Annotated in this window: 103 protein-coding genes and 2 pseudogenes (2 of these 105 only partly in view); 63 read left to right on the forward strand and 42 right to left on the reverse strand. The window is 64.1% G+C overall.

Annotated features, from left to right (window positions below):
• Positions 1–1203: the 3' portion of an MFS transporter gene (locus CI15_RS29290; RefSeq protein WP_062135217.1), read on the forward strand. Its footprint begins 111 nt before the window's first position; the window shows 1203 of its 1314 coding nt (coding positions 112–1314); the start codon falls outside the window, past its left edge; it ends in the stop codon at positions 1201–1203.
• A gap of 36 nt (positions 1204–1239) precedes the next feature.
• Here CI15_RS29290 and CI15_RS29295 read toward each other — a convergent pair whose 3' ends face one another.
• Positions 1240–2271: an AraC family transcriptional regulator gene (locus CI15_RS29295; RefSeq protein ID WP_062135220.1), complete on the reverse strand. Its 1032-nt coding sequence runs from the start codon at positions 2269–2271 to the stop codon at positions 1240–1242.
• Between the two features lie 448 nt (positions 2272–2719).
• On the opposite strand from CI15_RS29295, the gene CI15_RS29300 reads away from it, so the two are divergent.
• Positions 2720–2908, forward strand: coding sequence for a hypothetical protein (locus CI15_RS29300; RefSeq protein ID WP_241495976.1), 189 nt, complete (start codon positions 2720–2722; stop codon positions 2906–2908).
• A gap of 676 nt (positions 2909–3584) precedes the next feature.
• Positions 3585–5483 (forward strand): ATP-dependent metallopeptidase FtsH/Yme1/Tma family protein, encoded by a 1899-nt coding sequence (locus tag CI15_RS29305; protein WP_062135227.1) that lies wholly within the window; start codon positions 3585–3587, stop codon positions 5481–5483.
• Positions 5484–5507: 24 nt separating this feature from the next.
• Here the strand turns inward: CI15_RS29305 and CI15_RS35840 are convergent, their stop codons facing one another.
• The 3 genes from CI15_RS35840 to CI15_RS29315 form a co-directional block, all read right to left on the reverse strand.
• A complete protein-coding gene (locus CI15_RS35840; RefSeq protein WP_075643798.1) occupies positions 5508–5780 on the reverse strand; it encodes a hypothetical protein in 273 nt (90 codons plus the stop codon).
• A gap of 87 nt (positions 5781–5867) precedes the next feature.
• Complete coding sequence (locus tag CI15_RS29310; RefSeq protein ID WP_062135230.1) at positions 5868–6689, reverse strand: sulfite exporter TauE/SafE family protein; 822 nt, start codon at positions 6687–6689, stop codon at positions 5868–5870.
• 100 nt (positions 6690–6789) lie between these two features.
• Complete coding sequence (locus CI15_RS29315) at positions 6790–7914, reverse strand: acyltransferase family protein (protein WP_062135234.1); 1125 nt, start codon at positions 7912–7914, stop codon at positions 6790–6792.
• Positions 7915–8208: 294 nt separating this feature from the next.
• Here CI15_RS29315 and CI15_RS29320 point away from each other — a divergent pair, with 294 nt between their 5' ends.
• From CI15_RS29320 to CI15_RS29335, 4 genes are all read left to right on the forward strand, one after another.
• Positions 8209–9324: an OpgC domain-containing protein gene (locus CI15_RS29320; RefSeq protein WP_062135237.1), complete on the forward strand. Its 1116-nt coding sequence runs from the start codon at positions 8209–8211 to the stop codon at positions 9322–9324.
• The gene (locus CI15_RS29325; protein WP_062135241.1) at positions 9321–11015 is read left to right on the forward strand and encodes a tannase/feruloyl esterase family alpha/beta hydrolase; all 1695 of its coding nucleotides are present in this window, start codon (positions 9321–9323) and stop codon (positions 11013–11015) included. Before CI15_RS29320 ends, CI15_RS29325 begins: the two co-directional genes overlap by 4 nt.
• A gap of 121 nt (positions 11016–11136) precedes the next feature.
• Complete coding sequence (locus tag CI15_RS29330; protein ID WP_062135245.1) at positions 11137–12063, forward strand: ABC transporter ATP-binding protein; 927 nt, start codon at positions 11137–11139, stop codon at positions 12061–12063.
• Positions 12060–12821, forward strand: coding sequence for an ABC transporter permease (locus CI15_RS29335; protein WP_062135247.1), 762 nt, complete (start codon positions 12060–12062; stop codon positions 12819–12821). Before CI15_RS29330 ends, CI15_RS29335 begins: the two co-directional genes overlap by 4 nt.
• A gap of 69 nt (positions 12822–12890) precedes the next feature.
• Here CI15_RS29335 and CI15_RS29340 read toward each other — a convergent pair whose 3' ends face one another.
• A complete protein-coding gene (locus tag CI15_RS29340; protein ID WP_062135250.1) occupies positions 12891–13892 on the reverse strand; it encodes a helix-turn-helix transcriptional regulator in 1002 nt (333 codons plus the stop codon).
• 180 nt (positions 13893–14072) lie between these two features.
• Between CI15_RS29340 and CI15_RS29345 the strand changes: the two genes are divergently transcribed.
• The 3 genes from CI15_RS29345 (at position 14073) to CI15_RS29355 (ending at position 16832) form a co-directional block, all read left to right on the forward strand.
• Positions 14073–14984, forward strand: a complete 912-nt coding sequence (locus CI15_RS29345; RefSeq protein ID WP_062135253.1) for a helix-turn-helix domain-containing protein — start codon at positions 14073–14075, stop codon at positions 14982–14984.
• A gap of 256 nt (positions 14985–15240) precedes the next feature.
• Positions 15241–15666 carry a DUF3830 family protein gene (locus CI15_RS29350; protein ID WP_062135255.1) on the forward strand — a complete coding sequence of 142 codons (426 nt, stop codon included), beginning with the start codon at positions 15241–15243 and terminating at the stop codon, positions 15664–15666.
• 134 nt (positions 15667–15800) lie between these two features.
• Positions 15801–16832, forward strand: a complete 1032-nt coding sequence (locus tag CI15_RS29355; RefSeq protein WP_062135258.1) for an SGNH/GDSL hydrolase family protein — start codon at positions 15801–15803, stop codon at positions 16830–16832.
• A gap of 97 nt (positions 16833–16929) precedes the next feature.
• Here CI15_RS29355 and CI15_RS29360 read toward each other — a convergent pair whose 3' ends face one another.
• The 3 genes from CI15_RS29360 to shiA form a co-directional block, all read right to left on the reverse strand.
• A complete protein-coding gene (locus CI15_RS29360) occupies positions 16930–17058 on the reverse strand; it encodes an MFS transporter small subunit (protein ID WP_062135261.1) in 129 nt (42 codons plus the stop codon).
• A 10-nt stretch (positions 17059–17068) separates the two neighbouring features.
• A complete protein-coding gene (locus CI15_RS29365) occupies positions 17069–18472 on the reverse strand; it encodes an L-lactate MFS transporter (protein WP_062135264.1) in 1404 nt (467 codons plus the stop codon).
• A gap of 377 nt (positions 18473–18849) precedes the next feature.
• Positions 18850–20169 carry a shikimate transporter gene (gene shiA / locus CI15_RS29370; RefSeq protein WP_062135267.1) on the reverse strand — a complete coding sequence of 440 codons (1320 nt, stop codon included), beginning with the start codon at positions 20167–20169 and terminating at the stop codon, positions 18850–18852.
• Between the two features lie 380 nt (positions 20170–20549).
• Between shiA and CI15_RS29375 the strand changes: the two genes are divergently transcribed.
• The 6 genes from CI15_RS29375 to CI15_RS29400 all read left to right on the forward strand — a co-directional run bounded on the left by CI15_RS29375 (position 20550) and on the right by CI15_RS29400 (position 26693).
• Positions 20550–20768 carry a hypothetical protein gene (locus CI15_RS29375; RefSeq protein ID WP_062135270.1) on the forward strand — a complete coding sequence of 73 codons (219 nt, stop codon included), beginning with the start codon at positions 20550–20552 and terminating at the stop codon, positions 20766–20768.
• Positions 20746–21465, forward strand: a complete 720-nt coding sequence (locus CI15_RS29380) for a GntR family transcriptional regulator (protein WP_062135273.1) — start codon at positions 20746–20748, stop codon at positions 21463–21465. Before CI15_RS29375 ends, CI15_RS29380 begins: the two co-directional genes overlap by 23 nt.
• 441 nt (positions 21466–21906) lie before the next feature.
• Positions 21907–23673, forward strand: a complete 1767-nt coding sequence (locus tag CI15_RS29385) for a thiamine pyrophosphate-binding protein (RefSeq protein WP_062135276.1) — start codon at positions 21907–21909, stop codon at positions 23671–23673.
• Between the two features lie 24 nt (positions 23674–23697).
• Positions 23698–24945: a formyl-CoA transferase gene (frc, locus tag CI15_RS29390; protein ID WP_062135279.1), complete on the forward strand. Its 1248-nt coding sequence runs from the start codon at positions 23698–23700 to the stop codon at positions 24943–24945.
• Positions 24946–24954: 9 nt separating this feature from the next.
• Positions 24955–25770: a fumarylacetoacetate hydrolase family protein gene (locus CI15_RS29395; RefSeq protein ID WP_062135282.1), complete on the forward strand. Its 816-nt coding sequence runs from the start codon at positions 24955–24957 to the stop codon at positions 25768–25770.
• Positions 25771–25832: 62 nt separating this feature from the next.
• A complete protein-coding gene (locus CI15_RS29400; protein WP_241495977.1) occupies positions 25833–26693 on the forward strand; it encodes an NAD(P)(+) transhydrogenase (Re/Si-specific) subunit beta in 861 nt (286 codons plus the stop codon).
• A gap of 90 nt (positions 26694–26783) precedes the next feature.
• Here CI15_RS29400 and CI15_RS29405 read toward each other — a convergent pair whose 3' ends face one another.
• Both CI15_RS29405 and CI15_RS29410 read right to left on the reverse strand, forming a co-directional pair.
• Positions 26784–27104 (reverse strand): HAD family hydrolase, encoded by a 321-nt coding sequence (locus CI15_RS29405; RefSeq protein WP_062135288.1) that lies wholly within the window; start codon positions 27102–27104, stop codon positions 26784–26786.
• A gap of 96 nt (positions 27105–27200) precedes the next feature.
• Positions 27201–28148, reverse strand: a complete 948-nt coding sequence (locus CI15_RS29410) for a LysR family transcriptional regulator (RefSeq protein ID WP_062135290.1) — start codon at positions 28146–28148, stop codon at positions 27201–27203.
• A gap of 382 nt (positions 28149–28530) precedes the next feature.
• Here CI15_RS29410 and oxlT point away from each other — a divergent pair, with 382 nt between their 5' ends.
• The 3 genes from oxlT to CI15_RS29425 are packed head-to-tail and all read left to right on the forward strand — an operon-like array spanning position 28531 to position 32363.
• A complete protein-coding gene (gene oxlT / locus CI15_RS29415; protein WP_062135294.1) occupies positions 28531–29880 on the forward strand; it encodes an oxalate/formate MFS antiporter in 1350 nt (449 codons plus the stop codon).
• Between the two features lie 30 nt (positions 29881–29910).
• Positions 29911–30891, forward strand: coding sequence for a LysR family transcriptional regulator (locus CI15_RS29420; protein ID WP_062135296.1), 981 nt, complete (start codon positions 29911–29913; stop codon positions 30889–30891).
• A gap of 20 nt (positions 30892–30911) precedes the next feature.
• Positions 30912–32363: an aldehyde dehydrogenase family protein gene (locus CI15_RS29425; RefSeq protein ID WP_062135300.1), complete on the forward strand. Its 1452-nt coding sequence runs from the start codon at positions 30912–30914 to the stop codon at positions 32361–32363.
• 85 nt (positions 32364–32448) lie between these two features.
• Here the strand turns inward: CI15_RS29425 and CI15_RS29430 are convergent, their stop codons facing one another.
• The 5 genes from CI15_RS29430 to CI15_RS29450 all read right to left on the reverse strand — a co-directional run bounded on the left by CI15_RS29430 (position 32449) and on the right by CI15_RS29450 (position 37163).
• Positions 32449–33426, reverse strand: coding sequence for a 2-dehydropantoate 2-reductase (locus tag CI15_RS29430; protein WP_062135305.1), 978 nt, complete (start codon positions 33424–33426; stop codon positions 32449–32451).
• A gap of 167 nt (positions 33427–33593) precedes the next feature.
• Positions 33594–34214, reverse strand: coding sequence for a LysE family translocator (locus CI15_RS29435; protein WP_062135308.1), 621 nt, complete (start codon positions 34212–34214; stop codon positions 33594–33596).
• 110 nt (positions 34215–34324) lie between these two features.
• Positions 34325–34873, reverse strand: coding sequence for a hypothetical protein (locus CI15_RS29440; RefSeq protein ID WP_062135311.1), 549 nt, complete (start codon positions 34871–34873; stop codon positions 34325–34327).
• 384 nt (positions 34874–35257) lie between these two features.
• A complete protein-coding gene (locus tag CI15_RS29445) occupies positions 35258–36508 on the reverse strand; it encodes a glycosyltransferase family 87 protein (protein WP_062135314.1) in 1251 nt (416 codons plus the stop codon).
• Between the two features lie 73 nt (positions 36509–36581).
• Positions 36582–37163: an IMPACT family protein gene (locus CI15_RS29450; RefSeq protein ID WP_062135317.1), complete on the reverse strand. Its 582-nt coding sequence runs from the start codon at positions 37161–37163 to the stop codon at positions 36582–36584.
• A gap of 767 nt (positions 37164–37930) precedes the next feature.
• Here CI15_RS29450 and CI15_RS29455 point away from each other — a divergent pair.
• From CI15_RS29455 to CI15_RS29525, 15 genes and pseudogenes are all read left to right on the forward strand, one after another.
• Positions 37931–38113: a Flp family type IVb pilin gene (locus tag CI15_RS29455; RefSeq protein WP_062135320.1), complete on the forward strand. Its 183-nt coding sequence runs from the start codon at positions 37931–37933 to the stop codon at positions 38111–38113.
• Between the two features lie 48 nt (positions 38114–38161).
• Positions 38162–38689: an A24 family peptidase gene (locus CI15_RS29460; protein WP_062135323.1), complete on the forward strand. Its 528-nt coding sequence runs from the start codon at positions 38162–38164 to the stop codon at positions 38687–38689.
• A 24-nt stretch (positions 38690–38713) separates the two neighbouring features.
• The gene (gene cpaB, locus CI15_RS29465; protein ID WP_062135325.1) at positions 38714–39703 is read left to right on the forward strand and encodes a Flp pilus assembly protein CpaB; all 990 of its coding nucleotides are present in this window, start codon (positions 38714–38716) and stop codon (positions 39701–39703) included.
• Positions 39704–39707: 4 nt separating this feature from the next.
• On the forward strand, positions 39708–41201 hold the full coding sequence (locus CI15_RS29470) for a type II and III secretion system protein family protein (RefSeq protein WP_420915887.1): 1494 nt from the start codon (positions 39708–39710) through the stop codon (positions 41199–41201).
• Positions 41202–41212: 11 nt separating this feature from the next.
• Positions 41213–41587 carry a CpaD family pilus assembly lipoprotein gene (locus tag CI15_RS29475; RefSeq protein WP_241495978.1) on the forward strand — a complete coding sequence of 125 codons (375 nt, stop codon included), beginning with the start codon at positions 41213–41215 and terminating at the stop codon, positions 41585–41587.
• Between the two features lie 36 nt (positions 41588–41623).
• On the forward strand, positions 41624–42850 hold the full coding sequence (locus tag CI15_RS29480; RefSeq protein WP_062135330.1) for a CpaE/TadZ family protein: 1227 nt from the start codon (positions 41624–41626) through the stop codon (positions 42848–42850).
• Positions 42850–44265 (forward strand): TadA family conjugal transfer-associated ATPase, encoded by a 1416-nt coding sequence (locus CI15_RS29485; RefSeq protein ID WP_062135333.1) that lies wholly within the window; start codon positions 42850–42852, stop codon positions 44263–44265. The genes CI15_RS29480 and CI15_RS29485 overlap by 1 nt, the downstream gene beginning before the upstream one ends.
• Positions 44262–45248: a type II secretion system F family protein gene (locus tag CI15_RS29490; protein ID WP_241495979.1), complete on the forward strand. Its 987-nt coding sequence runs from the start codon at positions 44262–44264 to the stop codon at positions 45246–45248. Before CI15_RS29485 ends, CI15_RS29490 begins: the two co-directional genes overlap by 4 nt.
• A gap of 35 nt (positions 45249–45283) precedes the next feature.
• Positions 45284–46213 (forward strand): type II secretion system F family protein, encoded by a 930-nt coding sequence (locus tag CI15_RS29495; RefSeq protein WP_241495980.1) that lies wholly within the window; start codon positions 45284–45286, stop codon positions 46211–46213.
• Complete coding sequence (locus tag CI15_RS29500) at positions 46210–47088, forward strand: tetratricopeptide repeat protein (RefSeq protein WP_063910593.1); 879 nt, start codon at positions 46210–46212, stop codon at positions 47086–47088. Before CI15_RS29495 ends, CI15_RS29500 begins: the two co-directional genes overlap by 4 nt.
• Complete coding sequence (locus tag CI15_RS29505; RefSeq protein WP_063910594.1) at positions 47085–47606, forward strand: TadE/TadG family type IV pilus assembly protein; 522 nt, start codon at positions 47085–47087, stop codon at positions 47604–47606. Before CI15_RS29500 ends, CI15_RS29505 begins: the two co-directional genes overlap by 4 nt.
• Positions 47594–48322, forward strand: a complete 729-nt coding sequence (locus tag CI15_RS29510) for a TadE/TadG family type IV pilus assembly protein (protein WP_153041223.1) — start codon at positions 47594–47596, stop codon at positions 48320–48322. The genes CI15_RS29505 and CI15_RS29510 overlap by 13 nt, the downstream gene beginning before the upstream one ends.
• A gap of 53 nt (positions 48323–48375) precedes the next feature.
• Positions 48376–50196: a VWA domain-containing protein gene (locus tag CI15_RS37085; protein ID WP_161950077.1), complete on the forward strand. Its 1821-nt coding sequence runs from the start codon at positions 48376–48378 to the stop codon at positions 50194–50196.
• Positions 50193–51476, forward strand: coding sequence for a glycosyltransferase family 87 protein (locus tag CI15_RS36220; RefSeq protein WP_161950078.1), 1284 nt, complete (start codon positions 50193–50195; stop codon positions 51474–51476). The genes CI15_RS37085 and CI15_RS36220 overlap by 4 nt, the downstream gene beginning before the upstream one ends.
• Before the next feature lie 5 nt (positions 51477–51481).
• Positions 51482–52543, forward strand: a pseudogene (locus tag CI15_RS29525) (glycosyltransferase family 2 protein); the annotation flags it as partial.
• On the opposite strand, the gene CI15_RS37920 reads toward CI15_RS29525, so the two are convergent.
• Positions 52515–53777 (reverse strand): glycosyltransferase family 87 protein, encoded by a 1263-nt coding sequence (locus CI15_RS37920; RefSeq protein ID WP_075643799.1) that lies wholly within the window; start codon positions 53775–53777, stop codon positions 52515–52517. The pseudogene CI15_RS29525 and the gene CI15_RS37920 sit on opposite strands and share 29 nt — an antisense overlap.
• Before the next feature lie 57 nt (positions 53778–53834).
• Positions 53835–54197 carry a GtrA family protein gene (locus CI15_RS35855; RefSeq protein WP_075643800.1) on the reverse strand — a complete coding sequence of 121 codons (363 nt, stop codon included), beginning with the start codon at positions 54195–54197 and terminating at the stop codon, positions 53835–53837.
• A gap of 344 nt (positions 54198–54541) precedes the next feature.
• Between CI15_RS35855 and CI15_RS29535 the strand changes: the two genes are divergently transcribed.
• On the forward strand, positions 54542–55168 hold the full coding sequence (locus CI15_RS29535) for a LysE family translocator (RefSeq protein WP_062135352.1): 627 nt from the start codon (positions 54542–54544) through the stop codon (positions 55166–55168).
• 19 nt (positions 55169–55187) lie between these two features.
• Entirely contained in the window at positions 55188–55817 is a 630-nt protein-coding gene (locus tag CI15_RS29540) for a 2-hydroxychromene-2-carboxylate isomerase (protein ID WP_062135356.1), read from the forward strand.
• 16 nt (positions 55818–55833) lie between these two features.
• On the opposite strand, the gene CI15_RS29545 is transcribed toward CI15_RS29540, so the two are convergent.
• Positions 55834–56088: a DUF2866 domain-containing protein gene (locus CI15_RS29545; RefSeq protein ID WP_062135359.1), complete on the reverse strand. Its 255-nt coding sequence runs from the start codon at positions 56086–56088 to the stop codon at positions 55834–55836.
• Between the two features lie 317 nt (positions 56089–56405).
• Here CI15_RS29545 and CI15_RS29550 point away from each other — a divergent pair, with 317 nt between their 5' ends.
• Positions 56406–57521: a GGDEF domain-containing protein gene (locus CI15_RS29550; protein ID WP_062135362.1), complete on the forward strand. Its 1116-nt coding sequence runs from the start codon at positions 56406–56408 to the stop codon at positions 57519–57521.
• A gap of 23 nt (positions 57522–57544) precedes the next feature.
• Here CI15_RS29550 and CI15_RS29555 read toward each other — a convergent pair whose 3' ends face one another.
• Positions 57545–59284 carry a peptidoglycan D,D-transpeptidase FtsI family protein gene (locus CI15_RS29555; protein ID WP_062135364.1) on the reverse strand — a complete coding sequence of 580 codons (1740 nt, stop codon included), beginning with the start codon at positions 59282–59284 and terminating at the stop codon, positions 57545–57547.
• A 292-nt stretch (positions 59285–59576) separates the two neighbouring features.
• Positions 59577–61118 carry a methyl-accepting chemotaxis protein gene (locus CI15_RS29560; protein ID WP_062135367.1) on the reverse strand — a complete coding sequence of 514 codons (1542 nt, stop codon included), beginning with the start codon at positions 61116–61118 and terminating at the stop codon, positions 59577–59579.
• 310 nt (positions 61119–61428) lie between these two features.
• Between CI15_RS29560 and CI15_RS36835 the strand changes: the two are divergent.
• A pseudogene (locus CI15_RS36835) lies at positions 61429–61563 on the forward strand (2-aminoethylphosphonate aminotransferase); the annotation flags it as partial.
• Positions 61564–61609: 46 nt separating this feature from the next.
• Here the strand turns inward: CI15_RS36835 and CI15_RS37420 are convergent.
• Positions 61610–61762, reverse strand: a complete 153-nt coding sequence (locus tag CI15_RS37420) for a hypothetical protein (protein ID WP_008921009.1) — start codon at positions 61760–61762, stop codon at positions 61610–61612.
• A gap of 127 nt (positions 61763–61889) precedes the next feature.
• Positions 61890–62597 (reverse strand): PIG-L deacetylase family protein, encoded by a 708-nt coding sequence (locus CI15_RS29565; RefSeq protein WP_062135371.1) that lies wholly within the window; start codon positions 62595–62597, stop codon positions 61890–61892.
• 375 nt (positions 62598–62972) lie between these two features.
• Between CI15_RS29565 and CI15_RS29570 the strand changes: the two genes are divergently transcribed.
• The 6 genes from CI15_RS29570 to CI15_RS29595 all read left to right on the forward strand — a co-directional run bounded on the left by CI15_RS29570 (position 62973) and on the right by CI15_RS29595 (position 69495).
• The gene (locus tag CI15_RS29570; RefSeq protein ID WP_062135373.1) at positions 62973–64616 is read left to right on the forward strand and encodes a fatty acid--CoA ligase; all 1644 of its coding nucleotides are present in this window, start codon (positions 62973–62975) and stop codon (positions 64614–64616) included.
• A 32-nt stretch (positions 64617–64648) separates the two neighbouring features.
• A complete protein-coding gene (locus tag CI15_RS29575) occupies positions 64649–65113 on the forward strand; it encodes a MaoC family dehydratase (RefSeq protein WP_062135377.1) in 465 nt (154 codons plus the stop codon).
• Positions 65114–65161: 48 nt separating this feature from the next.
• Positions 65162–66868 carry an alpha/beta fold hydrolase gene (locus tag CI15_RS29580; RefSeq protein ID WP_062135380.1) on the forward strand — a complete coding sequence of 569 codons (1707 nt, stop codon included), beginning with the start codon at positions 65162–65164 and terminating at the stop codon, positions 66866–66868.
• Positions 66869–66933: 65 nt separating this feature from the next.
• The gene (locus tag CI15_RS29585; protein WP_062135382.1) at positions 66934–67371 is read left to right on the forward strand and encodes a phasin family protein; all 438 of its coding nucleotides are present in this window, start codon (positions 66934–66936) and stop codon (positions 67369–67371) included.
• 76 nt (positions 67372–67447) lie between these two features.
• Positions 67448–68281 carry a poly(3-hydroxyalkanoate) depolymerase gene (gene phaZ / locus CI15_RS29590; protein WP_062136249.1) on the forward strand — a complete coding sequence of 278 codons (834 nt, stop codon included), beginning with the start codon at positions 67448–67450 and terminating at the stop codon, positions 68279–68281.
• Positions 68278–69495 (forward strand): DUF445 domain-containing protein, encoded by a 1218-nt coding sequence (locus CI15_RS29595; protein ID WP_241495981.1) that lies wholly within the window; start codon positions 68278–68280, stop codon positions 69493–69495. Before phaZ ends, CI15_RS29595 begins: the two co-directional genes overlap by 4 nt.
• A 34-nt stretch (positions 69496–69529) precedes the next feature.
• Here CI15_RS29595 and CI15_RS29600 read toward each other — a convergent pair whose 3' ends face one another.
• Positions 69530–72277, reverse strand: a complete 2748-nt coding sequence (locus CI15_RS29600) for a winged helix-turn-helix domain-containing protein (protein WP_062135388.1) — start codon at positions 72275–72277, stop codon at positions 69530–69532.
• A gap of 303 nt (positions 72278–72580) precedes the next feature.
• Between CI15_RS29600 and CI15_RS29605 the strand changes: the two genes are divergently transcribed.
• The 4 genes from CI15_RS29605 (at position 72581) to CI15_RS29620 (ending at position 76969) form a co-directional block, all read left to right on the forward strand.
• Complete coding sequence (locus CI15_RS29605; protein WP_062135391.1) at positions 72581–73333, forward strand: electron transfer flavoprotein subunit beta/FixA family protein; 753 nt, start codon at positions 72581–72583, stop codon at positions 73331–73333.
• Positions 73334–73343: 10 nt separating this feature from the next.
• Entirely contained in the window at positions 73344–74291 is a 948-nt protein-coding gene (locus CI15_RS29610; RefSeq protein WP_062135396.1) for an electron transfer flavoprotein subunit alpha/FixB family protein, read from the forward strand.
• A gap of 14 nt (positions 74292–74305) precedes the next feature.
• Positions 74306–76096, forward strand: coding sequence for an acyl-CoA dehydrogenase C-terminal domain-containing protein (locus tag CI15_RS29615; RefSeq protein WP_062135399.1), 1791 nt, complete (start codon positions 74306–74308; stop codon positions 76094–76096).
• A gap of 87 nt (positions 76097–76183) precedes the next feature.
• A complete protein-coding gene (locus tag CI15_RS29620; RefSeq protein WP_062135402.1) occupies positions 76184–76969 on the forward strand; it encodes an OmpW/AlkL family protein in 786 nt (261 codons plus the stop codon).
• A gap of 21 nt (positions 76970–76990) precedes the next feature.
• Here the strand turns inward: CI15_RS29620 and CI15_RS29625 are convergent, their stop codons facing one another.
• Together CI15_RS29625 and CI15_RS29630 are read right to left on the reverse strand one after the other, a co-directional pair.
• Positions 76991–78046, reverse strand: coding sequence for a 2-dehydropantoate 2-reductase (locus tag CI15_RS29625; protein WP_062135405.1), 1056 nt, complete (start codon positions 78044–78046; stop codon positions 76991–76993).
• An 87-nt stretch (positions 78047–78133) separates the two neighbouring features.
• Positions 78134–78901 carry a class II aldolase/adducin family protein gene (locus CI15_RS29630; protein WP_062135408.1) on the reverse strand — a complete coding sequence of 256 codons (768 nt, stop codon included), beginning with the start codon at positions 78899–78901 and terminating at the stop codon, positions 78134–78136.
• An 89-nt stretch (positions 78902–78990) separates the two neighbouring features.
• Between CI15_RS29630 and CI15_RS29635 the strand changes: the two genes are divergently transcribed.
• A complete protein-coding gene (locus CI15_RS29635) occupies positions 78991–79701 on the forward strand; it encodes a Crp/Fnr family transcriptional regulator (RefSeq protein ID WP_062135411.1) in 711 nt (236 codons plus the stop codon).
• On the opposite strand, the gene CI15_RS29640 is transcribed toward CI15_RS29635, so the two are convergent.
• From CI15_RS29640 to CI15_RS29655, 4 genes are all read right to left on the reverse strand, one after another.
• On the reverse strand, positions 79698–80285 hold the full coding sequence (locus tag CI15_RS29640) for a nucleotidyltransferase family protein (RefSeq protein WP_062135414.1): 588 nt from the start codon (positions 80283–80285) through the stop codon (positions 79698–79700). The genes CI15_RS29635 and CI15_RS29640 overlap by 4 nt on opposite strands.
• Positions 80286–80407: 122 nt before the next feature.
• Positions 80408–82621, reverse strand: a complete 2214-nt coding sequence (locus tag CI15_RS29645) for a xanthine dehydrogenase family protein molybdopterin-binding subunit (protein ID WP_062135417.1) — start codon at positions 82619–82621, stop codon at positions 80408–80410.
• Positions 82618–83619, reverse strand: a complete 1002-nt coding sequence (locus tag CI15_RS29650) for an FAD binding domain-containing protein (protein WP_062135421.1) — start codon at positions 83617–83619, stop codon at positions 82618–82620. Before CI15_RS29650 ends, CI15_RS29645 begins: the two co-directional genes overlap by 4 nt.
• Before the next feature lie 11 nt (positions 83620–83630).
• A complete protein-coding gene (locus CI15_RS29655; RefSeq protein ID WP_062135424.1) occupies positions 83631–84353 on the reverse strand; it encodes a 2Fe-2S iron-sulfur cluster-binding protein in 723 nt (240 codons plus the stop codon).
• A 268-nt stretch (positions 84354–84621) separates the two neighbouring features.
• Here CI15_RS29655 and CI15_RS29660 point away from each other — a divergent pair, with 268 nt between their 5' ends.
• Together CI15_RS29660 and xth are read left to right on the forward strand one after the other, a co-directional pair.
• Entirely contained in the window at positions 84622–84840 is a 219-nt protein-coding gene (locus CI15_RS29660; RefSeq protein ID WP_062135427.1) for a hypothetical protein, read from the forward strand.
• A 16-nt stretch (positions 84841–84856) separates the two neighbouring features.
• Positions 84857–85666, forward strand: a complete 810-nt coding sequence (gene xth / locus CI15_RS29665; protein ID WP_062135430.1) for an exodeoxyribonuclease III — start codon at positions 84857–84859, stop codon at positions 85664–85666.
• A gap of 95 nt (positions 85667–85761) precedes the next feature.
• On the opposite strand, the gene CI15_RS29670 is transcribed toward xth, so the two are convergent.
• Both CI15_RS29670 and CI15_RS29675 read right to left on the reverse strand, forming a co-directional pair.
• Positions 85762–86028, reverse strand: coding sequence for a CsbD family protein (locus CI15_RS29670; RefSeq protein WP_062135433.1), 267 nt, complete (start codon positions 86026–86028; stop codon positions 85762–85764).
• 181 nt (positions 86029–86209) lie between these two features.
• The gene (locus CI15_RS29675; protein ID WP_062135436.1) at positions 86210–86893 is read right to left on the reverse strand and encodes a Pr6Pr family membrane protein; all 684 of its coding nucleotides are present in this window, start codon (positions 86891–86893) and stop codon (positions 86210–86212) included.
• 263 nt (positions 86894–87156) lie between these two features.
• Between CI15_RS29675 and CI15_RS29680 the strand changes: the two genes are divergently transcribed.
• Positions 87157–88569: a DUF2252 domain-containing protein gene (locus tag CI15_RS29680; protein WP_062135441.1), complete on the forward strand. Its 1413-nt coding sequence runs from the start codon at positions 87157–87159 to the stop codon at positions 88567–88569.
• A 47-nt stretch (positions 88570–88616) separates the two neighbouring features.
• On the opposite strand, the gene CI15_RS29685 is transcribed toward CI15_RS29680, so the two are convergent.
• Positions 88617–89450: a polysaccharide deacetylase family protein gene (locus tag CI15_RS29685; RefSeq protein ID WP_062136251.1), complete on the reverse strand. Its 834-nt coding sequence runs from the start codon at positions 89448–89450 to the stop codon at positions 88617–88619.
• 275 nt (positions 89451–89725) lie between these two features.
• Here CI15_RS29685 and CI15_RS29690 point away from each other — a divergent pair, with 275 nt between their 5' ends.
• From CI15_RS29690 to CI15_RS29720, 7 genes are all read left to right on the forward strand, one after another.
• Entirely contained in the window at positions 89726–90490 is a 765-nt protein-coding gene (locus CI15_RS29690) for an SDR family oxidoreductase (protein ID WP_062135443.1), read from the forward strand.
• A gap of 146 nt (positions 90491–90636) precedes the next feature.
• On the forward strand, positions 90637–90849 hold the full coding sequence (locus tag CI15_RS29695) for an oxidoreductase-like domain-containing protein (RefSeq protein ID WP_153041225.1): 213 nt from the start codon (positions 90637–90639) through the stop codon (positions 90847–90849).
• A gap of 30 nt (positions 90850–90879) precedes the next feature.
• Complete coding sequence (locus CI15_RS29700; RefSeq protein ID WP_062135449.1) at positions 90880–91749, forward strand: NAD-dependent protein deacetylase; 870 nt, start codon at positions 90880–90882, stop codon at positions 91747–91749.
• A gap of 25 nt (positions 91750–91774) precedes the next feature.
• Entirely contained in the window at positions 91775–92392 is a 618-nt protein-coding gene (locus CI15_RS29705) for a pyridoxamine 5'-phosphate oxidase family protein (RefSeq protein WP_062135452.1), read from the forward strand.
• A gap of 21 nt (positions 92393–92413) precedes the next feature.
• Positions 92414–93022, forward strand: coding sequence for a DUF938 domain-containing protein (locus tag CI15_RS29710; protein WP_062135455.1), 609 nt, complete (start codon positions 92414–92416; stop codon positions 93020–93022).
• Positions 93023–93288: 266 nt separating this feature from the next.
• Positions 93289–94698 (forward strand): NADP-dependent phosphogluconate dehydrogenase, encoded by a 1410-nt coding sequence (gndA, locus tag CI15_RS29715; protein ID WP_062135458.1) that lies wholly within the window; start codon positions 93289–93291, stop codon positions 94696–94698.
• 252 nt (positions 94699–94950) lie between these two features.
• A complete protein-coding gene (locus CI15_RS29720; RefSeq protein ID WP_062135461.1) occupies positions 94951–95286 on the forward strand; it encodes a DUF4148 domain-containing protein in 336 nt (111 codons plus the stop codon).
• Between the two features lie 156 nt (positions 95287–95442).
• Here the strand turns inward: CI15_RS29720 and CI15_RS29725 are convergent, their stop codons facing one another.
• Positions 95443–95763: a hypothetical protein gene (locus CI15_RS29725; RefSeq protein WP_062135464.1), complete on the reverse strand. Its 321-nt coding sequence runs from the start codon at positions 95761–95763 to the stop codon at positions 95443–95445.
• A 229-nt stretch (positions 95764–95992) separates the two neighbouring features.
• Here CI15_RS29725 and CI15_RS29730 point away from each other — a divergent pair, with 229 nt between their 5' ends.
• The 3 genes from CI15_RS29730 to ltaE all read left to right on the forward strand — a co-directional run bounded on the left by CI15_RS29730 (position 95993) and on the right by ltaE (position 98477).
• Positions 95993–96304 (forward strand): cupin domain-containing protein, encoded by a 312-nt coding sequence (locus tag CI15_RS29730; protein WP_062135467.1) that lies wholly within the window; start codon positions 95993–95995, stop codon positions 96302–96304.
• 164 nt (positions 96305–96468) lie between these two features.
• On the forward strand, positions 96469–97281 hold the full coding sequence (locus CI15_RS29735) for a peptidoglycan DD-metalloendopeptidase family protein (RefSeq protein ID WP_062135471.1): 813 nt from the start codon (positions 96469–96471) through the stop codon (positions 97279–97281).
• Positions 97282–97469: 188 nt separating this feature from the next.
• Entirely contained in the window at positions 97470–98477 is a 1008-nt protein-coding gene (ltaE, locus tag CI15_RS29740; RefSeq protein WP_062135474.1) for a low-specificity L-threonine aldolase, read from the forward strand.
• A 132-nt stretch (positions 98478–98609) separates the two neighbouring features.
• On the opposite strand, the gene CI15_RS29745 is transcribed toward ltaE, so the two are convergent.
• The gene (locus tag CI15_RS29745) at positions 98610–99980 is read right to left on the reverse strand and encodes an MFS transporter (protein WP_174543279.1); all 1371 of its coding nucleotides are present in this window, start codon (positions 99978–99980) and stop codon (positions 98610–98612) included.
• 778 nt (positions 99981–100758) lie between these two features.
• Here CI15_RS29745 and CI15_RS29750 point away from each other — a divergent pair.
• Entirely contained in the window at positions 100759–103212 is a 2454-nt protein-coding gene (locus CI15_RS29750) for a glycogen/starch/alpha-glucan phosphorylase (protein ID WP_062136254.1), read from the forward strand.
• A 12-nt stretch (positions 103213–103224) separates the two neighbouring features.
• Here the strand turns inward: CI15_RS29750 and CI15_RS29755 are convergent, their stop codons facing one another.
• From CI15_RS29755 to CI15_RS29790, 8 genes are all read right to left on the reverse strand, one after another.
• Positions 103225–103626, reverse strand: a complete 402-nt coding sequence (locus CI15_RS29755; RefSeq protein WP_062135481.1) for a DUF6232 family protein — start codon at positions 103624–103626, stop codon at positions 103225–103227.
• A 343-nt stretch (positions 103627–103969) separates the two neighbouring features.
• Positions 103970–104782, reverse strand: coding sequence for a hypothetical protein (locus CI15_RS29760; RefSeq protein WP_062135484.1), 813 nt, complete (start codon positions 104780–104782; stop codon positions 103970–103972).
• Between the two features lie 337 nt (positions 104783–105119).
• Positions 105120–105875, reverse strand: a complete 756-nt coding sequence (locus tag CI15_RS35860; RefSeq protein WP_075643801.1) for a hypothetical protein — start codon at positions 105873–105875, stop codon at positions 105120–105122.
• A 70-nt stretch (positions 105876–105945) separates the two neighbouring features.
• On the reverse strand, positions 105946–107733 hold the full coding sequence (gene mltA / locus CI15_RS29770; protein WP_062135490.1) for a murein transglycosylase A: 1788 nt from the start codon (positions 107731–107733) through the stop codon (positions 105946–105948).
• A gap of 70 nt (positions 107734–107803) precedes the next feature.
• Positions 107804–109693, reverse strand: coding sequence for a serine/threonine protein kinase (locus tag CI15_RS29775; RefSeq protein WP_062135495.1), 1890 nt, complete (start codon positions 109691–109693; stop codon positions 107804–107806).
• Positions 109690–110436 (reverse strand): type VI secretion system-associated protein TagF, encoded by a 747-nt coding sequence (tagF, locus tag CI15_RS29780; RefSeq protein WP_062135498.1) that lies wholly within the window; start codon positions 110434–110436, stop codon positions 109690–109692. The genes CI15_RS29775 and tagF overlap by 4 nt, the downstream gene beginning before the upstream one ends.
• Positions 110433–114056, reverse strand: coding sequence for a type VI secretion system membrane subunit TssM (gene tssM, locus CI15_RS29785; protein WP_062135501.1), 3624 nt, complete (start codon positions 114054–114056; stop codon positions 110433–110435). The genes tagF and tssM overlap by 4 nt, the downstream gene beginning before the upstream one ends.
• Positions 114057–114088: 32 nt before the next feature.
• Positions 114089–115343 carry the 3' portion of a DotU family type VI secretion system protein gene (locus CI15_RS29790; RefSeq protein ID WP_241495982.1) on the reverse strand. 26 nt of this gene lie beyond the right edge of the window, so the window shows 1255 of its 1281 coding nt (coding positions 27–1281); its start codon lies beyond the right edge, outside the window — the gene reads right to left on this strand; the stop codon is at positions 114089–114091.

The following is a 115343-nucleotide window of genomic DNA, read 5'->3' on the forward strand; positions in this document are numbered from 1 at the left end:
CTCTTTGCAGGATGGATCGGCGGTCAATTTTTTCCGGCCACCGATCCGATGGTGTCGCTGTTGCTCGCGGTCAGCACATTCGGTGTCGGCTTCCTGTTTCGCCCGCTAGGCGCGCTGCTGATCGGTGCGTACGCCGACCGCGTCGGGCGCCGGGCAGCGTTGAGCCTGTCCATCTGGCTGATGGTGGCGGGCATGGTGACGGTGGCAGCGTGTCCGCCGTACTCGGTGATGGGCCTGATGGCGCCGGTCACGATTCTCGTCGGCCGCCTGCTTCAGGGACTGGCCGCGGGCGGTGAGATCGGCGCCGCGGCGGCTTACGTGATGGAAGCGGGGCCCGTCTCGCGGCGTGGCTATCTGCTGAGCTGGCAACTGGTCAGCCAGGCCGGGGCCGTGCTGATAGGGGCGCTGCTGGGGGCGCTTCTGTCAAGGAGCCTGTCAGCCGAAAGCCTCGCCACCTGGGGTTGGCGCATTCCCTTCGTGATTGGCCTGCTGATCGCACCGCTGGGTTGGTATGTCCGTCGGCGCTTACCCGAGGACGCGGTTCGAGCAACCTCGGCGGGCCGTCATCGCGTTCCGCTCGTCGAACTGTGCGGGAAACACGGCAAGACGCTCGCGTTGGCGACGCTCACGATTGCGGTGCGCACGGTGCCGGCCTATACCATCAGCTACTTCATGCCGACTTACCTGACGCATGTGATGCATTTGCCCGCCGTGACGGGATTTCTCGCTTCGGCCGTGTCCGCCCTGGTGCTGATGCTGGTTGCCCCGCTCGCCGGTCGGCTGGCCGACCGTCTGCCACGCCGCAAGCCGCTGTTGCTGCTGGCTTCGGGTATGACGACGCTGCTGGTTTATCCGGTATTCCATGTCCTGACGCATGCGCCGGATACGGTCACGGTGCTGGCGGCTGTTGCGTTGATGAGCGTGTTCGTTGCGCCGTGCAGCGGCGTCGGCACCGTGCTGGTACTCGAGGCTCTGCCGGCCCAGGTGCGCGCCAGCGGGGTGGCGGTTTCATTTGCGTTGGGGGTGGCGGTGTTCGGAGGAACAGCTCAGCCGATCGTCACTTCGCTGATCAAATGGACCGGCGATCCGATGGCGGTAGCCTGGTATGTCGCGCCGGCGTGCCTCGTCAGTTTCTGCGCACTGCTTTTCTTTCCTGAACGGCGCCGGCAACTCGAACTGACGCCGGAAACTTCGGTACGCTGAAAAGCTTCGCTATTCGCATCCGTCTTCCGACGTTGTTCACGCCAACGCATTTAGATCTTCGGCCGGCAGGTTCGACTGCATGCGAAATTCCTGCGGCGACATGCCGAAGCTGCGTCGAAATGCACGCGTGAAATCGGAGGGGCTTTTGAAGCCGAGACCATAGGCAATCTGCGCCACCGGAATGGCCGTGTACCGTTTCAGCTCGTCGGCTGCACAGCGCAGCTTGGCGTGACGGATGTACGCGTTCAGCCCGCCCTCATGCTCGAACAGCCGATACAGCGAGCGGCGCGGAAGACTCAACGCGGCGCACACCTTTTCGGGAAGCAGATCGGTTTCGTGCACGTGTGCCTGCACGTATCGTCGAGCCTGCCGCAGCATGGCCGCCCGGGCTGCCGCGCGCGCATTGCCATGCAGGCCTGCCTGCTTGCCAAACGCCGCGGTCAGCAGGCTGGCTCCGTCGCGAATGGCCGAGGCGGCATCGTCGTGCGTCATTGTTTCGATCGAGCCGGCGAGCGTCGCGAGGTCGGCGATGAGCAGACGGGTGAGCGGCGAGTCGTCCTCGATGATGCGGCCGTGCAGCGCTTCCGGATCGGCTAGCGTGTGCTTCAGCAACTCGACCGGAACGAAAAGGCTGAACACCCGGCACGCGTGACGATGCATGCGAAAAGGCCGGTTCAGGTCGAGAACCATCAGCTTTCCCGAGGTGGGCTTGCTGCGCCGGGCCTGCGCGCAGGTCACGACGTCGTCGACGCCGCCTTCGAGAAAGACATGAAAAACAAAATCGCGATTCCTGTCCCGTGAGATACGGGTCAGCGAACGCTCGAGCCGCAACGAATCCGACTGGCAATCGGTGAACATCAGATCGCCGACCTGATAACGGTCGATCGAGCCGCTGAATGCTTGCTTCAGATTGGACCGCGAAGGCAGCACGTCGACGACGTGGCCAACCCGGTCTCGCCACGCGAGCAATTGCTGGTGAGGCGCGAAGGCCTGGACATCGAAATGATGACGGTGAATAACCGATTCCGGGGCGGCCAGATCATCAGCAAAGGCAATGCCGTGGCCCATGAAGAGTGTTCCGTGATGGTTTCGAGGCTGGAGTGTGACGCGATGATAGCACCGTGTTACGGGCAGCCAATTCGACAGGGCATTTCCTTCTACCACCGGCGCCCGGTCGATACGGTAGGCGCGGGAAGACCTGAGTGACACGTGGCGCCTCTGCCGTGCAACAGCAGCTGATATCGAGCGATGTGTTGCATTGCGTCCAAATTGGCACGCACGGTCAAGCCGCGGACAGGAAGTGCGCTATCGTCAAAGGGTTAGATTGCAGATCGCTTTCAGAAGCGGCAATCGATGCGACATACGACGCGGCATACGCGTACGGCCGGCAGGAAACGCACGGGGCAAGCGCACGGGACAGGTGACTATGAACGGGGCTAGCAGACAAGCGGCCGCGCAACGCGGCGAGCGGCGTCCGACGGGTCTCGCGGATAACGAATTGCGGCATCTGGAGAACATGGCTACCCAGGTGACGCGTATAAACGCCGCGCAGCCCGGGTTCGACCACGGCTATTGGGAGAGGCGCATTCGCGCGGTCGAGGATGCGCATGAACTGATTGCGACTCAACGCGTCCGTATCGCGAGACTGCGTGAGCGGCTGACGGCGAGCGCGCGCATTGACCTGGCGCGGCGCCCGGCCGCCTGAGCCGGATCAGAGATCAGATCGAGTCAAAACAACGAGTCAAATGCAGGGACGGAGTTGAACGCGAGGGCCGGGGTAGCAAAGCGAGAGGGAAAGCCGATGCGGGCCGGCATCGGCAATCAAAACTGTAGGACCTGAGAGAAGTGGCGACGATGCGAACGGGCCCATTAGAGGCCCGTCGCTCGTCAGTCCGATAAAAATTCCAATTCTGAATGGCCGGTTCGAATTGGCCCAGGATAATCCCTGGTCATTTCTCATATTAATCGCCTGCCTGTTTCCACTATTTAGACCGCCAATTTGTCAGTAATTGTGACCGGTTTTAAATGGGGTGCGGTTAAATATAACCATCCGAAATACACAAGAAATTCGGCGCTGCTAAACTGTGCGCCGGAGCCATGCGGCAAGCGCGTGTCGAGCGCCCATCCCTGTGCTGACTCCAGCGGCCTGAAAGGCCGGACAGACGGCAGAAATAGGTTTTCTTCGTGAAATGGCGGGCGCGCTGACGCGGCATACTGAATCGGGTGGCGTACTCAAAAGGGACGCATACCGGATTGAAGCTGCTGCCTGCTGTCTTCCATCTACGCATGGTTTTTCACATCAGCCGATTTTCCCGCCAGCCTTCACCTTTTGATTTTGACGAATATCGGGCTTGTGCCAAGCCCGCTTTTGGATGTGACTTATGAAGCCGGGAAATAATTCGCTTGAGAAAAGACGCGCACGCAAAATCGCGATGGCCGCGGTGGCGGTGCTGCTCGCGGTGGCGGTCGGTTGCGGCGCCTGGTATGTCCAGCATCGCGCCGAGCCGCAAGCGTCCGCGCTCGGCGGCGTCGCGAGCCAGATGCGTCAGGATGCCTCCGCGTGGACGCACGAGGAGAAAGACGCCTCGACGATGCTGCGCGACATTCACGACGCGAACGTCGCGGCAATCGGCGTGAGTCCCAACGCGATTCTCGTGTCGCGGCACGACGGCTCGAAGTACTTCGTCACCGATCACAACGCGACCTTCTCGCACGCGCTGCTGTTGGGCGAGCGCTCCGATGCCGCCAACTATCAGCTCGTGTGGCTGCCCGACGTCGACATCCATAGCGACGGCGCGCGCTGGACCCAGCTGTTCGAGCAGTTGCGCGACGCGCTGAGCGTGCTGCTGCCGCTCGTGCTGATCGGCGGCATGGCGTGGTTCATGCGGCGCGAGATGAAGGGCGGCGCGAAGCTGCTCAGCGAAACGCCGACGCTGCGTTTCGACGACGTGATCGGCGCGAACGAAGCGAAGGCCGCGCTCGCCGACATTCGGGGCTATCTGTCCGATCCGAAGCAGTTCTCGTCGATGGGCGTGCGCGCGCCGTGCGGCATTCTGATGGTCGGCGCGCCCGGGGTCGGCAAGACGCGGCTCGCGCAGGCGCTGGCCGGCGAATGCGGCGCGAACTTCATTTCGATCACCGGCAGCTACTTCAGCGCGAAGTACTACGGTGTCGGTATCCAGAAGGTGCGGCACCTGTTCGAGCTCGCACGCAAGAACGCGCCGACGGTCGTCTTCATCGACGAAGCGGACGGTCTCGCGAAACGCACCGACACCGGCGGTGGCCCGGTCGAAGCCGAAAGCAACCGGATCATCAACCAGCTGCTCGCGGAGATGGACGGCTTCGAATCGAACGAGGGCGTGATCGTCGTGGCGGCGACCAACCACCCGGACAATCTCGACGAAGCATTGCGCCGCCCCGGCCGCTTCGATCGCACGGTGCAGGTGCGTCTGCCGGATCGCGAAGACCGCGCGAAGATTTTCCGTTTCTACGCGCAGCGGCTGAAGTCGAAAGCCGCCGATATCGACTACGACCAGCTCGCCCGTTTGACCACCGGATTGTCGCCGGCCACCGTCGCGATGGTCGTGAATCAGGCGGGGTTGATCGCGCGCAAGGCGGGCGATCACGAAATCGCCGCGAAGCACTTCCTCGAAGCGATCAAGATCGCGCGCATCGGCGACGTGAGCGGCGCCGAGCGCGCGCTCACCGAGGACGAGCGCAAGCGCATCGCGGTGCACGAGGCGGGGCACGGTCTGGTCGCCGCGCTGCTTGGCACCGGTGTGCTCGAGGAAGTGACGATCCTGCCGCGCGGCGGCGCGCTCGGCGTCGCGCTGATCACGAAGGCGCAGGACAAGCACCTGTACCGCGAAACGGAAATCCGCAACGAAATCCAGGTGCTGCTCGGCGGACGCAACGCGGAGATTCTTGTGTTCAGCGAAGCATCGAGCGGTGCCGCGTCGGACTTGCAGGAGGCCTCGCGTATCGGCCTCGACATGGTGTCGAAGTTCGGTTTCAACAGCGACGGCGATCTGTTCAGCCTCGCCGCGCTGCCCTCGCAGTATGCGGGCTTGCAAATGAAGAGCGCCATCGAGCATGCGAACGTCCTGCTCAAGGAGCTCAACGAGCTTTGCTATGGGCTGCTGCATGCATACGAGCCGGTCCTGCGCGACATCGCGGACCAGTTGCTCGAACATGAGACCGTGCCTGGCGACACGGTTTACCGGCTGATCGCCGAGCACAAGAGCACGCTGAAGATCGTGCATGAGCCCGAGGCGGCTTGACGGAACGAGCTCGCTGAACCGGCCCTAGGCGAAGTCGGACGGTCCCGGGTCGGGCACGCCCGGCGGCGGGTCGCTATCGCCTAACGGGTCACCCCCGCTTTGGCTGGGCTTCTGGCTGGATTTATTCGGGTCCGGCTCCGGGGTTTCGCCCTTTTTCGGCAAAGGCTGATCGAGACCCGGTTCGACCGGCGTGGGGATGGCATCGCCGATGGGTTTCGAAACCTCGGTGGGCGGCCTGCCGGGATCCTCTTCGGCTGGGCGATCAGGCTCATTCGGGGAGTTCGCCTTGTTCGACACATTGCTCTCCTGTGGATGAAGGTCATTCCTCAGGCAGCAATGCGTGTACCACGGTCCCCTGGCGGGGGATTGAAGCGCATGCCCGCGTCACAGCGAAGGCGCGCCGAACAGCGTCTGCACCACCCCGGATTTCCAGATCATCTGCGCGGCGGCGACCAGCACGAACAGCAGCACGACCATACGAAACACCGCGGGCGGCAGACGATCGCGCAACGGCCGCACGAGCAGGATGCCCGCGATCACGGGCACGCTCGCGCACACCGAGATCGCCAGATCGGTCCAGCTCGCATGCGCGCCGCCACTGAACGCGGCGACCAGCGTGATGATCGAGACGACCAGAATGATCGCGATCTGCTTCGTGAACGCCTTGCCGGTTGCACCCGTCGCGATCAGATACATCGCGAGCAACGGGCCGGGCACCGACGCGATGCTTTCCATCAGCGCGGCGCCGAAGCCGAGCACGAGACCCGCGGGCTTCGCCCAGTTCGGCGACAGCGTGAGCCGTGGCGCGGCGAGCAGCAGCAAGGCCGCGATCATCAGCAGCACGCCGGCCGCTGCTTGCGCGCGATGAGGCGCCAGCGAGATCAGCACCGACACCCCGACGATATTGCCGATTACCGTGCCGACGAGCGGCGCCGCGATGCGCTTCATGGTCGGCAGCAGTTCGCCGCCTTCGAGCGCCTGCGGAATATTGCCGAGGATGATCGGCATCGACAGCAGCAGGACGGCCGCCTTGATCGGCAGAAAGTGGCTCAGGATCGGCATCGCGACGAGGGGCACGCCGATGCTGACCACGCCCTTGACCATGCCGCCGAGCAGCAGTGCGGCCACGATGCCGATGAGCGCGTAGAGATCGAGCATCTGCAGGCTGGAGCCGAGAATGCCGTGGGCGAAAGGGAAATCAGACATGGTGGAGTGTCGCGGATCGGTGAAGCGGGCGGCCGGGTGGCGAGGCCGAATGATAGCGTGATCCGCGCAGCCGGATAGAACGGCGATTTGCTTCGATCGTTCAGGCGACGTCGGAAGCTACGCGCTCGGCCGCCGGCAATTCCGCTGCGCCCCGAGCCTTGAGCCGCAAAATCGGCTCCTCGATCAACCGCCACGACAGCCACGCAATGCCAAGCGACATCGCCAATGACGCGACGATACCAAGCGCATGCGCCCACATCGGCACGGTGCCGCCAAACCATGCTTCGGCGTGACGGTTGCGCATCGGATCGGGGATCAGGTTGTGATACAGATAAAAGCCGTAGCTGATGCGCCCGAGACCGGCGAGCCAACGTGTCTGCAGCAGACCCATCACGGCCGCGTTGCGGCAACACGCAATCGAAGCCACGAGCGCCGCAATGCCCATTCCGTAGGCGGCGCTGATCGCGGTAAACAGCAGTGGATCGTCGAGCCTGTTCCACCTCGGCTCGGCCGCGCACAAACCGATCACGACGAGACTCAGGATGAACAGCGTCAGGCCATGACCGAGCCAAGCACGCACGCAGCCGCGATCGTCCGCGATCAGCAGACCAGCGACGCCGCCTGACGCAAGCAACCAGACATTGCTCAACGGATGCGTGTAGATCGTGATCTCATCCCAATGCGCGGCGCGCATCGCGAACAACCCCGCGAGGCCGAACGCGACGATCGCCCAACATGCCGCTCGATGCCGTCGCGTCGCGAGCAGCAGCAAAAGCGGCGCGACCACGAGATAGAACTGCTCCTCGATCGCAAGGCTCCATAAGTGCGAATAGCGGCCGGGCCAGTAGCGCAGCACCGAGCCGATCCAGAAGTTCGACAGATACGCGAAGTGAAACGGCATGCCGCCCGCGAGTTCCGGATTCGCGAAGCCGAACGTCATCAGCACGCACATCACGACGAGCATCAGGTAATAGATCGGAAAGATGCGCACTGTCCGACGCCACAGGAAACGCCTGAGCTCGACACCAAAGCGACTCTCGCCCGATTCGATGCGCACGCGCTGCGACGACAGAATGCCGATGATCAGAAAGCCGCTCAGCGCAAAGAAGATCCACACGCCGAGATGACCGATCTCGCCGATATCGCCGAATAGCCGGTGCTGCAGAAATACCATCAGCACGGCGATCGCGCGAAGTCCATCGAAACCGGCAATTCTGTTTTTCATAAACCCGTATACGCGAAGCGGCGGAAAGCATGAAAACATCGTACGGAGAAAAAAAGCGAAAAAAATCGCGACGCGTGTTTGCCGATTTATTTTCGAGTCCCGTTTCCGCGCATCAATACGGATGTACCTGTTTCCTGCGTGAGAAGCCGCAAATGTTTCCGCGTTTTCGGTAAAGACGCACCCAGTATTACCAGTCGCCAACACCCTCATTTCAGAATGCCGTGGTGAAAGCGGAGATCAAAGGCAGCTTGTCAGCGCCAGCGTGCCGCCCGCGCGCATTCTTCGAGAAGCCGAATGGAAACCCCAGGACGCGGTCGTGGACGATCGGTCGAAGTCGATTTTTTCCGCGGTGTCGTGCTGATCGTCATCGTGCTCGATCACATTCCCGGCAGCACGCTATCGCATCTGATGCTGCACGCGTACGCCTTGTGCGATTCGGCTGAGGTATTCGTGTTTCTCGGCGGCTATGCATCGGCGGCGGCGTACACGGCGGTGCTCGCGCATCGCGGCGAAAGCGCGGCGAAGCTGCGTTTTCTGAAGCGCTGTTGGGAGATCTATCGCGCGTATCTGTTGACCGCGATGCTGACGCTCCTGTCCGGCGCGATCCTCGCGCTGCTCGATCTGAATCGGCCGATGGTAGAAATGACCGGCTGGCCGCCGTTCGCCTTGCAGCCATGGCGCGAGGCATTCGATATCGCGCTGTTGCGCCGGCAGCCGTATCTGTCGAGCGTGCTGCCGATGTACGTGATCTTCGCGCTCTGCGTGCCGCTGATGGTGCCGCTCGCGCGCCGCTCGGCTTCGCTCGCGCTCGTCGTGAGCCTTGCGGTCTGGGCCCTCGCGCAGCCGCTTGCCGCGTTATTCAGCATTGACGATGTCGCCGACTGGGCTTTTAATCCGTTTGCGTGGCAGCTGATGTTCGTGCTCGGCATGCTGTGCCGCGTGCAGCCGATCAGCGAACGCTTTCATGCGAGCCACGCCGCGCAGTGGTTCACGCGCGTCGCGGTGGTCGCGGTGCTTGGCTTCGCGATCGTCAAACTATTCGTGCTCACGCAACCTCTACCCGGCTCGCACAAGCAGAACCTTTCCGTGGAACGTGTGATCAACTTCATCGTCATCGCCTGGCTCGCCGCCCAGTTCGTGCGGATGGGCAGCATCGCGTGGCTCGCGAGGCGGCTGCCCGCTGTCGTGACGGTCGGGCGTACCGGGCTCGTCTGCTTCGTCGCCGGCACGCTGGTGTCGTTGATCGTCGACACGGCGACGCCGCACACGTTTCACGGTTTTCGCGGCGTGCTGGTGGGGCTCGGCGGCGATCTCGCCGCGATCGGCGCGCTGCTGATGATCGCGCGCGGCTGGAACGGCTGGAAAGGGCAGCAGTCGGGCGCGCAGGCGAATGGCGCGGGTTACGGATGACGCAGGGCGAGCGCCGCGTGCGCATCACGACCACGATGCGCGCGACGCGCAAGTTCGTTGGACTTGCAACCGTGATGAGCGTCATCGTGCTCGCGTGGCTCGCGATCCATCGCACGGCCGCGGTGGCCAAAGAATCACCGCTCGCGATGCACTGCGCGGAGTTCGCGGGCACGGTGCTGTCACCGGAACTGATCGCGATGCCGACCGCCGGCGCGCTGATCGAAAGCGCGTCGATGATCGGCGCAACCGCGCCGGGCAATCAGCAAGGCGACGAGTATTGCCGTATCACCGGCCGTATCAAGGCGCTCAATGCGAGCACGCCCGACATCCGCTTCGATCTGAATCTGCCGCGCCGCTGGAACGGGCGCGCGTTGCAGATCGGCGGTGGCGGCTACAACGGGGTGGTCGTCAGCGGCACCGGGGTGATGCCGTTTTCGCCGGATCGCGCGCCGCTCGCGCAAGGCTACGCGACCTTCGGCGACGACTCGGGACATGTCGGCGATTCGTCGCTCGCGGAGTTTGGTCTCGTCGATGACGCGGTGACGAACTTCGGCTACGCGCATCTGAAGAAGACGCACGACGTCGCGCTCGCATTGATCGCGCGCGCGTACGGCAGGCCGCCGCAGCGCATGTATTTCGCCGGTGGCTCGACGGGCGGCCGGGAAGGCTACACGGTGATGCAGCGCTTTCCCGACGATTACGACGGCGTGATCGCCAATTCGCCCGCGCTGAATTTTTCCGGCGTGCGCCTGATCGGCGTCAAGCTCGGCCAGGCCGAGTACGGCGGAGCGGGCGGCTTCGTGCCGCCGGCCTTGCTCGAGCGCGTCTATCAACGCACGCTCGAGGTATGCGACCGGCTCGACGCCGTGGCGGACGGCATCGTCAGCGACGTCGAAGCGTGCCGCGCGCATGAAGCGCAAATCATCGACTCGCTGCGTTGCGCGCTCCACACCTCAACGCACGATGCCTGTTTGACCGACGCGCAAGTGGCCACCTTGCTGGTGATGCGCGACGGGCTGTCGCTGCCTTATCGGCTGGCATGGGACGTGGGCGGCTATCACGGCTACAACGTGTTCGAGGGCACGCAACTGACGGGCGCGCTCGGGCTTGCGCATCAGGCACAGCGTCAGCCGGTGCCGACCTTCTATGCGAACGGCTATCTGTTCGCGCAAGGCGACGGCTATTTGCGCTACTTCGTCGCGCGCGATGCGGACTTCGATTCACTGTCGTTCGATCCGCAACGGCCGGGCAAGTATCGCGCGCAACTGATCGCACTGTCGGGCACGATCGGGTCGATGAGCACGGACCTGTCGGGCTATATCGCGCACGGCGGCAAGCTGATCACGCTGCAAGGTCTCGCCGACGAAGTGATCAGCCCGAATCAGACGATCGCGTATCACGACGCGCTGGTTGCGCGCTTCGGCAAGGACGAGGTCGATCGTTTCATGCGGCTCTATATGGTGCCGGGCTTTCAGCATGGCAGCGGCGTGTTCATTCCATCGGTCGATCTGCTCGGCGCGCTCGACGCGTGGGTCACGCGCGGTGTCGCCCCCGAAACGCTGACGGCCACCGATCTCGCCGCGGCGACGAACGGACGCTCGCGGCCACTGTGCCGCTATCCAGGCTTTCCGCGCTATGTCGGCAAAGGCAATGTCAACATGGCGAGTAGTTTTGTCTGTGCGCAGCCGTGAGGCTGACACCTCTGGGACAGTGTGCTGCACGCTTTCGTACTTTCCATTACATTGCGGAAGCGGCGCACCCGTGCGCGCCGTTTTCTCCAATCTAACAGCGGTGTCGGCCATCCTAGAGTCCATGCAGCCAATCGTTTCGGTCACGAATCTGTCGAAAACCTATGCCAGCGGTTTTCAGGCACTGAAGAACATCAATCTGGCGATCGACCGTGGAGAGATCTTCGCCTTGCTCGGGCCGAACGGCGCGGGCAAGACCACGCTGATCAGCATCGTCTGCGGCATCGTCAACGCGAGCGAAGGCAGCGTGACGGTGGACGGCCACGACATCGGCACCGACTATCGCGCGGCCCGCTCGCTGATCGGCCTCGTGCCGCAGGAGCTGACCACCGACGCCTTCGAAACCGTCTGGGCCACCGTGTCGTTCAGCCGCGGCCTGTTCGGCAAGCCGAAGAGCCCCGCTTACATCGAGAAGGTGCTGCGCGACCTGTCGCTCTGGGAGAAGCGCAACAACAAGATCATCACGCTGTCGGGCGGCATGAAGCGGCGCGTGCTGATCGCGAAGGCGCTGTCGCACGAGCCGCGCGTGCTGTTTCTCGACGAACCGACCGCCGGAGTCGACGTCGAGCTGCGGCGTGACATGTGGAAGCTCGTGCGCTCGCTCGCGGCGAGCGGCGTGACGATCATCCTGACCACGCATTACATCGACGAAGCCGAGGAGATGGCCGACCGCATCGGCGTGATCAACGCGGGCCAGATCATGCTCGTCGAGGAGAAGACCGAGCTGATGCGCAAGCTCGGCAAGAAGCAGTTGACGCTGCAGCTGGAGAGCCCGCTCGACGAGGTGCCCGCAACGCTTGCCGGCTACGGGCTCGCGGTCGCCAACGGCGGCAACGAACTGACCTACACCTATGAGGGCGAGGGCGGCCGCACCGACATCATCGCGCTGCTGAAATCGCTCGACGACGCCGGCATCCGCTTCAAGGACCTGCACACCACGCAGAGTTCGCTCGAAGACATTTTCGTCAGCCTGCTGCGGGGAAACCAATGAACATTTACGCAATGCGCGCGATCTACCGATTCGAAATGGCGCGAACGGGGCGCACGCTGATGCAAAGCATCATCGCGCCGGTGATTTCCACGTCGCTGTACTTCGTCGTGTTCGGCTCGGCGATCGGCTCGCGCATCAAGGAAGTGGAGGGCATCAGCTACGGCGCGTTCATCGTGCCGGGGCTGATCATGCTGTCGCTGCTGTCGCAAAGCATCGCGAACGCGTCGTTCGGGATTTACTTTCCGCGTTTCACCGGCACGATCTACGAGCTGCTGTCGGCGCCCGTGTCGTATCTGGAGATCGTCGTCAGCTATGTGGGCGCGGCGGCGACCAAGTCGATCCTGCTCGGGCTCATCATTCTCGCGACCGCCGCGCTGTTCGTGCCGTTGCAGATCATGCATCCATTCTGGATGGTGCTGTTTCTGGTGCTGACAGCGGTCACGTTCAGTCTGCTCGGCTTCATCATCGGCATCTGGGCCGACAACTTCGAGAAGCTGCAACTGGTGCCGCTCCTGATCGTCACGCCGCTCACGTTCCTCGGCGGCAGCTTCTATTCGGTGAACATGCTGCCGCCGTTCTGGCGCGGTGTCACGCTGTTCAATCCGATCGTCTATCTGGTCAGCGGATTTCGCTGGAGCTTCTTCGAGTTGGGCGACGTCGACGTGCGCCTGAGTCTTGGCATGACGCTGCTGTTTCTCGCGGTGTTTCTCGTGATCGTCGGCTGGATCTTCAGGACCGGCTACCGGTTGAAAAGCTGACAGGCAACGAGAGAGGGCGCGACGGCGAAAAGCCGTCACGCCCTTTTCATCGATACCCGCCGACACCCGCTACGACACATACGCCTGCGCGACGTTGATCAACTGCACACGGTTGCGCACGTTGAACAATTGCCGCAAACGCCGCAGATGATAGTCGACGTTATGCGGCGACAGCCCGAGGAAATACGCGATTTCCTTGTCGCGCTGCCCCTCGACGACCGCCTTCAGCACCGCGTGCTGCAGCTTGCTCAGCGCGACGCGCTGCTGCTGCGCGGGCTCGATGCCGATCACGCATTTCGCGTGCGTCCAGATGAACTCGTGAATCGTGTGCGCGAACATCAGCGTTTCCGCGACGATCGATTCGGTCATCCAGCGCGGGTTGCCGATCTCCGAGTTGAAGCACAGGCTCGCGCTGAGCTCCGGCTCGGGCAGCGGCATCTGCGTGAGGATGCCGCTCTTGCGACCGGTCGCCTCCAGCATGTCGATCAGCGCGCCGAGCCGCTCGCTGCGCAACTGCGCGCGCGGCAGATCGGCGCGCAGATCGGCGGTATTCCACAGATACGGCATGCCGGTCGGCGACGCGAGCGCGACGCGCGGATCGAGCTCGAAATAGCGCTCGCGGAAATAGCGCGTGAGCCACGCCGACGACTCGTAGCTCGTCAGCACGAACATCGTCTTGTGATGCGACGAGGTGCGCGTGGCGGTATAGCTGAACGAGTCGAAGCCTAGCTGCCTGATGCGCTGGCGCACGAACTCCATGCGGTCCTGGGCGCTGCCGAACCGTCCCAGCGGACTGATCAGCGGCGCGGCCCGGCGCGCCGCGGGCGACGGCGTGCCGATCTCCTCCTCGGTAAACAGAGTCAGAAAGCCACCGCGCGTCGCGCCGTTCGCGGCGCGGGGAGACGTCTTCGATGCTTCAGCCGCGTGGGCTGATGTCGCGGCGTTCCGCGCGCCGGCCGGGTAAGCCGGTTGGGCGGATGCCGCTCTCGGGTCTGCTGCCGACGCGTGCCCGGCTTCGCCTTGCGGCGAGCCGGTCAGCCACTGCGGCAGCGTATCGCATTCATGTTCCATGAAACGGTAGCTCCGGCGTTCTAAACGCGTGAAAGACGAACCTCAATGATTAGCGATTTCGTGAAATATCGGTAGCCGGTTCCTTGCTATCATTTTTGTGATCTTGCGCTGACAGTGGACCGGCACTACGAGTACGGCGGCGCTTCTCCTTCCATACGGCACCTCCTTTGAAGGGATGTGATGGCACGAATTCCCCAACTCACGACGACGCTCGCCTACGACCGCTACATGGCCGGCCAGCGACTCGTGTCGAGCGTGGATCGCGAGTGGCGGCATCTGGTGCTGCGCTCGTATCTCGAGCCGGTGCGGCAGGACCTGCTCGAAGCGCCCGGTCTGCGCGACCTGACGCTGATGACGCTCGCGAGCGGCGCCGAGCATCTCGAACGCAAACTCGGCGGACGCTGGGAAAGCGCCGACCTGCGCGTGAACGATCTGTGGTTCGTGCCGCCCGCGCCGGTTTCGTGGCGCTGGCAGTCGATCAGCGACGAGCCGCTGTCGACCTTGCACGTGCACATCGAGCGCGGTTTGATCGACAGCGTCGCGCAACAGATGGGGCTCGACTCGTCGCGCGAATTGTCGCTCGGCGACGCCATGAGCTTCAACGATCCGTTGATCGCCGCGATGCTTGCCGCGCTGCACCGCGCCGCCCGCGATCCGGCCGACTCGCGTCTGTATGTCGATACGCTGGTTCACGCGCTCGCCGCGCACCTGCTGCAGCACTATTCGAGCGGCCACGACGCGCGGCGCGGCAACCCGGTGCGGCCCGAACGGCTGGTGCCGCGCCGGATCCGGCGGGTAACCGACTTCATTCGCGCCAATCTCGCCGAAGATCTGGCGATCGCCGAACTGGCCGAGCAGGCCGGGTTAAGCAGTTTTCATTTTGCCCGGGTGTTTCGCCGCGAGACGGGTGAGACCCCGCATCAGTTCGTCACGCGTTTGCGGCTCGAGGAAGCGGCGAGACTGCTGCGCGCCACGAATCGAACCGTGCTGCAAATCGCACTCGAAGTCGGCTTCGAAAATGCCAGTCATTTCTCCGTGCAGTTCAAGCGTGGCTATGGCGCGACGCCGCTCGCCTACCGGCTGCGCGCCTGACGCCTTTCACCGCCGAAATCCAGCACCTGCGCAGTGTGCGTTGCATTGCGCAGCTTGCAAACTACGAACTTTCGTGGCGGCGCGCGATGAAAACTGGCATGCCCGATCGCACAAGGCTTTGCTGCTCGTGCGGACGAACGCGGTCATGGGTGGTCTAACTGGCCTGACCGCGTTGCGGATAACTGTATCTGTCTAAACCTTGCATCGGACGACAGAATCGAATCACCTTTCAACCTCACCCACCGGATGACCCGCCATGACCCGACTCAAAATGACCGCCTGCGGCCACACGTTTATCGCTGAAACGCATCCGGATGCGCCGCAGACCGTGGCCGCGTTTCTGAAGCTGCTGCCTTACCGGCAAAAGCTGATCCACGTGCGCTGGAGCGGCGAGGGCTGCTGGGTGCCGCTCGGCGAGTTCAAGCTCGAGAACGACAGCGTCGCGGTCGGCTTCGAGAATCACACGAGCCATCCGTCGGTCGGCGACATCCTGTTCTATCCGGGCGGCTATAGCGAGACCGAGATCATCCTCGCGTACGGCTCGTGCTGCTTCGCAAGCAAAATGGGGCAGCTCGCGGGCAATCATTTTCTGACGATCGTCGAAGGCAAGGAGAAATTGCGCGAGCTCGGCACGAAAGTACTGTGGGAAGGCGCGCAGGAAGTGGTGTTCGAGAGGGCCTGAGGGGTCCCTCTCTTTGCTGGGCATACGCGATGCTAGTTAGAGGTGCCGCGTGCGGTGCGATCAGGCAGCCAAACATGCACCCTTCGCACCCGAGGCACTCGGCACCGATTGACCTGCCCGGCGAGGAGAAGCCAATGCGAGGCATCAATGACAAGGTCCGCGCTGTAGTTTTTGCCATGTCGACGGTACTGCTCGCGTCCTGTGGCGGGGGCGGCAACGGCGGCGGCTCGAGTAGCGGCAGCAGTACGCCGGCCGGGCCGGCCGGCGGGGTCACGCTGCAGGTGGTGTCGTTCGGCGACAGCCTGTCGGACGTCGGGACTTATGCGCCGCTCGCGAGCGCGGTGGGCGGCGGGCGCTTCACGACCAATCCCGGCCAGGTGTGGGCCCAGGATGTCGCGCAATACTACGGCGGTACGCTCACCGCCGCATTCACGATCGATTTCACCCACAAGCTGAGCGCGCAGAACGGCTTCGGCTATGCCGAAGGCGGCTCGACCGTGGCGACGCCGGCCAACCAGTACGACTTTCTGAGCGATGTCATCGGTAATATCGAAATGCCTGTCAACCAGCAGGTGTCGAGCTATCTGAGCGCTCACGGCAGCTTCAACGCCAATCAGCTCGTGCTGGTTTGGGCGGGATCGAACGATGTGCTGCGCGCCGGCAACCTGCCCGCCGCGGCCCCGGTCGTGCAGGCGGCGGCCACTACGCTCGCTCAGCTCGTCGGGCAGATCGTGCAGAACGGCGGCGCGCACGTCGTGGTGATCAATCTGCCGAATATCGGGCTCTCGCCGAAGGGGATCGGTTCGGCCGATGGCGGCGCGAACCTCACGCAGTTGTCGCAGCTTTTCAACGACACGCTGAATACCGCGCTGCAAACCGCTGGGTTGCAGTCGAAGGTGATCGAGGTCGATTCGTACACGTGGACCAATCAGGTCATCGCGAACTTTCAGGCGAACGGGTTCACGGTGTCGAATACGGGGCAGGCCTGCGATCCGAACAAAACGCCCGACGACACGTCGCTGCTATGTTCGCCGGCGACCTATGTGAGCGCCAATGCGGATCAGACTTACATGTTCGCCGATGATCTTCATCCGGCGACGCATATGCATGCGTTGTTCGCGCAGTTTGTCGAGCAGCAGATCGCGCGTAGCGGGTTGGGGCGGTGAGCGGGACCGCTTGGAGGCGGCACGCTATCGGTTAGCGGTTAGCGGTTAGCGGCACCCCGCCCTTCGACGAGGGCGGGGTGCGTACCACGTCACGTCATCACTTGAACAACTTGGTCGCCTGCGTCAGCGTATTGATCACGCCCCACGCCAGCGGAATCATCACATACAGCCAGAACACCACCAGCATCACCTTGTTGGTCGGATGTGCGGTTTGAACGGTCGACATATGGATCTCCTCACGCGCCCTTGGCGACTTGTGCATCGGTCATGTGGTGCTTCGCATCCACGCGCTTGACCAGCAGGTTGCAGATAAAGCCGATCACGAGCAGCACGGCCATGATGTGCACGGTCATCGTGTACGCGTCCGCTTTCGCGACGCCGTTCGCGACTTCGTACGCGCGAATGTAATTGACGAGCACCGGACCCGCGACACCGGCCGCGGCCCACGCGGTCAACAGACGTCCATGAATGCCGCCGACGAACGTCGTGCCGAACATGTCGGCGAGATAGGCGGGCACCGTCGCGAAGCCGCCGCCGTACATCGACAGGATCACGCAGTACGTCAGCACGAACAGGGCGATCTGTCCGTTCGCGGCAAAGCTCGGCACGAGGTAGTAGAGCACCGCGCCGAGCGCGAAGAAGATGAAGTAGGTGTTCTTGCGGCCGATCCAGTCCGACGCCGACGCCCATACGAAGCGCCCACCCATGTTGAACAGCGACAGGAGCCCGACGAAGCCGGCCGCCGCCGCCGCCGTCACCGTGTTCTTGAAGCTCTCCTGGATCATCACCGAAGCCTGGCCGAGAATCCCGATGCCAGCCGTCACGTTCAGGAACAGCACGAGCCAGATCAGATAGAACTGCGGGGTCTTCAGCGCCTGATCGATATGCACGTGATTGTTCGAGATCAGCCGCTTCTGCGTGGTGGCGGGCGCCGTCCAGCCGGCCGGCTTCCAGTCCTTCGGCGGCACGCGGATCGCGAGCGCGCCGATCGTCATGGAGATGAAATAGACGATGCCGAGCACGACGAAGGTCTCCGCGACGCCAACGCTCGTCGCGCTTTTGAAGTGGTTCATCAGCGCGACCGACAACGGCGCCGCGATCATCGCGCCGCCGCCGAAGCCCATGATCGCCATGCCGGTCGCCATGCCGCGGCGGTCCGGAAACCAGCGGATCAGCGTCGACACCGGCGACACATAACCGAGCCCGAGCCCGATGCCGCCGATCACGCCGTAGCCGAGATACAGCAGCACGATCTGATGCAGATACACGCCGAGCGCGGACACCAGAAAGCCGCCGCCGAAACAGCACGCGGCCGTAAACATGGTGCGGCGCGGGCCGACGTGTTCGAGCCATTTGCCCGCGAATGCCGCCGACAAGCCGAGGCACACGATCGCCAGCGAAAAGATCCAGCCGAGCGTGGTCAGCGACCAGTCGTTGGGCGCGGACTGCGTGATGCCGATCACTTTGGTCAGCGGTCCGTTGAACACGGAGAATGCGTAAGCCTGGCCGATGCACAGATGCACGGCGAGCGCGGCGGGCGGCACCATCCAGCGCGAAAAGCCGGGTTGTGCGATCGTGGCCTGTTTGGAAAAGAATGGGGCGGAATTTCGTTGGCCGCCCGGTTCGCTGATGCTGCTCATAGTCGGTCTCCTTCCAGTTGTTCTGTTATCGGCGCGTGGTCAATTTTTCTGAAGCGGCGCAGTGTAACGCGCGCCTGCCGTCTCGTCATCGCTATATGTACTTTTATTTCATATGACACGTGCTTGCGCACTCGGCTTTGCGCGTGGCTCGACAATAGGACGTGCTCAATGGCTTCGCAATATGAAGCCCGCTGACATAAGGGACGATCCTGGTGAAACGCGGGCGTTTTCCAGGCGAGCGCCGGCCGTCCAACTCGAAGCCCATACGACGCAGCATAAAACGGGCCGCGCAATGCGCGCGGCACCAATACAAACGGGCCGGCGCGGCATCTTCGCCGCGCCGGCCCGTCGTGTGTCGACGGCGCGTTCCGCGCTCGTCAGTCGATCGTGCGTCCGGTCTTCATGCGCGCCGCGACGAGCACCGAGATCAGGCAGCCGATCGCCAGATACGCGGCCACCGGATGCCACGAGCCGCCCGCGAAGCTGACCAGCGCGACCGCGATGAACGGCGTGAAGCCGCCGCCGACCACGCTCGCCACCTGATAGCCGACGCCCGCGCCGCTATAGCGGTACTCGGTGCCGAACAGTTCGGTGAACATCGGCTGCTGCACGCTGACGACCATGTCGTGGGCGATGTTCGCGAGCATCACCGCGAACACGACGATCCACACCGTCGAACGCGCATCGAGCGCGAGGAAGAACGGCACCGCGCTGAACACGCCGACCAGCGCGCCGATCATATAAATGCGACGGCGGCCGAAGCGATCGGCGAGCCACGCGAAGCACGGAATCGTCACGCAGCTGAGCGCGCCGACCACGAGGCCGATCGTCAGGAAGAACTCGCGCGGCATGTGCAGGTTGGTGGTCGAGTAGCTCAGCGCGAATGCGGTCACGATGTACATCGTGAACAACTCGGCGAGGCGCAGCGCGATGATCAGCAGAAATGCTTTCGGATGACGCAGCAGCGCTTCGACGATCGGCAGGCGCACGCGGCGCTCGCCATGCTGGCCGACCTTCTCGACGAACTCCTGCGACTCCTCCATGCTCGAGCGGATCCACAGCGCGATCAGCACCAGCACGACGCTGAACAGGAACGGCAGACGCCAGCCCCAGCTGAGGAACGCGGCGTTGTCCATCGAGCGGCTGATCAGCGTGACGAGACCCGTCGACAGCACCAGCCCGACGCCGTAGCCGACCTGCACGCCGCTGCTGTAAAAGGCCTTCTTTTTCTCCGGCGCGCTTTCGACTGCCATCAGCGCCGCGCCGCCCCATTCGCCGCCGACCGCGAAGCCCTGGATCGCGCGCAGCGTGACGAGCAGCACCGGCGCCAACCAGCCGATCGTCGCAAACGACGGTAAGAGCCCGATCGCCGCCGTCGACAGACCCATCATCATCACGGTGAGCACGAGCATGCGCTTGCGGCCGAGCCGGTCGCCGTAGTGGCCGAACACGAAACCGCCGAGCGGGCGAAACAGGAAGCCGACGCCGAAGGTCGCGAACGCGGCGAGCGTGCCCATCGCCGGGCCGACGTTCGGGAAGAACTCGGCGTTGAACACGAGCGCGGCGACGATGCCGTACAGCAGAAAATCGTACCAGTCGACCACGGCGCCGATAAAGCTGCCGAGCGCCGCCTTGCGAGCCTGACTGCGCGCATTGCGGCGAGTGGCCACTGCGGCTTGCGGATGGGTAGTGCTCATATGTCTCCTTGGTCGTGCGGGGGCTGGATCGATCGCGCCGCGCCGGCAGGGCGTTTGAGCCGATCGATCCGTGGCAGGATGTCCCGAAGGTTAATGACGCGATGCGGATTGCACAATCCACGCGATCGCGAAAATGCGCGATCATCGCACGCTGGTGCGCGCATAGCGCGCGTTTTGCGCGTTTACACGGAGCGTCTCGAGGATCGTCGGGAGTCGTGATGTGGGCACACCACGGAGGCCACGGCGTGCTAACGTGAAACTAATCGTGAAACTAATCTTAAAAACAACAAGCATTGATATACTACATACCGAATATTGAAAAATGCGGCGTTGCAGCATATGATTGAGAAATCCTTCTTCTCAATCGTCCGGAGTTACACGTGGAATTCGTGCATCTCGCGCTGTTCGCCATGGCTGTCGTAGGGTTGGGCTGTGCCGCCACCGTTCTGTTGACCGACTCGATTCCCGCATCGGTCGCCGCGTTTGGATCGCAACATGGCCGCTTCGTGGGGCTGGGCGAGCAGCGCGACAAAGCGGCGGCGCCGTTTCGCACGCATGTCCAGGCAGAGGCGATGAATGTCGTCAGAACTTCCAACTGAAACAGTGGCCACCCCGTTGACCCTGTCGTTGCAGCCGATCGGCGCGAGCGCGAGCTTGCGCGATCAGGCCTATGCGATGCTGCGTCAGGCCATCGCCGACGCGGATATATACCAGAATCGCGAAGAAATCCGCCTCGACGAACGCGTGCTCAGCGAATCGCTCGGCGTGAGCCGCACGCCGGTGCGCGAGGCGATGACGCTGCTCGAGCAGGAGGGCTTCCTGCGCATGGTGCCGCGGCGCGGCATCTACATCGTGCGCAAGAGCAAGCGCGAAATCGTCGAGATGATCCAGATGTGGGCCGCGCTCGAAAGCATGGCCGCGCGGCTTGCCACGCTGCACGCGAGCGACGAGGAAATCGGCCGCCTGCGCCATATGTTCGACAATTTCCGCGACACGACGCCGGCCGAACACATCGCCGAGTATTCGGACGCGAACATCGCTTTCCATCAGGCGATCGTCGAGCTGTCGAAGTCGCGGATCATTCTCGACACGATCAAGAACATCTTCATTCACGTGCGCGCGATCCGGCGCATGACCATCTCGCAGAGCGACCGGGCGGCGCGTTCGATCGTCGATCATCTGCGCATCATCGAGGCGCTCGAGAAGCGCGATACCGAACTCGCGGAGCGGCTCACGCGCCAGCATTCGCTCGATCTGGCGGCGTTCGTCGAAGCCAATTGCGATTTTCTCGATTGATGGCGGCGTAGCCGTCTGATTGCTCGCTGATTTCGAAAGAAAGGCCCGCGGTGTGCAAGCACCGCGGGCTTTTTTTGCGTGCGCGCGCTACGCGCGGGTGCAGTTCGAACAAGGCTTGCGCCGCGCTGCGGGATAAACCTTGCTTGACGGTCTTAAAAATATGGTATGTGATATATCAACAGAGACCGCCGTGAACCGCGGCTCAGTGTTTTCCCTTTGAACCGACTGCCTCCAGCCGCGCGAATCCGACGCAAAGCCCGCAGCCGACAAGCTTCAGCAGCACAAGATGGCGCCGAACGTGTCTCAAAATTGGCCTTGAATGAATGTGATATATCACATACGGTATCTTCGAGGCCGTGAGACGTCGGTGCAGCCGGACGTAGATCGAAGCGGACGCGTCCGTCGATAACCGTTGCACTTCCGATAGATGAGGAGATGACTATGTCTGCAGTTGTTTCATCCCTGAGTCCGGCCACGGCCACCACCACGACCGCCGACGACACGCTCAAGCAGAAGACCCGTGACGCGGGCGTCGTGTCGGGCGGCCATCTGGTCGCGAGAGCGCTGAAAAACGAGGGGGTCGACACGATCTTCACGCTGTGCGGCGGCCACATCATCGATATTTACGACGGCTGCGTCGACGAAGGCATCCGCATCATCGACGTGCGCCACGAGCAGGTCGCCGCGCACGCAGCCGACGGCTACGCGCGGCAGACCGGCAAGCTGGGCTGCGTCGTGACGACCGCCGGCCCCGGCTGCACGAACGCGGTGACCGGTATCGCCACCGCGTTCCGCTCGGAAAGCCCGATCCTGCACATCGGCGGACAGGGCGCGCTCACGCAGCACAAGATGGGCTCGTTGCAGGACCTGCCGCACGTCGACATCATGGCGCCGATCACGAAGTTCGCCGCCAGCGTGTCGAGCACCGAGCGCGTCGCGGACATGATCTCGATGGCCGCGCGCGAATGCTTCAACGGCGCGCCCGGCCCGGCCTACCTGGAGATTCCACGCGACGTGCTCGACCGCGAAGTCGATGCGACGCGAGCGGTCGTGCCGCAGCCGGGCCACTATCGGGCGTCGACGAAATCGATCGGCGACCCGCGCGACATCGAGAGACTCGCGGACATCCTCGTCGATGCCGAGCGTCCGGCGATCCTGTACGGCCAGCAGGTGTGGACCGCGCGCGGTCACGAGGAAGCGATCGCGCTGCTGCGCGGCGTCGAGATTCCCGGCTATTTCAACGGTGCGAGCCGTGGACTGCTGCCGCCGGGCGATCCGCATCATTTCGATCGCACGCGTTCGCAGGCTTTTGCGAATGCCGACGTGTTGATCGTGGTCGGCACGCCGTTCGATTTCCGCATGGGCTATGGCCGACGCATCAGCAAGGAATTGACGCTCGTGCAGATCGACATGGACTACCGGACAGTCGGCAAGAATCGCGACATCGATCTGGGGCTCGTCGGCGATCCGGGCGCGATACTCGCCGCGGTACTGCAAGCGGCGAGCGGTCGCCTGAAAGACGACAAGCGTCAGGCTCGCCGCAAATGGATGGCGCAGTTGCGCGACGCCGAAGCCACCGCCACCGAAAAACTGATGCCGCTGTTTCGCTCGAACAGCACGCCGATTCATCCGTATCGCGTGGCGTACGAACTCAACGAGTTCCTCTCCGAGGACACGGTCTACATCGGCGACGGCGGCGACGTCGTGACGATCTCAGCGCAAGCGGTGCGCCCGCGCCGGCCCGGTCAATGGATGGACCCCGGCGCGCTCGGCTCGCTCGGCGTCGGCACCGGCTTCGCGCTCGCGGCGAAGCTCGCGCGTCCGCACAAGGAAGTGCTCTGCTACTACGGCGACGGCTCGTTCGGCATGACCGCGTTCGACATGGAAACCGCGAACCGCTTCGGCGCGCCGTATCTCGCGGTGATCGGCAACAACTCGGCGATGAATCAGATCCGCTACGGCCAGCTCGCGAAATACGGCCCGGAACGCGGCAACGTCGGCAATCTGCTCGGCGACGTGCCGTTCAGCAAGTTCGCCGAAATGCTCGGCGGCCATGGCGAGGAAGTGCGCGATCCCGCGCAGATCGCGAGCGCGTTGCAGCGTGCGCGCGAAGCGATTCATCGCACCGGCCGCTCGGCGGTGGTCAACATCTGGGTCGACCCGCGCGAATACGCACCGGGCACGAAGAACCAGACCATGTACAAATAACCCTCATCGTTCAGGAGATACGACATGGCCAAGGCACTCGACGGTGTGCGCATTCTCGATTTCACGCATGTGCAATCGGGTCCGACCTGCACGCAATTGCTCGCATGGTTCGGCGCGGACGTGATCAAGGTGGAGCGGGCAGGCGCGGGCGACATCACGCGCGAGCAACTGCGCGACATCCCCGACGTGGACAGCCTCTACTTCACGATGCTCAATCACAACAAGCGTTCGGTCACGATCGACACCAAGCATCCGGAAGGCAAGCAGGTACTCGAAGCGCTGATCCAGAAATGCGATGTACTGGTCGAAAACTTCGCACCGGGCGCGCTCGATCGGATGGGTTTCACCTGGGAGCGGATTCAGGAGTTGAATCCGCGCATGATCGTCGCGTCGGTGAAGGGCTTCGGCCCCGGTCCTTACGAGGACTGCAAAGTCTATGAGAACGTCGCGCAATGCGCGGGCGGCGCGGCGTCGACCACCGGCTTCGACGATGGCCCGCCGGTCGTGACCGGCGCGCAGATCGGCGATAGCGGCACGGGTCTGCATCTCGCGCTCGGCATCGTCACCGCGCTCTATCAACGCACGCATACCGGGCGCGGCCAGCGCGTGCTCGCGGCGATGCAGGACGGCGTGCTGAATCTGTGCCGTGTCAAATTGCGCGATCAGCAGCGGCTCGATCGTACCGGCGTGATGAAAGAGTATCCGCAGTACCCGAACGGCACGTTCGGCGAGGCGGTGCCGCGCTCGGGCAATGCGTCGGGCGGCGGGCAGCCGGGATGGATTCTGAAGTGCAAGGGCTGGGAGACCGATCCGAACGCGTATATCTACTTCATCACGCAGGCGCCGGTGTGGGCGAAGATCTGCAACGTGATCGGCAAGGAGGAGTGGGCCACGCACCCCGACTATGCGACGGCGCCCGCGCGCTTGCCGCGACTGAAGGAGATCTTCGCCGAGATCGAACGCTGGACGATGACGAAGTCCAAGTTCGAGGCGATGCAGATCCTGAACAAGTACGACATTCCGTGCGGCCCGATCCTGTCGATGAAGGAGATCGCCGCGGAACCGTCGCTGCGCAAAACCGGCACCATCGTCGAAGTCGATCATCCGCAGCGCGGCAAGTATCTGACCGTCGGCAATCCGATCAAACTGTCCGACAGCCCGACCGACGTCAGACGCTCGCCGCTGCTGGGCGAACATACCGATGAGGTGATGGCCGAGCTCGGCTATTCGGCCGAGCAGATCACGGCGCTGCGTACGGCTGGCGCGATCTAGGAGCGAAGCATGCAGACGTGGATGCGGTTCAGGTCGGGCGACGGCGGCATCGTGTTCGGCCGCGTCGAAGGCGCCTATCTGCACGAGTACGAAAGTCTCGCGCAGCCGGTGCCGACCGGCGCGGTACTGTCGCTGCGCGCATTGACGCCGCTGGCGCCGTGCGCGCCCGGCAAGATCGTCGCGCTGTGGAACAACTATCACGCGCTTGCGGCGAAGCTCGACAAACCGGTGCCCACGCATCCGCTGTTTCTGCTGAAACCGGCGGCGTCGGTGATCGGGACGGGCGAGCCGATCCGCCGGCCGCGTCACTACGCGGGCAAGATCGTCTACGAAGGCGAGCTTGGCATCGTGATCGGCAAGCAGTGCCGCGATGTGGATGTGCAGGAGGCGCAGGAGGCGATCTTCGGCTACACGCTGGTCAACGACGTCACCGCCGCCGATCTGCTCAACGAGAATCCGCATTTTCCACAGTGGTGTCGCGCGAAAGGCTTCGATACGTTCTGCTGTATCGGGCCGGCCATCGTCTCCGGCTTCGACTGGCGGCCAGCGCATTTGCTGACGACGCTCGACGGCGTCGAGCGTCAGAACTATCCGCTCGCCGATATGGTGTTTTCGCCGGCCGAGCAGGTGAGTCTGATTTCGCAGGATCTGACGCTCGAACCCGGTGATGTGATTGCGTGCGGCACCTCGGTCGGCGTGGGGTCGATCAAGGACGGCGCAACGGTGTCGATCACGATCGATGGGATCGGCACGCTGACCAATACCTTGAACGCAGCGGAGCGCGACGAGCCGCGACGCCTGGGCGATACCGCGAACGTCGTTTGATGGTGCCGGGGCCGCGCGGTCGTGCGGCCAGTGTCTGTTCATCGCATCACGGAGGAGCGCGCGTGCCGCCAGCCTGTGGGAGTACCGTGTGGATGGATCTGGCGATGCTGCTCGCCGTGACCGTCGTCGCCGCATTGGTCGCGGTGCTGACGGTGGCCCTGGCCGAGCTAGGGCGACGACTGTCCGGATGGAATTCGACGCATCGACACGCATCGGTGCGCGAACGTGATCCGACCCGCAGGTCCCGCAGCGTTGCATTGATGGGCAGCGGCATCGGCTTGGCGGCCGCGTCGATCGGCGTTGCGCGCTATCTCCTGGCTGCGTCGCGCGAGAACACCGAACGCATCGAACTATTTGCAGCCGTATTGATCGGCGCGCTGATTTTCGCAACCTGCACGATTTCGTTCTGCAAGCTGCGTGGCGCCCTGCAACTCGAGGCGGTCGAGCGGCCAGGTCATCACGTCGTCAATCTGTTTGCGCTGCTGTTGTGCGGATGGCTCGGCTACAGTTTCGTCACCGAACAGGCACAGCCTTTCGGACTCGCGGCATTGCTCGCGACGGGCGCGCTGGCGGTGGCCATGGGCGCGCATCTGATGCTCAGCCGCGAATACTCGGACCATTGCTCTCACGCGGATAGTCGCGATGCTTGCGCACTGCGCATGCATCGCTTCGCCGGGCGCAGCGAGGGTGTCGTGACCGGCAAGCCGGGCCTGCTCGCGAACATCGAGTGGCATGGTGGGGACGAGCAGATGTGGGCGCTTCGCGATGTCGTGCCGGCGATGATGCGCGTGAGTGCTTATGCCGATCGCCGAGGTGGGCGCGACGCTCGACACGGCAGCGGCCGCCACGGCACTGGCCGCCAACGCGACTGTGCACGCAACGGTACGCACGCGCGTCCGGTTCATTTCACGACGCGCCGCTAATCGATGATGCGCACGCCGCCAATAGAACCGATCGCCAATTGGGAAGACGGCGAGACGATGATCCCGCCGCCTGAGGCTTTCTCGTGGTTTCTATTCGCTAGTCGCCGCCCCGAATTCACTGTAGTACTGCGTCTTTCTTTGCAGAATCAGTTGCGCGAGAAAGTCGGCATCGTAAGCGCGATGCAGATGATTGTGATAGCGCTCGATATAAGCGGTGATTCGCGCCAGCTCGCCATTGAACTCTTTCAGTATGTCGAGCGTCGCATGGTCCCAACGAAACCGCAGTCCAAGGTCGCTGAACGCGGCGTTGTAGGCGCTCAGGTGTGCATCGTCGGGATGGTGGTCGCGATCCGCCGTCGCTGTGCGAGCGGTGCGGGTGCTGATATGGGATTCAACCGGAGCGTGGTTCATGATCGGCCTCCTCGGCTCGCAAGTGAAAGAACTCGCTTGCAGAATAGGAGCCGCGATCGATTTGCAATAGTTAAACTTTTATTGGCTTTCCATAGCTTAGGGTTTATGCACGCTCAATTCCTTCACGCGCGTGATCTTCTCGATCAGATCCGCGCCTTCTTCCATCAGGAAACGTTTGAAGGCGACGGCAACGGGCGGCAGACGTTTGTTCTTCCGATGCACGACGTACCAGTTGAGCATGACCGGAAAGCTCTCGACGTCGAGCACGACCAGATGACCCAATTGCAATTCGAGGCTGATCGTGTGGGCGGACAGAAACGCGATGCCCATTCCGGCGATGACCGCCTGCTTGATCGTCTCGGTGCTCTTGATCTCCATGGCGATCTTCAGATTGGACAGACGGCCGGCAAAGCCTTCTTCCATCGAATTCCATGTATCCGAGCCGCGTTCGCGCACGATGAACGCTTCGTTCGCGAGTTGACTGAAGCGGATATTGCGCTTGTGCGCAAGCGGATGAGTGGGCGCCGCGACGATCACATAGGGATGCGGCGCAAACGGTTCATTGGTCGCGTCGGTTTCGTGCGGCGGGCGCACCATTACCGCGAGGTCGGTCTGATTGGTGGCCAATTGATGCAGCAGTTCTTCACGGTTGTGCACCGCGAGGTTCAGATCGACACCGGAATAGCGACGCGTGAATTCGGCGAGAAGCCGCGGAAAGAAATAGTCGCCGGCGCTGATCACCGCGACATTGAGCTTGCCGCCGGAGACGCCCTTCAACTGACTCATCGCTTCGTCGACTTCATGGAACTGCTGGATGATCGCGCGGCTGTAGTGGAGCATTTCAGTGCCGGCCGGCGTCAGATAGATCTTTTTGCCGAGCTGCTCGAACAGCGGCAACCCCGCATGCTCTTCGAGTTGCCGGACCTGGGTGGAGACGGCCGGCTGAGTCAGATGCAATTCCTCGGCGGCGCGCGAAAAACTCAAATGGCGCGCCACTGTTTCAAAGACCTTCAGTTGCCGCAGAGTTGCATTGCGCATCGTCATGGTCGATGTATAAGGGATCGTGAATCAACATAATAACAAACTTTAATTATGAGTAATTCAGCAATGACCCTAGCATGCAACGTATAAGAAGCCGAATTGCCCCTGCTGAAATGCGAGGGTTAACGCAAAGATATGTGGTGTAACGGACTCAATAGTGGGAAATAAGCTGTAATGCTTACCGCCTGAAGCTGGGTTCTGGTCGGAATAAAGAAAGAACTTATATCGAAAGGCGAGTTCGGGGGAACTGCGAAACACGCATCAAAACAGCATCGAATTCAATTTTTCCCGAATAGTGAAGTTCTCGGGCCATAACGATAAGGCGGGACGTATCCAGCGCGGCGCGTAAGCCGGCTGCACTAAATAAATAGTGGAGACGAGGCTCATGAACAATATCACCCAGCAATCGACGACCCGCATGTCCTGGCGTAACCGATGGTGGCAACTCGTCATCGGTATGGTGTGCATGGCACTGGTGGCGAATCTGCAATATGCGTGGACGTTGTTCGTGGCCCCGATGCATGCGCGGCATCACTGGAGTGAAGCGTCTATCCAGCTCGCGTTCTCGATCTTCATTTTGACCGAGACGTGGCTCGTGCCGTTCGAGGGCTGGCTCGTCGATCGCTTCGGGCCGCGTCCGGTGGTGGCGGCCGGTGCCGTATGCGCGGGCTTGTCGTGGATTCTCAATTCGTATGCGACGACGCTCGGCATGTTGTACTTCGCGGCGGTGATCGGCGGCATCGGCGCGGGCGGCGTGTATGGAACGTGCGTCGGCAATGCGCTCAAATGGTTTCCCGACCGGCGCGGTCTCGCCGCGGGTCTGACGGCCGCGGGATTCGGCGCGGGCGCAGCGCTGACGGTGATTCCGATTGCAAACATGATTACGCGCCGCGGCTATGAAGAAACGTTCCTGTTCTTCGGCATCGTGCAAGGCGTCAGCATTCTGCTTCTCGCGATGCTATTGACGCGGCCGAACTTGCGCCAGCAAGGCATACGCAAGAGCCGTTTCGCGGTGTCGAAAGTCGATTTCACCTCGCGCCAGATGATCAGAACGCCGGTGTTCTGGGTGATGTATCTGTCGTTCGTCGCGGTCGCGGCGGGTGGCTTGATGGCGACCGCGCAGCTCGGCCCGATCGCGAAAGACTGGGGCATAGCAAGCATTCCGATGCAGTTCTTCGGGATGACGTTGCCGCTCCTGACCGTCACGCTGTCGATCGACAACGTCTTCAATGGCTTGACGCGTCCACTGTGCGGCTTCATCTCCGACAAGATCGGCCGTGAAAACACGATGTTCGTGATCTTCATCGGCGAAGGGCTCGCGTTGCTCGGCATGATGCAGTTCGGCAGCAATCCCTATGCGTTCATGGTCTTTGCCGCGCTGATCTTCCTGTTCTGGGGCGAGATCTTCTCGATCTTCCCGGCGACCTGTGCCGATACGTTCGGCAGCAAGTACGCGGCGGCCAATGCCGGCACGTTGTACACCGCCAAGGGCACGGCCTCGTTGGTGGTGCCGATCGCATCGGTACTGGCGGCGACCGGCGGCTGGAATCTGGTCTTCATCGTCTCCGCCGTCATCACGATCGCGGCCGGTATCTCCGCGAAGTTCATCCTCGAGCCGATGCGCACGCGTTGGATCGAATCGCACAATGAACCGCAGGGCGTGCTGGCCGTCGCGGGGCACGGCAATGGCAACGCGTCGCGCATGAGCCACTGGCCCGAGCAGAGCGGTGAATAGGGTGAGCGTCGCGCGCCCGGGGCCGACGTCATGAACGTGTCATTGCAGCAGCTGAAGGTCTTCGTCGCGGTCGCGCGTGAGCGGAGTTTCACGCGCGCGGCGCGCGAGTTCGATCTGACGCAGTCGGCCGTGAGCCGTTGCGTGCGTGAGCTGGAAGATGCGGTCGAATTGAAACTATTCGACCGCACGACACGCCAGGTTGAACTGACGAATGCGGGCGCGAGTCTCGAGAGAAGAATCGGCCGGCTGCTCGACGAAATCGAACTGACGTTGCTCGAAGAACGCGCCGCGTACGACGGACATACGGGCGTCGTCGTAGTCGCGAGTAATCCGGCGTTGTCATCCGGCTGGGCGCCGCAGGCTTTGGCGCAGTGCGCAGCGGCTTTTCCCGAGCTCGTCGTGTCGCTCAGGGATCAGCCTCAAAGCAGCGTGCTGGTCAGCGTAGAGCATGGCGAGGTGGATTTCGGCGCCGTCTGCGTGGCCGAACCCATCGATAGTGCTCTATTGCATGCTGAAGTACTTTTCACCACGCCGCTGCACGCGGTGATTCCATCCACGCATCCGCTGGCGCGGCACGACGTTATCGGCTGGCGTGCGTTGCGCGAATGGCCGCTGATCACGCTGAATGCCGATACCGGTGTGCGCGCCGCGCTCGAACCGGCACTTGTCGCGAACGAAGTGAAACGCCGGCCGCTGCAGGAACTCGGACACGTCGCGGCGGTGGCGCGCATGGTCGAATTGGGGCTTGGTGTGGGCGTGCTGCCTGTCGATTCGTATTGGCCGGCGACGGGTGTTTCGCTGGTAAGTCGCCCACTGGTACCCGAAACGACCGTGACGACGGTGCTCGTGCAGCGCAGGAATCGCTCGCTGCGTCCCAATGCCGCTGCTGCGTGGGCGCAGTTCGTCGCATCGGCGAGCGGGCATGCGCGGATCGCGGACGCAGTGCCGATGGCGGGCGCGACGCGCACGTCCAGGCCGTCGGTGACGCGAAGAATGCTGGAAGAACTCTAGACAACTCAAGGAGCTTCATCATGGAAATCCAGACCGACCTCAGGCACCATGATCTGCTGATCGACGGCAAGCGCGTGCCGCCCGGCACCGGGGAATACTCCGTCGATATCAACCCCGCGACCGAGGAGCCGATCGCACTGGTCGCGCAAGGCAGCGCCGCCGACGTCGATGCCGCGGTGCGTGCCGCGCGCAGCGCATTGAAAGTGTGGAATTCGATCCGGGCCGCGGAGCGCGGCCGCATCCTGCAACGGCTCGCAGGCCTGATGCGCGAGAACATCGAGGAACTGAGCGCGCTCGAAAGCCTCGACGGCGGCAAACCGATCGCCGCGGTGAAGCGTCAGGACGTACCCGCCGCCATCGATACCGTCGAATACTACGCAGGCTGGTGCGACAAGATCAACGGCCAGGTGGTGCCGACGCGTCCCGATGCATTGACCTATACGTTGCGCGAACCGGTCGGCGTGGTCGCCGCAATCGTGCCCTGGAATTTTCCGCTGATGATCGGCATGTGGAAGATCGCGCCCGCGCTCGCCTGCGGTTGCACGCTGATCGTCAAGCCCGCCGAGATCACGCCGCTCACGGCGCTGCGCATCGGCGAACTGGCGCTCGAAGCGGGCGTGCCGCCCGGCGTGCTCAATATCGTCACCGGCAAAGGCAGTGTGGTGGGCGATGCGCTGGTCTCGCATCCCGGTATCGACAAGGTTACGTTCACCGGTTCGCCATCGGTCGGACGAGGCATTCTGCAAGGCGCGGCAGGCAACTTCAAACGCGTGACGCTCGAGCTCGGCGGCAAGTCGGCGAACGTGATCTTTGCCGACGCGAATCTCGACAATGCCGTGCGAGCTGCAGCGTCCGGCATTTTCTTCAACACCGGACAGGTCTGCTCCGCTGGGTCACGGATCCTCGCGCATCGTGACGTGTATGACGACGTGGTCGAACGTCTGGCCGCGCGTGCGAAGTCGATCAAGGTCGGCGATCCGTCGCTGCGCGAAACGTCGATGGGGCCGCTGATTTCCGCCGCGCAGATGAAGACCGTCCTGAGCTATGTCGAGACAGGACGGTCGGAAGGCGCATCGCTCGTGACCGGCGGCGCGCGCGTGGGCAATCGCGGCTTTTTCGTCGAACCGACCGTGTTCGCGAACGTCGAGCACGAGATGCGCATTTCGCAGGAAGAGATCTTCGGGCCCGTGGCGAGCGTGATCCGTTTCGACGACGAAGCGGACGCGATCCGAATCGCCAATGGCACGTCGTACAGTCTCGCGGCCGGTGTGTGGAGCGCGGACCTGAGCCGCGTGCATCGCATGGCGCGCGACCTGAAAGCGGGCACGGTGTGGATCAATACCTATGGCTACACGGACGTGCGTTTGCCGTGGGGTGGTGGTGGCGATTCGGGCTTCGGTCGCGAGCACGGCGATGTCGCGATCGAGAACTTCACGGAACCGAAGGCGGTGTGGGTGGCGATCGATCAATAAGCGCTAGTGTGAAAAAGGATCGGCTGCATGGCAGCCGATCCTTCGATGATGTTGCAAGACGAAGCAGAAGCGTGCGAGTACCCGCTTAATCGCCTTGCAAAGCGATCTTCTCGCGCAGTTTGATCAGGGCCAGCACCACGTCGATGGTGGGAGTCGGTTCAGCCACGAGCCGGCCCATTTCCTGCACGACGGTCAACAGAGGATCGATTTCCATCGGCCGACGGTTCTCGAGATCGACGAGCGTCGATGTCTTGTGCGCACCGACCGCACCCGCGCCATCAATTCGCCTTTCCACATCGACGCGAAAGTGCACGCCGAATTGCTCCGCGATGCGCTTCGCCTCGAGCATCATCGTGCGCGAGACCGCGCGCGTGCCCGGGTCGCTCGTGAGGATATCGAGCGTGGCGTGCGTCAAGGCGCTGATCGGGTTGAAGCACAGATTGCCCCAGAGCTTGAGCCAGATCTCGTCACGGATGTTCTCGCGGATCGGCGCTTCGAATCCGGCCGCCTGCATGATCTCGTGCAATTGCTGAATGCGCGGCGTACGCTCGCCGCTCGGCTCGCCAATCGGAAACTTCTTGCCGTACACGTGTTTGATGACCCCCGGCTCGACGATTTCCGCCGCCGGATAGAGTACGCAGCCAATCGCGCGCTCGGGGCCGAGCTTGGTCCATTGCGAGCCATCGGGGTCGACGCTCGTGAGGCGAGTGCCGGCAAAGCGTCCGCCGTGCTGATAGAAGTACCAATAGGGAATTCCGTTGACGCCGGTGACGATCGCCGTGTGCTTGCCGAGCAGCGGCTGCATCGTATCGACGACGCCAGGCAGCGAATGCGCCTTGAGCGTGATGATGACGAAGTCCTGAACGCCGAGCTCGCGCGGGTCGGACGTGCAGCGCACCGGTGCGCTGAAGGTTTCGCCATCCATGATCAGGCGCGCGCCGTGTTCACGCATGGCCGCGAGATGCGGGCCGCGCGCAATGAAGCTCACGTCCGCGCCTGCGCGCGCCAGTTGCACGCCCAGCAAACCGCCAATCGCTCCCGCTCCGAAGATGCAGATCTTCATGATGTCGCTCCCTGACGATGAAAAAGCCGTTCGCCCAAGGCCGCTTCGCAATGCTGCGCGGCCGGTCACGGTTCGAGCATAAGGGGGAGCGACGAATGCTGATAGTTAAAGTTTCTCGGCCGATGTATTAGCTATTGGTTATGACAAGGCCGCGTGCCCCCGATCCCTCAGCCGCGCTGAACCAGCAGAAAACTCACGCCGATCGCCGCCAGGAATCCCCCGCAGCAGCGATTGAACCAGCGGCGGATCTTCGCGCGCATCAGCCATTTGCCGAGATACATGCCGGCCCACGAATACACGGCAATCGCGACGCATTCGAGGACCAGAAAGCTCGCGCCGAGCGTGGCGAACTGCGGCAGGATCGGCCGCGCGACGTCGACGAATTGTGGCAGGAACGCGGTGAAAACCAGAATCGCCTTCGGATTGCCCGCCGCCACGAAGAACTCGTGCCGTGCGATTCGCGCGAGCGCGGCGTCCTGGGGTTGCGAGGTATCGATGGCGGGGGCGTCGCTGCGCCACAACTGGATCGCGAGCCAGATCAGATAGGCGGCGCCCGCGAGTTTGATCGCGAGGAAGATCCATTCGGACGCATGCAGCACGACGGCGAGGCCGGTCGCGGCGAGCGCGAGCATCAGCGCGAAGGCGAGCAGACGGCCGGTGCCGCCGACGAAGGCCTTCATGAAGCCATGACGCGCGGCCACGTTGATCGACAGCAGGTTATTGGGCCCGGGTGCGAGATTGATGGCGAAGCAGGCGGGTAAAAAGAACAGCCAGGCGGTCAGGGACATGATGGGGCGCATTCCGGACAGGAGATCACGATGCGGCGCGCGGCGGCTTGCACGCGACGCGTTACCCCGAATTGTAGCGAAACCGCGCCGCGCGCCGGCTGATCGCGCGTTCAGTTCACCGCCTTGATAAAGCCGGGGTCGTCGATCAAAGCATCGACGCTGAGCTTGACCGTGTCGTCGATCGCGATCGTATTGTTGGTGAATTTCGGCGACTTCTGCTTCACGGTGCGCGTGGTCGAGAACATCACTTTCTGGCTCGCCGCGTCGGTGACCACGTAGTGCATCTTCAGCGTCCACAGTGCCGGCGAGCGCGTATCGTCGACCGTGAAGGTTTCGATGGTGCCGCTCAGCACGCGTTTGTTGTCGTCGATCCGAAAACCAGCCACCCGCAGGCTATTGGCGACGTCATCTCGCACGACGACGCTGATGTCGTCCTTCAACACGAGCCCGGTCATGCCGGTGTTTTCGATGCGGTTCGGTGAGATGTGACCGTCGCGCGCGGGCAGGTACGCGAAGTCGCGCGCAGGGGCGACGCTGAGCGACCCGGTGCCGTGGGCTCTCGCGTGCGTCGTGCCGGCGTGGCTATTGAGGCCGAACCACGACCACGAGCAGGCGGACAGCAGCATGGGCAGCAGTGCCGCGCCGCAGCCCTTGAGCACGAGGGACCTCAACGGCGGGCGCGCGGCAGTCCTGCGGGAGAAAGCGGCGGTCGAATTCAGAGGAATTGCCCTTTTAAGTGGAATCGTCGCGGCGGAGAACAGCATGGTAGCAGCGAACCGGGGCGTCAACCTTCGGCCGGGGGCGAGAATTACTTGCCGATCGAGGCGGCGAGGCGCGCATCGCTAGTGGAAATACCGTGCATGTGAGGAGCGCGTCGGCATTTGTCGTGGTCGTAACCCCGGTCGGCGTAGACGCCGCCAGGACTGCTCAAAGGCTGTCCGCGCCGGCCGCCGATCGGCACGATGTCCTCAGCTCGATCAGCGTCCACGGTTCGTCGTCGATGATTGGCTTGCCCAACTCCTCGGACGGCTGGTCGAAGCTGCTCAATAGCTGAACTCAGAAGGCTTAAGGTTTGTTGGACACCTGCTCTTGTCTGTTGCTGCGCGGCGCAGCACTACGACAAGTAGGATTGGCAGAAGCGCCGTAGACCATGGTCTTGACCACGTAAGTACGGTGAGAAACGCCAGAAATGGCAAGAGCCAAACAAGGGAGATGATCAAGCCCTCGAAACTCGTCCATACGACTGGTCGTTCATGATCGCGGCAAAGGTAAAAGATGGGCAATATCAGCCATGCCAGATCGTAGTACATGAGGTAGGGCTGGGCGAGCAACGCCGTGACCACGAATGCCGAAGAACGTACCTCGATGCTTGCCCGACGAGCCCATAGCATTGCGGTTATCAGCACCGCGGGAACGGCAACCGCAAAATGCGCCACGTAGGCGAAAGGCAGGCTAGCGCCCAGTGTGCGCGCGAGAGCGAATACGGTGGGCATGCCTCGCCACAGGTCCATTCCGCCGTTTTCCACAGCAACTGTATTGAAGTGCGGCAGCGTTTCAAAAAACTTCAGCCATAGCGGCACGCCCAGGACAAGCAGACTGACGCCGCAGAACAGCGCTCCGGTCACGACCATCATTCCTAGCGCGCGGAAATGCCGACCACAAAGAAACATCAATGGGAACAGTATCGCCAGTTGCGGTTTGATCGCCAGCAATCCAGCACATACGCCGGCCAGCAACGGGCGCCGTTCAAGGAGACCCAGTGCACCAGCGGCCAGGGAGAGCGTCAGAAGAGAGTTTTGGCCAGCAACTGCGGCAACCCAGACGCCCGGGAATGCAATGACGGAAATCAAAGGCAGCGCCTTCGATTGCAGGGTTCGTGCACAGACAAACGAGTAGCAAGCGATGCTTACGCACAAGAACCCTGCATATGACAAGGGGTAAGGCAGCCATGCCAGCGGATAGATCAACAACTGGAATGTTGGCGGATAAACCCACGGCGAATACGGAGCCGAGGACGACAAAGAGGTCTCTGCCGCGAATAACTTGTTTGGATTGAAAACCTCGATGGCACTGTCATGCAGCGAGACGTACGAGGCACTCCAGTAGACCCGGAAATCGAGGCCTAGCGGCGGCGCGCCGCGGACATGAAGCGCCCACCTCAACGCCCAGATTCCAAGCAATATGAGCTGCAAGGCCAGCAGCGCCGCGCAGTAAACCACAACTCTTTCGCGAGTGACCCAGCGCTTTTCGCGTTGAGGCGCCCCGTCGCTGGCCTTATCAGTCGTTAGTGACATAACGTTATTTGATCATTGTGGCGCGATCATGCCATGACCTGTCCTCGTTGTGCAGGACCGACACCAGAGCCGCTCAGAAAAAGCCCGCCTTTCCCTGCGTGATATCGATCAGCGTTCGTTTGGATGCGTCGAGCGCGTTGGCGGGCAAGCGCATCGTCATCTTCACCAGCATGCCGTAGGCGCTGTCCACGAGCGCATAGCCTTCGGCGTCCATCCAGCGGCGAATTTTGGCTTCGTCGGCATAACTGACTTCCACGCCCAGCGAAACCTGAGCAATCCGCTCGACGCGCGGTGCGTCGAGCAGCGCGGACGCGATCGCATCGGTGTACGCGCGCACCAGCCCCCCCGCGCCGAGCTTCACGCCGCCGTAATAGCGCACGACCGCGCCGAGTACACCCTCCAGATCGTGATGCCGCAGCACTTCGAGAATCGGCCGGCCCGCGGTACCGGACGGCTCGCCGTCGTCCGACATGCCGGACTGGCCACCCGCGAGCAGCGCCCAGCACACATGCGTCGCGGCGGGATGTTCATGCCGCAGACGCTGCAATTCGGCCATCGCGGCATCGCGATCGGCGACCGGGATGGCATAGGCGATGAAGCGGCTCTTGCGAATCTCGAGTTCTGCGGAAACGGTGGTTGAGACGGTGTGACTCACGTTGGTCGAGATCCGTTATGTCAATGAAATCAATGGATTGATGGGGGCTTCGTCAGCCTGCGTCGACTGACCGGCAGGGGCCGGGTACGACAGGGCGGCGGGCTCGAATGGGGCAATTATGCGTGGACATCGGCTGATCGGCCATTGATCCGTTTCTATCACATTTTTCGCCCATTATTCCAACAACGTGGATGGCGCAAACGTTTGAATGCCGAGTATTGGACTAAAAAGGGCGCTTTCTGAAATTACGGATAACTTCACGCATTCGGAGTTGCGTTGATAAATCCGTTTTTACCAATTCTTCCGTCAATGATTTAGCACCGCATTCGCGCAAACGTTTGATCGTTAATCATTGGGCGAAAAATCGCGCTTCAGGAAATCAAATATTACTTCGTACGAATTGGTAAGGCACCCCTGTGCGCTTTTGCCTTGTGTTTGTTCCCCTTTTTACGCGCCAAACCGGGCAAACGTTTGGCATTCGATCGTCATACAAATATTAGCGTTTGATCGAATCGATTAAAAAATCTCCCGCAATCCGGGAAAGCACTAGCGATTATTTCAGTAAAGTATTCAGCGTCTCTGCCGTTAATCGGTAAGACGGGGATGGCTCTTACTCTGGCAGGCTGTGTTGCATGAGCCGAATAGAGCGGGCTTTTACCGTCTTTTCGGCCCGGGGGTATCCAGTTCGCGCGGCTACGATAAATGCTGGTCCGCAACGACCGGAAAAAAACCTGGCTATCGACCAACAGTGTTTATGAGGGGGTTACATGAAAATTCGTCAGTTCTTCAATAAGTTCGTGCGTGACGAGCGCGGCGTGACCGCGCTGGAGTACGCAATTCTGGCGGGGATCATCGTGGCAGCAGTCGTTTCGGCTGTCGGGCTTCTTTCGACCGGGCTCTCGACGGGCTTCTCGAATCTGGCCTCCACGATCACCAGCGCCACCAGCTAATAACTTGCGGTTCCCCGAGCTCTTTCGCCAGTTGAATGAGAGGTGGCAATGTCGATGCTTTCACTCGTGGTCCGGCTGGCGACGGTGGGGACGCTGGGGTGGCTTGCAGTGATGGACGTACGCGACCGCCGTTTGCCCAACAAGGGCGTGCTGGCGGTCGCCATTCTGTTCTTTGCCGATGCGGTACTCGCGCAAAAGTCGTTGTCCGTGACCGGGGAGCATGTGCTGGTCGCGGCAGTAGTTGGTGTGCTGTGCGTTGGGCTCTACCTGATGAACATGCTGGGAGGAGGGGACGTCAAGCTGGTTGCAGCTGTCGGCCTGTGGGTCGGTAGCAATCTGCTGGTTGCGACGTCGACTCTGATGCTAGTTGCCATCACTGGTTTGCTCGTTGCACTGCTTGGTCTCGCGACACGTCGGCTCGATCCCGCCGCGTGCTTCGGACCAATGCGCGCTCTTGCATTCTTTTCCTGCCGGCGCGGGGTGCCGTACGGGGTCGCGCTTGCGACGGGTGGTAGCACGGCAATTCTGTTACCGCTCTGGTTGCCTTGGGCGATAACGCACTTTGTGAAGCACTAGAAAACGACTTCGGCCTCTGCCCATATGTCCAAGATCATAAAACTGGCAGTTCTTCTGGTAGGCGCACTGCTCGTGGCGGTGATCGTGCGTTTCGTCGTCCAGACCGCGACGGCGCAGCACGTTCAAGCTCCTACCATGAAACGGGTCCGCGTCGCGGCCGCCGATCTTCCCGCCGGCCTGCTGCTGCGGGAAGCCGATCTCACCTGGAAGGACACGCCGGCGGCGAGCGTGCCGGCCGGTGCGGTGATCGACGGCGATCCGGCGACTGCGGCGGGTGCGCCGAATACGCCGAATGCGCCGAATGCGCCGAATACGGTCGAACTGAAAGGCGCGCTGTTGCGCCAGGCCGTGTCGGCTGGCCAGGCGGTCCTGTCCGATGAGGTCATTCTGCCGGGCGCCCCGGGCTTTCTGGCCGCGACGCTGAAGCCGGGCATGCGGGCGGTGTCGGTTGCGATCGACGATGTCTCGGGCAACGCCGGTCTGATCGAGCCGGGCGACTACGTGGACCTGTTGCTGACCCAGCAGATGAGCAACCGTACCGACGAGCCGGTGCTGGCGGTGGCGAGCGAAACCATCGTCCAGCATGTGCGCGTGCTGGCCGTCGGCTCGGTCATCCAGCGTCCGAAGGCAGACGGCACTGCGCCCGATTCGGGCAACCGGGCGCGCACCGTCACATTGGAGGTCTCGCCGGAGAGGGCCGAGGTGGTGTCCGTGGCGGCTCGGCTCGGCAGCTTGTCGCTTGCCCTGCGCAGCTTTGCCGTGGCCAGCCGCGATGCCGGCGCCGAATCCGCCGACGCGGCTTCCGCACCGCCCAAACCCGTCTGGGCCGGCGATATTTCGCGTGCCGTGCGCGAGCTGCCACGACCGGCGAGCAATAAGCCGCAGAGCGCCATCGCGGGGCATAACGTGATGGTTTATCGCGGTTCGCAAAAAAACCTGGCTGAGGATTCGACCGTGCCGTTAGCCGCGGGTGGCCGTGTACCTCCGCTTCCGACCCAGCCCATGCCGCAATAAGAATATGAAACCAATTGATCTGACCGGGGTAGCGCGAGGGAAACGGCCGATGGTCGCACGCGCGGTGGCGTTCGCCGTCGGGCTGGGACTGGCTGTTGGAGCGCAAGCGCAGGCGACAAAGCTTCCACCAACGTATATGGCCCGTAAGCCCGTACCCGTGCGCGCGGCGATGCCTGCCGACGTCGGCGGTAGCGTGAGCGTGACAGCGGGTCAGGAGGTGCTCGTGCGCCTCAATCAGGATGCCAGTTCGGTATTCGTGGCCGATCCGGACGTGGCCGACGTGCACATGCCGACTCCGCGCGTCCTGGTGCTGCTCGGCAAGAAGGCCGGTACGACGACGCTGTTCGCGCTGACGGCGAACGGCGTGCAGTTGCTCAAGCGCAGCGTTCTGGTCGGCGCCGACCTGGACACGCTGCGCCGCATGATCGCGGCGCGCTTTCCGGGAGCTAATCTGCGCCTCGACGTCGGGCCTGGATCGCTGCAGGTCTCGGGCGAAGTACCGGGATCGGATGTCGCAGATGCCGTGGTGCAGATGATGACGCCGTACCTCGCGGAAAAGCAGGTGCTCGTCAATCGCATGACGATCGCGCATCCGTTGCAGGTGCAACTGCGTGTGCGCATTACCGAAGTCGATCGTAACGTCACGCAGCAACTGGGCGTGAACTGGCAATCGCTCGGGCTCCCGGGCAATTGGCAGACGGGGCTGTTCAACGGTCGCGGGATTTTGAATACGACTGGCTCGAGCAGCAATGGCGGTTCGGCGGTCAATCTGGCTACGAACGGCGCGTTTTCTCTGCTGACCGGTTTCGCGACGAGCCACTGGAACATCCAGATGCTGCTGGACGCGCTCCATCAGGAAGGATTGCTGACGATGCTGGCCGAGCCGAATCTCGTGGCGTTGTCCGGCCAGACAGCCAGTTTTCTCGCGGGCGGGGAGTTCCCGATTCCGGTGTCGCAGACCAACGGCGCGATCGACGTCGAATTCAAGCAGTTCGGCGTGAAGCTGGATTTCACGCCGACCGTGCTCAACGACAACCGCATCAGCCTCAAGGTCCGGCCTGAAGTGAGCCAGATCGACTCGTCGGTCAGCGTGACCACCGGCGGCATCACGGTTCCGGGCTTGAGCGTGCGCAGCGCGAATACGACGGTCGAGCTCGGCAGCGGTCAGAGCTTCGCCGTCGCGGGTTTGCTGCAGAACAATACGAGCAACACCATCTCGCAGATACCTGGCCTCGGCTCGATCCCGGTGCTCGGCAAGCTGTTTTCGTCGAGCAACTACCAGAACAACAAGACCGAACTGGTCATCATCGTGACGCCGTATCTGGTCGACCCGGTCAGTCCGGACAAACTGCGTACCCCGCTGGATTCGGTGATGCAGCCGGTGGGTGACCTCGAGTACAGCTTCCAGCACACCCATGGTTCGACGGGCGCGAGAGCGTCCGTCGAAGACGCCGACACCCAGCCGCGTCTGGTGGGCCGGGCCGGCTACATCTATTGATCGGAGCGACCATGACAATGCGATTCAGGATCCTGTTTGCTCCGCTCGGCCTGCTCGTCACGCTGCTGGGCGGGTGTTTCCAGCCGCCGTTCAACATGCCCGACGCCTCGGTGATCCACAGCGACGGTGGCCAGATGCTGGCGCCGGACTGCAGGCAGCTCGTCGTGCCGTCCGGGCTGACCGACGGCGGCTTGCGGCAGCCCTCGGTGGCATGGGGGTGCGCGACTTTCACGAATCTGGCCGCGCAGGTCTCGAATCCACGCGATCTGGAGCAGCCTCGACCCATTGGGCCGGCCGATGCCGCCGTGGCCGCCGATGCGATGCGCCGCTACGAGCAGAACAAGGTCACGCCGCTCGACCAGCACACCTCGCGAAATACGAAATAACGACAGGACCCAACCCACTTCGCCCCCGGATTGAACATGAGCATGATTGGAACCCTCATCAAGCCCGCCAGGTCCGACGGGGTCGCCGCCGACTTCGTCGCCTTCGTCGCGGACCGCGAGTCCGAGCAGGTGCTCAAAAGCTTCGTTCTGGACGAGGCCCTGCCGCATACCTACATCGCGGAGGGCGGCATCGACGAAGCCATCGCGCGCCTGTCCAGTATGGAGCACTCGCCGAAGCTGCTGCTCGTCGATCTGCAGACTTCCGAAATGCCGCTGTCGGATCTGGCCCGGCTTGCCAGCGTCTGCGAGCCGTCGGTGCAGGTGATCGCGCTCGGCGAGCGCAACGATGTCGGCCTGTACCGCAGCTTGCTCGGCATCGGCGTGGGCGAATATCTGGTCAAACCGCTGACGGTCGGACTGCTCAAGCGCACGCTGAATCTGCGCGATGGCCGCGCGATGCCGGTGTCGCAAGCGCGCGCGGGCAAGGTCCTCACGTTCGTCGGCGCACGCGGTGGGGTCGGCACGACCACGATCGCGATCAACCTCGCCCGCAACCTGGCCAATTCGCGGCGTCGCGTGGTGTATCTGGACCTGAACCTGCACGGTGGGGGCGCCCCGAGCATGGTCGGCCTGAAGACCAACAACGGTCTGGTCGACGTGCTGCAGAACGTCAATCGGCTCGACCCCGCCTATCTCGAGCGTGCGATGCAGTCCGTGGACGGTTCGCGGCTACTGATGTTGTCGGCGCAAATGGGATGGCACGACGAGCGTCCGTTCGGGGAGGGCGCGCTGGAGAAAGTGCTGGATGTACTGGTGTCGAGTTTCCACTACGTGTTCCTCGATATCGGCGAGCGCGCAGATCCGCTGACCCAGGAGGCGTTCCGCTGCGCCGGGCGAAGCTACGTAGTGGCGGACCGGTCGGTCCATGCGGTCCATGAGACCGGCAGGCTGATCCGATATATCGAAACGTGCAGTAGCGATAGTCCCGTTACGTCCGTTCTGCTAAACAATCCGAACATGGCGACAGCGGGCAAGGTCGAGCCGGGCGACTTCGAGGCGTCGATTGGGCGCCCCGTGCTGGCCGAGATGCCGTTCGAACGCCGCGCGCTCGCGATTGCCGAGAATGTCGGCGCGCCGATAGCAGCCGGCAAGACCGAGGCGTTCGAGCAGGTCATCATGCACCTGTCCGGCGATCTGACCGGTAACAACCAGAACACGGTTGTGCAATCCAGCCTGTGGCAACGACTCATGGCGAGGAAGTGATGCAATTCGGTCAAAAACGCGTCGTTGAACTGGCCCCCGCGTCCACCGGGGGCGATACCGAAACGCTCGACCCCAAGGCGCAGATCGACGAGAAGTCGTTGCGGTCGTCTCTCGGCGTAGTGGTTCAGAACGACACGAATGCCGCTTCCGATGCGTCGCTCGTGCGCTCGGACACGTACAGGACGGTGCGCAACGCCGTGCTGTCGACCATGAATGCCTCTTTGGTGCTCACCTACAGCCGCGAGCAACTGAAGCCCGAACTCGAGCCGTTGGTCTCCGCGATCATCGAGCGCGAGCGCCTGAACATTCCGCTTTCCGAACAAGGGCTGATCGTCGAGGAACTGCTCAACGACATGTTCGGGCTGGGGCCGATCGAGCCGCTGTTCGCCGATGAGACGGTGACCGATATCCTCGTCAACGGCCCCGATCAGGTTTACATGGAACGGCGCGGCAAGCTCGAACTTACACCGTACCGGTTCCGCGACAACGCGCACGTGACCACTGTGGCGCAGCGCATCGCGGCGGGGGTCGGCCGGCGCGTCGACGAGAGCAGCCCGATGGTGGATGCCCGACTGCCGGACGGCAGCCGGGTCAACGTGGTACTGCCGCCGCTCGCATTGCGCGGGCCCGCGATCTCCATTCGTAAATTTTCCAAGCGCAAGCTCACCCTTCAGCACATGGTCAATCAGGGCAATATGTCCCTCGACATGGCGCACGTGCTGAAGATCGCGGTCACCTGCCGCCTGAACGTGCTGGTCTCGGGCGGTACGGGTTCCGGCAAGACCACCTTGCTCAATGCGCTCTCGCATTTCATCAATAACGGCGAGCGCATCGTCACGATCGAGGATGCGGCGGAACTTCAATTGCAGCAGCCTCACGTCGTCAGCCTCGAAACACGCCCCGAAAACACCGAGGGCATGGGGGGTGTCAATCAGCGCGATCTGGTCAAGAATGCGCTGCGGATGCGTCCCGACCGCATCATCCTCGGCGAAACGCGCGGCGAGGAAGCGTTCGATGTGCTGCAGGCGATGAACACGGGCCACGACGGCTCGATGACCACGATCCACGCCAATACGCCGCGCGATAGCTTGACCCGGCTCGAAAGCATGGTGTCGATGGCCAACGGCAATCTGCCGTTGATGTCGATCCGGCGGCAGATCGCAAGCGCGCTGCACCTGATCGTCCAGGTCGAGCGGATGCGCGACGGTATCCGCCGGCTGACCCGCGTGACCGAGGTGGCGGGTATGGAGGGCGACGTGATCATCACTCAGGATCTGTTCGCCTTCCGTTACGACGTGACGTCCTACGACGCCGAGGTGAAGGGCGGCTTCGAAAACGGCCACCTGCGGCCGGCATTCACCGAGCGGGCCTCGTACTACGGCCTCGAGGAAGCCTTGCTGGAGGCCGTTGCGTGAGCGCGATCGTCAACCTCGCCACGATCGCCGCTTTCCTCTGCGCGGTGATCGTCGGCATCATGCATTTGGTCTGGCAGGACTTGCGCAATCAGCGTCCCGACGCATTGATTCGCGCACGGATCGCGGCGATGCCTGGAGAAACGGGGTTGGCCGCTACGACTTCGAGCGACGTGCAAGCGATCATCAAAGGGCGCGCGCTGGGCCACCCTGACGAGACGAATATCGTGTTCGGCTGGCTTCGCGCGCGGCGCGACCGCTTGCGCACGGTCGCGCCGCGCGGGCTGCCGGTCGTGATAGCCGGCGGCCTCGTCGCATTCGGTGTGGCACTGGCGATCCCGCGCTTCACGTCGGTACCCGGCATTGTCCAGATCCTGCTGGCACTCGCGTTACCTGTGTTGACCGTGCAACGCATCTATCAGATGTTCGTCGACCGTTTCCGCGCAAGCTTTCTGGCAGCGTTGCCGGATGCGATCGACATGATCGTGCGTGCGGTGCGCGCCGGGGTTCCCGTGGTCAAAGTATTGCCCATGGTGGCCCAGGAGTCCCCACAGCCACTAGCCGGCGAGTTCAAGCGCATAGGCGATTCGCTCCAGCTCGGCATGGATCTGGAGGAAGTGCTGAGCTCGGCGGCACTACGCGTTCACGTGGCCGATTTTTCCTTTTTTTGCGTGTGCCTGCTGCTGCAACGAGAAACGGGCGGACAACTGGGCGAAACGCTCGAGAACCTGGCCGGGATCGTGCGAGCCCGCCGCGAAATTCGTCAGAAGACCAAAGCGTTGACGGCGGAGACGCGGATCACGGTCAAGATCCTCGCAGCCATTCCGGTTCTGATCGTGGGTACGCTGTACATGTCGAATCGCGCCTACATCATGCTGCTGTTCACCACGCCGACGGGCCACTCGATCCTGACGTTCGCCGTTTCGGCGATCGTCGCGGGCGTTGTCGTCATCAACAAGATCGCCAACCTGGATACCTCGCGATGAGCACGATGCGCATTGATCTGCTGATCAATCTGTTGATGCTGCTGATGCTGCTAGGTGCGCTCGTGCTCTGGTGGGCGTTTAACCGGGGCGGGTATCGAGGCCGGATTGCGGAACGCGTACGCGAGGCGAGTGCGAATGCCACGGGAGCCGCTTCCTTGAGCAAAGACACGTCGATCAATCGCTTCGCGTTCGTCCGCCGTGTCATGGAGCCGTTGATCCGGTTCGGTGAACGCATGCCGCTCTTCACCTCCGATCAGCGGCTGAAGCTGGCAAACGATCTGGTCAAGGCGGGCTTCCGCGGCCCCGCCGCCGTGCCGACCCTGATTGCGCTGAAATTCGTCTCCGGCGTGCTGTGGGCCGCGTTGGTCGTGCTGTGGGTCGCCGACCTGTTCTCGCTCGGCCACGTTCTGGCGATTCGCATGCTGATGATGCTGGCCGCATTCATGTTCGGGATGATCGTGCCGGAATATGCGCTGGACTTTTACGCGCGCCGGCGGCGAAAGAAGATCCTTGCTTATTTTCCTGACGCGCTCGATCTGTTCGTCATTTGCACCAATGCGGGTAACAGCCTTGGTGTTGGGCTGCGCCGCGTCGCCCAGGAGATGGCGCTGATCTGCCCGGCGCTGGCATCGGAACTCGCGCTGACCGCCGACGAACTGCATCTTTCCGGCGACGGAGCGCGCGCGCTGCAAGCCATGGCCGAACGTGTCGACGTGCCGCCGGTACGCGCGCTGATCACGACGCTGACCCAATCGATGCGCTATGGCACGCCCATTTCGCAGGCACTGCGCACGCTCTCGCGTATCGAACGGACCGCCCATATCGTGCGGATCGAGGAAACCGCAGCCAAGCTCGCGCCAAAGATGGTCGTGCCGATGATGCTGTTCATCCTGCCGGCCGTCGTCGCGATTTCCGCCGGACCGGCCATTATGCAACTCGCGGCCTCACTGAAGCACATGACATGAAAATCACTCGCTCACTTCTCGCCCCTCGGGTTTGCGCCGCAGCGGCGTGCCGGCTCGGCGTCGCCGTGTCGTTGCTGACACTGGCGGCCTGCACGACCACGGTCAAGCAAAGCTACGGGCCTGTGTCGCCGGTGTCGAACCCGGCTACGCTGAGCCTCAAAGGCGAACTGCACGTGGCGGAGGCCGCGCTGGAGTCAGGCAATGTCGATCTGGCCACCACCATTTACATGCAGATCGTCCAGTCCAATCCGGATTCCGTGCCGGGCCTGACGGGCCTGGGCGACACGCTGTATGTCCAGGGCGACTACACGCGAGCGAATGTCTACTACAACAAGGCGTTGTCGCTCGATCCGAACGCGCTGCCGGCGATGACAGGCAATGCTCGCGTGGCCATCCGGCAACGCCGGCTGGACGACGCCGTCGCCCAATACCGGCGCGTGCTGGCGATGTCGCCGAGCGACGCGATGGCTGCCGCGGGGCTCGGCACCGCGCTCGACATGCAAGGACACCACGACGAGGCCCAGGCGGTCTTGCGCAACGCACTGCTCGAAAATCCAGGCGACCCGCGACTGGAGACCGATCTGGGGCTCTCGCTGGTGGTGTCGGGCAAACCGCGCGAGGGGGCGAACGTGCTGCTCGACGTCACACGTTTTCCGGCCGCGCCGGCCGAGGCGCGCCAGAATCTCGCGATGGCCTACGGCATGCTCGGCAACAACGAAGCGGCCGAAAAAATTCTGGACGCCGATCTGCCGAAAAAATCGACACAGGACAACCTCCGCTATTACGCGACGCAGCGCATGCGGCTGGCCGCCGTGCAAGGCAATCCGTCGGGCCCGGGCAAAGCCTCTTTCGCGACGGAGAAAAAGACCCAATGAAGCGATCTGTCCGCTCCTGGCCCTGCCTCTCTGTCTGGCGGCGTCTGCGGACCTTGCCGGGGGACGAGCGCGGTGCGAGCGCGATCGAATTCGCGCTCGCCTCGCTGCCGGTGTTCTTTCTGATCATCATGACGATCGAGTTCGCGCTCGATATGACCGTCGACGTGACCGTGCAGATCGCGGCCCAGGCGGCTTCGCGAGCCGGATTGACGATGTCCTTACCCGCCGACGGCACCTCGCGCGCGGATCAGGCGGAGAAGATCGCGAAGCAGTACCTGGGGAACTGGGTGAATGCTGGCGGAACCTTGACGGTCACACAACTCGACTATGTGTCCTTCAGCAACTTCGGTGTGTCCGGCTATAACGCGGGCAGCGGGCCGGGCAACTGCGGCGACGTGGAGATGTACACGATTCAGCTCACCATGCCGTCCTTTACGGGGCTGTCCAAGTGGCTCGGCCGGCCCACGCTGAATTACCAGCGCAACTACATTGTCCAGAACGAAGAATGCGCAAGTTGACGAGTGCCCGGAAAGCCGGGCTGGCACGGCGCCGCTCACGCGGGGTGGCGGCGCTTGAAGTGGTCATCATCGTGCCGGTGATGATCTTCATGCTATTCGGTTTCACCGAGGTGTATCTGTACCTGCGCGCGGTGAGCATGGTGGAGCATGCGGCTTTCGCGCTGGCGAATTCGCTCGGGCAGATGCAGAACGTGATAGATCAATCCGGCACGGCCAGTGCGAACAGCCTCGGCTCGTTGTGGGCGGATGCGAACCTGCTCGCCAGTCCCAATACATTGACGGCGAATGGCAATGTCATCGTCACTTCCATTTGTGACAAGTCGTCCTCGGAAAATAACTGCGGCTTGAACGTGGTCGGCACGCCGTCGCTGAGCAACGGTAAGGCGACCATCTGCTGGCAGGCCGCGGCCAACTCGAGCGCGGGCATGAAAACCCAGATCACGACCACCAACGTTCTGCCGTCCTCCTGGCCGTTCTATCAAGGCGACGCCGCGCTCGTCGTCGAGGTGTTCTACCGCTACACCCCGCTTCCTCTGCTCGCCTCGTTCTGGCCCGGCGCTCCGGGTTCGACCGTGCTCTATCGGCGCGTCTATGCGCGGCAGCGCGTGCTGAACTGGACCTCGATGCCGTTGCTCAACACGACCGGCGCGGGTCTCGCAGCGGGAAGCGGTTTGTCGGCAGGCTGTCCGGGCTCGACGACTATCGTTGGGTCCTGACAGGTGCCACGGTCTATAAAAGCCAGCGCTCGCGTGATGTACCGGGGACAATCATGAATCTAGCTACCGCTGTTCGTACCGCTCGCCGGCGCGATGCCGCCGTGCTCACGCGATGCCGCGAATACCTTGCCGGCGGAGATCGCGGAGCGGTCTCGCTGATATTCGCCGTCAGCGCGAGCGTGATGCTCGGTGCGTTGTCGATGACGATCGACCTGGGACGATATGCGATCTCGCAGGCTCGCATGCAGTCCGCACTCGACGTGGCGAACCTTACGGCATCGATGGACATGGGCCACTATGCGAGCACGACGTGTCCCACGAGCCTCACCGCGTGGCAGAAAGATGCGCTCGCGTATTACAACACCAACATGCCGAACGGCTATCTCGACATCCTGCTGTCGAGCAACAATTTCAATGCGACCTGCACGAATAACCCGGGCGGTGGCCAATACGTGCAGCTTTCCGCGGCGGGCGAATTGCCGTTGATGATGCCGGCGTTCCTCGGATCGAAGGGCAGCAGCACCAGCACCGGGTCGACCGGTGGCAACGACATGCAGGTCGCCGCTTCGAACCAGGTGGCGCGTAATCCGCAAACCCAACTGGAACTGGCGCTGGTGCTGGACAACACGGGGTCGATGGCCCAGACGCTGAGCGGCAGTAGCGCGAGCAAGATCGTTGGACTGCAGAACGCGGCCAATAATCTGTTGGGGCAATTGTTCGCCCAGTCGGGATCGGCGCAGTACTACATTGGAATCGTGCCTTTTGCCAGCACCGTTAACGTCGGCATGACACCGTCATGGCTGGATGGGAACAACGCGACAGTTTCCGCATCGCTAAGTGCGGGGACGGGGACGTGGCTCAAGCAGTCCTTCAGCTACAACTCGAGCGGCGTGTCGATGAGCGGCACGCCGAAGGTTAGCCTGTCAGGTACGTCATGGGCGTGGACTGGCAGCGGGTGGGGCGGGTGCGTGGTGGAGCCGCACGATAGCAGCGGTAATCTGGCCGCGCTGGCCTATTCGCCGTCTTCGGCGACGGCGACACCGACTTCACCCTATTTGCAGTTCACGCCTTACTACTACAACGTGCCGTCCGCGGGGCTCACGCTCTATACGCAAACGGGTTCGGGAAAGAAGGCAACCTGCACGACCAAGACGGTGTCGCAGTTTCCCACGACCATCGGATCCGGGAAAAACGGCACGTGCACCACGACCAGTTCGACACTGCCGATCAGTCAATGGGATCTGGACCAGCCGTCGACCGCCACTTATACGTTGAACCAGAACAATCTGTGCATTGGTACGCCAGTGACGTTCCTGACCAACGACCAGACGCAATTGGGCCATGCAATCAGCGCGATGCAGCCAGCGGGCAATACGATCATTCCGCTCGGCTTGTTGTGGGGATGGCGCATGCTGTCTTCGAGCTGGGCCGGCACATGGATTCAGCGTTCGACCATCACCACCCCTCTGCCGATACCGGAGAGCTCGATGGGGCTGCAGCGCGTGTTGATTCTAATGACGGACGGGCAGAACGATGTCAGTTCGAGCAGTATTCCGGGCCAGGAGGTCACGTATTTCAATGGCCTGTCCGGCGTCGGCACGAACAATCTGCATGCTCCCTCCGTGTCGAGCACGCTGGCGAGCGGCTCGATCGTCCTGAACGACATCAACACCTATCAGGCAGCGGTCTGCACTGCGATCAAGAACGCGGGCATCACGATCTATACGATCGCTTTCGGAGCGGGCGCCGCCGGTACGAGCTTGCAGTCGTGTGCGTCGCCAGGCGATTACTACGTCGCCTCCAACAACTCGTCGCTGAATACGGTCTTCCAGCAGATCGCATCGCAGATCGCCGTGTTGAGGCTCACGCAATGACGATATCGGACAATGCATCGATCGAAGATCTTGCAGTCCCGAAAGGAAGTGCAAGTGACGGCGCGAGCCCGCGGCCGCATTGGATGACACGGCAACGTCTGTACCTCTACTCAGGCGCATTGCTGCTCGTGTACATCCTTACGCCGGGAGTGAAAATACTTCGCGACAGTTGGGGGCACCCGTTTTCTTTCGGCAACAATGCACGAGATTACATCGCTTTCTGGAGTGCTTCACATCTGGCGCTGCATGGACACGCTGCCCATGCGTACAGCACGAAGGTGCTGGGTGCGCTGGAAAAAACTGTGCTGCCTGATCTCAAAGGAACCTTGCCCTGGTTGTATCCGCCGACGTTCCTGTTGTTTGTCTACCCTGCTGCGCTGCTTCCTTTTGAGCCTTCGGCCTGGCTCTTCTTTGGTCTGACGCTCGTAGCGTTCGTCGTCGCGATCAACGCTATCGTGCCGGGCAGGATTTCGACCTTGCTCGCACTGGCCTTCCCGGGGGTGGCTCTTTCGGCACTGACGGGACAGAACGGCCTGCTGACTGCGGCCATGATGGGATTGGGGCTTGCCTTACTGCCACGGCGTCCGGTCTGGGCAGGCGTGTCGCTAGGATTACTGTGCATCAAGCCGCATCTCGCCGTACTGATTCCGCTTGCACTGATCTGCTCGCGCTCGTGGAGAACGCTGGTGGTAACCGGATCGATCGCATTCGTGCTGAGCGCGATATCGACCGGATTGTTCGGTGTGGAAACACTCGCCGCTTTCCTGCGCAGCATGGGGGAAATCCAGAGCGTCGTCACTTCCGACAACAAGTCGCTGCTTCGCATCCCCACGTTTTTTGCGCTGGCGAGACAAATGTCCATCCCAGCGGCCGGGGCCTATGCCTTGCAGGCGGTGTCGGCGTGCGTGGCTGTGGCTTCGGTCGTCTACGTTTGGTCACGGCCGGCCGCCCACGAATTGCGCGCGGCGACGCTCGTCTGCGCGACGCTGGCCTTTAGTCCCTATCTCTACGATTACGACCTGACCTGGTATGGCCTCGTGATTGCGTGGTATGCCCGGTTCGGGTTGGCTCACGGCTTCCGGCGTTACGAGCGGGAGGGGCTGATACTGCTCGGGTTCGCTCCGCTAATGGGGTTAGTCGTCGTACCCCACGTTCATTTTCAGTTCCTGCCCATTCTCACGTTGCTCACCCTCGCGGTGCTCGTCACGCGCGTAAGGACTGAGAGGCACGGCGTGAAAGGGGGCAATAGTGTTGCGTTCGCCAAGGGGATCCCCCGATGAACATGATGCCCTCCGCTAACATCCGGGATCTGTCGAAGCGACCGCCGGTTCCGCTGATTTCGATCGTCGCGCCGTTTCATAACGAGCACGATGCGGTCCATCTGTTCTTCACGGAAATACGGAAGGTCATCGACCCACTTCAAGCGCTTCGTTTCGAGATCGTTTGCGTCAACGACGGCAGCCAGGACGGCACGCTCGACCAGTTGCTCGCGGCTGCCGCCGAGGATGCGCGCATCCGCGTGCTCGACCTGACACGCAATTTCGGCAAGGAAGCGGCACTGACCGCCGGTCTCGACGAGGCGCGAGGCGATGCCGTGATCGTCATCGATGCCGATCTGCAGGATCCGCCGGAGTTGATTCCCGACATGATCCAATGCTGGCGGGACGGCGCGCCGGTCGTACTGGCGCATCGCGCCAACCGCAGTACCGATTCGCTTTCAAAACGCGTGACCGCCGGTCTCTTCTATCGCGTTCACAATGCCCTGTCGAGCGTGAAGATCCCGCCCAATGTCGGCGACTTCAGGTTGATGGACCGGGAGGTCGTCGAAGCCCTGCGCCGGTTGCCGGAGCGGCGTCGCTTCATGAAAGGGCTGTTCGCGTGGGTCGGTTTTCCCGCCGTCACGCTCCACTACGAGAGGGCACAACGCAGTGCGGGCCATTCGAGCTTTTCGGGCTGGCGCCTGTGGAATTACGCGATCGAAGGCATTACCGGTTTCAGTACGATTCCGCTACGTGCCTGGACTTATGTCGGCGCCTTGATTGCGATGCTCGCGTTCTTGTACGGCGGATTCATGGTCGTGCGAACGTTGCTGTTCGGTAATCCCGTACCCGGTTATGCATCGCTGTTTTCGGCAGTGCTGTTCATAGGTGGAATCCAGCTCGTCGGTATCGGCGTGATCGGTGAATACATCGGCCGGATTTACGACGAGTCGAAACATCGGCCGATTTACCTCGTTCGCCAACGTTATGGCGCCGCCGAAACTGTGCGTGACGCGCGTCTCGCCGAGGGCGTACACGGGTTCCAACGGAGAAACCGGATCAGCCGCACGCTTCGGCGAGACGGTCGGAGCGTTCATCCGCCGGCCCGGCAAGATCTTGCATGGGCCGATGCGAGGTCCGATGCCGTCGCACGATCGCCGTCAGCATCAGAATCATTACGACGGGTGCCAGATGAAATGGCAAATGAGCTGTAGCGCCAGTCAATTCGGAGACCGGCATTACCCATGCCGCGCCAAGCGCGAGCCGGTCCAGGCGCGTGAGCCTGGCCGCTGCCGCGTCGCGGATTAGAAACGCCGCCGGAAAGCCGAGCCAGGCGAGATCGTAGGTCATCAAATAGGGTTGCACGAGCAGGGTGGCGACGAGCAAGGCCGCGGCCCTCAATTCGTGCCGTGCGTTCACGAGCCAAAGATAGGCGACGGCAAGCGCGGCGGGAATGGCGGCTAGCGCCTGAACCGCGTAAGCCACCGCGACGGGCGCACCAAGGAGTCTGGCGGTGGCGAATAACGTTGGCATGCCGAACCAATGATCCCGGCCATCCAGCAAGGCGGCTTGTCTGAAGGCGGGGAGATAAGAGAAAAACGAGGACCACGCCTCACTTCCTAGTATCGCAATACTCGACAGCAGAAATGCCGAGCAAAAGATCATCGTGGCGAGCAACATCTTCCAGCGGCGTCCGCATACGAGGGCGATAGGGAAGAGCACACCCAGTTGGGGCTTGATGAGGAGCACGGCAAGGCAAGCACCCGCGCAAATCGGCGCACTCTCCATCAGCACGAGCGCTGCGGCAGCGGCTGCGGCGGTAAAGAGCGAATTTTGTCCCTCGAAGATTGCCAACGGCATGCCGGCAAGCGCAACGATCAGGATGAACTGGCGCTGTGTCTGTGGCAGACGGTGGCCGATGCGTAATGCGACCGTGCAATAGACGCCGATGCCGAGTGCCAGGAACAGGAAGAGCGCCCACGGATAACTCAAATAGCCCAGTGGCCGAATGGCGAGCAGGAAAGTCGGCGGATAAGGGCAGGGATCATAGCGCGGCGAGGAGCGCACGATGGCTTCCAGCGGTTGCATCCAGCGAGGCGAGAATACCGCTGCCGCGCCGTGCGCCAGCTCGACACGGGCCGCAGCCCAGAAAATCCCGAAGTCGAAGCCGATGCCCGGCATGGTGCGGATGCCGAGTACGTAGTGCGCGACGAAGCAGATGACGAGGGGGATGAATTGTAAGATGAGCAGGAAGCTCGGCACGAAAACGAGCAGGAAATGAAAAGTGGACGTTGCCTTTCTGCTCGTCTCTTGTGTAGTCATGGTTGTTGTGTAACGTTCGGGTGCTGTGCGCAGATCGGTCCGCCAATGACTACCGAGTCAGCCTTCCGCTCGATAGGTCCACCGCGCGTGCGCGATGTATGAGCATACCGGAATGCAACAGACGACGATGAGCGTGGGCGCCCAAAGATGCTGTCGACCTACTAGCAGCGGCACGAGTGCCGAAATACCGAAGCCTGCGGAGGAGACGACGGAGAAGCGGGAAAAATTCGAGAACGTTGGCCTGCTGGAAAAACTCCAAAGTGTTTGCAGCAGAAACGAGACGACATTAGCAAGGACAAATCCGGCGAGGTTGGCAATTGCTGAATCTGCAATGAGCCGATTGAAGACCAGCCAGGCGACGGACAGATGCGTGCAGGTGGCGACGACGCCGGCTATGGCGAAGCGGATGATCCTGGGCATTTAGGGGAACGCGCTAATGTATGGATACGTCATTATCGCATCGTTGGAGCGACTCTCAAGCCACGTTTCAGAAAAGGCTTTTGCCGTGGAGTGCGCGATGGCGGACAGAACGCGACTCGCGTTCTGAATCATGCAGAGCGCGACGCGCCTCAGGCAGTCCGAAGGAATCGGAGGGGTGGAGCGGCACTCAGGTTAGCGCTATAGAAGCGGTTCGCGGTGTTCAGTCCAGCGAATCTCGAGTTCCGCGCCCAGCGGCGCGCTCAGAAGAGGTTCGCGCGTTCGTCTACAATGATCCGCTGAACGCGCACCGTGAGCTTCGATCCCGCGCGTCACAAGGAGACGACATGCTTGACCTATCCACGTTGGGGACCTTCGTAGCCGTCGTGCTCGGGCTCTTTCTGATTCCGGGCCCGGCCGTGCTGCTGGTTTTGACGCGCACCATGCACGGCGGACGCAAGGTCGGCATTCTGACCGGCCTCGGTATCGCAGCCGGCGATTTCATGCACACCCTGGGCGCCGCGGTTGGCCTCTCCGCGCTGCTGATGACGTCCGCGCTGGCCTTCAACGCGGTGAAATTCGTCGGTGCCGCGTATCTCGTGTACCTGGGCATTCGCGCGTTACGCGAGAAGCAGGCGAGTGCGCATCTGCCGGTCGTCGCGCCGGTATCGGGTTCGAAAGCGTTCTTGCAGGCGATTCCCGCCGAAGTGCTGAACCCGAAGACCGCCCTGTTCTTCCTCGCGTTTCTGCCGCAGTTCGTGCGCCCCGAACATGGCTCGACCTTTCTGCAGTTCGCGACGCTCGGGCTGATTTTCGTCGCCATGAGCGCGCTTTATACGACGTTGCTCGTCCTGGCGATGCGACCGTTGGGCAAGCTCGTGAAGCGCCTGACGTGGTTGACGCGCTGGCAGAACAAGTTCATCGGCGTGCTGTTCATTTCGCTCGGCCTGCGCGTGGCCGTGCAGACACGCTGAGTCATCGAGGCAGACAGCGATGAATGACGACCCCGGTTCGACCGCCCGCGCAATCGAGTTCTGGTTCGACTTCGGCAGCAACTATAGCTATCTGAGCATGATGCGTATCGAAGCGTTGGCGGCGGCGCGCAATGTGAAGATCGTCTGGCGGCCGTTTCTGCTCGGTCCGGTATTTCGCCAGCTCGGTTTCGAGAACTCGCCCTTCGTACTGCAGAAAGAAAAAGGCGCGTACGTGTGGAAAGACATGGAGCGTCAATGCGGCAAATACGGCATTGCGCTCACACGTCCGAGCACGTTTCCGCGCGCGGCGCTGCTCGCGATGCGCGTCGCGGTGCTCGGTGCGAACGAGCCGTGGATTGGCGACTGGTGCCGCAAGATCATGCAGCTGAATTTCGTCGACGACCGCGAGATCGGGTCGATCGATGTCGTGCGCGATGCGCTCGACTCGCTCGGCTTACCCGCGCAGAACCTGATCGATGCCGCGCAAAGCGACGCGAACAAGCTCAGCTTGCGCGAGCAGACCGAACAGGCCGTGAACAAGGGGATTTTCGGCGCGCCGACGTTTTTCGTCGGCGGCGAGATGTTCTGGGGAAACGACAGGCTGGAGGATGCGTTGGACTACTGCGACGCGATCGCGGCGCGCCAATGAACGGGGAATGCAGCGCTCAGTCGGCTTGCTGACAGAAGCGCCGGCCCGGCACATGGGAGACCACGGCCTGGGCGATTTCAAGTGGAGTACTTTCGGCGGGAACGACGCGACGGCTCGATTCTGGCGCGTGCTTCATCGTCCATTCGACGAGCCGGTAAGAGCGGCCCCAGGGCGGTTGCAGCGGATCGGAGACCTTGCAGGAGTGAATCTGGCGAGTCCATTCATGGTCGGGCATCGCACGCAGGTGTTCGACTACCATCTCTTCAACCATGATTTGCTCCCTTCTTCTCGTGCGCGTGACCGTTTTTCAGCAGCGTTTTTCGCGGCCCTGGAGAAAAAGCGCCGCCGATGTTCCGGCGGCTCAACAGGGGATGAGCGACATGGTTGCAGGGAACAATTAAGCGAAACTTAAAGCGCCACGACCACTACGCGAACGGTTCTGACGGCTTGTAAGCGAGTGCAAGCAAATGCAAGCGCGTGCCGATCAGCCCACCGCGATGTCGCCCTCAAGACCTCGATGAATCGGCCGTTATCAGTAGAGTTGGGGCGTCGACCCCGCTTCGCCTTCGGGCCCGCCTTGCTGATACCGTGACGAATCTCGCCCAAACGCCGCTTTCCGAGCGCCTTCGTTCGCTCGTCGACACCGTGCAGCACAATGAGCGCACATTGCGCCGCTTCCAGAACGTCGAGTTGCGTTTGATCGGCGCGCAGGATTTCGCGGCGTTTCTCGATACGTTGTTCAGCCATCTGCCGCAGGAGTTCGCGCTCGCGAACGTGACGCTGTGGCTCGACGATCACGCGCCCATGCTGCTCGAACTGCTCGAGCCGTTTGCACTGCGCGCGCACGATCACGCGCATCTGAAGACGTCGCGCGAGGCTGGTCTCGTCGCGCAATCTCTGTGCGAGGGCAATCGGCCGTGGCTCGGCCGCCCCGGCGGACTCGACGAGAACGCGCGCCACGCGTTCTTCGGTGCCGCGCCGGCCGACGTGCCGGCCAGCGCAATTCTGCTGCCGCTCACCGCGGGCACGAGCGTCAGCGGCTATCTATGCCTCGGCAGCGACGACCCCACTCGCTTCGGCGCGGGCATGGCCACCGACATTCTCGAGCGCTTCGCGAGCATCGTCGCCGCGAGTCTCGACAACGTCGCGCATCGCGAGCGGCTCAAGCAGCTCGGCATGACCGATGCGCTGACGAGCCTCGCGAATCGCCGTTATTTCGACGAGCGTCTGCGGGAAGAGTTGATGCGCGCGGCGCGTTATCACACGCCCGTCGCGTGCCTTTTCATCGATATCGACGGTTTCAAGCACATCAACGATAGCCACGGCCATCAGACCGGCGACCGCGCGCTCGTGGCGGTGGCGGCCTGCGTGCGCCAGCAGGTGCGGCTCGGCGACACCGTCGCGCGATATGGCGGCGAGGAATTCGCCGCGCTGCTGCAAGGCGATCGCGCCGATGCAATGGTCGTCGCCGAGCGTGTGCGGCTCGCAGTCGAGAAACTCGAGGTGCGCGACGAGCGCGGCGAGCGCCTTGCATTGACCGTGTCGATCGGCGTGGCTGCGCGCGCGGTCGGGGGCACCGCGGACGAGGCGATGTCGCTCGGTCAGGCGATGATGGAGGAGGCCGATCGCGCGATGTACCGGGCCAAGCGCGGCGGCCGCAATCGTATCGAGGCGCAGGTCGAGCCGGGCGACCAAGCGGGCTGAGCGCTCGCAGCGGATCCTGGCCGTCACACCTCTGCCGCATCGGGCGGCACCCCAAGCAACTGCAACGCACCGCCCATCACGCCGCTGAACACCGGCCCAGCGACCGTGCCGCCGTAGAATGCCTTGCCGGCCGGGTCGTCGATCATCACGGCGACGATCAGGCGCGGATCGCTCATCGGCGCCATGCCGACGAACAGCGCGCGGTAGTGGTTCTTCGCGTAGCCCGCGCCGATCTGCTTGCGCGCGGTGCCGGTCTTGCCGCCGACGCGATAGCCCGCCACCGTCGCCGCGCGTCCCGTGCCGCCATCGCCGGTCGCCATTTCGAGCATGTTGCGGATCGCGCGCGCGGTGCCGGGTGTCGTGACCGGCTCGCTGCGAGCGACGAATGACTCAGGGGCGTCCACATCGAGCGGCTCGCGCAGCAGGCTCACGCGCTGCATCGCGCCGTCGCCCGCATACGCGGTGTAGACCTGCGCGATCTGCAGCAACGAAACCGACAGCCCATAGCCATACGCCATCGTCGCCTGCTCGATCGGGCGCCAGCGTTTGTACGGCCGCAGCTTGCCCGCAGCGACGCCCGGGAAGGGCAGCTCGGGCTTCATGCCGAGCCCGTATTGGCGATACTTGGTCCAGATCGTCTCGGCCGGCAGGTTCAGCGCGAGCTTCGCGAGCGCGATATTGCTCGACTTCTGCACCGCCTCGGCGACCGTCATCGTGCCGTGATTCGACGTGTCGTGAATCACGGCCGGCCCGATCCGATACCAGCCAGGCGCGGTATCGATGATGCTTTGCGGCCGTACCTTGCCTTCGTCGATCGAGAGGGCGACCACGACTGGCTTGATCGTCGAGCCCGGTTCGAACGTATCGATCACCGCACGGTTGCGCAACTGCCGGCCTGAGAGCCGCGTGCGGTCGTTCGGATCGAAGCTCGGATAGTTGGCGAGCGCGAGGATTTCGCCGTTGCGTGCATCGAGCACGACCACGCTGCCTGCTTCGGCGCGGTGCTGCGCGATCGCCGCCTTCAGTTGCGCGTACGCCAGTTGCTGGATGCGCCGGTCGATCGTCAACTCGATCGTCGCGCCGTTGCGCGCGGGCACGAGCGGTCGCGTCTCCGAGATCACGCGGCCGAGCCGGTCGCGGATCACTTCGCGCTGGCCGGGCACGCCTTGCAGCTGCGCGTCGGCGGCGAGCTCGACGCCTTCCTGGCCGTCGTCCTCGATGTCGGTGAAGCCGACCACGTGCGCCGCCGACTCGCCTTCGGGATAGAAGCGTTTACTGTCGGCGATCTGCGTGATGCCGGCGAGACCGAGGCGCGACAGATGCGCGGCGGTGTCGGCATCGACCTGGCGCTTGAGCAGCACGAAGCTGCGCTCGCCGGCGAGACGCCGGCGCAACTCCGCGAGCGGCAGATCGAGCAGCTTCGCGAGCGGCGCGAACGCGCTTTCGTCGAGGTCCTTCGGCGTGGCCCAGATTTCATAGGTCGCGAGGCTGACCGCGAGTATCGAACCATGGCGATCGACGATCCGGCCGCGCGTCGCGTCGAGTTCAAGCAGGCGCTGATAGCGCTTTTGCCCCTGGTCGACGTAGAAGTCCTGGTTCACGACCTGCACCCAGAAGGCGCGGACCGCGAGCGTCGCGAACGCGGCGAACATCAGCAGCACGACGAACTTCGAGCGCCACGCGGGCAGGCGCGCGTCGAGCAGCGGGTTCTTCGCGGCTGAGGCGTACGGATCGTGCGACGGCGGTTTTTTCTGGTGGATCATGGGCGCGGGCGGCGAACGTTGCGGAGGGTACGACTTCGCGATTGAACGATGCCGCCGGAACCACGAGGCGCGGCGGCAACGACTGTCGCCCGGCCGATTGTAAATAAAACGTAATGTAAATGCGAGGAATGTGAAAGACGTCTAAAAACGAAAAGCCGCGCGGACTTGAAAAATCCGCGCGGCTGGTTCGTTCGATTAATGCGTCGACTCCGACGCGGCGTGTTGAAGAGGCGCTCCTGCCTGTGGAGCGCCTTCTTTTTTGCGCACCCGTCGAGGGCGCGCTGCGGCTACCTCAAGCAGGCAACGCGAAACTCGCGATCGCGTCGCGCAACACGCCGACCTGGTCCTTCAGCGAATGCGCGGCGGCCGCCGCCTGTTCGACCAGTGCCGCGTTCTGCTGCGTGACCTGATCCATCTCGCCGACCGCGCGATTGACCTGCTCGATGCCCGCGCTCTGCTCACGCGAGGCATGGCTGATCTCTTCGAGAATCTCGTTGACGCGCCGCACCGACTGCACGATCTCGCCCATCGTCGCGCCCGCGTTGGCGACCAGCGACGCGCCGGTCTCGACGGTATCGGTCGAGCTTTCGATCAGCGCCTTGATCTCCTTGGCGGCCGTCGCCGAGCGCTGCGCGAGGCTGCGCACTTCGGCCGCGACCACCGCGAAACCGCGGCCCTGTTCGCCGGCGCGCGCCGCCTCGACGGCCGCGTTCAGCGCGAGGATATTCGTTTGGAACGCGATGCCGTCGATCACGCCGATGATGTCGCCGATCTGCCGCGAGCTCGCGGTGATCTCGCCCATCGTGCGCACCACGTCGTCGACCACGCGGCTGCCGCGCGTCGCGACGTTCGCCGCATCGCCCGCCAGTTGCGCGGCCTGGGTTGCGCTGTCGGCGTTCTGCTTCACGTTGACCGTCATCTGATCCATGCTCGACGCGGTTTGCACGAGTGCCGCCGCCTGCTCTTCGGTCCTCTGCGACAGGTCGGTGTTGCCCGCTGCGATTTCGTTCGCGCCGACGTTGATGTTCTCGGTGCCCTGGCGCACGCGCGAGACCGTGTCGACGAGTCCCGCCTGCATCGTGTGCAGCGCGTGCAGCAGGCTGCCGTTGTCGCGCGGATCGATCGGTACCCGTGTCGCGAGGTTGCCTTGCGCCATCAGCCGCGCATGCTCGAGCGCCACTTCCAGATCGCCGCCGAGCGAGCGGCGGATGCTGCGCAGCACGAGCAGCATCACGGCCGTGGCGAGCGCGCCGAGCGTCACCGTGATCGCGAGCCAGCGCAACAGGTTGCGGTAGAACGCGCTTTGCACGTCGTCCATGTACATGCCGGTCACGAGGTACCAGTCCCACGGCGCGAAGTGCATCGAGTAGCTGGTCTTCGCGACGGGCTGCTCGCTGCCCGGCTTGGCCCACAGATAATCGACGAAGCCGCCGCCGTCGTGATTGCCCGCGGTGACGATATCGACGAACAGATGATTGCCCGCCGGATCGGTGAACTGCGCGAGGTTCTTGCCGTTGAGCTCGGGCTTGATCGGATGCATCAGCATGACGGGCTGCGAGTCGTTGATCGACAGATAGCCGTCCTTGCCATAGCGCATCGCGCCAAGCGTCGCGAGCGCCTGCTTTTTCGCGTCGTCCTCGGACAGCGCATGTTGCTGCGCGAGCGTGTAGTAGTGGCCAACGACGTGGTTCGCCTCGTCGATCAGCGAGTGCAATTGTTCGCGCCGGTCCGAGATCATCGACGCGCGGTTTTGCCACGCGCCGAACCCGCCGATCAGGATCAGGCCGACCCACAGAACGGCAATCATCGACGCCAGTTTTCGGTTCAAAGTCATAGCGATGGGAATAGGCTTTTGGCCAGTAGGGTCCATTGAATCGCGGTCGAATGCCGCTCGCTGTGTTTACGGCGCGAAACGGCATTGATTGAGGCGGGGGAAACCCGTTGTTTGGTAACCCCATTCATCTGATCAATCAGCAGATTTATTAGCTGTTTCAACAACCCGTCTGAGTTCGTAATTCGAAAAAGACCTTGTTCAATATTTGAGAATCAAAATTAAATGGTTATTTTTCGGTAAATCAGGTTGATTAATAAATGCTCCTCTCGAACAGTGAACGCACGCGAACCCGCTTTCGTATCCCAGTCCCGCAGCGCGCGGCTTCGTGATTTATGCGGGGCAGGACGGACTGTCGGCTGAGCTGTTCCGCATCTCGACGATGGGCAACATTCACCCGGCCGATATCGACCGCCTGCTGCGGGGCTTCAGCGAGTTGGCCGGCTGATTCGGCCTCAGGGCAGCGCGCCGCGGCCGCGCCGCCGCCGGCTTCCCTACACCGGATCCTTGTCCGGCGGCCCATCGGGCCGCTGCGGTTCCTCGACATGATGCCCCGGCGACGGCGGCACGAGCGGGTCGGCTTCCGGGTCGCGGTTCGGGTCGGCGTTCGGGTCGGGAATCGGGCTGGTGTGCATGTCGTAGCTCATGGCGTCACCTTTGCGGTTGAAATGCGCAGGTCCGGCGTAGGCGGCCTTACCGCCGAACTACGCCGCCGCGTTGGATCTCTGTCTTCAAGCGTAGGCGTTCGCCGCGCTTCCTGCTCGCTCCATTTTGCTACTTTCTCGCGCGTTTTCGGCCGACGCTCAGTTGCCAGTAGCGCTCGGTCGCGAACACGTCCTCGTAATTGCCGGCGCCGAACGCGCGCAACTGGCTCGCGTACGCGTTGACCGCTTCGCGCTTCAGATGCGCCTGGCGCTGCACGTCGATCGTGTGGCCCGCGCTCGGCGTCGCCGGCGTTGCGACGATGCCGCGCTGCGCCAGATCGGCGAGCCGCGCCTGCACCGCACCGGGCGTGCGCCGGTGAATCGCTTCCTCGTAGCCGAACCAGTCCAGATGCGTGAGCCGCGGCAGGATTTCGCAGCACGCTTCGAACACCCGCGCGTGATCGTCGTGAGAGAGGCCGAGCGGCATCAGCAGCGTGTTCGCGGTCGTGCGGTAAATGGTTTCCTCCAGGGCGGCCGCCATCTGGCCGATCGACGGCGAATCGCCGTACTGGCTGTCGCGAAACGGCATGCGCAGCGGAATCGCGTCGAGTATTTCGAGCGCGTGGTCGTCTTCGATCGTGCGTTCGTGGACCGCCTGATGGGCGGACGAGAAGCCCGCTCGCTGGTCCCACTCCGTATGCATGTCGTGTTCGGGGGGCGCCGCGAACACGGTGCAGACGGCGGCGTCGGGGTGGGCGGCTAGCAACGCGCCGCAGCTGAAGACGGCGTCGTCGAAATGGGGTGAGACGATGAAAAGGCGTGGGCTGGTTTCGCTCATGGGCTTGCGTGTGGGGTTCGAGGCGTGGCGCATGGGGCGTCGAAGCTGCCGCCTGCCGGGGGCGGTGCGCGCCGATAAACGTGGCGTCACCTCAGCTTAGGCGCAATCGGCGCGGCTTGCGCGCGAATCTTGCGGTGCGCAAATCGCGTGCCTGCAAGGTCGTGGAGCGCACTTTTTTCGTGTTTCGCGAATTCTCCGGCCACGCTCCTCCCATCTCCCTCCCGCGGCTCCCCCTTTCAGGGGATGTTCCCCCAGCGCCGGCCCGCCGATCATTTCGTCTATCGGGAAGACACCGCGGGACGAGACTGTCGGCCACGCAGCCATGAAGCCGTGTTTGCCCTCCATCCATCCAGTTCAGGACTCAAGGAGATTCAGATGCCGGACAACGCCACGGCCGCCACGCCCTCTGCCTACGCCTATCCACTGCTGATCAAGCAACTGCTGCACACGCCGTTCGTTCAGGCGCCGAATCAGGAGATCGTGTATCGCGGCCAGGTCCGCATGACCTACACGACGCTGCGCGAGCGCATCGCGCGGCTCGCGAATGGCCTGAGCCGGCTCGGCGCGCGGCACGGCAGCACCGTCGCGGTGATGGACTGGGACAGTCACCGTTACCTCGAATGCTATTTCGCGGTGCCGATGATGGGCGCCGTGCTGCAGACGGTCAACGTGCGCCTGTCGCCGGACGAGATCGCGTACACGATCAATCATGCCGGCGCGGAGATCCTGTTCGTTCACACCGATTTCCTGCCGCTCGTCGAGTCGATCAAAGGTCAGCTCGAAACGGTGCGCGAGTTCGTCTGGATCGACGAAGAGGGCAGCGAAGCCGAGACCCATTCGATTCCGTTCGCAGCCGAATACGAAGCGATGCTCGCAGCAAGTTCGGACCACTACGACTTTCCCGACTTCGACGAGAACACGCGCGCCACGACCTTTTACACGACCGGCACGACTGGTCTGCCCAAGGGCGTCTACTTTTCGCATCGCCAGCTGGTGCTGCACACCCTCACCGGGATGGCGGCGTTGGCGAGCCCCGAAGCGGGTCAGCGCTTTCACCGTGGCGATGTCTATATGCCGCTCACGCCGATGTTCCACGTGCACGCCTGGGGCATGCCCTACATCGCGACCGTGCTCGGCGTGAAACAGGTCTATCCGGGCCGCTATATCCCAAACCGCCTCGTCGAGCTCGTGCGCGACGAAGGCGTGACGTTCTCGCATTGCGTGAGCACGGTTTTGCACATGATGCTCGGCTGTGAACAGGCGCGCGCCGCCGACTTCAGCAAATGGAAGATCGTCATTGGCGGCAGCGCGCTGCCGCACGGGCTGGCGCGCGCGGCGCTCGAGCGCGGCATCGACATCTTTGCGGGCTACGGCATGTCCGAGACGTGCCCGCTGCTCAGTCTCGCGCAACTGCCGCCCGGCGCCGAGGCGCTCGACGACGAAGAACAGCTGCGTCTGCGTTGCACGACGGGACGGCCGGTCCCGCTCGTCGATCTGCGCATCGTCAACGAAAACATGGAGGAGGCGGCCCGCGACGGCAACGCGTATGGAGAAATCGTCGTGCGCGCGCCCTGGGTCACGCAAGGCTATCTGAACAACCCCGAGGCTTCCGTGCAACTGTGGGGCGGCGGCTACCTGCACACGCAGGACATCGCGACGATCGACCCGACCGGCAACATCCAGATCACGGACCGTCTGAAGGACGTGATCAAGTCGGGCGGCGAATGGATTTCGTCGCTGGAAATCGAGAGCCTGATCTCGCTGTACCCGGGCGTATCCGAAGTCGCGGTCATCGGCATCAAGGACGAGAAATGGGGCGAGCGGCCGGTTGCGTTGGTGGTGCTCAGCGAAGGCTTCGTGGTGAGCGAGGACGACATCAAGCGTCACGTGTTGACCTTCAGTGAGTCGGGACGGATCTCGAAGTACGCGGTGCCGCAGATCGTCAAGTTCGTCGACTCGCTCGAAAAGACCAGCGTCGGCAAGCTGAACAAGAAGTGGCTGCGCGCGCAGTTCGCCTGATACGTCACGAGGAACACGGAGGAGCAGGAACGATGAACAGCAATGAATACAGCATGGCGGCGCTCGAGAGCTTCGTCGGTCGCGAACTGGGTGTGTCGGACTGGGTGGTCGTCGATCAGGCGCGCATCGATGCGTTCGCGCAATGCACGGGCGACACGCAGTGGATTCACGTCGACGTCGAACGCGCGAAACGCGAGAGCCCATTCGGCGGAACGATTGCCCACGGCTATCTGACGTTGTCGCTGCTGGCGGCGCTCGCGATCGAGGTCGGTGTGATTCCCGGCGACGCGTCCGCCGGCCTCAACTACGGGCTCGACAAGGTGCGCTTCATGACGCCCGTGAAAGCCGGCGCGCGCGTGCGAAACCGCGCGACGTTGCTGGCGGTCGAGCGCAAGAGCGGCGGCCGGGCGATCGTCAAGATGGCGAACGAATTGCAGATCGAGGGCGAGGACAAGCCGGCGCTGATCGCCGAGACATTGGCGATGCTGGTCGCGTGAGCGGACATGTTTGACAGGACTGAACAAATCGTTCGAGGAGCAGGAAAAATGGCGGTAAGTACTGAAAACGTGGCGCGCAGCGAACAGCCGGACGATCTCACGGCGTCCGCCACCGAAGGCATGTTGGGCCCCAACCCGTTTGTCGGATTGCGCGCGTGCGACGTTCTCGCCACCGCGCAGCAGATCGGCGCCCAGGCGTTGCGGCAACCGGCGCTCGTCGTCGAGCAGGAAGCGAAGCTCGCTCGCGAACTGATCGCGGTGCTGAGCGGCAACGGACAAGCCGCGCCGCCGCCGGGAGACAAGCGCTTCGGCGATTCGGCGTGGCAGGACAACTCGCTGTATCGCATGACGCTGCAAGGCTATTTCGCGTGGCGTGATGCGCTCACCGGCTTCGTCGATCGCTCGGCGCTCGACCCGAAGACCAAGGAGCGCGCCCAGTTCGTGCTGTCGTTGTACACGGACGCGTTGTCGCCGACCAACACGCTGCTCGGCAATCCGGCGGCCATCAAGAAGATCGTCGATTCCGGCGGCGCGAGCCTGCTGGGCGGGATCAAGAACATCGTGACGGACCTGCTGAAGAACCAGGGCATGCCGGCCCAGGTCGACAAGACCGCGTTCGAGGTCGGCAAGAACCTCGGCACGTCGCGCGGCGCCGTGGTGTTTCGCAACGAGGTGCTGGAGCTGATCCAGTACGCGCCGGCGACCACGCAGGTCTACGGCCGCCCGCAATTGATCGTGCCGCCGCAGATCAACAAGTTCTACGTGTTCGATCTGTCGGAAGGCAAGAGCATCGTCGACTATCTGGTGAAGAACGAGCTGCAGGTCTTCGTGGTGAGCTGGCGCAATCCGACCGCGGCCCAGTCTCATTGGGACCTCGACACCTACGTGTCGGCGCTTCTCGAAGCGATCGCGGCGGTGCGCGATATCACCGGCAGCGACGACGTCAATCTGCACGGCGCGTGTTCCGGCGCGATGACGATCTCGGCCCTGCTCGGCCTCCTGGCGAGCCGCGGCGACAAATCCGTGCACGCAGCCTCGCTGATGGTGGCCGTGCTCGACAACACGGCGGATTCGCAGCTCGGTCTGTTCGCGACGCCCGAGGCCGTCGCGGCGGCCAAGCAGGCCAGCACGTCGCGCGGCGTGCTCGCCGGCGAAGAGATGGGCCGCGTGTTCGCCTGGATGAGACCCAACGATCTGGTGTGGAACTACTGGGTCAACAATTACCTGCTCGGCAAGACGCCGCCCGCGTTCGACATCCTGTACTGGAACAACGATACGACGCGTTTGCCGGCCGCGCTGCATGGCCAGTTGCTCGACATTTTCATGGGCAACCTGTTCACGAAGCCTGGCGCGCTGAAGGTGCTCGATACGCCGGTCGACCTGTCGGAAGTGAAATGCGACAAGTACGTGGTGGCGGGTATCACCGATCACATCACGCCGTGGAAGGGCGTCTACGACACCGCCCGGCTGTTCGGCGGCGGCACGCGGTTCGTGCTGAGTTCGAGCGGCCACATCCAGAGTCTGATCAATCCGCCGGACAATCCGAAATCGAAGTTTTACCTGAATGCCGAACTGCCTTCGCAGGCCGACGCGTGGCTCGCGAATGCGCAGACGCACAAGGATTCGTGGTGGAGCGACTGGCGCGACTGGCTGTCAGCGCGCTCCGGCGAGAAGCGCGCGGCGCCGGCTGCGCTCGGCAACGAGCGGCATCCGTCGCTCGCCGCCTCACCCGGCACCTATGTCATGGAAGCGTGACGCACATAGCGTGGCGGCGATTCTCGTCGCCATCGATTCAACCCGTTTTATTCGGAGAACCAACCATGGAAACAACCCAGAACAATAGCTTTTTCGCTGAGTACCTGAAGCTCTTCAAACCGTTCAAGCTGGCCGCCTTCGACACGAGCGCCGTACTGGAGTCGCGCCGCAAGGACTTCGAGGCGCTCGCAACCGCCAACACGACCGCGCTGCAAGGTTTGCAGGCGCTCGGCCAGAAGCAGACGGAGATCGTGAACGCGGCGATGACCCGACTGCAGTCGCTGGTCGCGCAGCAGCAGGCGGCAGCGGCCAAGCCGGCATCGGCCGCGGCCGCCGGAGAAGCGACGCAGCAAGCGTCGAAAGCGTGGCAGAAGGCGCTGGGCGACGTGCGCGAACTCGCCGAAACGGCGTACCGTGTCCATGCCGACAGCTTTGCGGTGATCTCGCGCCGCGTCGCCGAGAACGTCGAGGAGTTGAAGTCGCTGGTGCGGCCGGCCCGTTAAGTTGTGACAACGGCGTCCGCGGACGCCGATACGACGGGCAATGATGTTGCGCAGAGGTTTTATACGGATGAAAGAAATGAATACCACGACCGAGTCTGTCAGCAGCATGCAAATCCGGATGATCGATCTCGACGGCCAACTGCTGCGTGTCGGCGTCCGGGAGGGTAGCGATGCCTCGCCGCCGCTCGTCATCTTCAACGGGATTGGCGCCAATCTGGAATTGGTCGAGCCTTTCGTCGAAGCACTCGGGGATGTCGGCGTCGTCATTTTCGACGTTCCCGGTGTCGGCGGCTCGCCGGCGCCTCTGGCGCCATACCGCTTTTCGACCCTCGCCGTGCTGACCGACAAACTGCTGCAACGGCTTGGTCACGACGGGCCGGTCGACGTGCTCGGCGTATCGTGGGGCGGCGCGCTCGCGCAGCAGTTCGCGAGGAGTTATCCGCAGCGCTGCCGCCGGCTGATTCTCGCCGCGACGTCGCCGGGTGTGCTGATGGTGCCGGCCAAGCTCTCCGTTCTCACGAAGCTGATCGGGCCGCGACGCTATACCGATCCCGCCTATCTGCAACGGGTCGGCGCGGAGATCTACGGTGGCGCTTACCGGCGCGATCCGGACCTGCTCAGCGAGCACAGCCGCCATATCCAGCCGCCGCGTGGACGCGGCTATCTGTATCAACTGACGGCCGCATGGGGCTGGACCAGTCTGCTGTGGCTCTGTACGTTGCGCCAGACGACGCTCGTCATGCATGGCAACGACGATCCGATCGTGCCGCTGTCCAACGCGAAAATTCTTGCCGCGCGTATCCCCCATGCCACGCTGTATGTGATCGACGACGGTCATCTGTTCCTGATCACGCGCGCGCGGGAAATCGCGCCGGTCGTGCGCAAGTTTCTGCGCGCGGAGCAAGGTTGAGCTTGCGCCGCATGCGGGTGGCCGCCACCTGTCTGCTCGGCGGCACGCTCGCGCTGTTGCTCGTGTGCATCGTCTACGAGGCACGGTATCCGTGGCTTGGCTGGGTGCGAGCCTTTGCCGAGGCGGGGACGGCCGGCGCGATCGCGGACTGGTACGCGGTGGTCGCGCTGTTCCGGCATCCGTTGGGTGTGCCGATCCCGCATACGGCGATCATCCCGCGCAATCAGCAACGGATCGCCGAGAGCCTCGGGCAGTTCGTCGAAGATAACTTCCTGGCGCCGGAACTGATCACGGCGAGGCTGCAGCAACACAACGCTTCGCAAGCCCTGGCGCAGTGGCTCGCCGACAGGGCCAACAGCGAGGCCGTCGCGGATGTCGTCGTCGGGTCTCTGCCCGGCCTGCTGAACGCGATCGACGAAGACGACATGGCGCGCTTCATCGACCGCATCGTGATACCGCGCTTGCGCACGCTCGACGTATCGCGCGCCGCCGGGCAGATGCTGCGGATTCTCGCCGAAGGCGAGCGCCATCAACCGTTCGTCGAGCGCGGACTGAGGGCGTTGGAGCAGTGGCTCGTCGACAACGCGGGCTTGCTGAAGGCGAAATTCAGCGAAGCGTCGCGCTACACGCCCGCGCGATTCGACGGGTATATCGTCGACCGGTTCGTCGAGGGCATCGTCACGCTGGTACACGAGGTGGTCGAGAACCCGGAGCACGCGCTGCGCCGTCAGTTCGACGGCGCGTTGCGGGATCTTGCCGTGCAGTTGCAGATGTCGAGCAGCTACCGCCGCCTGGGCAAGTCGCTGATGCGGGACTGCATCCGGTACTTCAGACAGACCGGCTATTCGCGCGTGCTGCTCGACCACGCGCGCTCACACGTGATGGCCGACCTCGGCGCGACGCGCCCGGCCGCGCACGGTATCGCGACCGCATTGCTGGTCTCGCTCGGCCACGCAATCGCGGGTGCGCCCGCGATTCAGCACAAGTTGAACGCATGGTGGCTGGAGCTTGCCCACACGCTGGTCGTGCGCTATCGCGGGCAACTGTCGGCGCTGATCGTCGAGGTCGTCAAAAGCTGGAACGCGCGGGAGGTCAGTCGCAAGATCGAAGCGCAGATCGGCCGCGATCTGCAATACGTGCGGATCAACGGCACGCTGGTCGGCGGCACGGTGGGCGTGCTGCTGCATGCCGCGGCATTCGCAGTAGCGAGGTGACGACGCGCCGGGTGACCCGGCGATGCCCCGCTCGTTAGGCGTGGCGCAGCAGCCCCAACGCTTGCGCGCGCGACACCGCATGCGCGCGTTTGTCGACCTCGAGCTTCACGAAGATACTCTTCACGTGCGATTTGACCGTCTCGGGCGCAATGCCGAGACTGCGCGCGATTTCCTTGTTCGACTGCCCCTGCGCGATCAGGCCGACTATTTCGCTCTCCCGGGTGCTCAGCGCTTCGCGTTCGGCGTCGCGCGCGGCGTGGCTGCCGGGCTGATACAGTGCACGCCAGCCGTCGCAAAGACGCTCGATGTAGTTCGCCGTCTCCTTCGCTCGCGCGGGGTTGGCCGCGATACTGCGGGTATCGTCGCGCATCGCTTGCAGCAGCGTTCCGATGCTGGGACCCTGGTCGAGAATCGACTGATAGATGCCGGCGGGACCGGCCACTTTGACGACTTCACTGAACGTCCCGATTGCTTCGCCCACCTGGCCCGCGCTCATCCACGCGAGCGCGAGCGTGGTGCGCAAGCGTAGCGCGAGGTAGTCGCCGTGACGGCTTTCAACGCTGCGCAGCGCCTCGCTCAGATGGTCGACGGCTTCGCGCGTGCGGCTCTGAGCCATCGCCACGCAGCCCGCGGCGAGTGCGCGATAGTTGTCGATTTCCGCCGACACCGGCGTCGACGAGTGCGGCTCGCGCGCCGCGAGTCCGTCGAGTTGATACACGCACGCGGTGGCTTCGGCCATTCTTCCTTCGCTGATATGCAAGCGCGTGCGCTCGACCAGCGCCGCGGCGACGAGCCGCGGCCAGCCTCGCTGGTGGCCGAGGTCCTGCGCGTGGTCGAGCAGCGCGTAGGCGTGCGCGGAATTCGAGCGCGCGATCGCAATCCGGATCAGCAGACGATAGGCGATCAGCACGCTATCGAGCAGCACGGCCGCATCGACGATCGGCATCAGATCGAGCAGAAGCGCTTCGGCTTCATCGAGGCGGCCTTGCTCGTAGCGGATTTGCGCGAGCATCGGCGCGCACAGCGCGGCGGAGATCGACTGCGGGCCCGAGTAACGTTCGGCCAGATGCATCGATCGGATGAAATATCGCTCAGCCAGCACGAAGTGCAACTGCTGCATTTCCGCATGGCCGAGCAGGCACAGCCGGTACGCCGACGAGAACACGTTGCGCTGGTCGTCTTCGATCGAATAGGGAATCCACGGCGTCGCATAGAGCGCTTCGAGGCGGCCCGCTTTCCAGTGCGCGAAGCGCACGACGTTGGACACGACGTTGGTGGTCCAGGCATCTTCCGACGGCCGATCGAGACAGGCCTGCGCGATCGGCAGCGCGCGTTGAGGGTCGTCCTGCAAGCCCGCGAGGACCGCATGGATGGCCTGACACTCCCAGCGCATGCGCGCGGTTTCGGCGCCCGTGTCGACAGCGGTGTCGCGCTCGAGCGCATCGAGCATCGTCAGCGCGTCGTCAAAGCGCAGTGCCAGCGCCATCCCCCAGGCGATCGCGAGGCGCACCTGCAACTGGCCCCGCATCAGGTGCGCCGGGAACTGGCGCTGCCAGCCGAGCAGCGTGAGCAGATCGCCCTTCGTGACGAGCGACATCGCACAGCGGCCCATCAGCGCGATCGCCTCGTCGGTCGCGCCGGCCGCGATCGCGTGGCGCACCGCGTCCGTCCACTGCTCCTGCTGCGCGTACCACTGATACGCACGGCGATGCACGTCCGCGACTTCGTGGCGGTACTGCGTTTCGAGCCGTTGGCACAGGTAGTCGCGCATCAGATGGTGATAGCGGAACGCGCGCCCTTCGAGGTCCATCGGTTCGAGCAGAAGCTGGCGCGCGGCGATCGCCTCCAGCATGCGCTGACTGTCCTCGACGCCCGTGACCGCCTCGCACAGCGGGGCGGTCAGCCGGTCGAGTATCGACGTGCGCAGCATGAAGTCGACCTTCTGCGCCGGCAGATGCTTGAGCATGTCTTCGAGGTAGGCGGCGAACGGCCTCGACGCGCCCGACGGCGTGCCTGCCCCGGCACCGCGAGCCGGATCCTCGCGTGCCAGCACCGAGGCCGAAATCCGTAGCGCCGCGGCCCAGCCCTCGGTGCTCGCGTACAGCGACTTGACGGTGGACACGCCCATGCCGGGACACTCGCGCTCGATGAAGTACTGCGTTTCGTCGAAGTTGAAGCGCAGCGCCGCCGCGTCGATTTCGAGCAGTTCGTTGCTGGCCCGCAGGCGCGCGAGCGGCAGCGCGGAATCGTCCCGTGTACAGACCACCAGATGCACGTGCGACGGCATGTGCTCGATAAAGAACGCGACGACCTCGTGAATGACGGGCAGGCAGATCAGGTGATAGTCGTCGAGGAACAGATAGACCTCGTCATCGACTTCGAGCAACTCGTTGATCAGGGTCGCCACGATCGACTGCGCGGGCACGAGCGAGGCCTCGGCCGTCAGTCCGATCGCCGATGCGCCGACGCCGCCGCAGGTGTGGCGCAAGGCCTGCGCGAGATAGTGGAGGAACCGGGCTGGCTCGTCGTCGTCGGGGTCGAGCGAGAGCCACGCCACGTGCGCGCCGCTCGCTTTCAGCCGCTCGAGCCATACGAGCGCGAGCGAGGTCTTGCCGAAGCCCGCGGGCGCCTTGATGACGATGAGCCGTTTGTTTTCGGCCTGGGCCGTCAGCTCGATCAGTCGCGGCCGCTCGATCAGGCCGGACGGCAAGCGCGGTGGCACGAGCTTCGTGGCCAGAAGCAGGGAGGGCATGCCGCGCGCCGTGACGTCGATCATTTGCATGGGTGGTTCGCAGATTCGGGGCAAGCCTGACGATCCCCCGCCCATCCGGGCGCAGTCCCCTATACGGGGGATATTGCACAACGCCTCACGCCGTCAACATGCATGGCATTGCGGAGATCGACGTGCAGCCCGGCAACGGTCCGGGGACCTCGCCCGATGATACCGCCAACGGCCTCGCAGGAGGAGACGCGTCCGCCGTGCTTCGCCGCGCTACGTCGTGCTGCGACGCACAAGCGAGGACGCTTCGGCCGGGTCCGTCACTGCCCCCATCCCATGCCTATGAACCCAAGGAGTGAGTCGCCCATGAAAGTACTTGTACCGGTCAAGCGCGTCGCGGACGCGAACGTCCGCGTTCGCGTGAAGGCGGACGGCAGCGCCGTCGATATCGCCAACGTGAAGATGTCGATGAACCCGTTCGACGAAATCAGCGTGGAAGAAGCCGTGCGCATGAAGGAAGCCGGTGCCGTGAGCGAGGTGGTGGCGGTGTCGTGCGGAGTGCCAGCCTGCCAGGAAACGCTGCGCACCGCGCTGGCGATCGGCGCGGACCGCGCGGTGCTGGTCGAGACCGACGCCGAGCTGCAGCCGCTCGCGGTCGCGAAGCTGCTGAAGGCGCTGGTCGAGAAGGAGCAACCGCAACTGGTCGTGCTCGGCAAGCAGGCCATCGACGACGACGCCAATCAGGTCGGTCAGATGCTCGCGGCGCTGCTCAGCTGGCCGCAGGCGACGTTTGCCTCGCAGGTGACGCTCGCAGCGGGCAAGGCCACGGTGACGCGCGAGATCGACGGTGGACTGGAAACGCTCGAAGTCGATCTGCCGGCCGTCATCACCGCCGATCTGCGCCTGAACACGCCGCGCTACGCGACGCTGCCCAACATCATGAAGGCGAAGAAGAAGCCGCTCGAGGTCGTGACGCCGGCCGCGCTCGACGTCGACGTGACGCCGCGGCTCACCACGCTGACGCTCGCGGAACCCGCGAAGCGCGCCGCGGGCGTGCGCGTGGCCGACGCCGCCGAACTGGTCAGCAAGCTGAAAAACGTTGCACAAGTCATTGGATAAGGGGAGACACATGCCGGTACTCGTTATTGCAGAGCACGACAATCAGGCGCTCAAGACGGCCACGCTGAATGCCGTCGCGGCCGCCGCGCAACTCGGCGGCGAAATTCATGTGCTCGTCGCCGGATCGCAATGCGCGACGGTGTGCGAGCAGGCGGCTCAGGTCGCGGGCGTCGCGCGCGTACTCGCCGTCGACGCCCCGCACTACGCTCATGCGTTGGCCGAAAACCTCGCCGCGCTGATCGTGAAGGTGGGCGGCCCCTACAGCCACATCGTCGCGCCGGCCACCACGACCGCGAAGAACGTGATGCCGCGCGTGGCCGCGTTGCTCGACGTCGCGCAGATCTCCGACATCGTCGCGGTCCAGTCCGCCGATACGTTCGTGCGCCCCATCTATGCGGGCAACGTGCTTGCGACCGTGCGCAGCGCGGATGCCGTCAAGGTCGTCACCGTTCGCACGACGGCTTTCGCGGCGGCCGCGCCGCAAGGCGCGTCGGCCGCGATCGAAGCGCTCGAAGCCGCCGCCGAAGTGCGGGGCGCGCGCTTCGTGAGCCAGCAACTGACGCGCTCGGAGCGCCCGGATCTGACCTCCGCGCAGCGCGTGATCTCGGGCGGCCGGGGGATGGGCTCCGCGGAGAACTTCGCCTTGCTCGATGAACTCGCCGACAAGCTCGGCGCGGCCGTCGGCGCATCGCGCGCGGCCGTGGACGCCGGCTTCGTGCCGAACGACTACCAGGTCGGCCAGACCGGCAAGGTCATCGCGCCGCAGTTGTATATCGCCGTCGGCATTTCGGGGGCGATCCAGCATCTGGCCGGCATGAAGGATTCGAAGGTGATCGTCGCGATCAACAAGGATGAGGAGGCGCCGATTTTCCAGGTCGCCGACTACTGGATCGTCGGTGATCTCTTCAAGGTCTTGCCGGAGCTGTCCGGCGAGCTCGACAAACTGCAGCAGAACTGATTCGGGACGAAACGATGAGCACCTATATTGCACCGCTGCGCGACATGCGCTTCGCGATGACGGAACTGGCGGATCTCGGCGCGCTGGCGTCGTTGCCGGGCTTCGAGGAAGTGTCGCCGGAACTGGCGGAAGCCGTCCTCGAAGAAGCCTCGAAACTCGCGGCGGAAGTGCTGGCGCCGCTGAACAGGACCGGCGACGAAACGGGCGCGCGTCTCGCCGCGGACGGCGTGATCGCCTCCGATGGTTTCGCGCAGGCGTACCACCAATTCGCCGCGGGAGGATGGAACGGCCTGAGCGGCGACCCCGCGTTCGGCGGCCAGGGGCTGCCCGAACTGCTGCAGGCGGCGACCGTGGAGATGTGGAATTCGTCGAACATGGCGTTCGCGTTGTGTCCGCTGTTGACGGCCGGCGCGACCGAGGCTTTGCGCCAGCACGGCTCCGACGAACTGAAGCAACGTTATCTGCCCAAAATGATCGGCGGCGCGTGGACGGCCACGATGAACCTGACCGAGCCGCAAGCCGGCTCGGACCTGGCCGCGGTGCGCACGAAGGCGGTGCCGGAGGGCGATCACTATCGCCTGTCTGGTCAGAAGATCTTCATCACGTGGGGCGACCACGATATGACGGACAACGTCGTCCATCTCGTGCTCGCGCGCACGCCGGACGCGCCGGAAGGCGTGCGCGGCATTTCGCTGTTTCTCGTGCCGAAGTTCCTGCTCAACGCCGACGGTTCGCTGGGCGCGCACAACGACGTCCATTGCGTATCGCTCGAACACAAGCTCGGTATCCATGCGAGTCCGACCTGCGTGATGAGCTTCGGCGACAAGGACGGCGCGATCGGCTACCTCGTCGGCCACGAGAACAAAGGTCTCGCGCATATGTTCACGATGATGAACGAAGCGCGCCAGAAGGTCGGCATTCAGGGGCTCGCGATGGCCGAACGCGCGTACCAGCAAGCTCGCGAGTATGCGAAGGAGCGGGTGCAGGGGCGCGCCGCGGGAAGCCGCTCGGCCGGCGCGGTCGCGATCATTCACCACCCCGACGTGCGGCGCATGTTGCTGACGATGAAGTCGCAGATCGAGGCCATGCGCGCGTTCGCCTATGTGATGGCCGCCGACATGGATCGCTCGCACCGGGACGCGGACGATGCCGCGCGAGCGCGCGCTCAGGCGCGTGTCGACCTGCTGATTCCGGTGCTGAAGGGATGGTGCACCGAGCTTGGCGTCGAGCTTGCGTCGCTCGGTGTGCAGGTGCATGGCGGGATGGGCTATATCGAGGAAACCGGTGCGTGCCAGTTTCTGCGCGACGCGCGAATCGCGACGATCTACGAGGGCACGACAGGCATTCAGGCCGCCGATCTGGTGGGACGCAAGCTCGCGTCGGACGGCGGGGCCGCGCTGTTCGAACTGGTCGCGCAAATGCGCGGCGTCGCGCTCGAACTCGAACGCAGCACGGATGCGCAGCTTGCTTCGATCGGCAGCGCGTTCGCGGCCAGCGTGCAGGCGCTCGAAGACGCGACGCGGTGGCTGCTGCGCGCCTTGACGACCGACGTCGATGCGGCGCTGGCCAGCTCGGTCGAATACCTGATGATGCTGGGCTACGTCTGCGGCGGTTGGCAGATGGCGCGTGCGGCGCTCGTCGCGGCCCGAAAACTTGCCGCCGACGAAGATCCGGAATTTCACCGGACCAAGCTCGCCACTGCGCGGTTCTACACGGAAAAGATTCTGCCGAAAGCGCACGCATTCAAAGAGACGATTCTGCACGGCGCTTCCGGGGCCTTCGATATCTCGAACGAGCAGTTCTGAGGCGATTCCGTCGGAGCATATCCGGAATGAAAGGCCGAAGCACCAGGCCATTCATTCCGGAGAACGAATGAATAATGGAAGGAGAGCATGAAACCAAAAAGGAAGCTGAGATCGAAACGCAAACGGGTCGCCTGTCTCGCGTTGATCCCCGGCTTGATGTGTGGCGGCGCGATGGCACAGAGCGCGGGCAGCTTGATCACGACGGTCGGCGGCACATGGATGGACTTCGGCGGGTCGTCGGCAACGGCGTTGCAGAGTAGTTCGGCGGTGGGCACGTTTACGTCGCCGGGAACCGGTGGTCAGATTCACAATACGTTCACCGCCGAACTCGCGTTCACGTATTTCGTCACGGACCATATCGCGCTGGACCTGGCGACGGGTGTGCCGCCCGAGCTCAAACTCTACGCGCAGGGGACGGCGGCGCCGTTCGGTCCGCACGGCCCGACGCTCGACTTCGGCAAGCTGCAACCGCTCGCGACGACCCGGTCCTGGCCACCCATTCTGTTCTTCAAGTACTACTTCGGCGAGCCGCAGACGCGCTTGCGTCCGTTCCTCGGTGTGGGCGTCAATTACACGTGGTATTCGCACAGCGAGCTGAATTCGAGTTTCAGCAGCGCATTGCAGCAGGTCGCGGGACCCGGCGGTCAGGCCAGGGTGGAGCTGAGCTCCTCATGGAATCCCGCCTTCAATGCCGGTGCGTCCTACAACATCAGCAAGAACTGGTACGCCAACGTGTCGGTGACCTATCTGCCGCTGAAGACCAATGCGACGGTCTCGGCCATTGCGGCCAACGGCCAGCCCGTGCTGACCAACAAGACGCATATCACCGCGAATCCGTGGATCACGTTCGTCGGGGTGGGGTACCGGTTCTAGCATTTGCGCGGTGCCGGGGCTTCAGACCGCGTTGCGCGGTGTCACGGTATCGACCGCGACGGCCTGTGCCGCGGCCCGCAACTCGGCCAGCAGCGCTTCACCCGACCACGCAGGCCGCACGTCGGCCCGCTCGGCTTGCCGGACCAGCTCACAGAGTCGCGCGTTGACGGGCGCGGTTTGTCCGAGGCGCTCGGCGAGGCGCACGACCTCGCCATTGATCCAGTCGATTTCCGTGGCGCGGCCCGCTGCCAGATCGTCGGACATCGACGAGCGCGCGAGCGGATCGATCGTCAGCATCGCGCGGCCGAGCCGTTCGAACCACGCATCGGGTACGCCGAGCACGTGGGGTATCCATGGGGTCGGCAGCGGCGTCACTCTGGCCGGCCGGATCGCGGCCCGCTTCAGCAGCGCGAGCGCTTCCTTTTGCGCCAGGGCGAGGCAGAGACGGTACGCGTGTTGCGACAGCTCCTCCTTCAAAGGCCGGCTCGCCAGCGCGTTGATGGCGTTGTTCAGGTTCAGCAACAGCTTGGCCCACTGCACCGACACCATGTCCTTGTGCTGGATCAGCGGCAGCCCCGCGCGCCTGAACGCGTCGACGAACGGCTGCATGGCCGGCGTCAGCCGGATCTCGAGGTCGCCCGCCGAACCCTGGTGAAAGGCGCCGGGACCACGTTCGACCACGTTGAACGGCACCATCCCTTCCAGCACCGTGTGCCGAGGCAGTGCGGCACGCAGGACGTCCGCATTGCCGACACCGTTCTGGAAACTCACGACGACCGCGCCGGGGCGCAGCACACTCGCCAGTTCCGCGCCGGCCGTCGCCGTCGCGGCGGATTTGACCGTGACCAGCACGAGGTCGGCGTCGGCCGCGGCGGAGGCGTCGGTCGACACGACGGCCCGTTCGGCAGGCACATGCCAGCGGCTATCGTCGTGCCGCGACAGCGTGATGCCGTGGCTGCGCAACTGCCCGGCAATCCGCGCACGCCCGATGAATCGCACGTCGCTGCCGCCCGCCAGCAGTCGTCCGCCGACGTAGCAGCCAATCGAACCGGCGCCATAGATATAGATCTTTGCCATACGGATTCTCACCTCGCTTACCGATTGCAGCCGCGTTGCGTCGCCTCGGCAACGCGGTCCTTGATGCTTTGCGTGACCGCCGGGCCGTTAGTCGGCAAAGCCAGGGTTGCGGCGATCGAGCCGGCGCAGCAGGCCGGGCCACACGAGCGCGCCTGGCGTGGCGCCCCGCGTCGCGACCTTGATCTGCTCCTTGATGTTGTCGAGAATCGGCTGCGCGATAGGGATGAGCTTGCCGCCGCCTGCCTGCGCGCGCACCTGGATCATGCAGGCCGCCTCGAAGAAGTACATGGCGACGAACGCGTCCGCCGGCGTTTTGCCGACCGTCAGCAGGCCATGGTTGCGCAGCATCAGATTGGTGTTGTGTCCGAGGTCCTGAACGAGACGCGGCTTTTCGGCTTCGTTGAGCGCGATGCCCTCGTAGTCGTGATAGCCGAGCGAGGCGAGCACCCCGAGCGATTGCTGCGAGAGCGGCAACAAGCCTTCCTGCTGAGCCGACACGGCCACACCGTTGACCGAGTGCGTGTGCATCACGCAAAGCGCGTCTTCGCGCGCCGCATGAATCGCGCTATGGATCGTGAAACCAGCCGGATTGACGTCATACGGCGACTCGCTGACCTTGCGGCCGTCGAGATCGATCTTGACCAGCGAAGACGCGGTGATCTCGTCGAACATCATGCCGTACGGGTTGATCAGAAAGTGATGCTCGGGGCCCGGCACGCGCGCCGAGATGTGGGTGAACACCAGATCGTCCCACCCGAACAGCGCGGTGAGACGGTAGGCGGCCGCGAGATTGACGCGCGCCTCCCATTCGGCCGGCGAAACGTCGTTCTTCAGACTGATTGCGGATGAGCTCACGTCGGTACTCCTTGTTTGAGGATGCGAGTCCCTATGATGAGCGCGAAGCCGCCTAAAATCTGTCAGATACACGACAGGTCGATATGCCAATGGAATCCAGCCTGCAGCGCTACCGCTCGCAACTCGAAACGACGCCGTGGTTCCGGAGTTTGCCCGTCGAGTTGCGCGACGACCTGGTCAGTCGCGCTGTGTTGCTTACGATCGAGAAAGGTCAGGCGCTGTATCGGCGCGGCGACCGCTTCGATGGTCTGTATGCGGTGCTGGGCGGCACGCTCGCCTTCGGTTCGGTCGGCCTGGACGGCAAAGAGGCCTTGCTCGCGGAGCTCGGACCGACCGCGTGGATCGGCGAAATCTCGCTGTTCGACGGGCTGCCGCGTCCGAACGATGCGACCGCCGTCAGCCGAACGCTGTTGTTGCACGTGCCCGAAGCCGCGCTACGGGATCTGCTCGAAGCCACGCCGGCCTATTGGCGCGAGTTCGCGTTGTTGATGGCGCATCGACTGCGGGTGTCGTTCGAGAACACCGAGGCGATCACGCTATTGCCCGCGGCGCAGCGTGTGGCGAACCGCTTGCTGGTGATCGCCGGCGGATATGGCGGTCTGAATGCGCCGCAGACGAGGATCCGCGTCTCGCAGGACAGCCTGGCTTCGATGGTGTCGCTGTCGCGGCAGACCACCAATCAGTTGCTCAGGAGTCTCGAGAGTCAAGGCATCGTGAGCCTGAAATTCGGGGAAATCGTCATTCTCGATTTCGACCGGCTGCGGGCGGCCAGTCTCGGCGAGCCGGATTCGACCCGTTAGAGCGCGCGCAAATCGTCCGGCGTATCGACGTCGCGCAAGATGCCCGGGTCGTCGACGTCGATGCGCGTCACCGCTTGCGACATCAGCAGCGCTTTGGCGCCGGTGTCGCCGTCGAGCGCGAGCAACGCGTCGCGATGCTCGATGCCGAAGCCGACCGGATGGCCGCGCTGGCCGTCGTAGAACGGCGCGACGAGCGGCGCGCCGTTGTCGAGCGCGCGGGCGACCGCTTCGATGCTGGGAAGGGCGATGCGCGGCATGTCGGCGAGCGCGACGATCCAGCCGTCGGCGTCGTCGCTCGCCGCGATGCCCGCCGCGAGGCTCGCGCCCATGCCGCGCTCGGCGCCCTGCGCGAACACGACATCGCAGCCGGCGTCGTTCAGCACGCGGGCGAGCGCGTCGGAGCCCGGCCGCACCACGGCGAGCACCTTCGTCACGACGCGCAGCAGCCGATGCGCGGCTTCATGCGCGACCGGCGTGCCGTCGGGCATGCGCGCCAGCAGCTTGTTGTGCAGCCCGTGCGGGTCGAAGCGCGAGCCGAAGCCGGCAGCGAGCAACACGCCAGTGGCGGCCGAGGCGTAGGCCATCGGTGGATACCGGTAATCACGAATGCCCTCGATTGTGCGATGCAACGCGGTGCGAGGCAAGCGGCAATGCGGGCCGCCCGCCGCGCGGCGACCCGTGCCATCCGCCGCTCACCGTCGCCCGTTCAGGTGCGCACCACCTTGTCCAGCGTGATCGGCAGGTCGCGCACTCGCACGCCGGTCGCGTGATACACCGCATTCGCGATCGCCGCCGCCACGGCCGTGATGCCGATCTCGCCGACACCGCGCACGCCGAGCGAGTTGATATACGGATCGGGGCGGTCGAGGAACGTGATGTCGAGCGTGCCGATATCGGCGTTCACCGGCACGTGATACTCGGCGAGGTTCGCGTTCGTGAAGCGCCCGTAGCGCGTATCGAGCGTGCTTTCCTCCTGCAGCGCCGCGCCGATGCCCCACACGATGCCGCCCAGCATCTGGCTGCGCGCGGTCTTGTGGTTCAGCACGCGGCCGACGTCGTACACCGCGACCACGCGCGGCACGCGGATCGTGCCGAGTTCGGCATCGACGTGGACTTCGACGAATACCGCGCCGAACGAGTGGAACGAGTACTTCTGCTTCTCGTCGCCGGGCTTCGCGGTCGCGCTCGCCTCGATCATCTTGCCGCCCGAGCGCGCGATGATCGCCGCGGCCGGATCGCGTTTGGCGGGTTGCGAGCGGCTCACGACCCAGCCGCCCTCGACGGTGACGTCGTCGAGCGGCAGGCCATGCACGGGCGAGGCCGCGTCGGCGAGCGCCAGCGCAATCAGCTGGCTGCGCGCCTGGCTCGCCGCGTCGCGCACCGCGGGCGACACGCTCGCCGCCGACTGCGAGCCGCCCGAGACCGGCGCGCGCGGCAGCGTCGAATCGCCGAGCGCGAAGCGGATCTGCTCGGGCGTGAAGCCGAGCGCATCGGCGGCGACCTGGGTCATCACGGTGTAGGTGCCGGTGCCGAGATCCTGCGTGCCCGATGCGACCACCGCGGTGCCATCGGGAAGAATCTGCGCCAGCGCCGACGCCTCGCTGCGATTGGCCGGATAGGTTGCGGTCGCCATGCCGTAGCCGATCAGCGTGTCGCCTTCGCGCATCGAACGCGGCGCATGCGCACGACGCGACCAGCCGAACTTCTCGGCGCCGATCTGGTAGCACTCGCGCAGCGACTTGCCCGACCACGGCTTGAGCTCCTGCGGATCGCTGTCCGCGTAGTTCTTCAGGCGCAGCGCGAGCGGGTCCATCTTCAGCGCTACGGCGAGTTCGTCCATCGCCGATTCGAGCGCGAACGAGCCGGTGGTTTCACCGGGCGCGCGCATGAAGGTCGGCGTGCCGACATTCAGTTGCACGAGGCGGTGCGTCGTCACCTGGTTGGGCACCGCGTACAGCATGCGCGTGACCATGCAGCAGGTCTCGGTCCAATCTTCGATCATCGATGTGTTCGAGAAGCTGTCGTGACGCATCGCGGTCAGCGTACCGTCGCGCCGCGCGGCGATCACGAAGTGCTGCTCGGTGCGCGGCCGAGCGCCGACCGGGCCGAACATCTGCGGACGTTCGAGCGCGAGCCGCACCGGCCGCCCGGTTTGCCGCGCGGCCATCGCGCACAGCGACACGTGCGACCACGACGAGCCCTTGCAGCCGAAACCGCCGCCGATCAGCGGCGAGATCACGCGCACGTCGGTGGCCGGGATGCCGAACGTCTTCGCGAGCACCTGGGCGGCGCCGCTCACGCCCTGGGTCGAGTCGTAGACCGTCAGTTGCGGGCCGTCCCAGTGCGCCATCGTCGCGTGCGGCTCCATCGGGTTGTGATGCTCGATCGGCGTGGTGTAGGTCGCGTCGATATGCACCTCGCCGCTTTGCATGCCGTCCTCGAAGCTGCCGCGCTGGGTGTCGGTCTGGCGGCCCTGCGGCTTGTCCGGCGCGTGCGCGTGCGCCTTCGCCTGCGCGAAGTCGAGTGCCGCGGTGCCCGGCTGATAGACGATGCGCAACTGGCGCGCGGCATCGGCCGCATGTTCGAGCGTATCGGCGACGACCACCGCGACCGGCTCGTTGCTGTAATGCACCGCGTTGTCCTGCAGCAGCGACAGGTGCCTGCCCGCCGGCGGCGCGAGTGGGGGCTTGCCGCCGTTCGGCAGGCGTGGCGCGTTCTGGTAGGTCATCACGAGCAGCACGCCCGGTAGCGACTCGGCGCGGCTCGCATCGATCGACGCGATCGTGCCGGCTGCGATCGTGCTCGTCACGAGCACGGCATGCGCGAGTCGCGCCTCGGGGAATTCGGCTGCATAACGGGCGTCGCCGGTCACCTTCAACAGACCGTCGACGCGATCGAGCGGTTGTCCGATCAGATTCATGCGACACCTCCCGCGTGACCGGCGGCCTGATTGACCGCGCGCACGATCGCGCGTTGCGCGAGCTGGACCTTGAACGCGTTGTCGTGGCGCGGCTGCGCGCCGCTCAACGCGGCCGCGGCGGCGTTCTTCAGCGTGGCCTGGCTGAGCGGCTGGCCGCTCAGCATCTGCTCGGCCGCGTTCGCGCGCCATGGTTTGTGCGCGACGCCGCCGAGCGCGATGCGCGCACTCTGCACGCGCTCGCCGTCCATCTGCAGCGCGGCCGCGACCGATACCAGCGCAAACGCGTAGCTGGCGCGGTCACGCACCTTCAGATAGTGCGAATGCGCGCTGAAAAGCGGCGGCGGCAGATCGACGGCGGTGATCAGCTCGCCCGGCTGCAAGGTCGTGTCGACGTCGGGCCGGTCGCCCGGTAGACGGTGGAAATCGGCGATGGCGATCGTGCGCTCGCCGTTCGGGCCGCTCACGCGCACCAGCGCATCGAGCGCGGCGAGCGCCACGCTCATGTCCGACGGATTGACCGCGATGCATTGCGGGCTCGCACCGAGGATCGCGTGCATGCGGTTGTGGCCGTCGAGCGCCGCGCAGCCGCTGCCGGGCACGCGCTTGTTGCATTGCGTGAACGCGGTGTCGTAGAAGTAGCCGCAGCGCGTGCGTTGCAGCAGATTGCCGCCGACCGTCGCCATGTTGCGCAACTGCGCGGACGCGCCCGCGAGCAGCGCCTGCGACAGCAGCGGGTACTGCTCGCGCACCAGCGCATGATTGGCCGCGTCGCTGTTGCGCACCAGCGCGCCGATGCGGATGCCGCCGCCGGGCAGCGTCGTGACCGAGTCGAGGCCGCCGATGTGCGTGATATCGATCAGCCGCACCGGCCGTGCGACGCCGCCTTTCATCAGATCGAGCAGATTCGTGCCGCCGCCGATAAATACCGCGCCCGGCTGCTGCGCGGCGCGCACCGCGCCGGCGACGTCGCTCGCGCGTTCGTAGGAGATCGCATCCATGTCGGTCTCCCTCAGGCGTTGTCGTGCGCGGCGCGCACCGCGGCGACGATGTTCGCGTAGGCGCCGCAGCGGCAGATGTTGCCGCTCATGCGCTCGCGGATTTCATCGTCGGTGAGGGCGGCAGGACGCGCGCGCACGTCGGCGGTCACGGTGCTCGCCGCGCCGTTGCGGAACTCGTTGAGAAGAGCGGTCGCCGAGCACAACTGCCCGGGCGTACAGTAGCCGCACTGGAACGCATCGTGTTCGATGAACGCGCTCTGCAGCGGACTCAACGCGCCGTTGCTCGCGAGACCCTCGACCGTCGTGATGGTCTCGCCTTCGTGCATGACCGCGAGCGTCAGACACGAGTTGATGCGGCGGCCGTCGACGAGCACCGTGCAAGCGCCGCATTGCCCGCGGTCGCAGCCTTTCTTCGTGCCCATCAGTCCCGCGTATTCGCGCAACGCGTCGAGCAGCGTCACGCGCGGTTCGAGTTGCAGCGTGTAGGCGCGGCCGTTGACGGTCAACGTGACGGGGCGCGGCGGTACGACGGGGTTGCTTTGCGGCGGCGGTGAAGCTGGGGTCTGCGGCTGGGTTTGCGCGTGCAGATGGGGCACCGCACCGATCGTCGCCGCAGCCGCCGCCGATTGCAGGAAGCGGCGGCGCGCCGGTTGTAAAGGCGTTGCGGTGGGCTCAGCGGTGGACTCTGAAGCGGCGGCGTCCCCGGAATCCTGACATTCTGTATGCGTGGTCATGACGATCTGTTGACTCCAGTGAAAGGTCAATGCAGGCTGACGACGCGTCGATGCCCAACGCATCGCGTTGACACAAAACCATTGCGCAGCAATTTCAATGCCGTTGCAGGTTCAACGTTATTAAAAACTCGCTGCAAGCGCAAAGCCATTCTGCGCAATAACGGCAATCTAATATGCGCAATGAACGCCGGGCGCGAGCCTGGCGGGACGGGTATGGGCACTGCTACCGCCGTTGATGGCCAAGGCTTGCACACCGATCGGAGAGCTCATGCAATTCGACTACAGGCACTTCCATATCGATTGCCGCGCGCGTCACGCGGAAGAGGGCGTCTATTACGCGCGCGCGAAGATCACGCGCGCGCCACGGCGCAACGAGGCTTTCCTGTCGCACGATTCGGGCGATATCGACAGCTTCGAGAACGAAGCCGATGCGATCTGCTGCGCGCGTTCGTGGGCGATCGAATGGTGCGACGTCGCGGCGCAATAGACGAGGGAGCCCGATCATGGCGAAGCTGCGCATTGCGACGTTCAACATCAACGGGATCCGCTCGCGTCAGGCGGCGCTCCTGCAATGGCTCGAACGCGAGGCGCCGGACGTCGTCTGCCTGCAGGAACTGAAGGCGGTGGACAGCGCGTTTCCGGTCGATGCTTTGCGCGAGGCCGGTTATGGCGCCGTGTGGCAAGGCCAGAGCGCGTGGAACGGCGTGGCGATTCTCGCGAAGGGCGATACGCCGCTGGAACGGCGGCGCGGCGTGCCCGGTTTCGAAGACGACACGCACAGTCGCTATATCGAGGCCGCGGTCGGCGGCGTGCTGATTGCGTGTCTGTATCTGCCGAACGGCAATCCGCAGCCCGGTCCCAAGTTCGACTACAAGCTCGCGTGGTTCGATCATCTGATCGCGCACGCGGCGCACCTCTACAAGAGCGGCCACCCGGTCGTGCTCGCGGGCGACTTCAACGTCGTGCCGACCGACGCAGATATCTACAACCCGCGCTCATGGCTAAAGGACGCGCTGCTGCAGCCGGAGAGCCGCGAGCGTTATCGCAAGCTGCTCGCGCAAGGCTGGACCGACGCGCTGCGCACGCATTTCGGCGACGAGCGCGTCTACACGTTCTGGGATTATTTTCGCCGCCATTGGGATACGAATTCGGGCCTGCGCATCGATCATCTGCTGCTGAGCGCCGATCTCGCGCCGCGTCTGCGCGACGCCGGTGTGGACCGCTGGGTGCGGGGCGAGCCGCATGCGAGCGACCACGCGCCGACGTGGATCGAACTGGACATGGGCGCGGCCCGCAAAAAGAAGAGTGGCTAACAAGGCAGCGGGCGATCCGCTTTGCGTCGGGTCGCCCGCTTTGCGCATCGATTCTGCGCTGGGGATCGGCGCCTTCGAACGGCGCCATGTGTTGATTAGTCGTAGTCGCGAGCGCCGCGCGACCACAGCGCGCCCATCACGAACCCGGCGAGGGCGACGACGGCCAGCGTCGTGAATGGGTTTTCGGCCGTGGCGTCGCGCACGAGGCTCGTCGTATTCGCGCACAGCTGCTGCGCCTTGCCACTCAACTCGCGCGCCTTGCCTGCCATTTGCTCGCTGGTGTCGCCTAGTGCTTCGCCGACCGCGCTTTGCACCTTGCCTGCGACTTCCTTTACCTTGCCTTCCGCTGAATTCGTATCCATCTGCATCGCTCCTGTTGTCATATTTACGTGCGAGCGCGCTGCGATTGCAACGCGTTCGCACAAGGGCGTCACGCAAGCCGCGCCGGTGCGGCGTCAGCCCGCGTCAGTGAGCAAGGGGCGCAAGAAGTGCGCCCGCCTGCCGAGCGCTGAGCTTGCGACCCCAACAGAACGCGCCGCAAGCTCAGCGTCGTCGCCGGAAATTGATCCCCACGAAGATGGCCAGCAGCATCACGAAACCGCCGAACAGCAGCGCGGAATTGACGAGCACCTGGCGCAGCCCGAGCGTTTCGACGTCGATGAACGGATACGGATAAAAGTCCGACAGGCTGCCGCGCCAGAACGTGATGCCGAGGTAGGCGAGCGGGTAGACGAGCCACAGCAGACCGTGGCGCAAGCGCAGATGAAAGCGCGGCACGAACAGCACCCAGTAGAGCGCGGCGAGCATCGGCAGCACGCTGTGCAGCGACTCGTTGAGCAGGCGCCGGTAAGGCGACAGCGGCCACAGGCCGCGCAACAGCACGTTGTAGGCGATGCCGACGAACACCATGTACGCGACCACCGCGGTCACGACGGTGGGCTGCCGGAAAAAGCGCACGAGCGGCGAGCGGTGCTTCCACAGCGCGACGCAGGTGAAGCAGAGCGCGCAGGCGAGCACCGTCAGATTGGTCAGGTAGCTGCTCATGCGCGCGAGCGCATCGAATACGGTCAGCCCGCGCGCTAGCGTGCGATCGATCGTCAGATCGGCTTGCGCGAGAATCGCGATCCAAGCGATCAGGGCAATCATCGCCGCCAACGTCAGCGACGACACACTGGGTGTATGCAGCGGCAACTCGGGCTCGCGCTGCGGAATAGAGGTAGAGCGCATGCGCTCGATTCTACGCGCGGCCGTATCGGCTTTCGCGCGCCGGCGAGCCGGCGTTGGGAAAATGCTACGGGGTACTACGCGACCCGGTGGCGGGTTGTGAGGTGGGCTGTACAGCGGGTTGCAATCCAGATGGTCGCCATGATCGTCGACGTTCCGTTCCGACCCGTTATGATGGCGAAAGCAGCTCTCGGTTAAATACGACGCCATGCGCGGCAAGCAGTCTCTGTCATCGCCGGTTCAAGACTCGCAAAACGGAGAAAAGCATGAAAGCCAGCACCATTGCCGAACGGGAAGCGCGCGGCCGCGCCGCGCGTGAGCATTCGAAGCGCTCGAGCCATCGCGCGGTCGGCGAATTGCACCGCGATCCAATCGAACTGCTGAGACAGAGCAGCGCGGAGCGCGTCCAGAATCTGGTGCCGCTGCGCTATGGGCGCATGGCCGTGTCGCCGTTCACGTTCTTTCGAGGCAGCGCGATTCTGCAGGCGCACGATCTGAGCAAGGTGCGCGACTCCGGTCTCAGCATGCCGATCTGCGGCGACGGCCATCTGATGAATTTCGGCGGCTTCGCGACACCCGAGCGGCAACTGGTCTTCGATCTGAACGACTTCGACGAAGTCTCGATCGGGCCCTTCGAATGGGATCTGAAACGGCTGTGCGCGAGCTTCGTCGTGGCCGCCCGCCATATGCGCCTGAGCCGCGGCACCGCCGAGAGCCTCGTGATGACCGCGGTCCGCTCGTATCGCGATCGCATCACGCAATACGCGGAGTTCGGCGCGCTCGACCTGTGGTACGACCGCATCACGTTCGACCGCATGGCCGAGATTGCCTTGACGCCCGAGGGCCGCCGTGCCGTGCGCCGTGGTATGGAGAAGGCCGCGACCCGCACGCACGAAGCCCTGCTCGAAAAAATGGCCTCGTTCGACGGCGGCCGTTGGAAGATCCACGACGCGCCGCCCGCGCTGTTTCACGTGCTCGGTGCGAACACGCTGTTTACGGCTGAGGAAACCGAAACCTACCGGACCGGCAACGTCGACAAGATGGTCCAGCACGTGTGGGACGAGTACCTTAAGACGTTGTCGCACGACCGGCGCGAACTGCTCGATCACTTCACGAGACAGGACATCGTCTTCAAGGTGGTCGGCGTCGGCAGCGTCGGCACGCGTTGTCTCGTCGTGCTGCTCGTCGATCACACGGGCAAGCCGTTGTTCGTCCAGGTGAAGGAGGCGCGGCCGTCGGTCATCGCGCAGTTCTACAAGTCGCCGACGGTCAAGCATCAGGGCGAGCGAGTCGTACAAGGACAGCGCATGCTGCAGGCCGCGAGCGATATTTTCCTTGGCTGGGCGACGGGAACGTTAGGGCGGCACTTCTATTTCCGCCAGCTGCGCGACATGAAACTGTCCGCGAATATCGAGCTGTTCGACAGCGAACTGCTCGACGGCTACGCGCGACTATGCGGCTGGGTCATGGCGCGCGCGCATGCGAAGGCGAGCGGCCAGGCGATCGAGATCAGCTCGTACATCGGCCGCGGCGATCAGTTCGCCGAAGCCTTGAGCGGCTACTCGAGCGCCTACGCGGATCAGGTCGAACGCGACTACGACGTGTTCCTCAAAGCATGCCGCAGCGGCAAGCTCGAAGCACGCACCGACGAGGACATGGCAGCGGATTTCGGCGTGTAGCGTTGCGTGCGCGCGGTGCTACGTCACCCGCTACGTCACCCGTTTCGTCACGCATCGAGGCGCGCTTCACGCAGCGTGACGAAGCGCAGATGCCGTTCGCGCGCCGCTTCGATCACGCTCGGCAGCACCGCGAGAATCAGCGGCTGGCCTTCGATCGTCAGCGCGGCGTTGCCATCGTGCAGCAACAGGATGTCGCGCGCAGCGAGGCCGTCGAGCAGGCGCTTGGCGACCACGTGAGGGTTGCGCTCGCGCGTGTCGTAGCCGCGCCGCGTCCATGCCGCGAGACGCAGATCGAGCTTGCGCAGCACCGGCTCCAGAAACAGGTTGCGCAGACCCGCGGGCGCGCGGAAGAACATCGGCCGCGCGCCGCTGACGGTTTCGAGCGTGCGTTGCGCGGTGGCGATCTCGCGCGTCAACGCGCGCGGAAACGTGACCGAGAAAGTGTGCCGGTGCACCTGCGAATGATTTTCGAGCGCATGGCCGCGCGCCACGATCTCGCGCGCGAGCTGCGGGTAACGCTCGACCTGGGTGCCGATACAGAAGAACGTCGCGCGCACGCCGAACGCGTCGAGCAGATCGAGTACTTGCGGCGTGACCACGGGGTCGGGGCCGTCGTCGATGGTCAGCGCGATTGCATTCGCGTTGCGCGGGCTCGCGGGCAGGCGGGTCCAGTTGGGTCCGAGCAGCGTCGTGCGCGGCAACAGGCCGGTGATCGTGAAGAGCGCGTGGTTCGCGAAGATCGCGGCGAGCCACCATGGCCACGCGGCGGGCGCGAGCGCCACGCCGATCAGCACGAACACGTGCCAGCCGATCGTGGCGTTCACTAGTGCGGAGTTGCCGGTACGCGGCCAGCGACGCGGCGGGTTCGGGCATTCATTCATCAAACGTGCTTCCATTGCGCCTTCCTTCGTCCCAGGAAGGCTGTGAATCGTGCGCGATGCGCAACCGCGAACGATACCATTGTTGCGCTCTGCGACGTGGCGTGCTGGTTCGCTGCGGGCACGGTGAAAGCGCGCTGAAAGACGCCGCGCGGTTTGCATTTTGCCGATTCGCTGAGGTATGGTGCGGGGCGAAAAGAGGCGCACGTGTCGAGGGCGAAACGCATCGATCGCTGCGAACAGCGTGCGCTGCAAGCCAACACAACAGGAGAAACGCGATGTCGGAAGCAGGCAACGGAAAAGTGGCGCTGGTGACGGGCGCGGGCAGCGGCATCGGCCGCGCGTGCGCGCTCAAGCTCGCGGAGCATGGCTATCGCGTGGTGCTCGCGGGTCGCCGTCAGGCCGCGCTCGATGCGGTCGCCCAGGAAGCCCAGGCGCTGCGCGGCGAAGCGCTCGCGGTGTCGTGCGACGTGACCGACGCCGCCAGCGTCGCCGCGCTGTTCGACACGATCCGCGCGCGCTTCGGCCGGCTCGACGTGCTGTTCAACAACGCGGGACGCAACGGCACGCCGGTCGATCTCGACGAAGTGAGCATCGACGAATGGCGCTCGATCGTCGACACCAATCTGAACGGCGTGTTCCTGTGCACTCGCGCGGCGTTCGGCCTGATGAAGACGCAGAATCCGCGCGGTGGCCGCATCATCAACAACGGCTCGATTTCCGCGCACGCGCCGCGCCCGAACAGCGCCGCGTACACGGCGACCAAGCACGCCATCACAGGCCTGACGAAAGCGGTGTCGCTCGATGGCCGCAAATACGACATCGTGTGCGGGCAGATCGACATCGGCAACGCGGGGACCGAGATGGCCGCGCGGATGGCGCGCGGTGTGCCGCAGGCGAACGGCGAGATCGCGGTCGAGCCGCTGATGGATGTGCAGCACGTCGCCGACGCGGTGCTGCATATGGCGAGCCTGCCGTTGTCGGCGAACGTGCAGTTCATGACGATCATGGCGAGCAAGATGCCGTTCGTCGGGCGTGGCTGAGCGGCGCGCCACAGCTTCGAGCCACCGGGGGCGGGGAGCGGGGCGTACGGGTTCAACTTATACTGAGCGCTCCGTCGTTTTCCACGCCAAAGCCACGCGCCGTGCCCCGAGCCACACCCAGCGACGACCCGCCGCCGCGGCCCCCCATGCGGCCCGATCTCGACGACTGCTGTCATAGCGGCTGCACGCAGTGCGTGTTCGATCTGTACGATGAAGCGCTCGAGCGCTACGAGGTCGCGCTGGCCGGGTGGCGGAAGCGGCAGGCACGGCACCCGGATAAGCAGGGCGCGAAGTCGAAGCCGCAAGCCGACGCGCCTCGCTCGACACCTTCGCGCGGCACACCGCGGCCACGCCGCTGATTCGCGCAGGCATTTCCACCGTCTCCCGTCATGACCGACCTTCAGCTCACGCCAACCGAACCCTTCGCCGACTCGCACACGCTCCACGATCTGCATCGCTTCGTGCAGCGCTATCCGCGTCTTTTCGTGCTGACCGGTGCGGGCATCAGCACCGACTCCGGCATCCCCGGCTATCGCGACGACAACGGCGCATGGAAGCGCTCGCCGCCGATCACGCTGCAGGAGTTTCTCGGCACGCTCGCGATGCGGCAGCGCTACTGGGCGCGCAGCATGGTCGGCTGGCCGCTCGTTGCGCGCGCGCAGCCGAATGCCGCGCACGTCGCGCTCGCACGGCTCGAAGCGGCCGGTCACGTGCCCACGCTGGTCACGCAGAACGTCGACGGATTGCATCAGCGTGCGGGCAGCCGCGACGTGATCGAGCTGCACGGCGGCATCGACGGCGTGAGCTGTCTCGACTGCGGCATGCAGCATTCACGCGCCGCGATCCAGCAAACGCTCGAAGCCGATAACCCCGCGCTGCTCGACGTCACGGCCGAAGCCGCCGCCGATGGCGACGCGCATCTCGAGTGGCACGATCTCGGCGGCTTTCGCGTGCCGGCGTGCTCGAATTGCGGCGGGTTGCTGAAGCCCTCGGTGGTGTTCTTCGGCGAGAACGTGCCGAAGGTACGTGTCGAAGCCGCGTCGCATGCGCTCGATGCGGCCGACGCGGTGCTGGTGGCTGGCTCGTCGCTGATGGTCTATTCCGGCTACCGCTTCTGCGTGTGGGCACAGCGCCAGGGCAAGCCGATCGCGGCGATCAACCTCGGCCGCACGCGCGCCGATCCGCTGCTGTCGCTGAAGGTGGCCGCGCCGTGCGGCGATACCTTGAGCGCGCTCGCCGGGCTGCTGGCCGGCGATTGAATTCCCCAAAGCGTAAGGAACGTCCATGCTGACGACGATCGAACAGCTCGAAGCCCTCTACGCGCAGCCAGGCGAGCGCGCGCTGCGCAAGGAGATCCCGTATGTCAACGACGACTATCGCGCGTTCATCGCCGCCGCGCCGTTCGCGGTGCTCGCGACGAGCGGCCCCGACGGCCTCGACTGCTCGCCGCGCGGCGACGCGCCGGGCTTCGTGCGCGTCGTCGACGAACGCACGCTCGCGCTGCCGGACCGCCCCGGCAACAACCGGCTCGACAGCCTGCGCAACGTCATCGTCGATCCTCGGCTGGCCTTGCTGTTCGTGATCCCGGGCGTCGGCGAGACCTTGCGCGTGAACGGCCGCGGCCGCATCTCGGCCGAGGCGGCGCTACTGGACAGTTTCGCCGTCGACGGTAAACTGCCGCGCACCGTGCTACTGATCGACGTCGATGCCGTCTACTTTCATTGCTCGAAGGCGCTCGTGCGCTCGCAGCTGTGGGACCCGGCGCGTCACGTCGAGCGCTCGCAGCTACCGAGCACGGGCGAGATCCTGCAACGCATCATCGCCGCGAACGACGGCGAGCCATTCGACGCGGCCGCCTACGATCGCGAACTGCCCGAGCGCGTGCGCGCCACGCTGTACTAACCTGAAACGCCAAGCCCATCCATGACCGACGCCCGGCAACATTCGCCCTCCGCCGAACGCAATCGCGAACCGATCCTCGCCGTGCTGCGCGATGTGCTGCCCGCCAGCGGCCGGGTGCTCGAAATCGCCAGCGGCACCGGCGAGCACGCGATCTGGTTTGCCGGTGCGCTACCCGACCTTGACTGGCAGCCGAGCGATGCCGATGCGGAAGCACGCGAGTCGATTGCCGCGTGGAGCGCGCACGCGGGACTCGCGAACCTGCGCGCGCCGCTCGCGCTCGACGTGCATCAGCCGGACTGGGGTATCGATGCGTTCGACGCGCTGGTCTGCATCAACATGATCCACATCTCGCCGTGGAGCGCGGCGCAGGCCTTGTTCGACGGCGCGCGGCGGCGGCTCGTTGCGGGCGGCGTGCTGTTTCTGTACGGACCTTACCGGCGCGGCGGCGCGCATACGGCGCCGAGCAACGAAGCGTTCGATCAGTGGTTGAAGAGTCGCGATCCCGACTGGGGCGTGCGCGATATGGAAGCGGTCGTCGCGCTCGGCGACGCGGCGGGGCTCACGTGCGAGCGCGTCGTCGAGATGCCCGCGAACAACTTCAGTCTGGTGTTCACGAAGCGGGCAGCGTAGCGGGCGCATCGCCCGGCCGTGCATTCGTTCACGGCTTCCGCCAAACCTCAGTCCGATCCAAAACCGGACCCGCCGGCGAGGCGCGGACGCGCGCACAATACCTGTCGTCATGTGCGAACAGGAACCCGGCGCGAGCACGAACAGCTGGCGTCCTTGCCCGCCACCAAGCGGCAAGCGCGCATTTCTTTTATCCTTTCACCCTCGACGCCGCGCCGCTGTTTCGATGGCGCGGCGCCACGACATTTTTTGGACTCTGGAGAATTCAAATGGGCAAACAGGCAATCGGCGTGGTGGGGCTGGCGGTCATGGGCCGCAATCTGGCGCTCAACATCGAGAGCCGCGGCCATGCGGTGTCGGTCTACAACCGTAGCCGCACGAAAACCGACGAACTCATCGCCGAATTTCCGGACCGCAAACTGGTGCCGGCTTTCACGCTGGAAGAGTTCGTCGAGTCGCTCGAAAAGCCGCGCCGCATTCTGCTGATGGTCAAGGCCGGCGAGCCGACCGACGATACCATTGCCTCGCTCAAGCCGCTGCTCGACAAGGGCGACATCCTGATCGACGGCGGCAACACGCACTTCACCGACACGATCCGCCGCAATCAGGAACTCGCGAAGGCGGGGCTGCATTTCATCGGCACCGGCGTGTCGGGCGGCGAAGAAGGCGCGCTGAAAGGTCCGTCGATCATGCCGGGCGGCCAGCGCGACGCGTACGACCTCGTCGCGCCGATCCTCACCGAGATCGCCGCGAAGGCACCGGACGGCGAGCCCTGCGTCGCGTATATGGGACCGGACGGCGCGGGCCACTTCGTGAAGATGGTGCACAACGGCATCGAGTACGGCGACATGCAACTGATCGCCGAAAGCTACGCGGTGTTGAAGCAGGTGGTCGGCTTGTCGAACGAGCAGCTCGGCAAGGTCTACACCGAGTGGAACCAGGGCGAGCTCGACAGCTATCTGATCGAAATCACCTCGAAGATCTTCAGCAAGAAAGACGACGAAACCGGCAAGGACCTCGTCGACGTGATTCTCGACCGTGCCGCGCAGAAGGGCACCGGCAAGTGGACCAGCCAGAACGCGCTCGATCTCGGCGCGCCGCTGCCGTTGATCACCGAGGCGGTGTTCGCGCGCGTGCTGTCGTCGCTGAAGACCCAGCGCGTGGCCGCGAGCAAGGTGCTCGAAGGTCCGCAGAGCAAGCCGCTCGAAGGCGCGAAGGACGCGTTCATCGAGTCGGTGCGCCGCGCGTTGTACTTCAGCAAGGTGATCTCGTACGCGCAGGGTTTCGCGCAGCTGCGCGCGGCCTCGGAAGAGTACAAGTGGGATCTCGACTACGGCACGATCGCGAAGATTTTCCGCGCGGGCTGCATCATCCGCGCGCGCTTCCTGCAGAAGATCACCGACGCCTACTCGAAGGACAAGGCGCTCGCGAACCTGCTGCTCGATCCGTATTTCCGCGACATCGCGAAGAACTACCAGGCCGCGCTGCGCGAAGTCGTGGTGGCCGCGGTCAACGCGGGTGTGCCGGTGCCGGCGTTCGCCTCGGCGATCGCATATTTCGACGCGTACCGCTCGGAACGTCTGCCCGCGAACCTCGTGCAGGCGCAACGCGACTTCTTCGGTGCGCATACGTTCGAACGCATCGACAAGCCGGCCAGCTTCCACGCCCAGTGGAGCTGAGCGTTTGAAAACAGCCCGGCGCGCGGTGGTGATAAGGCGCGCCGGGTCGTTGGTCCGTATTGTTACTGAATATAACGTGGGTTAAGTACGGACGTGCGAAAATGCGAAACAATTGTTGCGTACTTGGCAATAGACTTTACCTGTCATAGGTATTTACCCTAGGTCTCGACACCTCTAAACTTGTTTTCAACCGCTGAGGGAGAAGCAGAAACCCCGAAGCGCAGCAAACAACAAGTCCTTTGGAGGTTAATCATGAAGACCCTGATTTCCGCAGTTGCTATCGCCGCCGCCCTTGCTCTTCCGGTCGCTTCTTTCGCTCAAGCCAGCCAGCCGGTGACCCGTGCTCAGGTTCGCGCTGAACTGGTTCAACTCGAAAAGGCCGGCTACAACCCGACCAACGACTACGCGGACTACCCGGCCAGCATCCAGGCCGCTGAAGCGCGCGTCGCCGCGCAAAACGGCACGGCCGTCGCGGCCAACACCGCGGAGGCCAGCGGTTACGGCGCTCCGGCTGTCGGTACGTCGCAAGCCGGCCACGCTGCCCTTCCGGCGAAGGCCGACCGTAACTCGGTGTACTTCGGCAACTAATTGCAGTAGAAGTGCGCAGGTGTAGTGGGTAGTTGCAGTCTGCAGTAGACGCCGTGTCGTGGCATCGCGCGAATACGGCGGGCAAGAAAAAACGCCATCCAGTTCGTTTCGGATGGCGTTTTGTCGTTTACACGGCGGCGGTGTGGCGGGTGCGCGTCAATGCAGTGTGCGATGTCGCCGGCCGATGTCGTCGAACAGCGCGCGGCTCGGCTCCAGTGCGAGCAGCCATGATTCGTCGTAGCCGCTGAGATTCTCGAGCGCCTCGCGCAGCCGCTCGATCGCCACCGCGGGTAGCTCGACGCTCGCCTCGACCCCGCTCGACAACTTCGCGATGCTCGCCAGTTGCACGAGCGCATCGGCGGCCTCGGCGACGTCGGCGGCGAAGATCAGATGCGTGTTCAGCAGTTCGACGAGGCCAGCAGAGGCCGCCACATCGTCGACATTGAGTTGCACGGCCAGAAAGGTGGCTTTGTTCATCCTCGATTCCTCCCAGAATCCCGACGTTCGTGAGCTGCCCCGCGCGGCTTGACTGAGTATAGGCGATGGCCAATCGCCCGCAATGATCGTACGAAACGGCAGGGGCGCCCAGCTTGCGAGGTGGCGCGGAGCGTGAGACCTATAATAGGGCCAGCCGCGCAAGCGTCGTCGGCCGTTGGCGGACGGCGCTGAACGCGTGGTTCGCGCGCTGGCTCATCGCTCATCGACCATGAAGATCATCCGCAGCAGAAGCTTTACCGCGTCGCGTGCCTGGGGCGCGCTCGACATCGCGAACATGAACGGCATCACCACGCGTCTGCATTGGACCGACCAGCCGTACCGCTGGCACGTCAACGACGGCGAGGAGGTGTTCGCCGTGCTCGACGGACGCGTCGAGATGCGCTATCGCGAAGATGGTGTCGAGCGCTCGACGGTGCTGGAAACGGGCGATGTGTTCTACGCGTCGGTGGGCACCGAGCACGTCGCGCATCCGCTCGGCGCCGCGCGCGTGCTGGTCGTCGAAACGCAGGGCAGCGTCTGAAGAAAACGGCAGTTTGACGGCGCCGCCGTGGCGGCTCGCCGGTGCCGCTCGCGCATAATATCCGGGCGACGGCGGGCGACGGCGACACCTGCTCGAGCATGGCGGCATGGCAATTGCTACGGCGTCGATTGAATCGGTTTGAGATACACGTCGAGGAAAATCAGATGACAAAACAATGGCAACCGACGGGGATCCGCGTCCTGATGACGGCGGCGCTTGGCGTCATGGTCGCCGGCTGCACGACGATGCCGTGGGAAAGCACGCCGTTCTACAACAGCGCGCCGTCCAGTCCGACCAGCCTCGCGACGGTTCCGGTGCCCGCCGGCTACTACCGCGTCAATCCAGGCGATACGCTGTTGGGCATCGCCTCGGCATATGGACGCAAACCACAGGAAATTGCGGCGTGGAACGGCTTGCCGGTCAACGCGGCGGTCGCGCCCGGCCAGGTGCTGCGCGTGTCGCCGCCTATGTCTTCGGGCAGCGTGGTCGCGCCGCCGGTTGCGGTGGCCCCCGGTGCGCCAGGAGCGCCAGCCGCGCCGGGCGCGACGGCGAATGTGCCGCCGGGTGCCGTGCCCGGTGCGCCGGCCGCCGCGGCCGGGCCGCAGCAGGGCGTGCTGCAATGGCCGTTGCGCGGACCGATCCTGCGTACCTTCGCGCCGGGCAAATCCAACGGCATCGTGATCGGCGGACAGCCCGGCGATCCGGTCAAGGCCGCGGCGACCGGCCGCGTGGTCTACGCGGGTACCGGCATCGAAGCCTACGGGCCGCTCATCATCATCAAGCACAACGACTCGCTGATCACCGCGTACGGTCAGAACAGCCAGTTGCTCGTCAAGGAAGGCGACGCGGTCGCGCAAGGGCAGACGATCGGCGAGGTCGGTGTCGATAGCCGCGGCACTGCGGCGATCCAGTTCGAAGTGCGCCAGAACGGCCAGCCGGTCGATCCGCTTCAGTGGCTGCCGAAGCCGGGCGGCTAGGTGTGCCCGTATCGTGCGTAACTCATCGCGGCCGGAGCTGTGCGGCTCCCGCCGATGCGCCGATTTTCAGCGCCGCATGAAATTGAATACACTCTATGGCTGGATTGCTGGCGCGTGAGCGTTCCTTACGGAATGCAAGCGCGACCGGCTGCCGTAGGCTGTCATTCATGGACGCACAGGGACACACAATGATCGATTTGCGCAGCGATACCGTTACCCGTCCGACTCCGCCGATGCTCGCGGCGATGTCGGCGGCCGAAGTTGGCGACGACGTCTGGGGCGACGACCCCACCGTACTGCGTCTGCAAGCCACGCTGGCCGAGCGCACCGGCAAGGAAGCGGGGCTGTTCTTTCCGAGCGGCACGCAAAGCAACCTCGCCGCGTTGATGGCGCACTGCGCACGCGGCGACGAATACATCGTCGGTCAGCTCGCGCACACCTACAAATACGAAGGCGGTGGCGCGGCGGTGCTCGGCAGCATCCAGCCGCAACCGCTCGAAAATGCCGCCGACGGCTCGATCCCCCTCGAAAAAATCGCCGCCGCGATCAAGCCGATCGACGATCACTTCGCGCGCACGCGGCTGCTCGCGCTGGAAAACACGATCGGCGGCAAGGTACTGCCGGCGCAGTACGTCGCCGAGGCGACGCAACTCGCGCGCGAGCGCGGTCTCGCGACCCACCTCGACGGCGCGCGCGTGTTCAACGCGGCGGTCGCGTCGGGCAAGCCGGTTGCGGTGCTCGCCGAAGCGTTCGATTCGGTGTCGATCTGCTTTTCGAAGGGCCTGGGCGCGCCGGTCGGCTCGGTGCTGGTCGGCAGCCGCGCGCTGATCGATGTCGCGCATCGCTGGCGCAAGGTGCTGGGCGGCGGCATGCGCCAGGCCGGCGTGCTCGCGGCGGCGTGCCTGTATGCGCTCGATCACAACGTCGAACGTCTCGCCGACGACCATGCGAACGCCGCGCATCTGGCAGCGGGACTGGAATCGATCGAGCAGGTGAAGGTGCAGTCGGTCGCGACGAACATGGTGTTCGCGCAGTTTCCGCAGCAGCATTGCGCGCCGCTCGAGGCGTGGCTCAAGGAACGCGGCATCCTCACGCAGATGCTGTATGCGTCGCGCTTCGTCACGCACAAGGACGTGTCGCGCGACGATATCGATACGTTTATTGCCGCGGTGAAGGGGTATTTCGCGGCGCGTTGATCGTCATCAGGCGAGGCGGCTCACATCGTTGCCGCCTCGTTTTGCCGTTTTGGTCCCGTCCGTGCGCGCTCGTTCGAGCCGCACTTCGTTCTTCAGGCCTGATCCCGCCTCACGCGCCGCGCGGCGCATCGCTCACTTGATCGCCGCCTTCGTCTGCCCGCCCGCGCGGTGCGACGGCGCGAGCAAACGCAAGCCGCTCGCAAGGCTCGCCGCGCCGGCGAAGAACGCGCCGAGGCCGAGCGCGAGCGTCGGCCCATGCTGGCGGCCGGCGATGCCGAAACACAGCGCGACGAGCGCCGCGCCGGTCGCCTGTCCCAGCAGCCGCGCGGTCGCGACGATGCCGCTCGCGCCGCCGCTGCGCTCCGGCGGCGCGCTCGCCATCAACGCCTTCAGATTCGGTGACTGGAAAAAGCCAAAGCCCGCGCCGCAGATCGCCATGCGAATGCCGATGTCGAGCACGTGCGGGTGCGCAGGCAGCATCGCCAGCGATGCCATCCCCGCCGATAGCACCGCCAGCCCGATCGCGCCGAGCAGCCCCGGCGGATAACGGTCCGACAGGCCGCCCGCGAGCGGCGCGGCGAGCGCGACCACGACGGGCCACGGCGTCATCAGGAAGCCGGTTTCGACCTGGCTGCGCAGCAGGACGTCCTCGAAATAGAACGGCAGCGACACGAACGCGAGGCCCTGCGCCGCGAACGAGCACACGGCCGTCACCGCCGACAGCGCGAACACCGGCCGCTTGAACAGATCGACAGGCAGCATCGGCGCGGGATGGCCCGCTTCGCGGCGGATCAGCAGCAGCCCGAACACGACGGCGACAGCCGCGGCGCTGAGCACGATCTGCATCGATGCGCGTTGCGCCGCCTCGCCGAGCGCGAAGATCAGCGCCGCGAACGTGACCACGTTGAGCAGCGCCGCGACCGGATCGAGCTGATGTTTGCCCTGGGCGGTGTGCGGCAGCGCCGGCATCGCGAAGCTCAGCGCCAGCACGCCGAGCGGCACGTTGACCGCGAACAGCCACGGCCATGTTGCGACCGACAGAATCAGCGAGGCCACCGTCGGCCCGACCGCGAACGACACGCCGACGATCAGCGCGTTGGTGCCGAGCCCGCGCCCGAGCCGATGCGGTGGATACAGATAGCGGATCAGCGCGGTGTTCACGCTCATGATCGCGCTCGCGCCGAGCCCCTGCACGATGCGCGCGGCGGCGAGCAGCGGCAGCGTCGGCGCCATCGCGCAGCCGAGCGAGCTGAGCGTGAACAGCGCAATACCGCCGATATAGATACGCCGATGCCCGACGATATCGCCGAGCGCGGCAAGCGGCAGCAGCGTCGCGACCATCGCGAGCTGATACGCGTTGATGATCCAGACCGACGCGGCCGGCGCCGCGTGCAGGTCGGCGGCGATCGCGGGCAGCGCGGTGTTGGCGATCGCGGTGTCGAGCGTCGCGAGCGCGACGGCGAGCATGATCGCGGCCATCGCGCGACGATTGGCGGCGGACATCGGGCCGTCGGCGGGAAGGGGCGGCGCGGGGGCGTCGATGGAACGGCTGAGCTTGTCGGACAAGGCGTGGCTCGTGGGGTCGGGCGTGCCGGCGCGTCGGCGGCCTGCGGGGACGCGTGCGCGGACGGCGGTTTCGTTGGGGGTCATGCGTATGCGCTGTCGGGGCCACGGCGGGTGAACGTAGCGGTTCGTGCGGCGCAACCTCGCGATTGTTGCAGAGACGGCGCGATCGTGCAGGGAGCCGGGCTGTGAGGGGGAGAGGTTTACGGCGAGGCGCTTCGATCTCTCTATAAGGCAACTAACTGTCAGCCCCGCCTGCCATCCCCAAGTCGGCTCGCGTCTGGCGGCAAATCCAACACGCATACGCCAGAAGCCGCTTCGCAGAACGGGCCGCCCGATTCGACCACGCCATAACGAAATGCGGCGCTTCATCGGCGCGTCATGCATCGAAAAAATAATCGATGTGCAGCACGCGACCGCTCGGGCGCACCCCAGTCGCCAACCCGCCGACGTCGACGCCATGCATCCGCCGATGCACACCCCGAGTGCCGCCACCACGCGGCTTTGCACCGCATCCGGGCGCATGCCGCGGCGCTATCCCGTGGCACCGGCTCGGCGCGCCGGGCACGGCATGTGCGTGAAAGTCCGCTCGCGCGCCGGTGTGCGCGATCCCCAAAATGTTCTACTCTGTTTTTTTAAACCGCTCCGACAGGCACGCGCCTCCCGTCCGTCCCCCGTGCGGTTCGCGTCTGCCATGTCGAACTTCCCGGAGGCTTCGATGACGACCGTCGATCTGGAATTCGACCAGCTCCACAGTACCGTCGACGCGCTACGGCGCTCAATTTCGAATCGCATGATGTACGGCGTCGGCAAGGACGCCATCACCGCTCACCCGCACGACTGGCTGCACGCGGCCGCGCTGGCCGTGCGCGACCGGCTCGTCGCGCGCTGGATGAAGACCACCCGCCTGCAATACGAGCAGGACGTGAAGCGGGTCTACTACCTGTCGATGGAGTTTCTGATCGGCAGGACCTTTACCAACGCGCTGCTCGCGCTCGGCATTCACGATCAGATGAAGGAGGCGCTCGCGAGCCTCGGTGTCGACATGGATGCGCTGATCGATATCGAACCCGACGCGGCGCTCGGCAATGGCGGCCTCGGCCGGCTCGCCGCGTGCTTTCTCGACTCGATGGCGACGCTCGGCATTCCGGGCTTCGGCTACGGCATCCGTTACCAGTACGGGATGTTCCGTCAGGAAATCGTCAACGGCGAGCAGGTCGAGGCGCCCGATTATTGGCTGCGCGCCGGCAATCCGTGGGAATTTCCGCGGCCCGAAATCAAATACATGGTGCACTTCGGCGGCCGCACGGTGCAGCGCGGCGACAAGACCGACTGGATCGACACCGAGCACGTGAACGCGACCGCGTATGACACGGTGATTCCCGGATATGCGACCGACGCGACCAACACGCTGCGTCTATGGTCCGCGCGCGCGACCGAGGAACTCGACCTCGGCGCGTTCAATCGCGGCGACTACCGCAATGCGGTCGATACGAAGAACATGTCGGAGAACGTGTCGCGGCTGCTCTATCCGGACGACTCGACGCCAGCCGGCCGCGAGTTGCGGCTGCGCCAGGAGTACTTCTTCGTGTCGGCGACGATGCAGGATCTGATCCGCCGCTATCAACGCACGCACAGCACGTTCGGCCGCTTCGCGGAGAAGGTCGCGGTGCACCTGAACGACACACACCCGGTGCTGGCGATTCCCGAGCTGATGCGCCTGCTCGTCGATGTGCATCATCTGCCGTGGGACAAGGCGTGGAAGCATGTGACGCAGATCTTCTCGTACACGAATCACACGCTGATGCCCGAGGCGCTCGAAACCTGGGATGTCGAAATGTTGTCGCGCCTGCTGCCGCGCCATCTCGAGATCATCTTCGAAATCAACGCGCAGTTTCTGAAGCACGTCGGCGAGCATTCGGGGCACGACGTCGAGATGATCCGCCGCATTTCGCTCGTCGACGAATATGGGCAGCGGCGCGTGCGCATGGCGTATCTGGCGATCGTCGCGAGTCACAAGGTGAACGGCGTGTCGAAGCTGCATTCGCAACTGATGACACGCGACATCTTCGCCGACTTCGCGCGCATCTATCCGGACCGCTTCACCAATGTGACGAACGGCATCACGCCGCGCCGCTGGCTCGCCCAGGCGAGTCCGTCGCTGTCGTCGCTGATCGACTCGCGCATCGGCAAGCATTGGCGCGGCAATCTGTTCGAGCTCGAGCAATTGCGTAATCTGCGCAAGGACGACGAGTTCGTCGAAGCGTTCCGCGAGGCCAAACGACAGAGCAAGCTGCGGCTCGTGCACCGGCTCGCGCAGCATACCAAGCTGCACTTCAATCCGGATGCGCTGTTCGATCTGCAGGTCAAGCGCATTCACGAATACAAGCGCCAGTTGCTGAACGTGCTGCACGTGATCGTTCGCTACAACGAGATTCGCGCGAATCCGGAGCGCGACTGGGTGCCGCGCGTCGTGCTGTTCGCGGGCAAGGCCGCGTCCGCGTACCGGATGGCGAAGACGATCATCAAGCTGATCGGCGACGTGAGCGAGAAGGTCAACCATGATCCGCTGATCGGCGATCGGCTGAAGGTCGTGTTCGTGCCGAACTACGGCGTGAGCGTGGCCGAACTGATCATTCCGGCGGCGGATCTGTCGGAGCAGATCTCGATGGCCGGCACCGAGGCGTCGGGCACCGGCAATATGAAGCTCGCGCTCAATGGCGCATTGACGATCGGCACGATGGACGGCGCGAACATCGAGATCTGCGAGGCGGTGGGGCGCGAGAACATCTTCATCTTCGGCCACACCGCCGACGAGGTGGACGACCTGCGCGCGACCGGCTATCGGCCGCGGCGGATCTACGAGGAGAACGAAGCACTACGCGCCGCGCTCGATCAGATTCGCTCGGGCTACTTCTCACCGGACGATCCGCTGCGCTTCTCGGATATCTTCCACACGCTGGTCGACTGGGGCGATCACTACATGGTGCTGGCCGATTTCGACGCCTTCGCGAAGGCGCAGAACGAAGTGGATGCGCGCTTCGTGGACCGGCACGGGTGGGCCGAAAGCGCGATCGAGAACGTTGCGGGCATGGGGCAGTTTTCGTCGGATCGCACGATTGGCGAATATGCTCGCAATATCTGGCGCGTGAGTCCGCTCAATATCGAGTGAGCGTGAGGGGGGTTAAACCTTGGGCGCGGCTGCCGCAGCCGCGGCTGCCGCCTTCGCCCGATGCACGGCCTCGCCGACGCGTGCGACGAACTCGCGGTCCGTGCTCATCAGCGCCTCGCGCTCGCCGTCGGCCGTCTTGACCATCAGCCGATGCGTGACGTCCTGGCTCACCCAGGTGAGCCAACCGACCACGATCAGCATGACCCCGCATACGATTCCCGGCGCCGACTGCAGCACGCCGCCGACGATCGCGCCGATCAACCCGGCCACCGAGATCGTGAGCGGCACAACCCTGTTCTTCTGCACGGTGACGACCTGCACGTCGACGATGTCGCGAAGCGGGAAGACCTGACCCGCGGACGAGAGGGCGTTGCGCGTGACCGACACGCCGCGATCGTTGAAAGGGGTTTCCATCGGTTCAATGCGAGGGTGGTGAAGGGCGCAGCGTAGCAGACTTTTTCAAATCCGAAAAAGACTTCAACACTCAACCAGCCGATACGGATGATCACATCACCAGTGGATCGGCATGCAGCAAGTCATGGATGCTGTAGTCACCATCCAGAACTTGCATGACGGCTGCGACACGACGAGATACTTTTAACCCGGTCGAATATTTCAATATTAACGAACGACATCAAAGGTGTTCTAGAGCCGGAGCACGTCAAAAACAGAGCATGCATAGACATGCCGTCCTGGATATGAAATCCGCAGTTAGCCTCGACGGCTTGGTTTGATCGCTATTGGTAGATCACCTCCTTCACTCGCCGCAAGCGCAATCTTCCGCAACCCACTCAAAGCAGCTCTGTTCGTTCGACTCAGCGCCAAGCAAACTGAGGATCAGCAAAATAACGGTCCGATTCTCCGGTGCTATCGTGATTCCGACCACTTCGGTCAACCATCGACCAATCTTGGTTGCCGCAAAATCCGCTGGGCGTGCGGACTTTTTGAGCGTGACACCAAGCTTCACCGCTCGATAGTGATAGGAAGGCACGCGATGACGCTCCGCTATTCCCGATAGCCCACCCTTGAGACCGGAACCCCATCCCAGCGAACCTGCCAGCACGACTCTCTCGTGATGATCAAGGCTATTGATGAATTCCCGCGCAAGACGACGCACACATGGTTCGTCGAGTCCGTATTGCATCAATACTGATTGAACCGGGTCGTCAAGCGCCTGCGCGTGTTGATCGACCTCCTGCCCAATTCCTTCCACCTCGATGGACACGTCGTGCTGGTGGCTGGCGCTTCGCAGGCAATCGATCAAATAGCGCCGGAAGTATGCGCAGACTGCATAATTACTTGAAGGTGCGCTTTCGGGGCAGGCGTTCGAATAGTTATGGCCGGGTTCGAGCCGAAGCACTTTGGTAAAGATGAATTGCGCAACGAGTTCTTCCTTGTCTTCTCTGAGCGATTGCAATTCAAGCGGGTGATATGGGCGTAGTGCGCCGATCACAAGGCTGTACATCGTGGCCATTTCTTCGCCCGTAAGATGCATTCGTCTTCGCCACAAATCCGGAAGAATGGACGCCTCCTGTCCTCGACTTGTCGCGTTTCTTGCTGTTATTTCCATAGCAAGTCTCCTCGGAAGTTTCGTGGATGTTGTGAGAGAAGTATTGTCGTAAGAGACGGCTTTTTCTAGATCAATCAGCGGATAGTTTCAAAAAGAGTTGCGCGAATGCAAAAGAGGTTCGCGACCGATCGGTCGGAGGGTCTGCTTAAGAAACGCTATATTGATTTCGATGCGCTGATCGACGCGTAGGCGTGTACAGCGGCGTCGATGAAGCGTGCAAATGGCGCAACGCTACGGTGATTCGCCACGCGTTCGGGCTGGGATCGACTTCGGATCTTTTTGCAACGTCCTGGTGAAAGTTCAGCGGGCAAACCGCGCCGGCGCAATTCGCCGATATCTAACCGACATTGCCGCGCAAGGTCAGCGCCCGCAAGTATTGGCCGGCCACTTCCGATGCACCATAGTGCACTACGGTCTGATCGACTAGCGCCCAAATGGCGCAACCGCCAAGACGTGCGCGACGGCAGAAGGAAAGATCCTCCGAAAGATACGCGCCGTGTTCCTCGATCGAATCGAAGAAGCCATAAAAGTTGCCGCTGGGGAGGACTGACCTGTATTGCTCCGGCGGTCCGAAACGGGTAGCGAAAGGCCGCGCCGCCTCGAATGCATCGCGCTGCACGAGCAGAATGCCAGTGCCGATATGTTCGGCTTCGACAAAGCCGTCGACGACCTGAGCGCTGCCGTCCTGATTGCTTTTGACCTGCACGGTATAGTCGGCGTGCTTTTCCAGCCAGTCACGCATCGAGAGGCCGCTGTCCGCCGGTGCGATGCGCCGGTTCAGATCGACGCGCCGGTAGGGATATGCCACTCCCGCGACGCTTCGGTTAGCTATCAGAAGTTTCATTATGGCGTGCGCCGGGAAGTGCATGTCGGCGTCGAGAAATAGCAAGTGAGTGAATTGCCCGTGGTCCATAAAATAGTTGGCGAAAAGATTCCGAGCACGGGTGATGTGAGATGAGCCAACATGCATTAGCCGATATTGCGCGCCTGCTTCAGACAGGGCTCGCGTCGTGTCGACGAGCGAGAAAGCAAAGTTGACATGCACCTCGTCGCGGGAGGTCGGCACGGCAATCAGGACATTCTGTTGACCCATACAAAAGTGGGCTCACAAATTCACACGCGTGAAAGGACAGACCTGCGCGACCCATCGCCTACGCGCGGCACTACTGGCCGTTTTCGACGCACAGGTCGGGGTCGCTCACGACACAATCGAGCGTTGTTGCAACCGCTGCGCCGCGCACGCGTACACGTGAGTCCTTGGCGGCGATCTTGAGTCCGTTGGGTAGCAACACCCACATTTGTGCGGGTTGCCGGGTTTTGCTGGCCTGCACCTGTGCCTGAGGCCCGGAGCCAAAAAAGTAGTCGACGCGCACGGGCCCACGGATCGCCCCGCCTGCATCCTGGGCCATCATGAGGCGCGTGATCGGCGGACCGGCTGGCGTCGCTTCTGAAGTGCTGACGAACACGGGTGCGCCGAGCGGCGTCGTGCGTGGATCGATCGCGGCCGACCGGCCAGCCGAGAGTGGCACTCCAAGCGCGCCGATGGGACCGTTCGTCGAATCCGGAATCGTTTTGAAAAAGACGTAGCTCGGATCCGAGGTTGCGAACAGATAGTCGATGGGCTTGCCGGATAGTGCCTGACTACTGCCACCGTCCGGCGGGACTTGCGCGCCTTGCTGGACCTGCGGGGCTTTCGGCTGGCCCGTCCTGCCAGGCATGCTCGCACGCTCAGGGTGGACCGCGGGCGCGGCCCCATTGATGAGGTTGAAGCCGCGCAGAAGCGGCGAGGCCGGTCCACTATCGGCTGCACCATCGCCTGTGCCGTCCGTTCCGGCGGCGTTCGGGCTCCCGCCTGGCCCCCCGTTGCGTAGCAGCGGCGATTGCGGCACATCGTCCATTGGGGCGCTGCCACTTCCCGACGCCTGCGCATTCAGCTCGCCTTCTTCCATGTCGATCTCGACGCCGCGTACGAGAATCTTCCGTCCCTTCGTGCTCGCGCTCGCCAGGGGAGGATTGAACGCGAAGCCGTTCTGCTCGGCATAGGAGAGGCGCAAAATCGACCCGTCAGGCAAGCGGATTCGTCCGGCCCCCTGCAGCTGCATCGAATAGAGCATCGCGGGGTCGTCGACATACGCGAGGACCGGCGCGTTCAAGTGAGCACGCTCGATCTCGGCGCGCGAATAGTACGGCACGATGCGATTGCCTGCTAGCCGCAGGCGAAGCTTCTTGTCGCGAATGTCGGGAACGCTGTTGCCTAATTCCAGCGCATAGACGCCTTTCAGATTGCCGCTCGACATTGAGGAGAGCGGAATGACGTTGCGTTCTTCGATGCGTGCGGCGATCGCCGAGTCCCGGGCGTTCGGCGGCAGACGTCGCTGATCGAGAAACAGCATATCGCGCGGCACGCCATACACCGGGTACACGTAGGAGCCCTCACGCTTTCGGCTGCCGTTGAGTGTCGGTTCGTAGTAGCCGGTGAGCAAGCCGTTCGCGCTCCTGTCGACGTTGAGGATTTGATAGACGGTGAAATTCTCCTCGAAGAAGCGCCGCACCGATGCGGCGTTGCGTGCATCGACGCTGCGCGCGGCCGTGCAGGGCGCCGACCACCCTGGCTTGCTGGCGAGCGCGGCGCAACTGCGCTTGAACGCCTCCCACGACTGCTCGACGTCATCGTTGCGCCAGCCTGGCAAGTCGCTGAAACGCACGGGTTGATAGACGGCGTTACGGGTCGCGAAGACCGATGCGGTGCCCGCAAGGGCCGATGACGGGGAACTCGCGAGTGGGTAGGCGACGCCCGCGTCGGTGCCGACGGCGGGCGCCAGTTGCGTTGTGTTCGCGGCGGCGCCCGGTACGGGCTGCCCGGAGATCTGCGCCGGCTCGGTGCCGCAGCCAATCAGGGCGGCGCACACCAGGCCGACGAGTGTGGCATGGCAGGTCCGTGTGGTAACCATGATTGTCCTCGTCCTGCAGCGATCCGTTTGGTGCCCGGGCGGGCCGCGCCTGCACCTGAGACAGTCCCGCCTACTTAGACGATCTCACCGCATCGATTTTGAAGGTGATCGCGCCAAACTGTTGCGGGCATGGCGAGTTGCCTTCGCTGCATTGCGCCGTGCCGGCGAACGGCGATGAGGTTGGGGTGCGCTTCTCGGCGGCGGCTTCCTGAGCGGAGTGTGGCAGGCTCGCAAACACTGAATCGTGCGTCATGCCAAGCGCGGAAAAGTCGCGCGGCGCGAGCGAGACGATCGCAAGGAAATGGTTATCCCCTGGCGGATCTCCCGCGAGCATCTGCCAGCTCGGGCGCGGCAGAACGAGCCGCTTGCCGGGGGCGATCTGGTTGTCGTGGTCGAGTTCGTTGGGAAAGAGCTGCAGGTACTGACCGGCGGGGTCGACCACAAACACATAAACGTATCCCGCGCGGTTACTCGTCAGCGAGAAGCGCAGCTTGTCGCGATTGATGACTGCGCGTGGCACCGGGAGATCGACAGTGATCTGGACGCCGCTGGCGCCGAGAGCCGCGACGCGGGCGAGTTCGCCAGGCGCGGTGAAGGGCGGCAGCGGCGGTAGTGATGAATCATGTTGCGACGTATCGGACGACGCCGATGGGTTCGCCGCCGCGCCGGTCGCCGGCGGCGGCTCGACTTGACGAGGCGCCGCGGCTTTCGGCACAGCCGGCACGGTCAGGCTCGACGCGCTGGGCACCGCTGCGGATTGCGCGGCGCCACGGCCAGAGCCCGGCGCACGTCCAGACATCAACCACGTCCCCACGCCCGCAGCCGCGAACACCACCACACCCACGCCGAGCCACACGGCACGCCGTTTCGACGAAACGATCGTCACATCGTCACGCGAGCGCGATCCCCCGTCGCCGCGTTCCGGCGGCCGCCCGGTATGCTGCGGCGATCCTTCGGGCGCGATGCCGAGTTCCGCGGCGAACTCGCGCGCGGTCTGCGGACGGTCGGCGGGCATTACCGCGAGCGCGTGATCGACGGCCCGCAAAAAACGCTCCGAGTACCGCCCGGCCGCGAGCTTGACGAGCGGTTGGTAGTTGTCGCTCACCATGCGGCCGACCGAAGGCGGCGGGGTCCTGCCGGTGATCGCGAAGTACACGAGCGCCGCGAGCGCATACTGATCGCTCCACGCACCTTGTTTGAGCGACGGCACTTCGGCGTACTGTTCGATCGGCGCATAGCCCGGCTTGAGGATCACCGTGAGCGCCTGCGTCATATCGCCAATGACGCGCCGTGCCGCGCCGAAATCCAGCAGCACGGGACGCTCGCTGCCTTCGAGCAGGATGATGTTGTCCGGCGCAATGTCGCGGTGATAGCAGTTCGCCGCGTGCAGTACCGTCAGCGCATCGAGCAGGGGCGCGAGAAGGTTCTTCAGCCAGCGCTCGTCGGGCGGTTTGCCCATCGCCTTGAGCGTGTCCTTGAGCGTTTCGCCCTTGTAGTACGGCATCACCATGTACGCCGTGCCATTCGCTTCCCAAAAGCGATACACCTTGACGAGCGAGTGATGATCGAATTGTGCGAGGATGCGCGCTTCGTTAATGAAGCTCTTCAAACCTGCGCGAAAAGTGCCTTCGTGCCGCTCGGATTTCACCCGCACCTCGGTGGCGCTCACACGCGATGCGAGTGCCGACGGCATGTACTCCTTGAGCGCGACGTGCCGGCCGAGCGAGGTGTCGAACGCGAGATAGACGATGCCGAAGCCGCCTTCCCCGATCAGGCCGGCGATTTCGAATTCACCGAGTCGCGTGCCGGGCGGCAAGGTGTTGTGCCCGCCTGCAGCCGCCGTCGATGTCGCCGCGGAAGATGGATTCGCGCTGCCTCGCGCCGCGCTGACGATGACCGTCCGGTCACTCTCAGGTGGCGCCTGGCCGGCTGGGTCAGGGACTTCGCCAGGCTCGGTCATGGTTCGTGACTCAGCAGCATGTTGGTGAAGAGCGCGTCGTCCGGCATGGCACGGGTTGGCCAGATCGTGAATTTGCGCTCCACCGGTTCGACACTCGGCTCTGCTGGCGCGCGTTGCTCGATGCACCAGAGGCTCGTGCTCTCGATGCCCGCTTGCCAGAGCGGCGCGATTTCCGTGGCCAGTTGCCCGCAAAACTCCGCGCAAGACGACGCGCTCCACGGCGTGCCGAACACCGGCTGCGGTTCGCGGCACGGCACGGTGGGCACCGGCAAGCCGGCGAGTTGCGCATCGAACTGCTCGATCGAGTAGTCGAAATCGAGTGCGGCGAGCGCCACTTCCTCGATCCCGCCGAGCCATCGCCAGATCTCGTCAACCTCGCTGCGGAGCGCGGGCGCACCAGCCAGGGGCGCCGCGATCGTAAGCGGGAAATGCCGCCCGACGCGATCGACCGATGCCATCAGTACGCCGGTCCAGCACTCACGCAGTTCGGGGGCGATCGCGCCGGGCATCGCGAAGAAGTGCCAGACGGGGCAGGTCAGATACACGGAGAGCCAGCGCTCGCCTAGCCGCAATTTCGTTTCGGCGATACGTTCGCAAAGCCACGTGTCCCACGCCTTGACGAATACACTCGAGAGGCGCCGCGTGGCGAAGTCGCCGAGCGAGGGCAGCTTGCCGTACCAGCCCGCGACGGCGGCATCGGCAACATTTGCCGGTGAGGGCTCGGGTTCAAGCGGGTCGTTCATAGCTGCGCCGGACAGGAGAATGCGCGCAGGTCCGCAAGCCGGAACGGATTCTCCACGCTATTCGCGGTGACCTCGAAGCGCGCCTTGCGGCCTTCGACATTGAAGGTCACGAAGAAGCGCTCCGGTTGCGACGTGGGTTCGATGTCCAGTTGGTCGAACATGCGAAACAGCGCCCATGGTCCTTCGAACATGAGGTTGCCTGCGCCGCTCGTCGGCGGTGGCGTAAGTTGCAGGCTCACGCGTCCACTGCCGCGCGTGCCGGGCCACTGAATCGTCGTCGCAACCTGCGGGCCATGTGCGTACGTCAGCACCTGACCGTCCACGTCGAGCGAGAACTGCAGGATCGATGTGTCCATCTCGACCGGCTTGAACTGCAGCGTCAGCGACGCCGCCTTGCCGCCGCCGTGAAAGAACACGTCGCGGATCGTTGCGGCTCGCTCGAACTGCGCGAGGCCGGCCGGACTGATCTGCGCCTGCGAATCGTCGACCTTCTTGAAGGCCCACGGCTTGGTGGACATATCGACCTCGGCCGCGAGGTGCTTCTGGAAGAAATCGTCGAATTTGCCGCCGGGTGCGAAGAGCGCGCCGAAGTCTTCGGGAAGCACGTCGCTGGCCGACGATTGCTTGAACGGATAGCGTCCCGTCACGGCGCGATTGCAGAATGCGGAGATCGATTCTTTCAGATCGGCGGAGAGGTTCGCGCGCCGCGCGTCCTGAGACTCGACCGCGCCTGCGCTACCGAGATCCACGAGCGCCGCGCGGATCGGTTCGGGCATGCGCTCGGCCTGGGCCCGCAGCTTTGACGGCACGTCGGACGCGGGTGGCGCGGTTTTCTGCTGCAATGCCTGGTCGGTGGTATTCAGGTACACATACATATCGTTGATGAGCCCGATGGTCTGTGTGATGGGCGCCGGCTGCCCCTCCCCGGGGCTCGTCACCAACGCACGCAGGCCGATGAAGCGGTCGTCGACGATGCTCTCCAGGCGGTTGCCGGAAGCCACTGGAGCGATCTTCGTCGGGTCGGACTCGCCGATGATCTTCAGCAGCTTGTCGCGCGCGGCGCTGAGCTTGTCGTTGGCCTTGTCGACCACGTTCGCTTCGCCTTCGGGCTTGGCGCCGAGCGTGGTTTCGCGAGAGGCGGCGCGCGCGAGCGCGGCGAGCGGCGAATCCGGCGCTGAGAGGATGCGCGCGATCTGCACGGCCTGGGTGAGGCTCGTCGCCCGGACAATGCGGATGTCATCGAGAAACGCGCTCCAGATGCGCGCGTAATCCTGCAGGTAGAGCAGACGCACGTCTTCGATCAGGCGTTGCATCGTGGCCGGATCGCCGCGCGGCAGGCCACTCTGGTCGCGAATGCCGAGCACCCATGGCTCTTCGGACGCCAGTTGCACGGCGACCTGATCGATCGCCTTGAGGAACGCCTGGTGGTAGCCGTCGAACGAGTAGAGGCCGGGTACGCCTTGCGTGAGCGGCGCGCCGCTGGCGCGGACGAACACGATCGACGCGTTCGGGCCGCCCGCGCGCGCCACCGTGAACTCGGGATAGTCCGCGCCGACTCCCTGCTGCCGCAGGCGTCCGTAGACCCGCTGGGCGAGCGGATTCGACGCGAGCATGGTGCGCAATTGCCTGACGAGGCTTTCATCGAAAGGCAGGTTCGAATGCACTGCGCCGCGCGCGAGCAGCGCGTCGAGATGGGCCTGCAACTGGGCACGCTGTTCGATGCTGACCTCGCGAGGCAGCGTACGATCCCAGTCGGTCACGATCCAGGCCTTGAGGGCATCGGCATCCTGATGCTCGGGCTGGTTGAGCATCAGATAGGCCTTCAACGCTTCGTACGCGTACCCGGTGTTGGCCGCATTGGCGCTGCGCGCCTGCTCCTCGATCCGTGCCGCGAGCTTGGGCAAGAACAGATCGTTCAACAGACGCTGATAGGCTTGTTCGGATGCGGCGTCGAGCTTGCGTCCTTGCCAGAGACCCCATTGCATCGAGAGGGGCGGACGCTGCGCATCGACCTGCGCGGTCGTTGCAAGATTGCGCACCGAGGAAAGCAGGGGCAGCAGCGCCACCAGGCTCGCATTCGCGGAGGTCGTGCCCGCAGCGTTGGCTTGCGCCGCGCGCGCCGCCTGATCGACGCTGGCCACATAGGCGCGATTGCGCAGGTAACTCATGCCCCACAGCGTCAGCACGCCGACCGCGGCGACCGTGATGACGGCATACGCGGCTAGCCGCCGCAGATGCCGTCGCCTTGCCCACTTGAGATTCGAACCGGCGAGCCCCTGCTCGGCAAACACGACCTCACCGAGCAGTTTCTCGATGAAGAAGCTGCGCCCGCTCGCCTGGCGCGGCGACGGCACGCTGCGTTCGACACCGAACGCGCGCGCAATCGATCCCATCACACGGTCGATCGGCGTGCCTTCCTGCGTGCCGCTCGTGAAGTAGACGCCGCGCACGAACGGCGCATCGTCGTGACGCGACTGCACGAAGGTCGCACGCAGGAACTCCGTGAGGACCGGCTTGAGCGCCGCAAACTGTGGCGGAAAGCCGAAGATGGCCGCGCGCTGCGGCAGGCCCGTTTCCGCGTGAAGCCTCTCGGGCATGCGCGCGACGAGCCGCGCTTCCAGCGCGTCGAGTTCCTCGGCGATGCGCGCATCGAAGGTCTTTGCCGCATCGGTGGCACCGGGTTGATACGGCAGCGTGAAGCCGAAGACCTGCGCGCGCTCCTCTCGGGTCATGTCGGCGAAAAACTCGGTGAAGCCGGCGAGCAGATCAGTCTTGGTCACCAGCACGTAGATCGGAAAGCGTGCGCCGAATTGCTCGGTCAACTCGTGAACGCGCGCGCGCATCGCGGCACCCATTTCCTCCATGCTCGCGGGTGTCGAAGCAAGCAGGTCGGACACGCTCACCGTGAGCAGCACGCCGTTGATCGGCTGGCGGGGGCGCGTCTTTTTGAGCAGAGCCAGAAACCCCTGCCACGCGGCGCGGTCCGCATCGCGATCGCTCTCGTGCGTCGTATAGCGGCCGGCCGTGTCGATCAACACGGCCTCCTCGGTAAACCACCAGTCGCAATTCCGTGTGCCGCCGACACCCCTGATCCGGTCGGTCCCGAAACGGTCCGCGAGCGGAAAGCGCAGGCCCGACTGGATCAATGCCGTGGTCTTGCCCGAGCCGGGCGCGCCGATGAACATATACCAAGGCAGCTGATACAGATATTGTCGGGACGACAGCGCCAGCCACTCCCGCCAGCCGGGTTTGCCGCCTGCCGCCGTGACGTGCGCTTCGCGCAGGATCGACAACGCTTCGGCAAAGCGTTCGTTCAGTGTCGCGACCTCGGCATCGCCGGGCGCGGTTGGCGCCTGCGCAGCAGGTGCGGCGTGCACGGCGAGCCCGTCGGCGAGCGCGGCCTGGGTACGTTTGGCGCGCCACGCCGCGAGCAGTCGCCGCAAGATCAGAAGCAGCGCCACACAGCCGATCGCGATGAATCGCGCGGTCTCCGATTCGAGCGGGTAGGTGTGAGCGATCGACACGAGCGGACCGAAGAGCCAGATCACGGCCGCGATCAGCAACAGGCCCACGATCAGCAGCAGGATCGGATGGAACACGATCGACAGGATTTTCTTCATGTCGTGGTCCGCTGTCGTGGGCGATGGCCGGCTTACGCGCCAGGCCTCGCGAATAGCGTGACTTCCACGCGCCGGTTCAGCGCGCGGCCGGCCGGCGTGTCGTTCGGCGCGAGCGGGTCGGCGTCGCCCTTGCCCTCGGCTTTCAGCCGGGCGGGCGCGACGCTCGCCGCGAGCAGGTCACGCACGTTCGCCGCGCGGTCCTGCGAGAGCTCCCAGTTCGACGGATAGCGCGCCGAGCGAATCGGCTGATCGTCCGTGTGGCCCGTGACGAGCACGTTGCCGGGCACGGCATTGAGCGCCGCTGCGATGCGCTGGATCAGCGGCTTCACCCGGTCGGAGACGGCCGCGCTGCCGGCCTTGAAAATGCCGTCGCCATGAATCGTGATGACCGAGCGATCGACCTGATCGCTGACCGTCACGAGACCGTCGCGGATTTCCGGTGCGAGGAACTCCGCCAGCCTTGGTTTCGCGGCCGGCGCAATGACGATGGGACGGGTCGCGCCAGCGCGGATCGATGCGATCGTATCGAACGCGGGGTCCGACAGACGCCCGAGGCTGAAGCTCATCGCCAGATACGCGACGGCGAGCACCAGCAGCGCGAAGGCGCCGACAACCCAGACCGGCAGCATCTCGGTGACCCGTTTGCGCGTCGCCGCGACGCCGCGCCAATGAGGCGACAGCGCACGCTCCGGTTCGCCGCGCTCGTTGCGGATCAACTGGTGGAGACGTTCACGCACCGCATCGAGTTTCTGGCGGCCTTCGCCGGAAATCCGATAGCGGCCCTCGAAGCCGAGCGCCAGCACGACGCTGATCAGTTCGAGCAGTTGCAGGTATTGCGCGGGTTTCTGGGCGAGCCGAGCGAGCAACTGGAACACCTTCTCGCCGCCCCAGTTTTCGTTGTGAAACGTCACCAGAAGACTCTGGCGCGCCCACACGCCCGCACCCCACGGTGTGCCTGATGCCGCCTCGTCGAGCATCGTGCAGAGGATGTAGCGCGCCGCCGTGACATGCTCCGTGACGACGCCGCTTGCGCGCGCCTGTGCCTCGAAGCGCCGGATGCCGCGTGCGAGCGCGTCGCGCAGCGCGGTGGAGTCGGCGCACGAGGTCATCGCGCGAATCTGTGCGGCCACGCGCAGCAGTGGTGCGCACGCGGCGATCAGCGGATTCGCCGAGCCGCCTTGCACGGACGCGGCGAACACGGCGTCGAGCGTGGGTTCCGCGCCGCCGCTCGCGGAGGTGTCGCCCGCCTCGCCAGGGAAAGCCATGCCGGCACCGTCGGGACGGCGT

Source organism: Paraburkholderia monticola (assembly GCF_001580545.1).
GTDB classification, from domain to species: domain Bacteria; phylum Pseudomonadota; class Gammaproteobacteria; order Burkholderiales; family Burkholderiaceae; genus Paraburkholderia; species Paraburkholderia monticola.

Bases quoted from the DNA above. Each gene is read 5' to 3' on its own strand.
- CI15_RS29295 (WP_062135220.1), bottom strand. From the start codon at position 2,271: ATGGGCCACGGCATTGCCTTTGCTGATGATCTGGCCGCCCCGGAATCG.
- CI15_RS29300 (WP_241495976.1), top strand. From the start codon at position 2,720: ATGGCTACCCAGGTGACGCGTATAAACGCCGCGCAGCCCGGGTTCGAC.
- CI15_RS29305 (WP_062135227.1), top strand. From the start codon at position 3,585: ATGAAGCCGGGAAATAATTCGCTTGAGAAAAGACGCGCACGCAAAATC.
- CI15_RS29310 (WP_062135230.1), bottom strand. From the start codon at position 6,689: ATGTCTGATTTCCCTTTCGCCCACGGCATTCTCGGCTCCAGCCTGCAG.
- CI15_RS29315 (WP_062135234.1), bottom strand. From the start codon at position 7,914: ATGAAAAACAGAATTGCCGGTTTCGATGGACTTCGCGCGATCGCCGTG.
- CI15_RS29320 (WP_062135237.1), top strand. From the start codon at position 8,209: ATGGAAACCCCAGGACGCGGTCGTGGACGATCGGTCGAAGTCGATTTT.
- CI15_RS29325 (WP_062135241.1), top strand. From the start codon at position 9,321: ATGACGCAGGGCGAGCGCCGCGTGCGCATCACGACCACGATGCGCGCG.
- CI15_RS29330 (WP_062135245.1), top strand. From the start codon at position 11,137: ATGCAGCCAATCGTTTCGGTCACGAATCTGTCGAAAACCTATGCCAGC.
- CI15_RS29335 (WP_062135247.1), top strand. From the start codon at position 12,060: ATGAACATTTACGCAATGCGCGCGATCTACCGATTCGAAATGGCGCGA.
- CI15_RS29340 (WP_062135250.1), bottom strand. From the start codon at position 13,892: ATGGAACATGAATGCGATACGCTGCCGCAGTGGCTGACCGGCTCGCCG.
- CI15_RS29345 (WP_062135253.1), top strand. From the start codon at position 14,073: ATGGCACGAATTCCCCAACTCACGACGACGCTCGCCTACGACCGCTAC.
- CI15_RS29350 (WP_062135255.1), top strand. From the start codon at position 15,241: ATGACCCGACTCAAAATGACCGCCTGCGGCCACACGTTTATCGCTGAA.
- CI15_RS29355 (WP_062135258.1), top strand. From the start codon at position 15,801: ATGCGAGGCATCAATGACAAGGTCCGCGCTGTAGTTTTTGCCATGTCG.
- CI15_RS29360 (WP_062135261.1), bottom strand. From the start codon at position 17,058: ATGTCGACCGTTCAAACCGCACATCCGACCAACAAGGTGATGCTGGTG.
- CI15_RS29365 (WP_062135264.1), bottom strand. From the start codon at position 18,472: ATGAGCAGCATCAGCGAACCGGGCGGCCAACGAAATTCCGCCCCATTC.
- shiA (WP_062135267.1), bottom strand. From the start codon at position 20,169: ATGAGCACTACCCATCCGCAAGCCGCAGTGGCCACTCGCCGCAATGCG.
- CI15_RS29380 (WP_062135273.1), top strand. From the start codon at position 20,746: ATGTCGTCAGAACTTCCAACTGAAACAGTGGCCACCCCGTTGACCCTG.
- CI15_RS29385 (WP_062135276.1), top strand. From the start codon at position 21,907: ATGTCTGCAGTTGTTTCATCCCTGAGTCCGGCCACGGCCACCACCACG.
- frc (WP_062135279.1), top strand. From the start codon at position 23,698: ATGGCCAAGGCACTCGACGGTGTGCGCATTCTCGATTTCACGCATGTG.
- CI15_RS29395 (WP_062135282.1), top strand. From the start codon at position 24,955: ATGCAGACGTGGATGCGGTTCAGGTCGGGCGACGGCGGCATCGTGTTC.
- CI15_RS29405 (WP_062135288.1), bottom strand. From the start codon at position 27,104: ATGAACCACGCTCCGGTTGAATCCCATATCAGCACCCGCACCGCTCGC.
- CI15_RS29410 (WP_062135290.1), bottom strand. From the start codon at position 28,148: ATGACGATGCGCAATGCAACTCTGCGGCAACTGAAGGTCTTTGAAACA.
- oxlT (WP_062135294.1), top strand. From the start codon at position 28,531: ATGAACAATATCACCCAGCAATCGACGACCCGCATGTCCTGGCGTAAC.
- CI15_RS29420 (WP_062135296.1), top strand. From the start codon at position 29,911: ATGAACGTGTCATTGCAGCAGCTGAAGGTCTTCGTCGCGGTCGCGCGT.
- CI15_RS29425 (WP_062135300.1), top strand. From the start codon at position 30,912: ATGGAAATCCAGACCGACCTCAGGCACCATGATCTGCTGATCGACGGC.
- CI15_RS29430 (WP_062135305.1), bottom strand. From the start codon at position 33,426: ATGAAGATCTGCATCTTCGGAGCGGGAGCGATTGGCGGTTTGCTGGGC.
- CI15_RS29435 (WP_062135308.1), bottom strand. From the start codon at position 34,214: ATGTCCCTGACCGCCTGGCTGTTCTTTTTACCCGCCTGCTTCGCCATC.
- CI15_RS29445 (WP_062135314.1), bottom strand. From the start codon at position 36,508: ATGTCACTAACGACTGATAAGGCCAGCGACGGGGCGCCTCAACGCGAA.
- CI15_RS29455 (WP_062135320.1), top strand. From the start codon at position 37,931: ATGAAAATTCGTCAGTTCTTCAATAAGTTCGTGCGTGACGAGCGCGGC.
- CI15_RS29460 (WP_062135323.1), top strand. From the start codon at position 38,162: ATGTCGATGCTTTCACTCGTGGTCCGGCTGGCGACGGTGGGGACGCTG.
- cpaB (WP_062135325.1), top strand. From the start codon at position 38,714: ATGTCCAAGATCATAAAACTGGCAGTTCTTCTGGTAGGCGCACTGCTC.
- CI15_RS29470 (WP_420915887.1), top strand. From the start codon at position 39,708: ATGAAACCAATTGATCTGACCGGGGTAGCGCGAGGGAAACGGCCGATG.
- CI15_RS29475 (WP_241495978.1), top strand. From the start codon at position 41,213: ATGACAATGCGATTCAGGATCCTGTTTGCTCCGCTCGGCCTGCTCGTC.
- CI15_RS29480 (WP_062135330.1), top strand. From the start codon at position 41,624: ATGAGCATGATTGGAACCCTCATCAAGCCCGCCAGGTCCGACGGGGTC.
- CI15_RS29485 (WP_062135333.1), top strand. From the start codon at position 42,850: ATGCAATTCGGTCAAAAACGCGTCGTTGAACTGGCCCCCGCGTCCACC.
- CI15_RS29495 (WP_241495980.1), top strand. From the start codon at position 45,284: ATGCTGCTGATGCTGCTAGGTGCGCTCGTGCTCTGGTGGGCGTTTAAC.
- CI15_RS29500 (WP_063910593.1), top strand. From the start codon at position 46,210: ATGAAAATCACTCGCTCACTTCTCGCCCCTCGGGTTTGCGCCGCAGCG.
- CI15_RS29505 (WP_063910594.1), top strand. From the start codon at position 47,085: ATGAAGCGATCTGTCCGCTCCTGGCCCTGCCTCTCTGTCTGGCGGCGT.
- CI15_RS29510 (WP_153041223.1), top strand. From the start codon at position 47,594: ATGCGCAAGTTGACGAGTGCCCGGAAAGCCGGGCTGGCACGGCGCCGC.
- CI15_RS37085 (WP_161950077.1), top strand. From the start codon at position 48,376: ATGAATCTAGCTACCGCTGTTCGTACCGCTCGCCGGCGCGATGCCGCC.
- CI15_RS36220 (WP_161950078.1), top strand. From the start codon at position 50,193: ATGACGATATCGGACAATGCATCGATCGAAGATCTTGCAGTCCCGAAA.
- CI15_RS37920 (WP_075643799.1), bottom strand. From the start codon at position 53,777: ATGACTACACAAGAGACGAGCAGAAAGGCAACGTCCACTTTTCATTTC.
- CI15_RS35855 (WP_075643800.1), bottom strand. From the start codon at position 54,197: ATGCCCAGGATCATCCGCTTCGCCATAGCCGGCGTCGTCGCCACCTGC.
- CI15_RS29535 (WP_062135352.1), top strand. From the start codon at position 54,542: ATGCTTGACCTATCCACGTTGGGGACCTTCGTAGCCGTCGTGCTCGGG.
- CI15_RS29540 (WP_062135356.1), top strand. From the start codon at position 55,188: ATGAATGACGACCCCGGTTCGACCGCCCGCGCAATCGAGTTCTGGTTC.
- CI15_RS29545 (WP_062135359.1), bottom strand. From the start codon at position 56,088: ATGGTTGAAGAGATGGTAGTCGAACACCTGCGTGCGATGCCCGACCAT.
- CI15_RS29555 (WP_062135364.1), bottom strand. From the start codon at position 59,284: ATGATCCACCAGAAAAAACCGCCGTCGCACGATCCGTACGCCTCAGCC.
- CI15_RS29560 (WP_062135367.1), bottom strand. From the start codon at position 61,118: ATGACTTTGAACCGAAAACTGGCGTCGATGATTGCCGTTCTGTGGGTC.
- CI15_RS37420 (WP_008921009.1), bottom strand. From the start codon at position 61,762: ATGAGCTACGACATGCACACCAGCCCGATTCCCGACCCGAACGCCGAC.
- CI15_RS29565 (WP_062135371.1), bottom strand. From the start codon at position 62,597: ATGAGCGAAACCAGCCCACGCCTTTTCATCGTCTCACCCCATTTCGAC.
- CI15_RS29570 (WP_062135373.1), top strand. From the start codon at position 62,973: ATGCCGGACAACGCCACGGCCGCCACGCCCTCTGCCTACGCCTATCCA.
- CI15_RS29575 (WP_062135377.1), top strand. From the start codon at position 64,649: ATGAACAGCAATGAATACAGCATGGCGGCGCTCGAGAGCTTCGTCGGT.
- CI15_RS29580 (WP_062135380.1), top strand. From the start codon at position 65,162: ATGGCGGTAAGTACTGAAAACGTGGCGCGCAGCGAACAGCCGGACGAT.
- CI15_RS29585 (WP_062135382.1), top strand. From the start codon at position 66,934: ATGGAAACAACCCAGAACAATAGCTTTTTCGCTGAGTACCTGAAGCTC.
- phaZ (WP_062136249.1), top strand. From the start codon at position 67,448: ATGAATACCACGACCGAGTCTGTCAGCAGCATGCAAATCCGGATGATC.
- CI15_RS29600 (WP_062135388.1), bottom strand. From the start codon at position 72,277: ATGCAAATGATCGACGTCACGGCGCGCGGCATGCCCTCCCTGCTTCTG.
- CI15_RS29605 (WP_062135391.1), top strand. From the start codon at position 72,581: ATGAAAGTACTTGTACCGGTCAAGCGCGTCGCGGACGCGAACGTCCGC.
- CI15_RS29610 (WP_062135396.1), top strand. From the start codon at position 73,344: ATGCCGGTACTCGTTATTGCAGAGCACGACAATCAGGCGCTCAAGACG.
- CI15_RS29615 (WP_062135399.1), top strand. From the start codon at position 74,306: ATGAGCACCTATATTGCACCGCTGCGCGACATGCGCTTCGCGATGACG.
- CI15_RS29620 (WP_062135402.1), top strand. From the start codon at position 76,184: ATGAAACCAAAAAGGAAGCTGAGATCGAAACGCAAACGGGTCGCCTGT.
- CI15_RS29625 (WP_062135405.1), bottom strand. From the start codon at position 78,046: ATGGCAAAGATCTATATCTATGGCGCCGGTTCGATTGGCTGCTACGTC.
- CI15_RS29635 (WP_062135411.1), top strand. From the start codon at position 78,991: ATGGAATCCAGCCTGCAGCGCTACCGCTCGCAACTCGAAACGACGCCG.
- CI15_RS29640 (WP_062135414.1), bottom strand. From the start codon at position 80,285: ATGGCCTACGCCTCGGCCGCCACTGGCGTGTTGCTCGCTGCCGGCTTC.
- CI15_RS29645 (WP_062135417.1), bottom strand. From the start codon at position 82,621: ATGAATCTGATCGGACAACCGCTCGATCGCGTCGACGGTCTGTTGAAG.
- CI15_RS29650 (WP_062135421.1), bottom strand. From the start codon at position 83,619: ATGGATGCGATCTCCTACGAACGCGCGAGCGACGTCGCCGGCGCGGTG.
- CI15_RS29655 (WP_062135424.1), bottom strand. From the start codon at position 84,353: ATGACCACGCATACAGAATGTCAGGATTCCGGGGACGCCGCCGCTTCA.
- CI15_RS29660 (WP_062135427.1), top strand. From the start codon at position 84,622: ATGCAATTCGACTACAGGCACTTCCATATCGATTGCCGCGCGCGTCAC.
- xth (WP_062135430.1), top strand. From the start codon at position 84,857: ATGGCGAAGCTGCGCATTGCGACGTTCAACATCAACGGGATCCGCTCG.
- CI15_RS29670 (WP_062135433.1), bottom strand. From the start codon at position 86,028: ATGGATACGAATTCAGCGGAAGGCAAGGTAAAGGAAGTCGCAGGCAAG.
- CI15_RS29675 (WP_062135436.1), bottom strand. From the start codon at position 86,893: ATGCGCTCTACCTCTATTCCGCAGCGCGAGCCCGAGTTGCCGCTGCAT.
- CI15_RS29680 (WP_062135441.1), top strand. From the start codon at position 87,157: ATGAAAGCCAGCACCATTGCCGAACGGGAAGCGCGCGGCCGCGCCGCG.
- CI15_RS29685 (WP_062136251.1), bottom strand. From the start codon at position 89,450: ATGAATGAATGCCCGAACCCGCCGCGTCGCTGGCCGCGTACCGGCAAC.
- CI15_RS29690 (WP_062135443.1), top strand. From the start codon at position 89,726: ATGTCGGAAGCAGGCAACGGAAAAGTGGCGCTGGTGACGGGCGCGGGC.
- CI15_RS29695 (WP_153041225.1), top strand. From the start codon at position 90,637: ATGCGGCCCGATCTCGACGACTGCTGTCATAGCGGCTGCACGCAGTGC.
- CI15_RS29700 (WP_062135449.1), top strand. From the start codon at position 90,880: ATGACCGACCTTCAGCTCACGCCAACCGAACCCTTCGCCGACTCGCAC.
- CI15_RS29705 (WP_062135452.1), top strand. From the start codon at position 91,775: ATGCTGACGACGATCGAACAGCTCGAAGCCCTCTACGCGCAGCCAGGC.
- CI15_RS29710 (WP_062135455.1), top strand. From the start codon at position 92,414: ATGACCGACGCCCGGCAACATTCGCCCTCCGCCGAACGCAATCGCGAA.
- gndA (WP_062135458.1), top strand. From the start codon at position 93,289: ATGGGCAAACAGGCAATCGGCGTGGTGGGGCTGGCGGTCATGGGCCGC.
- CI15_RS29720 (WP_062135461.1), top strand. From the start codon at position 94,951: ATGAAGACCCTGATTTCCGCAGTTGCTATCGCCGCCGCCCTTGCTCTT.
- CI15_RS29725 (WP_062135464.1), bottom strand. From the start codon at position 95,763: ATGAACAAAGCCACCTTTCTGGCCGTGCAACTCAATGTCGACGATGTG.
- CI15_RS29730 (WP_062135467.1), top strand. From the start codon at position 95,993: ATGAAGATCATCCGCAGCAGAAGCTTTACCGCGTCGCGTGCCTGGGGC.
- CI15_RS29735 (WP_062135471.1), top strand. From the start codon at position 96,469: ATGACAAAACAATGGCAACCGACGGGGATCCGCGTCCTGATGACGGCG.
- ltaE (WP_062135474.1), top strand. From the start codon at position 97,470: ATGATCGATTTGCGCAGCGATACCGTTACCCGTCCGACTCCGCCGATG.
- CI15_RS29745 (WP_174543279.1), bottom strand. From the start codon at position 99,980: ATGTCCGCCGCCAATCGTCGCGCGATGGCCGCGATCATGCTCGCCGTC.
- CI15_RS29750 (WP_062136254.1), top strand. From the start codon at position 100,759: ATGACGACCGTCGATCTGGAATTCGACCAGCTCCACAGTACCGTCGAC.
- CI15_RS29755 (WP_062135481.1), bottom strand. From the start codon at position 103,626: ATGGAAACCCCTTTCAACGATCGCGGCGTGTCGGTCACGCGCAACGCC.
- CI15_RS29760 (WP_062135484.1), bottom strand. From the start codon at position 104,782: ATGGAAATAACAGCAAGAAACGCGACAAGTCGAGGACAGGAGGCGTCC.
- CI15_RS35860 (WP_075643801.1), bottom strand. From the start codon at position 105,875: ATGGGTCAACAGAATGTCCTGATTGCCGTGCCGACCTCCCGCGACGAG.
- mltA (WP_062135490.1), bottom strand. From the start codon at position 107,733: ATGGTTACCACACGGACCTGCCATGCCACACTCGTCGGCCTGGTGTGC.
- CI15_RS29775 (WP_062135495.1), bottom strand. From the start codon at position 109,693: ATGACCGAGCCTGGCGAAGTCCCTGACCCAGCCGGCCAGGCGCCACCT.
- tagF (WP_062135498.1), bottom strand. From the start codon at position 110,436: ATGAACGACCCGCTTGAACCCGAGCCCTCACCGGCAAATGTTGCCGAT.
- tssM (WP_062135501.1), bottom strand. From the start codon at position 114,056: ATGAAGAAAATCCTGTCGATCGTGTTCCATCCGATCCTGCTGCTGATC.